General features: G+C 69.8%; 85 protein-coding genes and 1 pseudogene. 59 read left to right on the top strand and 27 right to left on the bottom strand.

Translation table 11 applies throughout. From position 1 onward, the window contains the following. From RR49_RS05615 to RR49_RS05600, 4 genes are all read right to left on the bottom strand, one after another. On the bottom strand, positions 1-439 hold a 439-nt coding region (locus RR49_RS05615; RefSeq protein ID WP_045247084.1), incomplete at its 3' end, for a cytochrome c biogenesis ResB family protein. Continuing rightward, positions 417-1,307 carry a prolipoprotein diacylglyceryl transferase gene (gene lgt / locus RR49_RS05610; RefSeq protein WP_048809215.1) on the bottom strand — a complete coding sequence of 297 codons (891 nt, stop codon included), beginning with the start codon at positions 1,305-1,307 and terminating at the stop codon, positions 417-419. The genes RR49_RS05615 and lgt, both read right to left, overlap by 23 nt. Then, entirely contained in the window at positions 1,307-1,978 is a 672-nt protein-coding gene (locus tag RR49_RS05605) for a M23 family metallopeptidase (RefSeq protein ID WP_048809214.1), read from the bottom strand. The genes lgt and RR49_RS05605 overlap by 1 nt, the downstream gene beginning before the upstream one ends. A 394-nt stretch (positions 1,979-2,372) precedes the next feature. Further along, the gene (locus RR49_RS05600) at positions 2,373-2,837 is read right to left on the bottom strand and encodes a DUF6153 family protein (RefSeq protein WP_045247083.1); all 465 of its coding nucleotides are present in this window, start codon (positions 2,835-2,837) and stop codon (positions 2,373-2,375) included. A 151-nt stretch (positions 2,838-2,988) separates the two neighbouring features. On the opposite strand from RR49_RS05600, the gene RR49_RS05595 reads away from it, so the two are divergent. The 8 genes from RR49_RS05595 (at position 2,989) to RR49_RS05560 (ending at position 13,382) form a co-directional block, all read left to right on the top strand. After that, complete coding sequence (locus tag RR49_RS05595) at positions 2,989-3,459, top strand: DUF6153 family protein (RefSeq protein ID WP_045247082.1); 471 nt, start codon at positions 2,989-2,991, stop codon at positions 3,457-3,459. A gap of 99 nt (positions 3,460-3,558) precedes the next feature. Continuing rightward, entirely contained in the window at positions 3,559-4,173 is a 615-nt protein-coding gene (locus RR49_RS05590; protein WP_045247081.1) for a DUF305 domain-containing protein, read from the top strand. Positions 4,174-4,290: 117 nt separating this feature from the next. Next, positions 4,291-5,151 (top strand): F510_1955 family glycosylhydrolase, encoded by an 861-nt coding sequence (locus tag RR49_RS05585; RefSeq protein WP_045247080.1) that lies wholly within the window; start codon positions 4,291-4,293, stop codon positions 5,149-5,151. Positions 5,152-5,209: 58 nt separating this feature from the next. Beyond that, complete coding sequence (locus RR49_RS05580) at positions 5,210-7,663, top strand: phosphoketolase family protein (RefSeq protein WP_045247079.1); 2,454 nt, start codon at positions 5,210-5,212, stop codon at positions 7,661-7,663. Beyond that, complete coding sequence (locus tag RR49_RS05575; RefSeq protein WP_045247078.1) at positions 7,660-10,281, top strand: heavy metal translocating P-type ATPase; 2,622 nt, start codon at positions 7,660-7,662, stop codon at positions 10,279-10,281. The genes RR49_RS05580 and RR49_RS05575 overlap by 4 nt, the downstream gene beginning before the upstream one ends. After that, positions 10,274-11,803 carry a multicopper oxidase family protein gene (locus RR49_RS05570; RefSeq protein WP_048809213.1) on the top strand — a complete coding sequence of 510 codons (1,530 nt, stop codon included), beginning with the start codon at positions 10,274-10,276 and terminating at the stop codon, positions 11,801-11,803. The genes RR49_RS05575 and RR49_RS05570 overlap by 8 nt, the downstream gene beginning before the upstream one ends. 260 nt (positions 11,804-12,063) lie before the next feature. Further along, the gene (locus RR49_RS05565; RefSeq protein WP_048809212.1) at positions 12,064-12,651 is read left to right on the top strand and encodes a Pycsar system effector family protein; all 588 of its coding nucleotides are present in this window, start codon (positions 12,064-12,066) and stop codon (positions 12,649-12,651) included. Positions 12,652-12,653: 2 nt separating this feature from the next. Next, a complete protein-coding gene (locus RR49_RS05560) occupies positions 12,654-13,382 on the top strand; it encodes an adenylate/guanylate cyclase domain-containing protein (protein ID WP_045247077.1) in 729 nt (242 codons plus the stop codon). 27 nt (positions 13,383-13,409) lie between these two features. Here RR49_RS05560 and RR49_RS05555 read toward each other — a convergent pair whose 3' ends face one another. Further along, a complete protein-coding gene (locus RR49_RS05555; RefSeq protein ID WP_045247076.1) occupies positions 13,410-13,733 on the bottom strand; it encodes a hypothetical protein in 324 nt (107 codons plus the stop codon). Between the two features lie 315 nt (positions 13,734-14,048). Here RR49_RS05555 and RR49_RS05550 point away from each other — a divergent pair, with 315 nt between their 5' ends. The 6 genes from RR49_RS05550 (at position 14,049) to RR49_RS05525 (ending at position 21,197) form a co-directional block, all read left to right on the top strand. Next, complete coding sequence (locus RR49_RS05550) at positions 14,049-14,828, top strand: TnsA-like heteromeric transposase endonuclease subunit (RefSeq protein WP_048809211.1); 780 nt, start codon at positions 14,049-14,051, stop codon at positions 14,826-14,828. Between the two features lie 197 nt (positions 14,829-15,025). Beyond that, a complete protein-coding gene (locus RR49_RS15960) occupies positions 15,026-15,238 on the top strand; it encodes a hypothetical protein (protein ID WP_211255143.1) in 213 nt (70 codons plus the stop codon). A gap of 148 nt (positions 15,239-15,386) precedes the next feature. Beyond that, on the top strand, positions 15,387-17,411 hold the full coding sequence (locus RR49_RS05540) for a TnsB C-terminal domain-containing protein (RefSeq protein ID WP_169815885.1): 2,025 nt from the start codon (positions 15,387-15,389) through the stop codon (positions 17,409-17,411). After that, positions 17,408-18,586 (top strand): AAA family ATPase, encoded by a 1,179-nt coding sequence (locus tag RR49_RS05535; protein WP_045247073.1) that lies wholly within the window; start codon positions 17,408-17,410, stop codon positions 18,584-18,586. The genes RR49_RS05540 and RR49_RS05535 overlap by 4 nt, the downstream gene beginning before the upstream one ends. After that, the gene (locus RR49_RS05530) at positions 18,586-21,006 is read left to right on the top strand and encodes a TniQ family protein (RefSeq protein ID WP_045247072.1); all 2,421 of its coding nucleotides are present in this window, start codon (positions 18,586-18,588) and stop codon (positions 21,004-21,006) included. Before RR49_RS05535 ends, RR49_RS05530 begins: the two co-directional genes overlap by 1 nt. Further along, positions 21,003-21,197 (top strand): hypothetical protein, encoded by a 195-nt coding sequence (locus RR49_RS05525; RefSeq protein ID WP_045247071.1) that lies wholly within the window; start codon positions 21,003-21,005, stop codon positions 21,195-21,197. The genes RR49_RS05530 and RR49_RS05525 overlap by 4 nt, the downstream gene beginning before the upstream one ends. Before the next feature lie 396 nt (positions 21,198-21,593). Here RR49_RS05525 and RR49_RS15110 read toward each other — a convergent pair whose 3' ends face one another. The 3 genes from RR49_RS15110 to RR49_RS05510 form a co-directional block, all read right to left on the bottom strand. Next, positions 21,594-22,379, bottom strand: coding sequence for a hypothetical protein (locus RR49_RS15110; protein ID WP_048809209.1), 786 nt, complete (start codon positions 22,377-22,379; stop codon positions 21,594-21,596). A gap of 33 nt (positions 22,380-22,412) precedes the next feature. Continuing rightward, positions 22,413-22,853, bottom strand: a complete 441-nt coding sequence (locus RR49_RS05515) for a hypothetical protein (RefSeq protein ID WP_045247070.1) — start codon at positions 22,851-22,853, stop codon at positions 22,413-22,415. Between the two features lie 189 nt (positions 22,854-23,042). After that, positions 23,043-23,747 (bottom strand): TetR/AcrR family transcriptional regulator, encoded by a 705-nt coding sequence (locus RR49_RS05510; protein ID WP_045247069.1) that lies wholly within the window; start codon positions 23,745-23,747, stop codon positions 23,043-23,045. Positions 23,748-23,816: 69 nt separating this feature from the next. Here RR49_RS05510 and RR49_RS05505 point away from each other — a divergent pair, with 69 nt between their 5' ends. The 9 genes from RR49_RS05505 to RR49_RS05465 all read left to right on the top strand — a co-directional run bounded on the left by RR49_RS05505 (position 23,817) and on the right by RR49_RS05465 (position 35,005). Further along, positions 23,817-24,572: an SDR family oxidoreductase gene (locus RR49_RS05505; RefSeq protein WP_045247068.1), complete on the top strand. Its 756-nt coding sequence runs from the start codon at positions 23,817-23,819 to the stop codon at positions 24,570-24,572. Between the two features lie 26 nt (positions 24,573-24,598). Further along, complete coding sequence (locus tag RR49_RS05500; RefSeq protein ID WP_045247067.1) at positions 24,599-24,934, top strand: nuclear transport factor 2 family protein; 336 nt, start codon at positions 24,599-24,601, stop codon at positions 24,932-24,934. A gap of 104 nt (positions 24,935-25,038) precedes the next feature. Then, a complete protein-coding gene (locus RR49_RS05495; protein WP_048809207.1) occupies positions 25,039-26,214 on the top strand; it encodes a low temperature requirement protein A in 1,176 nt (391 codons plus the stop codon). Between the two features lie 159 nt (positions 26,215-26,373). After that, a complete protein-coding gene (locus RR49_RS05490; RefSeq protein ID WP_045247066.1) occupies positions 26,374-27,834 on the top strand; it encodes a class I adenylate-forming enzyme family protein in 1,461 nt (486 codons plus the stop codon). Positions 27,835-27,885: 51 nt separating this feature from the next. Further along, positions 27,886-29,721, top strand: a complete 1,836-nt coding sequence (locus RR49_RS05485) for a DUF3556 domain-containing protein (protein WP_045247065.1) — start codon at positions 27,886-27,888, stop codon at positions 29,719-29,721. Continuing rightward, positions 29,718-31,148, top strand: a complete 1,431-nt coding sequence (locus tag RR49_RS05480) for a phytoene desaturase family protein (RefSeq protein WP_045247064.1) — start codon at positions 29,718-29,720, stop codon at positions 31,146-31,148. Before RR49_RS05485 ends, RR49_RS05480 begins: the two co-directional genes overlap by 4 nt. Further along, a complete protein-coding gene (locus tag RR49_RS05475) occupies positions 31,145-32,401 on the top strand; it encodes a PucR family transcriptional regulator (protein WP_045247063.1) in 1,257 nt (418 codons plus the stop codon). The genes RR49_RS05480 and RR49_RS05475 overlap by 4 nt, the downstream gene beginning before the upstream one ends. A 474-nt stretch (positions 32,402-32,875) precedes the next feature. Then, a complete protein-coding gene (locus RR49_RS05470) occupies positions 32,876-34,042 on the top strand; it encodes an MFS transporter (RefSeq protein WP_045247062.1) in 1,167 nt (388 codons plus the stop codon). Between the two features lie 207 nt (positions 34,043-34,249). Continuing rightward, positions 34,250-35,005 carry a dienelactone hydrolase family protein gene (locus tag RR49_RS05465; protein ID WP_045247061.1) on the top strand — a complete coding sequence of 252 codons (756 nt, stop codon included), beginning with the start codon at positions 34,250-34,252 and terminating at the stop codon, positions 35,003-35,005. A 124-nt stretch (positions 35,006-35,129) separates the two neighbouring features. Here RR49_RS05465 and RR49_RS05460 read toward each other — a convergent pair whose 3' ends face one another. Beyond that, a complete protein-coding gene (locus RR49_RS05460) occupies positions 35,130-36,032 on the bottom strand; it encodes a patatin-like phospholipase family protein (RefSeq protein WP_045247060.1) in 903 nt (300 codons plus the stop codon). A 52-nt stretch (positions 36,033-36,084) separates the two neighbouring features. Next, positions 36,085-36,423, bottom strand: a complete 339-nt coding sequence (locus RR49_RS05455; protein ID WP_045247059.1) for an ArsR/SmtB family transcription factor — start codon at positions 36,421-36,423, stop codon at positions 36,085-36,087. Positions 36,424-36,504: 81 nt separating this feature from the next. Between RR49_RS05455 and RR49_RS05450 the strand changes: the two genes are divergently transcribed. The 3 genes and pseudogenes from RR49_RS05450 to RR49_RS05440 all read left to right on the top strand — a co-directional run bounded on the left by RR49_RS05450 (position 36,505) and on the right by RR49_RS05440 (position 39,092). Further along, positions 36,505-37,746, top strand: a complete 1,242-nt coding sequence (locus tag RR49_RS05450; protein WP_045247058.1) for an MFS transporter — start codon at positions 36,505-36,507, stop codon at positions 37,744-37,746. A 36-nt stretch (positions 37,747-37,782) separates the two neighbouring features. Beyond that, a pseudogene (locus RR49_RS05445) lies at positions 37,783-38,376 on the top strand (sulfite oxidase-like oxidoreductase). Beyond that, positions 38,373-39,092, top strand: coding sequence for an FAD-binding oxidoreductase (locus tag RR49_RS05440; RefSeq protein ID WP_048809201.1), 720 nt, complete (start codon positions 38,373-38,375; stop codon positions 39,090-39,092). Before RR49_RS05445 ends, RR49_RS05440 begins: the two are co-directional and overlap by 4 nt. A gap of 5 nt (positions 39,093-39,097) precedes the next feature. On the opposite strand, the gene RR49_RS05435 is transcribed toward RR49_RS05440, so the two are convergent. After that, on the bottom strand, positions 39,098-39,658 hold the full coding sequence (locus RR49_RS05435; RefSeq protein WP_045247057.1) for a helix-turn-helix domain-containing protein: 561 nt from the start codon (positions 39,656-39,658) through the stop codon (positions 39,098-39,100). 67 nt (positions 39,659-39,725) lie between these two features. On the opposite strand from RR49_RS05435, the gene RR49_RS05430 reads away from it, so the two are divergent. From RR49_RS05430 to RR49_RS05420, 3 genes are read left to right on the top strand one after another with little or no spacing between them, the layout of a single operon-like run. Beyond that, a complete protein-coding gene (locus RR49_RS05430; protein ID WP_045247056.1) occupies positions 39,726-41,402 on the top strand; it encodes an FAD-dependent oxidoreductase in 1,677 nt (558 codons plus the stop codon). Positions 41,403-41,441: 39 nt separating this feature from the next. Continuing rightward, entirely contained in the window at positions 41,442-41,786 is a 345-nt protein-coding gene (locus RR49_RS05425; RefSeq protein WP_045247055.1) for a nuclear transport factor 2 family protein, read from the top strand. A gap of 29 nt (positions 41,787-41,815) precedes the next feature. Further along, positions 41,816-42,961 carry a glycerate kinase gene (locus RR49_RS05420; RefSeq protein WP_045247054.1) on the top strand — a complete coding sequence of 382 codons (1,146 nt, stop codon included), beginning with the start codon at positions 41,816-41,818 and terminating at the stop codon, positions 42,959-42,961. A gap of 13 nt (positions 42,962-42,974) precedes the next feature. On the opposite strand, the gene RR49_RS05415 is transcribed toward RR49_RS05420, so the two are convergent. Both RR49_RS05415 and RR49_RS05410 read right to left on the bottom strand, forming a co-directional pair. Further along, positions 42,975-43,397, bottom strand: a complete 423-nt coding sequence (locus RR49_RS05415) for a VOC family protein (protein WP_045247053.1) — start codon at positions 43,395-43,397, stop codon at positions 42,975-42,977. Between the two features lie 42 nt (positions 43,398-43,439). Further along, positions 43,440-44,429 carry a hypothetical protein gene (locus tag RR49_RS05410; protein WP_045247052.1) on the bottom strand — a complete coding sequence of 330 codons (990 nt, stop codon included), beginning with the start codon at positions 44,427-44,429 and terminating at the stop codon, positions 43,440-43,442. A 53-nt stretch (positions 44,430-44,482) separates the two neighbouring features. On the opposite strand from RR49_RS05410, the gene RR49_RS05405 reads away from it, so the two are divergent. Both RR49_RS05405 and RR49_RS05400 read left to right on the top strand, forming a co-directional pair. After that, positions 44,483-45,643 carry an AI-2E family transporter gene (locus tag RR49_RS05405; protein ID WP_169815884.1) on the top strand — a complete coding sequence of 387 codons (1,161 nt, stop codon included), beginning with the start codon at positions 44,483-44,485 and terminating at the stop codon, positions 45,641-45,643. A gap of 1 nt (position 45,644) precedes the next feature. Beyond that, on the top strand, positions 45,645-46,436 hold the full coding sequence (locus RR49_RS05400) for a dienelactone hydrolase family protein (RefSeq protein WP_045247051.1): 792 nt from the start codon (positions 45,645-45,647) through the stop codon (positions 46,434-46,436). A gap of 2 nt (positions 46,437-46,438) precedes the next feature. On the opposite strand, the gene RR49_RS05395 is transcribed toward RR49_RS05400, so the two are convergent. Continuing rightward, positions 46,439-46,804: a VOC family protein gene (locus RR49_RS05395; protein WP_045247050.1), complete on the bottom strand. Its 366-nt coding sequence runs from the start codon at positions 46,802-46,804 to the stop codon at positions 46,439-46,441. A gap of 120 nt (positions 46,805-46,924) precedes the next feature. On the opposite strand from RR49_RS05395, the gene RR49_RS05390 reads away from it, so the two are divergent. The 3 genes from RR49_RS05390 to RR49_RS05380 all read left to right on the top strand — a co-directional run bounded on the left by RR49_RS05390 (position 46,925) and on the right by RR49_RS05380 (position 49,068). Further along, positions 46,925-48,010 (top strand): alkene reductase, encoded by a 1,086-nt coding sequence (locus RR49_RS05390; RefSeq protein ID WP_045247049.1) that lies wholly within the window; start codon positions 46,925-46,927, stop codon positions 48,008-48,010. A 69-nt stretch (positions 48,011-48,079) separates the two neighbouring features. Continuing rightward, positions 48,080-48,742, top strand: coding sequence for a hypothetical protein (locus tag RR49_RS05385; protein ID WP_045247048.1), 663 nt, complete (start codon positions 48,080-48,082; stop codon positions 48,740-48,742). After that, positions 48,739-49,068 (top strand): hypothetical protein, encoded by a 330-nt coding sequence (locus RR49_RS05380; RefSeq protein WP_045247047.1) that lies wholly within the window; start codon positions 48,739-48,741, stop codon positions 49,066-49,068. Before RR49_RS05385 ends, RR49_RS05380 begins: the two co-directional genes overlap by 4 nt. A 26-nt stretch (positions 49,069-49,094) precedes the next feature. Here the strand turns inward: RR49_RS05380 and purB are convergent, their stop codons facing one another. Together purB and RR49_RS05370 are read right to left on the bottom strand one after the other, a co-directional pair. Next, entirely contained in the window at positions 49,095-50,504 is a 1,410-nt protein-coding gene (purB, locus tag RR49_RS05375) for an adenylosuccinate lyase (protein WP_045247046.1), read from the bottom strand. Beyond that, entirely contained in the window at positions 50,501-51,004 is a 504-nt protein-coding gene (locus tag RR49_RS05370) for a low molecular weight protein-tyrosine-phosphatase (protein WP_045247045.1), read from the bottom strand. Before RR49_RS05370 ends, purB begins: the two co-directional genes overlap by 4 nt. Positions 51,005-51,118: 114 nt before the next feature. Here RR49_RS05370 and RR49_RS05365 point away from each other — a divergent pair, with 114 nt between their 5' ends. After that, positions 51,119-51,382, top strand: a complete 264-nt coding sequence (locus RR49_RS05365) for a hypothetical protein (protein WP_045247044.1) — start codon at positions 51,119-51,121, stop codon at positions 51,380-51,382. Then, entirely contained in the window at positions 51,379-52,770 is a 1,392-nt protein-coding gene (locus RR49_RS05360; protein WP_045247043.1) for a hypothetical protein, read from the top strand. Before RR49_RS05365 ends, RR49_RS05360 begins: the two co-directional genes overlap by 4 nt. On the opposite strand, the gene RR49_RS05355 is transcribed toward RR49_RS05360, so the two are convergent. Then, on the bottom strand, positions 52,748-53,137 hold the full coding sequence (locus RR49_RS05355) for a phage holin family protein (protein WP_045247042.1): 390 nt from the start codon (positions 53,135-53,137) through the stop codon (positions 52,748-52,750). The genes RR49_RS05360 and RR49_RS05355 overlap by 23 nt on opposite strands. Positions 53,138-53,221: 84 nt before the next feature. Here RR49_RS05355 and RR49_RS05350 point away from each other — a divergent pair, with 84 nt between their 5' ends. From RR49_RS05350 to RR49_RS05335, 4 genes are read left to right on the top strand one after another with little or no spacing between them, the layout of a single operon-like run. After that, the gene (locus RR49_RS05350) at positions 53,222-54,325 is read left to right on the top strand and encodes a histidinol-phosphate transaminase (protein ID WP_045247041.1); all 1,104 of its coding nucleotides are present in this window, start codon (positions 53,222-53,224) and stop codon (positions 54,323-54,325) included. Between the two features lie 5 nt (positions 54,326-54,330). Next, complete coding sequence (locus RR49_RS05345) at positions 54,331-55,479, top strand: thiamine pyrophosphate-dependent enzyme (RefSeq protein WP_045247040.1); 1,149 nt, start codon at positions 54,331-54,333, stop codon at positions 55,477-55,479. Next, positions 55,476-56,459 (top strand): alpha-ketoacid dehydrogenase subunit beta, encoded by a 984-nt coding sequence (locus RR49_RS05340; RefSeq protein ID WP_045247039.1) that lies wholly within the window; start codon positions 55,476-55,478, stop codon positions 56,457-56,459. Before RR49_RS05345 ends, RR49_RS05340 begins: the two co-directional genes overlap by 4 nt. A gap of 24 nt (positions 56,460-56,483) precedes the next feature. Beyond that, positions 56,484-57,791 (top strand): dihydrolipoamide acetyltransferase family protein, encoded by a 1,308-nt coding sequence (locus RR49_RS05335; protein WP_045247038.1) that lies wholly within the window; start codon positions 56,484-56,486, stop codon positions 57,789-57,791. Between the two features lie 3 nt (positions 57,792-57,794). Here the strand turns inward: RR49_RS05335 and RR49_RS05330 are convergent, their stop codons facing one another. Beyond that, positions 57,795-58,190, bottom strand: coding sequence for an arsenate-mycothiol transferase ArsC (locus RR49_RS05330; RefSeq protein ID WP_045247037.1), 396 nt, complete (start codon positions 58,188-58,190; stop codon positions 57,795-57,797). Positions 58,191-58,210: 20 nt separating this feature from the next. Beyond that, positions 58,211-58,882, bottom strand: coding sequence for an arsenate reductase/protein-tyrosine-phosphatase family protein (locus tag RR49_RS05325; RefSeq protein ID WP_045247036.1), 672 nt, complete (start codon positions 58,880-58,882; stop codon positions 58,211-58,213). A 47-nt stretch (positions 58,883-58,929) separates the two neighbouring features. On the opposite strand from RR49_RS05325, the gene RR49_RS05320 reads away from it, so the two are divergent. From RR49_RS05320 to rpsN, 13 genes are all read left to right on the top strand, one after another. Further along, positions 58,930-59,658: an aquaporin gene (locus tag RR49_RS05320; RefSeq protein ID WP_048809198.1), complete on the top strand. Its 729-nt coding sequence runs from the start codon at positions 58,930-58,932 to the stop codon at positions 59,656-59,658. A gap of 12 nt (positions 59,659-59,670) precedes the next feature. Beyond that, positions 59,671-61,035 carry an FAD-dependent oxidoreductase gene (locus RR49_RS05315; protein ID WP_045247034.1) on the top strand — a complete coding sequence of 455 codons (1,365 nt, stop codon included), beginning with the start codon at positions 59,671-59,673 and terminating at the stop codon, positions 61,033-61,035. Positions 61,036-61,154: 119 nt separating this feature from the next. Further along, positions 61,155-62,120, top strand: a complete 966-nt coding sequence (locus RR49_RS05310; protein WP_045247033.1) for a metal ABC transporter solute-binding protein, Zn/Mn family — start codon at positions 61,155-61,157, stop codon at positions 62,118-62,120. Next, the gene (locus RR49_RS05305) at positions 62,117-62,932 is read left to right on the top strand and encodes a metal ABC transporter ATP-binding protein (RefSeq protein WP_045247032.1); all 816 of its coding nucleotides are present in this window, start codon (positions 62,117-62,119) and stop codon (positions 62,930-62,932) included. The genes RR49_RS05310 and RR49_RS05305 overlap by 4 nt, the downstream gene beginning before the upstream one ends. Then, a complete protein-coding gene (locus RR49_RS05300; RefSeq protein ID WP_045247031.1) occupies positions 62,929-63,789 on the top strand; it encodes a metal ABC transporter permease in 861 nt (286 codons plus the stop codon). The genes RR49_RS05305 and RR49_RS05300 overlap by 4 nt, the downstream gene beginning before the upstream one ends. Before the next feature lie 62 nt (positions 63,790-63,851). After that, positions 63,852-64,265 (top strand): Fur family transcriptional regulator, encoded by a 414-nt coding sequence (locus tag RR49_RS05295; RefSeq protein ID WP_045247030.1) that lies wholly within the window; start codon positions 63,852-63,854, stop codon positions 64,263-64,265. Continuing rightward, complete coding sequence (locus tag RR49_RS05290) at positions 64,252-65,295, top strand: permease (protein WP_048809197.1); 1,044 nt, start codon at positions 64,252-64,254, stop codon at positions 65,293-65,295. The genes RR49_RS05295 and RR49_RS05290 overlap by 14 nt, the downstream gene beginning before the upstream one ends. A gap of 25 nt (positions 65,296-65,320) precedes the next feature. Next, complete coding sequence (locus RR49_RS05285; RefSeq protein ID WP_045247028.1) at positions 65,321-66,103, top strand: TIGR03943 family putative permease subunit; 783 nt, start codon at positions 65,321-65,323, stop codon at positions 66,101-66,103. After that, the gene (locus RR49_RS05280; protein WP_045247027.1) at positions 66,093-67,511 is read left to right on the top strand and encodes a hypothetical protein; all 1,419 of its coding nucleotides are present in this window, start codon (positions 66,093-66,095) and stop codon (positions 67,509-67,511) included. The genes RR49_RS05285 and RR49_RS05280 overlap by 11 nt, the downstream gene beginning before the upstream one ends. After that, positions 67,508-68,230 carry a DNA-3-methyladenine glycosylase gene (locus RR49_RS05275; RefSeq protein ID WP_045247026.1) on the top strand — a complete coding sequence of 241 codons (723 nt, stop codon included), beginning with the start codon at positions 67,508-67,510 and terminating at the stop codon, positions 68,228-68,230. The genes RR49_RS05280 and RR49_RS05275 overlap by 4 nt, the downstream gene beginning before the upstream one ends. A gap of 139 nt (positions 68,231-68,369) precedes the next feature. After that, entirely contained in the window at positions 68,370-68,606 is a 237-nt protein-coding gene (gene rpmB / locus RR49_RS05270) for a 50S ribosomal protein L28 (protein ID WP_045247025.1), read from the top strand. Then, positions 68,606-68,776 (top strand): 50S ribosomal protein L33, encoded by a 171-nt coding sequence (gene rpmG / locus RR49_RS05265; RefSeq protein WP_045247024.1) that lies wholly within the window; start codon positions 68,606-68,608, stop codon positions 68,774-68,776. Before rpmB ends, rpmG begins: the two co-directional genes overlap by 1 nt. Positions 68,777-68,779: 3 nt before the next feature. Further along, complete coding sequence (rpsN, locus tag RR49_RS05260) at positions 68,780-69,085, top strand: 30S ribosomal protein S14 (RefSeq protein ID WP_045247023.1); 306 nt, start codon at positions 68,780-68,782, stop codon at positions 69,083-69,085. A 61-nt stretch (positions 69,086-69,146) separates the two neighbouring features. On the opposite strand, the gene RR49_RS15655 is transcribed toward rpsN, so the two are convergent. After that, a complete protein-coding gene (locus tag RR49_RS15655; RefSeq protein ID WP_048809196.1) occupies positions 69,147-69,311 on the bottom strand; it encodes a hypothetical protein in 165 nt (54 codons plus the stop codon). A 196-nt stretch (positions 69,312-69,507) separates the two neighbouring features. Here RR49_RS15655 and RR49_RS05255 point away from each other — a divergent pair, with 196 nt between their 5' ends. Continuing rightward, on the top strand, positions 69,508-70,176 hold the full coding sequence (locus RR49_RS05255) for a Type 1 glutamine amidotransferase-like domain-containing protein (RefSeq protein WP_045247022.1): 669 nt from the start codon (positions 69,508-69,510) through the stop codon (positions 70,174-70,176). 83 nt (positions 70,177-70,259) lie between these two features. Here the strand turns inward: RR49_RS05255 and RR49_RS05250 are convergent, their stop codons facing one another. Next, on the bottom strand, positions 70,260-71,078 hold the full coding sequence (locus tag RR49_RS05250; RefSeq protein WP_045247021.1) for an alpha/beta hydrolase: 819 nt from the start codon (positions 71,076-71,078) through the stop codon (positions 70,260-70,262). A 103-nt stretch (positions 71,079-71,181) separates the two neighbouring features. Here RR49_RS05250 and RR49_RS05245 point away from each other — a divergent pair, with 103 nt between their 5' ends. Continuing rightward, positions 71,182-71,904 carry a TetR/AcrR family transcriptional regulator gene (locus tag RR49_RS05245; protein ID WP_048809195.1) on the top strand — a complete coding sequence of 241 codons (723 nt, stop codon included), beginning with the start codon at positions 71,182-71,184 and terminating at the stop codon, positions 71,902-71,904. 42 nt (positions 71,905-71,946) lie between these two features. Beyond that, entirely contained in the window at positions 71,947-72,234 is a 288-nt protein-coding gene (locus RR49_RS05240) for an HU family DNA-binding protein (RefSeq protein ID WP_045247020.1), read from the top strand. Positions 72,235-72,322: 88 nt separating this feature from the next. Here the strand turns inward: RR49_RS05240 and RR49_RS05235 are convergent, their stop codons facing one another. Continuing rightward, positions 72,323-73,453 carry a TDT family transporter gene (locus RR49_RS05235; RefSeq protein ID WP_045247019.1) on the bottom strand — a complete coding sequence of 377 codons (1,131 nt, stop codon included), beginning with the start codon at positions 73,451-73,453 and terminating at the stop codon, positions 72,323-72,325. Positions 73,454-73,527: 74 nt separating this feature from the next. Here RR49_RS05235 and RR49_RS05230 point away from each other — a divergent pair, with 74 nt between their 5' ends. Then, a complete protein-coding gene (locus RR49_RS05230; RefSeq protein ID WP_048809194.1) occupies positions 73,528-75,153 on the top strand; it encodes a cytochrome c oxidase assembly protein in 1,626 nt (541 codons plus the stop codon). 34 nt (positions 75,154-75,187) lie between these two features. Here the strand turns inward: RR49_RS05230 and RR49_RS05225 are convergent, their stop codons facing one another. Next, on the bottom strand, positions 75,188-76,261 hold the full coding sequence (locus RR49_RS05225) for a hypothetical protein (protein ID WP_052672006.1): 1,074 nt from the start codon (positions 76,259-76,261) through the stop codon (positions 75,188-75,190). Positions 76,262-76,346: 85 nt separating this feature from the next. Here RR49_RS05225 and RR49_RS05220 point away from each other — a divergent pair, with 85 nt between their 5' ends. Continuing rightward, positions 76,347-77,693: an ATP-dependent DNA helicase gene (locus RR49_RS05220; RefSeq protein ID WP_045247016.1), complete on the top strand. Its 1,347-nt coding sequence runs from the start codon at positions 76,347-76,349 to the stop codon at positions 77,691-77,693. 23 nt (positions 77,694-77,716) lie between these two features. Here RR49_RS05220 and RR49_RS05215 read toward each other — a convergent pair whose 3' ends face one another. Together RR49_RS05215 and RR49_RS05210 are read right to left on the bottom strand one after the other, a co-directional pair. After that, positions 77,717-78,370 (bottom strand): biliverdin-producing heme oxygenase, encoded by a 654-nt coding sequence (locus RR49_RS05215; protein WP_045247015.1) that lies wholly within the window; start codon positions 78,368-78,370, stop codon positions 77,717-77,719. A gap of 77 nt (positions 78,371-78,447) precedes the next feature. Next, on the bottom strand, positions 78,448-78,753 hold the full coding sequence (locus RR49_RS05210) for a DUF2470 domain-containing protein (protein ID WP_045247014.1): 306 nt from the start codon (positions 78,751-78,753) through the stop codon (positions 78,448-78,450). A gap of 105 nt (positions 78,754-78,858) precedes the next feature. On the opposite strand from RR49_RS05210, the gene RR49_RS05205 reads away from it, so the two are divergent. Then, entirely contained in the window at positions 78,859-79,752 is an 894-nt protein-coding gene (locus RR49_RS05205; RefSeq protein WP_045247013.1) for an EamA family transporter, read from the top strand. Positions 79,753-79,837: 85 nt separating this feature from the next. On the opposite strand, the gene tal is transcribed toward RR49_RS05205, so the two are convergent. After that, on the bottom strand, positions 79,838-80,950 hold the full coding sequence (gene tal / locus RR49_RS05200; RefSeq protein ID WP_045247012.1) for a transaldolase: 1,113 nt from the start codon (positions 80,948-80,950) through the stop codon (positions 79,838-79,840). Further along, positions 80,947-81,825 (bottom strand): transketolase-like TK C-terminal-containing protein (locus RR49_RS05195; protein ID WP_045247011.1); only part of this gene is annotated, 879 nt, incomplete at its 5' end. The genes RR49_RS05195 and tal, both read right to left, overlap by 4 nt.

Here is an 81,825-nt window from a genome sequence, read left to right as displayed (position 1 = left end):
GGGCGGGCAGGCGGGACAGGTTGCGGGGGGTGGCTGGGGGCGGGGCGAGCAGCGCGGTCAGGTGGTGGCGGATGCGGGGGATGACGCAGCCGATCAGCGAGGCGAACAGCAGCAGGTAGATCGCGGAGAACCACACCGACCCGAACACGTCGTGCAGCTGCAGCAGGTCCACCGCCCACATCCAGCCCGGGTTGGTCTTGTCGAACTGGATCACCCCGTTCGGGTCGGAGGAGCGTTGCGGGATCAACGACCCGGGGATCGCGGCCACCGCGAGCAGCAGCAACAACACCAGGGCGGTGCGCATGCTGGTCAGCTGCCGCCACGCCCACCGCGCCCACCCCGACACGCTCAGGCGCGGATTCGTGGGCTCGTCCACCGGCCGGTCGACGTGATCGGTGGGCAGCTGCGGGGCCTGCTCACTGCGGATCGACACGCGCATCCCCCCTCCCCCGGACGGGTGCGCGGCGGCGGGCGCGCCAGGAGGCGTGGGCGAGCAGCCCGACCCCCAGTACGGCGGCCACCAGGGCGGTGAGCACGTTCGCTTTCAGCCCGCCGGCGAGCAGCTCGGTGGGATCCAGCCGGATGGACTCCAGCACCGCCCGCCCCGCCCCGTACCACAGCAGGTACACGCCCAGACTCCGCCCGGCGCCCAACGTGATCCGGCCGTGCCGGCGACGGTGATACTCGAGCAGCACGATCACGGCGGCACCGGCCAGGTTCCACAGCAGCTCGTACAGGAACAGCGGATGAAACAGGGTCCCCGCCGGGGTCCCCGGCGGGATCGCGGGGGCTGAGGGGTCGATCTGCAACCCCCACGGCAAGGTGGTGGGTGGGCCGAACAGTTCCTGGTTGAAGTAGTTCCCCAGCCGCCCCACTGCCTGGGCGACCAGCATCCCCGGGGCGAGCGCGTCCAGGAACAGCAGCACCGGGATCCCGGCGCGACGGGTGCCGATCACGATCCCGACCAGCCCGCCCAGGATCGCACCGAAGATCGCGATCCCGCCCTCCCAGATGTAGAGCACCCGCCACAGGTCCGCGCCAGGGAAGAAGTAGTCGCCGGGATGGGTGAGCACATGGTAGATGCGGGCGCCGAGGATCCCGAACGGCACCGCCCACATCGCCACATCCACCACGACCCCGGCCGGGTGCCCGACTGCCCGCAGCCGACGGCCGGTGATCAGCACCGCCAGCACGATCCCGGCCAGGATCGCCAGCGCGTAGAACCGGATCTGGAACGGCCCGACCTGCACGAAGCTGATCCCCGGGCTCGGGATCAGCGCCGGAGCCACAATGAGGAGTGCGTCCATCAGGACCTCACCCTCGCCGGAAGCCACGCCAGCGGGTCCACCGCTTCGCCTCCGGTGCGGATCTCGAAGTGCAGGTGTGCGCCGAAGCTGCGTCCACTGTCCCCGACCCGGCCGACCATCTGCCCCACCCGCACGGTCTGTCCCGGGGTCAGGGCGAGGGACCCTTCCCGCATGTGCGCGTACGCGCTTTCCACGACCTGCCCGTCGATCTCGTGCCGGATCACCACGTACACCCCGTACGCGCCGCCCTGCTCCGTCGCGGTGGTGACCACCCCGTCGGCGATCGCCTGGATCGGGGTGCCGATCCCGGGGGTCATGTCCAGTCCGGCATGGAAATTTGAGCAGGACGGGCATGGCGGGGTGCGGTACCCGAACGTGCTGCTGATCGGCACTCCCACGGTGAACGGCCACTGCAGCGCCGATGCCGGGTCGTTGGTGAATGTGTCCGCGGTGTGCGCGTACGACTCGGTCCCGACGGGGGCGGTCACCGCCACCGTGTAGTCCCCGCGCACCATCACCTTCCCGGTGACGGTGTCGGGGGTGGTGAACGACTGGGCGCGCACCGGGGTGCGGGTCGCCTCGACGGCGAACACCGGCTCCGGCGTCAACGGGATCAGCAACGGCAGTCCGGCGATCGACGCGACCGGGAGCATCACCGCGCCGGCGAGCATCCGGGATCGGGTGAGCGTGCGGCGCGGCGCGTGTCGAGGTGTCCGGGCGGCACGGGTGGGCCGACGGCGTCGATCGCGTCGCGTCTGGACGGGTGGGGAAGACAGGGCGGCTCTCGCCGCACGGCGCGTCCCGGTACCGGGAGTCGGGGTGGAGGGGGCGGGTTCGGGCATACAAGACTTTCCTGGATGAGGGGGACGATGAAGGTGCGCACGGTCGCCGTCACACGGTCCAACCGGGAGCCGCGGCCCGGAGTGCACGGCGAGAATCCGGGATCGGATCACCCATGGCGCTGCCGCAGACGGGTCGCGCTCGCCTGCGGGCCGCACATCGTGGACCGTCGGCGACATCACGCGCCAGCGGTGGCTCAGAGGGCGGGCGCGTGCGGCGTGTTGATCAGGTGCGGCTGATCGACAAAACGATCAGGGAGGGCCGCAGAAGGGTCGACCTGGACGTGAACGTGGCCGACCTGCCGGGGAGGGATCGCAGCCATGCCAGCAGCGACATCCACCCGTCCCGGGCCGGGAGCACCAGGATGAGCAGGGTCAGCAACGCGAGCAGACACGTCACGGCAGCGACAGCATGAGACGTCCCGCAGACCGTCTCATCGCACGAGGGCGTCACCACCCCGCTGACCAGGACATCAGCGGCGGCATCGGGGGCCGCAACGACTGCGGAGGCGGACACGACAGTGCCCGCCTGGTCCTCTTCCAGACTCAGCGAGTGCATCGCGAGCAGCCCTGCGATGATCGCGGTCACCGCGGACAGGTAGAACCACAGGGCACGCCGGGACCCGAGTGCCCGCCGTCGCGCCACCACCTGGTTCACCGTCGACGCCCCTTCCTCGATCACGCCCAGCATACCCCGGGCGGGTAGCCATCCCCGAAGCGATCCGCATCCTGGATACCCCGGATGGGTATATGCTGAGTGGTAGGGCCCGCTCCCGTGCGTGGTGTTCTGACCGTGTCGCGGGGGCAGGGCACCGCTACCCTGGACGGGAAGGAGGTCGGTCGTGAACGTGATTCGCTCGCACGCGCGTCTGACCCCCGGGGTGCGCCGGTTCCTGCTGGCCGCTCCGATCGCCCTGGCGATCATCACCGGGCTGCTGTCCATGCACGTCCTGACCGGTTCCCACCAGCCCGCCCTGGCATCAGAGACCAGCGCGATGAGCACGCACAGCCAGGTAGGCTCCGCACCAGCCGCCGCCGACGATACGCCGATGACCGCAGCTGCGGCGGAGGGCGCTGGAGGGCATTGCCAGGACGGGTGCGGCAGCCCTGCGGGGATGCCGGATCACTCGATGCTGATGATGGTGTGCGTGCTGGCGCTGCTGGCCGCGGTGATCGTCCTGCTCGCCCCGACGTTCCGTGCCCTTCTCACATACGCCGTAGACCGCTCGCGCTCCCATACCCGGACTCTGCTGGCCGGATTGCCGCATCCCCGCCCGCCTTCACTGCTTGTCCTGTCCATCAGTCGCACCTGATTCCGCCTGAACCCCGGCGACCCTTGCCGGGGATGCTGCACCCTGCCCTCCCGGGCACTGATCAGACCCTCACCGACTGACTAGACAAGGACACCCCTGATGCGTTTTCGTACTCTCACGCTGACCGCCGGCGCCCTGGCCACCGTGCTCGTGCTCGCCGGTTGCGCCCCCACCGACGGCACCATGCCCGGCATGGACCACGGACCCGGGGGGATGACCAGCACCGCCCCCTCCCAGTCCGCCGCCGCGTTCAACGCCGCGGACGAGATGTTCGTGACCATGATGATCCCGCACCACCAGCAGGCCATCGAGATGGCCGATCAGATCCTCGCGAAAGACGGCATCGACGAGCGGGTCGTCTCCCTCGCCGAGCAGATCAAGGCCGCACAGGATCCGGAGATCCAGACCATGAAGGGCTGGCTTCAGGAGTGGGGCGTCCCGTACGACGACTCCATGTCCGGGATGGACGGCATGGACATGGGCGGCGGGATGATGTCGGAGGACGACATGGCCGCTCTGGATGCCGCGACCGGGGTCGAGGCGACCCGCCTGTTCCTGAACGGCATGATCGCTCACCACCAGGGCGCCGTGACGATGGCGCAGTCGGTGCTCACCGACGGACAGAACACGGACGTGGCCGCCCTCGCGCAGCAGATCATCGACGGGCAGACCGCCGAGATCACCACGATGCAGGACATCCTCGCCAGCCTCTGACCCGGTACCCCTCGGACGGGACCCGCGCTCCCGATGCCGGTCCCGTCCGAGGCCCCACCCTCGACCCCTGTGCGGTCACCGGTATCCGGCGTACCCGCACGGAAAGGCCCTCCGTTCATGATCTCTCCCACCACCCGCAGACTGGCGATCACGGCCACCGTCACCGTCGCGCTGCTGCTCACGGGCTGCAGCACCACCCCTGCGGAGCCCGATGCACCCGCGAGCACCGCGGCCGGGTTCGGGCATGTGCACGGCATCGTCGACGACGGTGACGGCACCGTGCTGCTGGGCACCCACACCGGCCTGTACACGCTGGGCGAGGACGGCACCGTCACCGGCCCGGTCGGTGGCATCGACCTGGACGCGATGGGACTGACCGCTACCGGTGACACCCTCTACGCGTCCGGGCACCCCGGCCCGTCCACCCCGGCGGAACTTGGCGCCCCCAACCTCGGCATCATCCGCAGCCTCGACGCCGGCGCCTCGTGGGAACCGGTCGCGTTCACCGGGGAAGAGGACTTCCACGTCCTCACCGTCACCGGCGACGGCACCCTGTACGGGATCGGATCCTCCCGCCCGCTGCTGCGCACCAGCAGCGACGGCGGGCAGAGTTGGGCGGACGGTGCCGAGCTGCCCGCCGTCGACCTGGCCGCCGCGACCGACGGCACCCTGTACGCCGCCACCCAGGACGGGCTGCAGCACAGCACCGACGGTGGCGCCACCTTCACCCCGGCGCCGGACGCGCCAGTGCTGTACCTGGTGGAGACCGACCCAACCGGTGGGGTGGTCGGAGTGGACACCGACGGGATGTTGCGACGTCTGGTCGGCACCGGTTGGGAGGACGTCGGCACCACCACGGGAACCGTCCAAGCCCTCGGGGTCACCGGGGACGGTGCGATCGTCCTGGTCGATGACCGCGGCGTGGTCTGGATCCGCGACACCACCGCCACCGTTCTCATCCCGGCGGCAACACCATGACCACCGTCATTCGCACCTGGCGCGACCCGAGCGGCCGCGGATCGGAAGGAGACCGACCATGACCCCCACACCGGCACCCCCCGCGTGGGCGCACCGCACCACTGATGCCACCGTCGAGCAGTTGGCGGCGGTGGATGCGTGGTGGCGGGCGGCGAACTATCTGAGCATCGGCCAGATCTACCTGCAGGGTAACCCGCTGCTGCGCCACCGCCTGATCCGGGACGATATCAAGCCGCGGCTGCTGGGCCATTGGGGCACCACCCCGGGCCTGAACTTCCTCTACGCCCACCTGAACCGTGCCATCCGCGACCGCGACCTGAACACCCTGTACGTGACCGGGCCCGGGCACGGCGGACCCGGCATGGTCGCCAACGCCTACCTGGACGGCACCTACACCGAACGCTACCCGGGCATCGACCGCACCGAAGAGGGGCTGCGGGCGTTGTTCCGGCAGTTCTCCTTCCCGGGCGGGATCCCCTCGCACGCGTCCCCGGAAACGCCCGGGTCGATCAACGAGGGCGGCGAGCTCGGCTACTCCCTCGTGCACGCCTACGGGGCCGCGTTCGACAACCCCGACCTGCTGGTCGCCTGCGTGATCGGTGACGGGGAGGCAGAGACCGGGCCGTTGGCGACCGCGTGGCACGGCAACAAGTTCCTCAACCCCGCCCACGACGGGGTGGTGCTGCCGATCCTGCATCTGAACGGGTACAAGATCGCCAACCCGACCGTGCTGTCCCGCATCCCCGAGGAAGAGCTGGTCGCGCTGCTGCGCGGCTACGGCCACGACCCCCACGTCGTCACTGTCGGCTTCGATGGGGAAACCCCGCGTGAGTCCCACGCGGCCTTCGCGGCAGTGCTGGATGCGGTACTGGATGAGATCGCGGACATCAAGGCCGCCGCGGCGGCCGGGACGTTGGGGGGGCGGCCGGCGTGGCCGGCGATCGTGCTGCGCAGCCCGAAGGGGTGGACCTGCCCGAAGATCATCGACGGTCTGCCGGTGGAGGGCACCTGGCGGGCCCACCAGGTGCCGCTCGCCGAGGTCCGCGACAATCCCGAGCACCTGCGGATCCTCGAGGACTGGCTGGCGTCCTACCGCCCGCACGGGCTGTTCGACGTGACCGGCGCCCCCCGCCCGGCCACGGTCGCGATCGCCCCGGACGGGGATCGGCGGATGAGCGCGAACCCGGCCGGCAACGGCGGACAACTCACGATCCCGCTGCGGCTGCCGGACTTCCACAAGCACGCCCACCCCGTCGACCCCGCCGCGCGCGGGGCGTCGACCGGCGAAGCGACCCGCGTGCTGGGCGAGTGGCTGGCGGGGGTGATCCGGGACAACCCGGACAACTTCCGCATCTTCGGCCCGGACGAGACCGCCTCCAACCGACTCGCCCCACCCGTCTACCAGGCCACCGGCAAGCAGTGGAACGCGGCCGTGGAGCCCGTCGACGAGCACCTGGCCCCGACCGGGCGGGTGATGGAGGTGCTCAGCGAGCACCAGTGCCAGGGCTGGCTCGAGGGCTACGTCCTGACCGGCCGGCACGGCCTGTTCAACTGCTACGAGGCGTTCACCCACATCGTCGACTCGATGTTCAACCAGCACGCCAAATGGCTCGAAGCGGCCCGGGAGGTGTCGTGGCGGCACCCGATCCCGAGCTTCAACTACCTGCTCTCCAGCCACGTCTGGCGGCAGGACCACAACGGGTTCTCCCACCAGGACCCCGGGTTCATCGACCTCGCCCTGAACAAGAGCCCCGACATCGTCCGCGTCTACCTCCCGTTCGACGCGAACACACTGCTGTCCACCTACGACCACTGCCTGCGCTCGGCCGGGTACATCAACGTCGTCGTCGCCGGGAAGCAGCCCGCCCCGCAGTGGCTGACGATGGACGAGGCGATCGAGCACTGCACCCGCGGGCTGGGCATCCTGCCGTGGGCGGGCACGGAAACCGAGGGCACGGAGCCGGATGTGGTGCTCGCCGCCGCCGGCGACGTCCCCACCCTCGAGACCCTCGCCGCCGCGGCGCTGCTGCGCGAGCACATCCCCGATCTGAGAGTGCGGGTGGTGAACGTGGTCGACCTGACCCGGCTGCAATCCGAGGACCAGCACCCGCACGGTCTCCCGGACCGGGAGTTCGATGCGATCTTCACTCCCGACAAGCCGGTGATCTTCGCCTACCACGGCTACCCGTGGCTGATCCACCGACTCACCTACAACCGCGCCGGACACCAGAACCTGCACGTGCACGGCTTCCAGGAGCGCGGCACCACCACGACCCCGTTCGACATGGTCATGCTCAACGACCTCGACCGGTACCGGCTGGCGATCGACGTCCTCGACCACGTCCCGGGCCTCGCCGCCCGCCACGCGGAGCTGCGGCAGGAGCTGCAGGACGCCCGCCTGCATGCCCGCGCCCACACCCGTGAGCACGGCACCGACATCCCCGCCGTCGCCGACTGGCACTGGCCCCACCCCGACACCACCGACCCCACCATCCGGAAGGAACCGAAATGAGTGACACCAGAACCGTGACCCTGCAGGTCAGCGGCATGATCCGCGCGACCTCCAAGAACGTCACCGAAGCCCACCTGAGCCGACAACCCGGGGTGATCGCCGTGGACGCGAACCCGGTCTCGCAGACCGCGACCGTCACCTACGACCCCGAGACCACCTCGGTCGCGCACCTGCAGCAGTGGGTCATCGACTGCGGGTATCACTGCGCCGGCCAGTCCGTCCCCGACCATATCTGCGACCCCGCGCACGACCCGCACGACGAGGGTGCGCACGACCACAGCGCCCACCACGGCCCCGCAGCTGAGGGCGCACAAGAACCGCACGCGAGTCACGACGCGCACGAGGGCCACACGGATGCCACGGGTCACGCCAGCCACGCGGGCCATAAGGGTCCTGCGGGCTATCACGACGACCCCGTCCACGATCACGCCGCTGGCCACGACCACACGCACGCCCCGTCGGCGACGGCGGATGACGGTGAGCAAGCCGGTCACCACGTCGAGCACGCCGGTCACACCGCGGCCGCGGGTGGGCACGATCATGGTGCAGCGTCGGGTCACAGTGCGCAGGAGATGATGGGCCACGGTGGGCACCACGGCGGGATGTCGATGGACGCGATGATCCGCGACATGCGCAACCGGTTCCTGGTCGCGCTGATCCTGTCGATCCCGATCACCCTGTGGTCTCCGATCGGGCGGGAGGTGATCGGATTCGAGGTGCCGGCCCCGTTCGGGCTGCGCGATGACGTGTTCATGCTGATCCTGTCGCTGCCGGTGATCTTCTACTCCGCGTGGATCTTCTTCGACGGCGCCTACCGGGCGCTGCGCGCGAAGACCCTCGACATGATGGTGCTCGTCGCGGTCGGAGTCGGCGCCGGCTGGCTGTACTCCCTCGCGGTCACCCTCACCGGCGGCGGTGAAGTGTTCTACGAAGCCGCCACGGTGCTTGCCACCTTCGTGCTGCTGGGGCATTGGGTGGAGATGCGCGCCCGCGGCGGCGCGAACGACGCCATCCGCACCCTCCTGGAGCTCGCACCCTCGCAGGCGGTCGTGATCCGTGACGGGCAGGAAGTCGAGATCCCCACCAGCGAGGTCGTCCCGGGGGATCTGATGCTGGTGCGGCCGGGGGCGAAGATCCCCACCGACGGTGTCGTGGAATCCGGAGAGTCCGAGGTGGACGAGTCGATGGTTACCGGCGAATCCATGCCGGTGGACAAAGCGCCCGGGTCGGAGGTGATCGGAGCGACCGTGAACACCGTCGGCACCCTCCGCGTCACAGCCACCAAAGTCGGGTCGGACACGGCGTTGGCCCAGATCGTGAAGCTCGTGCAAGAGGCGCAGAACTCCAAAGCCCCCGGACAGCGCCTCGCCGACCGGGCAGCGTTCTGGCTCGTCCTGGTCGCCCTGATCGGCGGCACCCTCACCTTCCTGGTGTGGCTGCTCGCCGGCGCTGCAATCCCGATGGCGATCCTGTTCGCCATCACCGTCGTCGTCATCACCTGCCCCGACGCCCTCGGATTGGCGACGCCGACGGCGATCATGGTCGGCACCGGGCTCGGCGCGAAACGGGGCGTGTTGTTCAAGAACGCCTCCGGGATCGAAACCGCCGCCCACATCGACACGGTCGTGTTCGACAAGACCGGCACCCTCACCAAGGGGGAGCCGGAGGTCACCGACTACATCCCCGTCGGCAGCGACGAGCTCGAGACCCTCTCCCTCGCGGTCGCGTTGGAGCGGGAATCCGAGCATCCTCTGGCGAAAGCGATCGTGAATTACGCCGACACCCGTGACATCCCCCGTCGCACCGCGACCGCGTTCCGAAACGTCACCGGGCAGGGCGCGATCGCCACCGTCGACGGTCGACAGGTCGTCCTCGGCAACCCGCGCCTTCTCACCGGGGAGGGGATCGACATCAGCGGGGTGCAGGCCGCTCAGCAGGACCTGGCTGGGTCCGGCCGCACCGCGATCCTGTTCGCCGTGGACGGGCAAGTCGCCGGGATCATCGGTCTCGCCGACGCACCCCGGGACACCGCAAAGACCGCGATCGACGCTCTCCACGAGCAGGGCGTCGAGGTCGCAATGCTCACCGGGGACAACAAGCCCACCGCCGACCGGATCGCCGCTCTCCTCGGCATCGACACCGTGATCGCGGATGTGCTCCCCGAGGACAAGTCCGCGAAGGTCGCCGAGCTGCAGAAGACGGGCAAGAAGGTCGCGATGGTCGGCGACGGCGTCAACGACGCCCCCGCCCTCGCCCAGGCCGACCTCGGCATCGCGATCGGCGCCGGCACCGACGTCGCCATCGAGACCGCCGACGTGGTCCTGATGCGCTCGGACCCGCTCGATGTTGCGATCGCACTCAAGATCGGCAAGGGCACACTGCGAAAGATGCGGCAGAACCTGGGCTGGGCCATCGGATACAACGCCGCCGCCCTCCCCATCGCCGCCGGCGTGTTCTACCCGGCGTTCGGGATCATGCTGTCCCCGGAGATCGCCGCCCTGTCGATGTCCGGTTCCTCCGTGATCGTCGCCGTCAACGCCCTCCTCCTCAAGCGGCTCCGCCTGCCCGCCCAGGCGCCCGCTGCGACGACCATGCAGAAGGAGCCCGAACATGCCTGACCGTCCGCTCTCTCCCACACCGTCCTCCCCGATGCTGCTGACCCGACGAGGTGTGCTCGGACTCGGACTGGGCGCCGTCGCGGCAGCCGTGCTCGCCTCCTGCACCCCCGCGCCGCAATGGGTGACACCCACCGGCGCAGCGGTGTCCGGCACGGAGAAGAACCGCGGCGGCACCGGCCGAGTCACCACCGTCGACCTCACCGCCGCCCCCACCACGCTCGACCTGGCCGGTACCGCCGCCGCCACCTGGGCGTTCGGAGGTATCCCCGCCCCGGTAATCCGGCTCACCGCAGGCGACACGCTGAAAGCGACCGTCCGCAACCAGCTCGACGCGGACACCTCCGTGCACTGGCACGGACTCGCCCTCCGCAACGACATGGATGGGGTCCCTCCGGTCACCCAAGCCCCCATCGCCCCGGGCGGACAGTTCGCATACGAGTTCGTCACCCCGCATCCGGGCACCTACTGGTTCCACCCCCACGTCGGCCCGCAACTGGACCACGGCCTCTACGGTGCGCTCATCATCGACGACCCGGACGAGAAGGTGACGTGGGACGACGAATGGGTGCTGATCCTCGACGACTGGCTCGACGGCGTCACCGCCACCCCGGACCAGGTCCTCACCGACCTCTCGAAGGGCATGGGAGACATGGGCGGGATGGGCGACATGTTCATGCGGATGGGGAACCTGCTGATGGGCGCCACCTCCGACCTGCTCGGCGGCGACGCCGGCGACGTCTACTACCCGCACTACCTCATCAACGGCAAACCCAAAGCCGACCCCGCCCAATTCACCGGCACTCCTGGTGCCCGGGTGCGGATCCGTGTCATCAACGCCGGCAGCGACACCGCGTTCCGGTTCGCGATCGGCGGCCATACCCTGACGATCACCCACACCGACGGGTTCCCGGTGGATCCTGTCGAGGTCGACAGTGTCCTGATCGGGATGGGCGAACGCTACGACCTGCAGGTCACCCTGGACGATGGGGTGTTCCCTGTCGTCGCCGACGCGGAAGGCAAGCAGGATCGCGCGTTCGCGCTCGTTCGCACCGCCGCTGGCACGGCTCCGGCCAGCGACGTCCCCGTCGCCGAGCTCGGCACCGGCAGGGTCGGCACCGCTGCCGGACTGAGCGCGACCGCCTCCGTCACCCTGCACCAGGCGTCCCCCGACCGGGTCGTGCACCTCGCGCTGACCGGGGGGATGGAGGCGTACGACTGGGGGATCAATGGGCGCCGGTTCGACATGAACGACCCGTTGCGGGACGCGCACGCGGTCAGTATGGGGGAGCGGGTGCAGTTGCGGATCCGCAATGACACCGAGATGTGGCATCCGTTCCACCTGCACGGCCACACCTACCAGCACGCGAACGGCGGCCCCCGGAAGGACACCTCCATCATCCTCCCGGGCCAGACCCTGACAGTCGACTTCGACGCCGACAACCCCGGCCAGTGGGTCGCGCACTGCCACAACATCTACCACGCCGAGACCGGCATGACCACGGTGCTCGGATACCAGTCATGAACCGCGCGTTCATCCCCAGCACGGGAGGATGATCGCGCGGGCGATCGGACGGCGGCGGCGGACGTCAAGTCTAAGTGGACTTCCTACTCTTATGTAGGGATCTGCCATTTCGCGCGGAATCCTGCTGACGAAACTGCTGCCAATTAGCGTGGAATCCCCGAGTTCTCCGCCACCTTGACCGGGAACCTACAAGGGTGAAGGTTCTCGATTGAGTTGACGGATTCTCAGGGGCGGTGTCGTGCACATGTCGGATACGACAGATGCGTGAGAACGGTGGGGAGGCTGAACTGAAGATCTGGGGCAACAAGTCGGGGCCACGGCACACGATTCCCGAGGATGTTGGGTCCCTGCGCGATGCCGAGGATCGTGCTTGGCGGATCTACTCCTCGCACGCGGAGTGGATCAGTCGAGTTGACGCGAAGGCTGCCGTAATGCTCGCACTCGAGGGTGTGACCCTGGGTACGGTGATCGCGCTGACGGACTCGGGCCGCCCGTTCTCTGGCCTGAACTGGTGGGGCGCGCGGGTCTCGTTCGCCTTTGCGGTTGCGCTTCTCTTCATCGCGATCGTCACGTCGGTGTGGGCGATCGTGCCTCGTGTGAGGAGTAAGCACCCAAGCCGGAAGGCGATGGAGGACTTCATCTACTTCGGCCACACGCGGTATTGGAAACCGGAGGCTCTGCAGGAGGAGCTGCGTCAGCCCGCGCTGGAAGTGTTGTCCCGCCAGTTGGTCGTCCTGGCTCACGTCGCGTGGAAGAAGCACTACCTCGTGAAGTGGTCAGTGTGGACCTACCTCGCATCGGGCGTGATCTTCGCGATCACTGCCCTCGTCATCAACCTGGGGAGCTAGCAGTGGAAGCGAAGTACAAGGCGTACGACCATGTCGCGGGTCGTAATCGCATCCGAGGGATCCTCAACCAGTCTGATCTCGACTACCAGGAAAAGGACTCGCTGCCGCCGCGCACGGATCTCACCTTCAGCAATGGGTTCTACGCCAACTGCTCCGCGCTGTTCGTCGACATCCGGAAATCGTCTGAGTTGCCGCAGAAGCACAAGCGGCCGACGCTTGCGCGCTTGTATCGGGCGTTCGTGAGCGAGATGGTGGCGGTGTTCGCCAGCGACGTCGACTGCCGCGAGATCAATATCGTCGGCGACTGCGTCTGGGGAGTCTTCAATACGCCGTACAAGACAGACATCGACGGCGTGTTTTCGAACGCGGCTGTCGCAAACTCGATGGTGAACATCCTGAACAAGGAGCTCACTCGGAAGGGCATCACGAACATCGAGGTCGGGTTCGGGATGTCGTGGGGTCGCGCGCTGATGATCAAGGTCGGATACGAGGGCAGCGGAATGAACGACGCGCTGTACATGGGTGACGTGGTAAACGCGGCCGCGAAGCTCGCGGCCAACGGCAACAAGACGTGGTCAGATCGCACACTGATGGTGAGCGATGTCTTCCACTCCAACATGAACGATCACAACAAGTCGCTCCTGGCGTGGAACAGCGCCCGTAACTGCTGGCACGGCAACGTCATCTCTACCGATATCGAGGAGTGGACGACCGAGCAGTACGAGTCCTGAGCGCCGACGCAGCGGCCCGCCGGGCTGTCAGCCGGCGAGCTCGGCGAGGTCGTCGTCGACGCCGTCGGCGTACTTCTTCATCGCGTCCCAGATGTGTGTGCGTCGGGCGCGGTAGATCTTGGCTTTGCCGTCGGGACCGCGGCCGAGGTATTCGATCTGGCCGGCGTCGGTGAGTCGGTGGATGAGCGGGTGCACGACACTTCCGAGGAGTCCCGTGCCTTCGATGATCTGCTTCGGGGAGAAGGTCTCGTCGCCGCCCAGGGAGGCGATCTCGAGCATGACGGTCGACATGTGACTGTTGCCGAAGAGCGCCTTCGACTTCTCGGGAGTGTAGGGGTCGGCCATGGTCATGCCCCGAGTTTCCCACAGGTCGTCACGATGATCTCCTCTGCACGCCGCGTAGCGCCTCGACCGCGGGGACCGCGTCGTGACTACTCCCTGCCTATCCCTGACAGAACAATCTTGGACTGTCTCATATATCGATAGCCAGTGAATGTCATATTCACCGGTTTCGTCCGCGCCATCGAAGCGCAAGACGCGTCTTACGTTTTGACAAGAGTCAGAACGTGCAACAAGTTGTACGTTTTATTGTCTCCGTCCCGTATGTCGAGGATCGGGCGCTCGGGCTGAGGATTGCCGCATGTTGAGCCGCCGCCGCAGAGTTGAATGGGCTGGCTGGTTGCGTTGTCCGTGGCGCGGCGTGGGTATCGAGACCGGCTGCTGATGAACGCCGGGACGTCGACAATTCAGATCCGCAAGCAGGATTCTCTGGTCGACGTCGTGGAGCTGGCCCATGCTCGGTTGGCGTTGTTCGATGCGGCGATCCCGTGGAGGACGTTCCGTTGGTATCGCAAGCAGCAGCACATGTCGGGGTCTTACTGGTCGGCGACGATGCAGGATCCGGTGGGGTACGAGTCGCGACTGGAGTACGCGAACCTGCTCCTGCTCGACTTCGACCCCCGCGTGACGTGGATCCTCTCCCAACCGTTCCTGATGCAAGGCGATGATCGCGGCAAGACGCGCAAGCACATCCCCGACTACCTCGTCGCCCACGCAGACCACTCTGTGTGCGTGGTCGATGTGAAGCCCGCGGCGAAGCTCGGGCTACCTGCCGTGCGCGACTCACTGGATTGGTCGCGACGCGTGATCGAACGACATGGGTGGGAGTACCGCGTTCTCACCGAGCCCGCCCCAGTCATGTTCACCAACGTGCAGTTCCTCGCCGGCTATCGACGAGAGTTCCAGTTCCGCGCCGATGAGGTCCGCGCCGCAATGCGAGCCTTCACCGGCCCAATGACGTTCGGAGAAGCGGTCCGTACCGCGACGCCGATCGCGGGCGACGCCCAGTTCGCTCGCTCCCTCGTGCTGCATCTGCTGTGGAAGCGACAGTTGCGCACGGACCTGTCCTATCCGCTGAGCACTACTCACCTCTTGGAGAAGCAATGAGCATTCCAGAGCACCTTCGCCCCGGTCACACTTTCACTCATGCTGGCGTCGAGGCGATCATCGTCGAGATCATCGGCTCCACCGTCATCGTCCGCGACTCGAACGGACACACGCACTGCCTATGGGCCGACGCCGTGATGAGAGCTGGGGATGCCCTCCCACCCAGTGATTCCGAATCGTCGGCACCACCTTCCCCGATGCCGCCGAAGCCCTCGTCCGTCGATGCCGGCCCTGTTGGAATCGAGCTGCAGCGCGACAAGTCGCGCGTGGAGGCGAAACTCCGCGACGTGGGCGGATACATGAAAGCGGCGGCCGGGCTGGGACCGACCGACGTGCACGAACTGGGGATGCCGGCCGTCCTGGCGCGCCCGTTCCGGTTCCTCCCGTCCGACTGCCCGGACGCGGCCTGAGCGGGCGCGGAGCATAGACATGAGTGCTACATGGACCCTCCGGGCCGGGACCGATCTCATCTACGACGGGGAGGCGTGCACGATCACCGAGATTGCCGATGGTGCGATCGTCGTGCGTGACCGAACTGGGCGACACCGCCGTCTCCGAATGATCGACGTCCTCCGTCCTGCGCAGGAGGGTGGGCTGGCTCGCATCCCAGGGCGCCCGTCGGCGGGGCCGTCGCCGACGCCGATCGCCGTGTTGTGGTCGGATGCGACGGGCTCGGCACAGGCGACCGCCGCCGAGCGCGCCGACCATGTCCGGGAGGTCCTCACGGGGTACAAGTCCGGCACCGCGGGGATTGCCCGCGAAGGCGAGCCTCGGCTGGAGTTTCACCCGCAGCTGGCCCTCCGCAAACGTCAGCAGGCGAAGGCCGACGAGCTTGGGGTATCGCCTCGCACGATCGAGCGCTGGGTCGCCCGATACCGGGACGTCGGCGAAGCGGGGCTCGTTGACACCCGTAACGCGCAGCCGGGGATGGGATTGAAGAACTTCGATCCGCGCTGGATCGAAGCCGCGCAGACGGTCCTCGACGAGCAGGCGCTGGAGTCGAAGGTCCAGAAGCGCATCATCCTGGCTCGCATCCAGGCGCGAGTCGAGCGCCTCCACGGGCCGGACGTGGTCCGAATCCCGTCGACCGCCAGCGGGTACCGGGCGCTCAGCGAGCTGGATCGGGGCCGGGGCACCTTCTCGGGGCCGACAAAGTCGAAGAGGTCGATCGCGAACCGCCCGCCGGCACCGTTTGGGCGTCTCACGGCCAGCTATCCGGGCGACGTCGTTCTCCTCGACACGACACCGTTGAACGTGTTCGCGGTCGCACCGGTGACCGGGAAGTGGGTGTGTGCAGACCTCACCGTCGCCATTGATGTTTACTCGCGGTGCATTCTCGGGCTGCGCCTCACCCCAGGGTCGACGAAGTCCATCGATGTCGCGGGTGTTCTCTTCGAAGCGATGCAGCCCTTCGACGTGCCGTCCGGGTGGGGCAGCGCAGCGCGTTGGCCGTTTCACGGGCTGCCGCAGACGTTGCTCGTCGATCCGGCGAAGACGCAGGTGTCCCGATTCACCCGCGCAGGCGTCCTTCCCAACACGATCGTCGTGGACCATGGTCGACCGTTCCTGTCGGAGCACGTGACCAGCGCGTGCGCGCGGCTCGGCATCTCGATCCAGCCAGCGCGGATCTACCAACCCACCGACAAGAGCCCCGTCGAACGGTTCTTCCGCACCCTCGACTCACTGCTTCAGGAGCTACCCGGATACAAAGGTGCGGATGTCGCCGGCCGCGGCGACGACGTCGAAGCGGAAGCCGTGTATACAGTGCCGCAGCTCGAGCAGATCATCCGCGAATGGGTCGCCGCCGTGTACCACATGCGGCCACACGACTCGCTCGTCGACCCGAACCTTCCGGGCGTGCATATGAGCCCTGCTCAGAAGTACGACCAAGGGCTCGCCGTCGCCGGGCAGCTGCGGATGCCGATCGACCGGAGCGTTCTCCTCGAGCTGCTGCCGGTCGTGAAACGACAGTTCAACAACTACGGCGTCGAGATCCACAAGCTGCGCTACACCGGAGACTCGGTCGCGAAGTACCGCAACCGTGCCCGGTCGATCCACCGCGACAAGGGCGCGGAGTGGCCGTTCGTGGTCAACCCCGACGACCTGACGCAGATCTACTTCCACGACCCCGAGGACGGCACCTGGCACACCCTCGAGTGGGAGCACAAGGGAGCGTTCGACACGCCGTTCAGCCTCGACGCGTTGGAGTACGCGAAGAAGATCGCGATCCGTCAGGGCTGCCCTTCGCAGGTCGACGACGTCGCCGCGCAGCTGCTCGAGGACTGGGGCGCGGGACGCGCGCTGACCCCGTCGGAGCGGCGGATGAGTTCCCGCATGGCCGCGCAGCTCAACGAGAAGGATCCCGCGGCTGACGGGGTGTGGTCGCTGCGCACCGTGCAGCGGATGCTCGAGGCCGAACTGAACCCCACCACAGATCTCGGACGGGAGCTCACCGGCGAGGTCCGCGACCCACGCAAGCGCGTCGACATTCCCGAAACGGGCGATGACGACGACGAGGACGACATCGACGAGCCCACGATCCGATCCGACTACCACTTCGAGCCGATGGAGATGATCCAATGACCGCCACAGTCCCGGGCGAGCACGACGCGCCTCGCCGGCAGCGGAGCCTGTCGACCTACGAGGGATGGAAGGACTTCGCCGAACGTCCCCCGCGCGATAAGCCCGCGTTGCTAACGACCGAGCAGCTCGGATCGCTCGGCCCGGACGAGTTCGCGCGGTACAACGCGGACCGGCGGGCGTGGCACGCGAACATCCTGCTGCGCACCCGGCAGGTGCACGGGGTGCACCTGCAACTGGGCGACATCCTGGACAGCAACCTGCAGGACTCCGACCGGGTCAAATCCGCCGCCGCCCTCGACGCCCCACCGGCCCTCGGGAAGTCGACGGTGGTCAACACGTTCGGGCGCGACTTCCACCGTCAGCGGATCGCGGAAGTGGGCGAGTACCTCGACGAGGATCGCGACATCCTCCACCTCCCGGTCTGCCACATCACCGTCCCAGGGCGCCTCACGATCAAGGGCCTGCACATGATGATCCTCGGGTTCTACGCCCACCCCGCGACCGCGGGCATCCTGCACCGTTCGATGGCCGGCCGAGATCTGGCGCGGGCAGCAGCGGACTGCATCGAACGGCACGACACCCGCCTCGTGATCATCGACGATCTGCACTTCATCCAGATGCGCACCCGCGACGGTGTCGAGGTCGCGAACCAGCTGAAGTGGCTGTCCAACGAGTACAGCGCCACCTTCCTGTTCGCCGGCGTCGCGCTCCGCGAACGCGGCCTCGTCGGCGAGGGCGCGACCGGGAAGGAAGCGGCGATGGCGCAGACGTTCCGCCGCTGGACCGTGCTCAGCCTCGACCCGTACAGCCTGCGCACCAAGCAGACCCGCCAGGAGTGGGACAGCCTGCTCTGGCACATCGAACAGGCCCTCGTGCTCGCGGACGCGCACGAAGGGATGCTCGTCGACATGTCGCGGTACCTGTTCGCCCGCACCACCGGCAACATCGGCTCGCTCATGGACCTCATCCGCCGCGGCGCGTCCCGCGCCATCCGCACCGGCGCCGAGCGGATCGACCGGAAGCTCCTCGACGACATCCGCATCGACGAGGGAGCAGAAACGGAGCGCACCGAGCTGCAGGCCAAGCACGACCGAGAAGATCGCGCGCGCCGCGATCGGCGCCGACGCCGACTGAAGAGCGACGGCGCCCAAGACACCGGTGAGGAGGCGGCCTGATGAGCAAACCTGCCGGTGTCGTGCGTGTCCTCCCATTCCGGGTCCGCCCCTTGCCGGATGAGCCGTTCGACTCCTGGCTGGAAGCCTCAGCGGCCGCGAACCGCGCGACTGTCGCGGAGATGGCGTGCGCGCTCGGCCTGGTGGAGCAGGAGGGCGGCAGGGCGGTGTCAGCGACATCGTGGATGGCCGCGCAGTGGGCGACCGAGCTCACCGATGAGCAGGCGTCCCGGCTGGAGCGGTCGACGGGGATCCCGGCGGCGCAGTTCCAGGAGATGACGCGGATGCGGTTCGCACGCCACGCGATCCGCTACACCCGCCAGGGGAGGATCAGCTTCCGCTGCCCCGTCGGCGGGATGGCGGGACGGTACTGCCCCGAATGCCTCGCGGACTCCGGAGGCAGGTGGCGGATGTCGTGGCAGTTCCCGTTTACCTTCGCGTGCGTGAGGCACCGCCGCATCCTCGCCGACACATGCCCGGTGTGCCACAAGCCACCGCGCCACACCGGTCACCCGCTCGCCGGGATCCCACATCCCGGGCACTGCCACAATCCCGTCGCCGGTGCCGGGACAGGGCCGATCGCGAGCCGCTGCCGCGGCGACCTCACCGCGCATCCCGAACGAATCGCCGCGCCCGACGCGGCGCTCCACGCGCAACGCCGAATGATGCAGATCCTCTCCACCGGCGAGGGCCGGTTCGGGATCTACGCGGACGCCCCGCAACCCGCGATCACCGTCCTCGAAGACATCCGCCTCCTCACCCGCGCCGCAGGAGTTACGCTCTGCGATGGCGGCGACCTAGACATGCCGGAGCTGGGAACGGGGCTCCTCGAAGTGGTGCCCCGGGATAAGCATGCGTGGACGTGGGCCGGACCTCCGACCGCGGCCGGCGGTGCGGTCGGGACGACGGTCGCGATCGCCGCCCTCGAGGACGCCGACCGTGCCGTTCGGCTCTTGGCTGGGCGCCTCGCGGTGAGTACGTCGTACACCGGTCAGACGCCGCAGCTGCAGAGACTGATCGCCGCGTCCCTCGGCCGCACCCGACGACCGACGCTGTTCCTACAAGCTGGCCCAGCCTCGGACGTAAACCCGGAGGACCGGGCACGAAAGGTGCCCGCACAACTCTGGGATGAATGGACGAGCGCGCTCACCCCACGCCGCATCAACAGCGACGTCGCCGCGTCCGCGCTGGCCGCGGCCGTGGTGTTCACCGGCACCCGTCTGACCCACTCCGCGGCCCTCGCCCTTCTGGATTCGGCGGCACCCATCCGTCAGGTCACTCATGTGATGCGCGAGTTCGGGAGGCCGGGCGCGGAGACGCCTGCCCTCGCGGCGATCCTCAACCTCGCCGCCTACCTCGACGCGCGCGGGACGCCGATCGACTACGCACGCCGCCGCAGGCTCGACTGCACCGATCTCCTTCCCGAAGAGGAATGGCAACAGCTCTGCGCCCGACTGAATGTGCAACCTGGCGCCGGCGCCAGGCATCGCCAGGCGCGCGCCCACCTCTACCGGGCCATCACAGGCAACTCGATGCGACGCGCACCGGAAGGATGGGATGCGGGCGGACTGTCTCCGCGGACGGTGACGACCTTCACGATGTCGCTGCCGGACTCTGTGCGCCGCGAGCTGGACGACGTCGGCCGCGCCTTCCTGCTCAGCCGAGGGATCGACGAGCCGCTCAGCTGGGCGCCCCCGCTGGCGACGCACATCGAACCCACCGCAGTCCGCGGCAAGACCGTCGGTGAGTGGGCGACGGCCAGACCCGTCCGTGGCGCCCTCGACACACCATCTCGCAGCCGCGAACTGATCGCCCAGTACGGTGAGGGCGCCACCACCTATCAGCTCGCACGGCGGACGGGAGTATCGCGGCAGACGGTGTCGCGTGTGCTTGCCGACGGCAACAGCACCCTCCGCCGCGGACGGCCCACCACGTTCGTCATCGACGAGGGCTGGCTGCGTGATCGGTACGAGGAGGAGGGGATGACGCTGCGGCAGATCGCGGCGCTCGTCGGCTGCAGCGCGCCGACGATCGCGCACCGCATCCAAGCGGCGGGCATCGCGATGCGGCCCGGCCCGCATGACCGCACTCCTCATCCGCTGGCCGGCCGGTCACCGCTCCTCCAGCGTGCACTCGTTGGCCGGCAGCCCATCGAACGGGCGCGCCGGTTCCTCATCGCCACAGAGCACGAGAACGTGCGCGCTGCCGCGGCGACCATCCGTACGACCCAGAGCTCGCTGAGCGCTCAGCTCGCCAGCCTCGGCGCCGACGTCGGCGGGACTCTATTCGTCCCCGCGGCGCGCAACAGGCCGATGCGCCTCACACCACTAGGGGAACGACTCGCTCGCGAGCTCCGCCGCGCCCTCGCCGCTGACCCTGACGCCCAGACCACATCACCGACCGAAGAGGAGAAACCATCATGACCGAGAAGAAGCGGACCTCCAGTCGTCTGCGACGGGCAGCGCGGGAGCGCATGAAAGTGACCGGGGAGAAGTACACCGCGGCGCTGATGGCCGTGACGGGCGACGCCGGGTCACAGGCTGAGCTCAGCTCTCCGTCGACGCCGCCCGCTGGGCCAGTGGGCGCGTCCGTCGACCGCGGGGAGCGGCGGTGAGCCCGGACGTTCCTGAGGACGGCGACCCGGTCCTCCATCACGACTCGATGCAGTGGAACAACTCCGGGTGGACCGACAAGCCGTGGTCGGCGCCCCACCTGGCGCCGCTGTTCACCGAACTCACGTCAGCGAAGACCGCGCCGGCCTGGGCGCGCCGTGCGGTAAAGATCATCCACCGCTACACCCGCGAGCACGGCCAACCTCCGACGTTCCGCGAACTGTTCACCGAACTCGCCACCCAAGACCCTGCCTACCGGGACCATGAGGAGGCGTGGTCCTCTCGGGCGGTCCGAAGCCTTGTGATGGTGCATTGGCGGAGGCAGGGATGGGTGCGCTACCGGACCGAGACCCGCACACTCCGATCCGGCCCGACCGCGAACCAAGACCTGTTCCCGGCTACCCGTTCGGCTCGTCGGGAGGGAGCGCGTCGAGAAGCTCCTCAAGAACGATGACGAGCTCGTTGTATCCCTGCAGGTAGAACAGCGCGTCCGATCCCGGTGTCTCGCCGCCGACAACATCGGCGAGCACGGTGCGCGCTTCCCGGGTCGCGGCCTGCAGGCGTGTCTCGATGCCCGGCAGGCTGCGGATCCAGTCGTCGATGACGGTGAAGCGGATGGGCGTGAAGTCGTGCGCGTCGACCCCGACGTGGAACTCGTGCCCGTGCGGGCCGTGATCGCGGGCATGCGTGTGACCGTGCAGCAGCGGAACACCATCGTCCTCGCGCGGCCGGTGTGTCGTATGCCGGTCGGTACCGTGCGAGTCGCCGCTGTAAGGGTAGTGGGATGCCAGAATCCGGTACCCGCGACGGGTACCCTCGATGACCTCGGGGAGGATGCTCCACCCGGCCGCCTCGTACAGCGGGGCGAACCGTTCAATCGCGCGCATGGACTGCGTTGCCGGCGAAACCCGATCATGGTTGCCGGGCACGAGGAATCGTCGCCCGTTCAGCTGAGCGGTCAGCCCGACGGATTCCTCGATTGGCCCGAGCGCGAGGTCACCGAGATGAAGGACGGTGTCCTCCGGTCCCATGACCTCGTTCCACCGTCGCACCAGCTCGGCATTCATCTCCTCCACGGTCGCGAACGGACGCTCGGCGAGTTCGCTGATCCGTGCGTGACTGAAATGCTGGTCCGAGGTGACGAAATCGACCTGGTCGAAGTCGAACCATGGATACTCGCTCACAGCTGCTCTCCACGCTCGCAGTCGCGGCTGCTTCTACAGCTCATCGAGGTCGACGTCGAAGCGCGCCGCGACATCCTCGAGGGCTTCGGTGCTCATGCCGCCGCGCTCACGCGCGACGCGTGCGACCTCGCGGTCGTCGATCGCTTCGACCAGCTCCTCGAGCACTCGGTCGATGTCGCCGCCGTTCGCGGCGGCCAGTCTCGCCAATTCCCGGGCCGCGTCAGCGAGCGTGTAGAGCCGCTCCCACGGGTGGTCTCCGTGACGGGCGATCGCGACGGTCTCACGAGTGTACGAGCGCTCGTCCCCGGCGACGAGCCAGCGCTCCTCGCCCTCAGCGGTAATGAAGAAGTCGACCACGCACTCACCGCAGGGCATCTTGTAGACGCCCGGTTCGGTGGGCGCCGTCTCAGTCGCACGCATGATCATCTCGCGGATCACGCCTTCCCAATCGATCGCCGGCCCATCCTCGCCCATGCTGACCTCCCGAAGCAGAACAGAGAAGTCTGCCACTTGCGTCGGGCGTCGTCTACCTCTCCGGCCGTCAACAGCGGGCCGAGTGACCTGTCTGATGGTTTGCCTGCCGGCGTCGAAAGCGCAGACCAAACGTCGTGCGGAAGGTATCGGCGGGGCTCGGGTCATCTCCCGGGCCTGGGATCGCGAGCTCTACGTATCGTCGTTCTCGCGGGCGAGCTCGGTGAGCCATTGTTGCAGGAGCTGGGTTTCGGCGGTGCCGAGGACCTCCGGGTTCGCAGCGGCGTGTTCGAGGACTCGATGTATTTCTGTGCGTCGGCTGTAGGCGGGGGTGCCGCTGCCCGTTCCGGTGATCGCGGCAATGGCGCCTTCCCGTACGGCGGTGGAGAGTTTGGGGTCGGCTTTGGCGAGGACGATCTGGCGGAGGGTGACTCCGATGTTGGTCACGAGGATGTGCGCGGCGGCCTGGTCGGGATCGACCACGAGTCGGTTCTGGTCGGCCGCGGCGCCGGTGAGGGCTCGCAGCGCGGCGCTTGGGCGCTCTTGAGCGGCGGGTGAGTATCCGGGTCGGATCTTCCCGTACATGAGGGTGTAGAAGCCGGGGTTCTCGATGCCGAAGGCGACGTGCGCGTCCCACCCGTCTCGGATGTCCTGGATGGGGTCTCCGCTGGGTTCGGCGGCGGTCTTGCGTGCCATGTAGAGGTCGAAGCCGCGTTCGATGACGGCATCGAGCAGGCCTTCTTTGTTGCCGAAGAAGTGGTAGAGCGTCGGCATTTTCACTCCGGCGGCGTCGCAGATGGCCCGCAGGGAGATTTCCTCGCCGGGCGCGGAGGCGATGCGCTCAGCTGCTGCGTCGAGCAGTCGAGTTCGTGTATCGGGATGTGACGAACCTGTCATATCGCTATAGTACCTTGTGTACCGCTGAGATAGCAGGGCATATCAGCGAGATAGACTGAAGGAGTCTTCATGACTGACCACACACTCAAGGGCAAGAACGTCCTGATCGCCGCCGGAGCGAAGAACCTCGGAGGGCTGATCAGCCGTCAGGCGGCAGCGCGGGGCGCAAACGTCGCGATCCACTACAACTCGGAGTCCACCCGACCGCAGGCTGAGGAGACTCTCGCCGCGGTCGAGGCCGCGGGTGGCAAGGGCGTCATTCTCTCCGGTGATCTCACCTCTCCGGCGAATGTCGAGAAGCTGTTCGCGGATGCCGAGGCGGCGATCGGTCGGATCGATGTCGCGGTGAACACGGTCGGTAAGGTCCTGCGCAAGCCAATCGTGGAGACCACCGAGGATGAGTACGACTCGATGTTCGACATCAACAGCAAGGCCGCGTACTTCTTCATCAAGGAGGCCGGAAAGCACGTCGCCGGTGGTGGCAAGGTCATCACGATCGTGACGAGCCTGCTCGCCGCGTTCACCGACGGGTACTCCACCTATGCGGGCGGCAAGAGCCCGGTCGAGCACTTCACCCGCGCGGCGGCGAAGGAGTTCTCTTCCCGTGGCATCTCGGTCACTGCGGTCGCTCCCGGCCCGATGGACACACCTTTCTTCTACGGTCAGGAGACGCCCGAGCGGGTCGAGTTCCACAAGTCCCAGGGCATGGGCGGGCAGCTCACGAAGATCGAGGACATCGCACCGATCGTGACCTTCCTCGCCACCGACGGCTGGTGGATCACCGGGCAGACGATCTTCGCCAACGGCGGATACACCACCCGCTGATCCGCGGCTCTGAGAGGAGAGATCAGATGAGCGATGTTCAGGGCCTTCCGACGCCTGTCGCGGCGTTCGTGGATGCGATCAACAACGCGGACACCGACGCGTTCGTCGCGGTGTTCACGGAGGACGGACTGGTCAACGACTGGGGCACCGAGTACCGCGGTCCTGACCGGGTCAGGAGGTGGGCCGGGTCGGATGCCATCGGCGCCGGCGCCCGGATGAAGGTCCTCTCGGCGACCACCGAGGGCGCGACGACCACCATCCGATTCGACTGGCGTAGCCGCGTGTTCAACGGCGAGTCCACCGGGATCTTCGTCATCAACGGCGAGCTGATCCGAAGCTTCACCATCCCACCCGAGCGGTAGGTCCACCCGAACGGCCTACCCGACGCCCTCGTGACGCCACCGCCCCCACTGTGCGTCACGAGGGCGTCACTCTCCACGACATCCGTCCTACGAATCGAGACACGATGAGCGACCCTCGCCCCGCTCCGCTGCGAGCACTGCGCCGGATGACCGGACGCGACCCGCACGAGCGGGGCCGCACCGCGAGCACCCTTGAACTCTTCTTCGACCTCGTCTTCGTCGTCGCCGTCTCACTGTCATCGCAGGCGCTGCATCACCTCTACGCCGACGGCCACGCGGCTCAGGGGGCACTCGGGTACCTGATGGTGTTCTTCGCGATCTGGTGGGCCTGGATGAACTTCACCTGGTTCGCCGCATCGTTCGACACCGACGACTGGCTGTACCGGATCATGACGATCCTGCAGATGGCGGGGGTGCTGGTGCTCGCTGCGGGTGCGGGACCCGCGATGGAGCACTACGACTTCACTCTCGTCACCATCGGCTACGTCGTCATGCGCCTCGCGCTCGTCGGGCAATGGGTGCGGGCAGCGATCAGCGATCAATCGCTTCGCGGCACGGCGCTGCGGTACGCGATCGGAATCGTCATCGTGCAGATCCTCTGGCTCGCACGCCTCACCCTCCCACCCGTAGCGGGCTTCATCGGATTCTTCGTGCTCGTCATCGCGGAGATCGCTGTCCCCGTCTTCGCCGAACGGCACAGAGCGACGCCGTGGAACCCGCACCACATCACCGAGCGGTACGGCCTATTCACCCTGATCCTCCTCGGCGAATCGATCCTCGCCTCCACCAACGCGGTCCTCGAAGCCGCCGAAGCCGGCGACCACATCCCGGAACTGCTCTCGATCTCCGCGTTCGGCCTGATCACCGCGGCCGGGATGTGGTGGGTGTACTTCGCACGCACCCACCGTCATCACACCTCCGCACTCGGCACGTCGCTGCTGTTCGGGTACTTCCACTACGTCATCTTCGCCGCCGCGGGCGCCTTCTCTGCCGGCATCGAGGTCGAAATCGATGTGGCATCGGGGCACAGCGCGCTCACGCCCATCGCCGCCGCGGCCACTTTCACGGTCCCCGTCGCGCTGTACCTGCTGAGCGTGTGGTGGCTCACCACTCGACACACCCTCACTCGCATCGGCAACGCGCTCTACCTTCTCGGTGTGCTCACCGTCCTCGCCGGCACGATCTCAGGGAACCTTTCCACGACCGCCCTCACCGCAGTGGGGCTCGTCCTCGCCGCCATCGCGACGGAAGTGGGCGAACGCGAACAGGCGGCGAACTGATGTCGACGGGGTGATACCCGCACGGGTTCGGCAAGCGGCTGGTGCACCGTGCACCATCCCCGCCCCGGAACGGTGCGAATTGGCCTCCTGAGCGAAGCCGAGCGCTCCATAACGTGAACGTGTCTTTTTATCGACACCTTCGATGGAGAAGGAGTACCTGTGATCGATTCATCGCCACTCACGCAGCTTCCGTGGGCGGGGCCCGCCGCGGGTTCGGCCCGGCCGTGCGTGCAGGACGTGCACCGTGCGCTGACCTACGCCCAACTCGAGGATGAGGCGCGCGCATTCGCCGAGCAGCTCGATGAGCTCGGCATCCGCCAGGGCGACGTCATCGGCATCATGCTCCCCAACTCGGTGGAGCTCGTGGTGGCCACGCTCGGGGCGTGGATCCGAGGCGTGGTCGCAACTCCCATCAACCCGACCCTCACCGCGCGTGAAGTGTCCTATCAACTCGAGGATTCACGTGCGCGTCTTCTCGTGGGCGCCGCGATGGAAGGGGTTGACGTGCCGTCGCTCGCCGCGGATGAGTTGCGCCGATCGGCGACCTCGCGGGACGCGATCACCGTCGATCCGGACAGACTGGCGCTCCTCGTGTACACGAGCGGGTCCACCGGCAGCCCGAAGGGTGTGATGCTCGACCACCGCAACCTCGAGGCGATGGCCACGTCGATGGCGCAGCACTTCGGATTGACCGCGTCGGACCATGCCCTGCTGGTGCTGCCGCTGTTCCATGTCAACTCGATCTGCGTCACGCTGCTTGCCCCGTTCACGGTCGGTGCTCGGGTGACGGTGTTGGAGCGGTTCGCTCCCCGCAGCTTCGTCGACGCGATGGAACGGTTCCAGCCGACGTACTTCTCCGCCGTCCCGGCGATCTTCGCCCACCTCGCGGCCCTGCCCGCCGACGAGCGGGTCGAGACACGCCGGCTGCGGTTCGCGGTGTGTGGCGCCGCACCGGTTTCTCCCGAGCTGTTGCAGCGCTGCGAGTCCCGGTTCGGCATGTCGATCACGGAAGGCTACGGCCTGACCGAGGCGACGTGCGCGTCGGCGTGCAACCCGGTCTCCGGCATCCGTAAACCGGGCACGGTGGGTCCCGCGCTTCCCGGTCAGCGCATCCGGGTCGTCGACCCGCGCGGCGAGGATGTGCCCACGGGAGAGCGCGGCGAGGTCGCGATCTCGGGTCCCACTGTCATGCGCGGGTACCTCAACCGGATCGAAGCGACCGCCGAGGCGATCCCCGATGGGTGGCTGCGCACCGGAGACGTCGGCATCCTCGACGAGGACGGGTACCTGCGGATCGTCGACCGGATCAAAGACATGATCATCCGCGGTGGGGAGAACATCTACCCGAAGGAGATCGAATCGGTCCTCGCGACGCACTCCGCGGTCCTCGAAGCCGCTGTCGTCGGACGGCCCGACCCGGTCCTGGGCGAAGTGCCGGTCGCGTTCGTCGTGCTGGCCCCCGGCGCCGAGGTGGATGCCGACGCGCTCATCGCCCACTGTCGCCTGGGCCTCGCGAAGATCAAGGTTCCTGTCGCACTGGAGATCCTCGACGCGCTTCCCCGCAACCCCGTCGGAAAAGTCGACAAGCCAGCGCTGCGTCACAGCCTCGCCGCCGTCTGACGCTCACGACGCGCAACCAGCAACGATCCATCCCTCATCAAAGGAGCTGACATGGGATTCAAAACCGGGGACTTCCCGCCCGTCGATCTGGAGACCTTCCTCCACCAACCCCTCCGCGACCGCATCCGTGCGCTGTCCCTGCACTGGGTCGAGTACGGATTCGGATCCCCACGGATGATCGCGACCACATATGTCGTCAAAGTCGCCGTGCTCTGGCTGTTCCTCGGCACCGTCATCATCACCGCGACCAGCGGGGTCGGATGGTTCTGGCAGGTGAACCTGTGGTGGAACGCGCCGATCGTCTATCAGAAGGCGATCGTCTGGACGATGCTGCTGGAGGCGATCGGCATAGCCGGATCGTGGGGCGCGATCGCCGGCAAGTTCAAGCCCATGCTGGGCGGCATCCTCTTCTGGGCGCGACCCGGAACGATCCGGTTGCGCCCGTGGGCGTGGGTGCCCGGTACCGCCGGCGACACGCGGACCGTGTTCGACGTCGTGTTGTACCTCGGATTCCTGCTGGCACTCGCGACCGCGCTCGTGCTCCCCGGTCAGCCCACCGCAGCGCTGTCGGCCGTGCTCCCGGACAACACGAGCGGACTGATTCAGCCGATTCCGGTGATCGCGGCGATCGTGCTGCTCGTCCTCGTCGGTGTTCGTGACAAGACGATCGCCCTCGCAGCCCGCATCGAGCAGTACCTCCCGGCGCTCGTGTTCTTCGTCGCGCTGCCGTTCGTGGACATGATCATCGCGTTGAAGATGCTGATCGTCATCGTCTGGGCCGGGGCGGCCCTGTCGAAGATCGGCCGGCACTTCCCGTTCGTGATCCCGGCGATGATCTCCAACACCCCGTTCTGGCCGCCGATGTGGCTCAAGCGCTCGATGTACCGCAACTTCCCCGACGACATCCGGCCCTCGGGCTTCGCGCACTTCATGGCGCACGGGATGGGCGCCGGTGTGGAGTTCATTGTCCCCCTCGTGCTGCTGTTCTCCACCAACCAGTGGGTCACCCTCGGTGCGGTGATCATCATGGTCGGCTACTGCCTGTTCATCGTCTCCACCTTCCCGCTCGCGGTGCCGCTCGAGTGGAACCTCCTGTTCGCCTTCGGGGCCATCACGCTGTTCCTCGGCTTCCCGTCGTGGAACGGGTTCAGCGTGCTCGACTTCTCGAACGTGTGGATCGGTGCCGCAGTGGCCGTCGGGTTGCTGTTCTTCCCGGTGCTCGGAAACATCCGCCCCGACAAGGTGTCGTTCCTGCCGTCGCTGCGTCAGTACGCCGGGAACTGGGCGTCCGCGATCTGGACGTTCACGCCGGGTGCGGAGAAGAAGCTGGATGCCGTCATCCGGCCCACCTCGAACCAGGTCGACCAGCTGCAGCAAATGGGCTACCCGTACGTCGCGGCGGAGATCACGATGCAGCAGACGATCGCTTGGCGGTCGATGCACAGCCAGGGACGCGGCCTGTTCTCCCTCGCCTACCGCACCCTCCCGGACATCGACACGCGCACGGTGCGCGAGGGGGAGTTCGCCTGCAACTCGGTCATCGGGTTCAACTTCGGCGACGGCCACCTGCACGACGCGAGTCTCATCCGGGCGCTGCAGTCTCGGTGCCACTTCCTGCCGGGAGAGTTCGTCGTATTCTGGGTCGAATCGCAGCCCATCACCCGAGGCACGCAGTCGTATCAGATCATCGATGCCGCGCTCGGAGTGATCGAGAGGGGAACGTGGAAGGTGGCAGATGCGGTCAAGGAACAGCCGTGGCTGCCCAACGGGCCCATTCCGGTGAACGTGACCTGGCGGGCTGACACGCAGCCCCCGACGGCTGCCACCAACGCCGTCCGGCTACCCGGTCAGACGCCTGCATCCGCACCGGTGAAAGAAGAGGCGTGACCACAGCAGTCGTGGTCGGCAGTGGGCCCAACGGGCTCGCTGCCGCCACCGTGCTCGCCCGCGCCGGCGTCGAGGTCACCGTCTTCGAAGCCCACCAAGAGATCGGTGGCGGCGCCCGCACCATCCACAGTCCACTTCCGGGTCTCGTGCAGGATCACTGCGCGGCCGTGCACCCGATGGCCGCGGGCTCGGAGTACATGGCGTCGTGGGAGCTGGAGAAGCGGGGCGTGCGGTGGCTGCGCGCGCCGATCGATGCGGCCCATCCTCTCGACGACGGCAGTATCGCGGTGCTTCATCAGAGCATCGACAAGACTGCGGCCGGCCTCGGGGCTGACGGCGGCCGGTGGCGGGCGATGTTCGGCAGTGCCGCCCGCAACTTCCCCGCCCTGAGCGAGGACATCTTCCAACCGATGCTGCGGATCCCTCGCCACCCGTTCCTGTTGGGACGGTTCGGTATCGTTGCCGGTCCGCCTCCCACCTGGACGCGGCACCTGCTTCGGACCCCGCAAGGGCGGGCCCTGTTCACGGGCGTGGCGGCACATGCGATTAATCGGATCGATCGACCTCTCGTCGGCGGGATCGGTGCCGGCATCATCGCTGCGGGCCACGCCGTCGGCTGGCCCGTCGTCGAAGGAGGGACCGGCCGCCTGACCGAAGCGATCGTCATCGGCCTGAAGGATCTGGGTGTACGGTTCGAGACGTCGACGCCCATCCGCCGACGGAGCGATCTGCCGCGGCACGACATCGCGATGCTCGACCTGCACCCGCGCAACGTCGTGCCGCTCTACGGCGACCTCCTACCGCGCCGTGTCCGAGACGCGCTGGCACGGTTCCGGTCTGGACCCGCAGCGTTCAAGGTGGACCTGGCGGTCGAGGGAGGCATCCCGTGGCGCAACCCCGAAGCGGGCAGCGCAGGGACGGTGCACCTCGGCGGAAGCTCTGAAGAGATCGCATGGACGGAGCGTGAGATCGCCCTGGGCCGGATGCCGGAGCGGCCGTTCGTGCTCGTCGGGCAGCAGTATGTCGCCGACCCCACGCGCGCCGACGGCGAGATCAAGCCGGTCTATGCGTACGCCCACGTTCCCGCCGGGTATGACGCGGACGCCACAGGGGCGGTCCTCGCTCAGCTGGAGCGGTTCGCGCCGGGCGTGCGGGAACGAGTCGTCGCGTCGGTAACGCAGTCGCCCCGAGATCTCGCGCGCACCAACGCGAACTTCATCGGCGGTGACATCCTCACCGGTGCCAAGTCTCCGCTGCAGTTCCTGTTCGGACCCCGCCTCACCCCACACCCCTATGATCTCGGTGTCACTGGGGTGTACCTCTGCTCGGCAGCGACCTCGCCGGGCCCCGGCATCCACGGACAGAGCGGCGTGAACGCTGCGCAACGCGCTCTGCGGTGGATTGATCGACGGGTCGGTCGTACGTGAGCGCGCCCGCTGCGCCGGCGATGGAGCCGTCAGAGATGCGGCGACTTCTCGGTGACGTCGCGCGCCAGCTCGATATCCGACTGCCGGGGATCGTCGACGAGATGACGGGCCTGCTGGCGGACAGCGTCACGGAGCTTCGCCCCGATCCTCAGCTGGTGGAGATGCTGCGGGCAAGTGTGGAGGGCAACGTCTCCACGATCTGTCACATCCTCGCCAACGACATCGCCCTGTCAAATCTGCAGCCGACCACCGCGGCCGTCGAGTACGCGCAGCGTCTTGCGCAGAGAGACGTCCCGATCAGCGCCCTCACCCGGGCGTACTACCTGGGGCAGAGCATGTTCCTGCGCCTCGGCATCGACGCCGTGGAAAGCATGGCGGTGCGAGAAGAAGAGCGGATCGAGCTCGTCCGCGCCGTCGCGGACGTCGTGCATCGCTACATCGACTGGATTCTCCAGTACGTTTCCGACGTCCACGAGGCCGAACGTCGACGCTGGAACGGGGGGAGAGGAGCGGTTTTCGCCAGCACCGTGCACCGGCTACTGCGTGGCGAGAGCAACGATGCGGCGAGATTCGAAAGAGAGACGGGCTTCTCCGTGACCTCGCCGTTTGTCGCGCTCATCCTGTGGAGCGATGAGGACGCCTCCTTTCTCGCTCCGATCGTCAGATCACTGACGCAACGGCTCGCTACGCGCTGGCGGACCGGGCGGGCGCCCCTCATCGTGACGGAGGACCCCACGACCACGTGGGCGTGGATCCCGGTTGCGCCGAGCATCGCGGTATCAAGTGAGGAGATTCGTAACGAGCTGGGATCCGAGCAGCTTCTGCGAGTGGCCGTCGCCGATCTCGCGACCGGCGTCGACGGCTTCCGGACATCACACCGTCAAGCGCTCGATGCACGGATGGTCGCACTCACTTCCCAGCCCCACCACGCCGAGGCCGTGGTTCGATACGCAGACCCGGCCGTCTCACTGCTGGCGATGTTCACACGCGACCTCCGCACGACACGCCGCTGGGTACAAACCGTGCTCGGGACCCTCGCCCGCACCGATGAGAACGCCCGCATACTCCGCGACACGTACCGCGCTTACTACGCCGCTGGCGCCAACGTCACCCAGACAGCCCTCGAGCTCGGCATCCACCGCAACACCGTTCGCCGCCGCATCGCCTCCACACCAGCGGCCCTCCAGCAACGCGACCCACTCGAGATATCGATGGCGCTGCGCCTCTTCGACGCGTTCGGACCCGGTTCGTGAGTCAGTGGCACAGGACCGCGGATCGGGTGATGCATGGTGCCAGGGTAGGAATCCGCCATTTCGCGTGGAATCTCAGCCAGGAGACCGTCGCCACTTACCGTGGAATCCGGGGATTCTCCGCCATCTCGGGTGGGAACCTACACAGGGGAGATGACGGATACGGGTCTGTCGAGAACGGCGAGCAGTGGGGTGAGGAAGACGGCCGAGAGATCATCTTCGAGACGCCAGCGTAAGCAGCAACCTTCGTCCCTACGCTTGTCCGATAGACGATCCGCTTGCAGGCGTCTATGTGCTGTGGTCGGAGGGGCCGGCAGCCGCGCGGTATCCACATCGGCTGGTTGCGAGACCTCAAGGCGGTGTGCGCGTCGAGCGCTACCCAGGTCGACGCGGCTCGGAGGCACGGAGCATCGATCGAGTTGCGAATGGGCCGGCTGCGACGGGGGTACCAGCGCAGAATCCCCCTAGGGTGGTCAAATGTCGACGACCTCCGCACGCCGCCGCGCGATCGGGGCGTCCGCGACCCTCTTGAGTGGCCCCGTCGATCTGCTCGACTTCCTTATTCCGCTCTGGGGGGGCGCGGTGCTCGGGCTCAGTACGTCTGTGGTCGGATGGCTGGTGGCCGCGGAGCTGGTGGTATCGGTGCTCATGCGACCGGTTGCCGGGTATCTCGCCGATTCGCGACCGCGCACCCGAGTCGCAGCGGTCGGAGCGTTCCTCTACAGCGCCAGCTGCGTGCTCTACGCGTTCGCGGATACGCCCGGGATGGCGTTCGTCGCGGCTGCCGTCGGCGGCGTCGCCGGCCCCCTGTTCTGGATCTCGCTGCGCGCCATCGCCGCCGAATACCTGTCGGACGACTCGGGGACGTTTGCAGGGCTGATGTCCTCCGAGGCCCTCGGATCCTGGATCTTCTGGGCGCCCGCGATGTTTCTCCTTGCATCCTACGGATACTCGGCCGTCTTCATCGGACTCGCCGCCGCGGCGATCGCCGCCGCGGTGCGCCTTCTGTTCGTGCCGAAGGAACCGCTCGTCGTGCGGGAAGAGTTCGCGGGCGGAACACGCGGACATGTCCGTCGACTCGCACCGCTCTTGGCGCTCGGCGTCTTCGTCACCGCCGCCGAGGCGGGCGTGGGTCTGGCGCTGCTCCTGCAGCTGCAAGCCCTGAACCTTCAGGTCTGGCAGATCGCGCTCGTTTACCTGCCGGGCGGTATCGCGCTCACGATTCTCCCGCGCCTCCTGCACGGTCTCGTCGAGCGATGGGGTCGCAAACCCGGCTACGCCGCCGCGTCCATCGCGTCTGCGGGGAGCGCAGCTGCGCTGGCGGTCTCCCCTCCAGTGATCGTCATAGCCGCGCTGTGGGTCTTCGTGTGTGCCGCGTTGGGCCTCCTCTACCCTCTGCAGAAGACCCTCGTCTCGGAGGCGAGCGGCGACCGCGTCGCCCGCGGGATGAGTCTGCAGGCGAACGCCGACACGATCGGCGCCGCGATCGGGGTGGTCGCTGCAGGCGCGTTGATCGCCGGTGGCTGGTGGGCTCCGGCGTACCTCGTGTTCTCCGCTGTCATCGCGAGCGGTACGGTCCTCGGCCCCTGGGCCATCGATCGCATAGGTCGGGATCGCCCACTGGCCGAGACTGCGGAGCAGTGACATGGCGAGCATCTGAGCGATCGCGTCGGCGACACATTTATTTCGATGGTGTCGCGGATGCTGGTAGCTTTCAGGGGTCCGTGCAGGAGTTTCGAGGAGGTGGTACCCGTGAACGAATCGACGTGGGTGCTCCCCACGGGAGTCACGGTCGGGCGATAGGTCGCCCGGGAGCGCCGCATCCTTGCAGCACTCCCGGAAGGCACGACCATGCACTTCACCTCCGAAACCCGCCTTGACCAGGGACCCATCGAACGCGAGTTCACCCTCGGCGACATTCCCGGCATCCTCTGGACACCACCCACCGCGTCGACGGCCGGCCCCGTTCCGCTCATCCTGTTGGGTCAGCCCGGCGGGCTCGGGCTACGGCGCATGCACCCCCGTCTGGAGGTCCGAGCACGCAGCGCCGCCGCACAGGGTTTCGCCTCGGTTGCTCTCGAACTGCCAGGTGCCGGAGACCGGCACCCGCTGCCGGGCGCGGAACAAGCCCGTGCCGACCTCGTGCGCGCGATCTCGGTGGGCGAGCGTCCCGATGACGACATCATCGACCGGCTCATCCTTCCCATCGTGGAGCGGGCAGTGCCGGAGTGGCAGGCCGCACTCGACGCAGTGCTTGGGCTTCCGGAGATCGGGGATCGGGTCGCCATCTCCGGCGGGGTCATCGCGGTCGCCGTGCGCCTGGCCGCGACCGATCGGCGCATTGCGGCCGCGGGCCTGTTCGCCGGAAGCTACGTGCCGCGATCGACCATGGACGAAGCGCGACGGATCACGATCCCCCTCCATGGGCTGCTGCAATGGGATGACGAGGGCAACGATCGACAGATGGCGCTCGATCTCTTCGATGCCTTCGCATCGACCGAGAAGACCCTCTACGCCAACATGGGCGGACACACCGGCGTCCCCTCATTCGCCAGCGAAGATGCCGCGCGCTTCTTCGCCCGCCATCTCGACTCGACAGGTGATTGATGTCCACCACGGATCGAGGACTGTAGGAATCTGCCGTTTCGCGTGGAACCTCGAACTCGAGATCACTGCCATTTGCCGTGGAATCCCGGCATCCTCCGCCATCTCGAGCGGGAACCTACAGGAGCTACCCCCAGAACGCCCGGAGCTCGTCGATGCGGCGTTCGACCGTCGCGAACCCCGATCGTGCGGCCGCAGGGCGGGAGGCGGCATCCATCGCATTCGCACCGAACAGGTGCTCGACGTCGGAGTCCGGCAGGAGCGTCTCGACGATGCTGCCGGACTCCCGCAGTTCGTCGACCTGGTGGGCGAGGCCCTGTCGCCACGCGGCCGGTGTGCGCACCCGACCGCCGAAGGGCGAGAGCACGAGCACGCGGTCATACCCGGCGGCGAGGTCGGCGTTCTCCGAGCTGCGCCGGTATCCGCCGTCGATGTAGCGACGGTCGCCGATGCGGTACGCGCGTCCACTGGCGCAGCTGGCGGCGACGGCGTCGACGAGGGAGATTCCACTGTGCGGGTCGAAGACCACGGGTTCGCCGCTGTCAGCGTCGACCGCCGTCACGCGCAGCTCGCGATCGGGCCAGGAGGCGTCCCCCACTCGCTCCCTCACCGTGGCGTGCCACGCGTCGCGCCAGTCGGCCGGCCCGGTGACGTCGAGCTCGATCGCGGCGATTCCGAGGCGGCGTCGCAGGTCGGTCGGATCGGCCGCCTCCGCGATCAGGCGCGCCGTGCGATCCAGTTGCGCTGACACCGCGCCGGGCGGCCGTCGAGCAGGAGGCGACGGCGCCCGATTCGTCGGGAGGGGCGCGAGGGCGCGCGCGAAGAGCTCGGCGGCGGAGGCGGCGCACAGCTGCGCCGCGACGGTGGCGCCCGCCGAGGTGCCGATCGTGAGGTGCGCCGACGTCACATCGACCCGGTGCGCTGCCAGCGCGTGCACGACGCCGATCGACCACGCGTTGCCCGTCGACCCACCCCCACCGAACACGACTGCGCGCGTGGCGGGGCGAGTGCCGGGGCTGGGGGAGGTCACCCGCTCAGTATCGCTTCCGTGGCGGGTCGATCCGAGCTCGATGGGGCGTTCGCTAGACCCGAGCCTCGGGCACGACCCGCGCGGCACCGAGTACGGCGTCGAGCACACCGGGGAAGAGCGCGTTGAGGTCGTCGTCGCGCAGGGTGAGCCGGCGACCACGGCCCTGAGGGTCGTTGCGGATGACACCGGCCTCGCGCAGCACCTTCATGAGGTGCGACTTCGTCGACTTCGGGATCGTCGGGTCGCTGAGATGGCAGGCGGCCATGTCGAGCGGTCCATCGACGAGCTGGCGGGCGATGTCGAGCCGGTCAGGGTCGCTGAGGGCGAAGAGCACCCCGGTCAGGGTGATCTCGGAGCGATCAGGGTGCGGGAGGTCCGCGGAGCCGGTCATGGTTCGACAATAGTTGGACGATCCTGAAAACGGGAGTAGCCTCCTACTATTCGAAATCTTTCGAACCCTGAAGGAGCAAGGATGTCGATATCCCCGACGTCGATCGCTCGGGCGAGCCGCCGGTTCACCTACGGCTTCGCGCTCGCGATCCTGAGCGTGACCGCGATGATGGCGGGCGCCAGCGCACCCTCGCCCTTCTACTCGGTGCTCGCCGTGCGCATCGGATTCGACGCCGCCACGACCACGGTCGTGTTCGCGGTCTACGCCCTCGCACTCCTCGCGACCCTGCTGCTCGCCGGATCGATCTCGGACTACGTCGGCCGCCGCCCCGCGATCAGTGCGGGCCTGGTGCTCCTCGCCGCCAGCGTCTTCCTCTTCTGGAACGCCCACTCGATCGCGCTCCTCATCGCGGCGCGCATCGTGCAGGGGATCGCGAGCGGACTCCTCCTCTCCGCGCTCTCGGCCGCGGTCATCGACCTCGAACCGGCGTCGCGCCCGGGGTCGGCCGCCGTGTGGAACGCCGTCGCGCCGATGGCGGGACTCGCGGTCGGCGCGGTCATCCCCGGCATCCTTCTGGATGTCACACCCGACGCCTTCACCGCGGTGTTCGCGCCGCTCACGGCGCTCTACCTCGTGCTCGCCGCCCTCGTCTGGCTCGCCCCCGAGACCGCCCCGCGCCTGCCGGGAGTGCTCGCGTCGTTCCGCATCCGCATCGGCGTGCCCCGCTCGATGCGCGCTTTGTTCCTCAACAGCGTTCCGGCGATCTTCGCGGGCTGGGCCACGGGCGGCCTGTTCCTCTCCCTCGGCCCCAGCATCGTGCACGCAGAGCTCGGGGTCTCGGCTCACCTGTGGCAGGGATTCGCCGTCTCGCTGCTGGCCGGCTCCGGCGCGCTCTCCGCCTTCCTCATCCGGCGCCGCAGCGCGCGGGTCGTCACGATATACGGCACGTCGGCGCTCGCCGTCGGCACCCTGCTCACCCTCGTGGCCCTCTCGACCTCATCGCTGGTCGGCTACTTCGTCGCGGTCGCCGTGGCCGGCTCGGGCTTCGGCACCGCGTTCTTCGGGGTCATCCGCTCGCTCGCGCCGCACATCCCCGCGACCGCACGCGCCGACGTGTTCGCCGTGATCTTCATGGTGTCCTACCTCGCGATGGCGCTCCCCGTCGTCGCGGCAGGGTTCCTGGTGCAGGTGCTCGGACTCAGCGCCGTCACCTACGGCTACGGCGTCGGGGTCGCGGTGTTCGCCGCGCTCGCCGCCGTGCTGCGGCTGCGTCGCCCCGATGCGCGCGTCGAGCCCGCGGCATCCCCCGCTCTGGGAGGATAGAGCCCACCGAGCTCCGCACCCCGACGGAGGGCCGTCATGGCGAACATCACCCGAGGTTTCACCGGCCGCCGCCGCGCCCCCGATCCGGCGGTGCCGCCGGGCCAGTACCTCACCGACGACTTCCCGGTGCTCTCGGCCGGGCCCACGCCCCGCGTCGACCTCGATGAGTGGCGCTTCAGTGTGCGCACCGAGAAGGGCTTCACGACCACCTAGACCTGGAGCGACTTCCTCGCTCTGCCGCAGGAGGAGGTGCACACCGACATCCACTGCGTCACTCGCTGGTCGAAGCTCGGCACCAGCTGGCGCGGTGTGTCGCTCGACACGATCATGGCCGCCGTCGACAGCGACTTCGCGTACGCCATGGTGCACTGCTACGGCGGGTACACGACGAACGTGCCGATGGCCGACCTTCTCGGCGGACAGGCCTGGATCGCGCATGAGTTCGACGGTCGTGCCCTCGAACCGGTGCACGGGGGCCCGGCGCGACTGCTCGTGCCGCACCTCTACTTCTGGAAGAGCGCCAAGTGGGTTCGCGGGCTTGTGATGCAGAAGAAGGATGCCCCGGGCTTCTGGGAGCAGAACGGCTACCACCGTCACGGCGATCCGTGGCGTGAAGAGCGCTACGCGTGACCTCGGACTGGTTGCCCGCCACGATCACGTCGGTGCGGCCGACCGCCTCGCACGCGGTGGTGCTCACCCTCGACGTGCCGGGGTGGGCGGGGAGCCTGCCGGGTCAGCATCTCGACGTGCGGCTTACGGCCGAGGACGGCTATCGGGCCGAGCGCTCGTACTCGCTCGCGGACAGCGGCTCGTCGACCACGATCGAGCTCGCGATCGACGAGGTCCCGGATGGAGAGGTCTCGCCCTACTTCGTGCGCGACGCCCGCCCGGGTGACACCGTCGAGGTGAAGGGTCCGCTCGGCGGCTACTTCGTCTGGCACGACACCGACCCCTCACCGGTGCAGCTCATCGCCGGGGGATCGGGTGTGGTGCCCCTGCTGTCGATGGCGCGCGCCCGCGCCGCGTCGTCGTCGGCCGCGCCGATGCGTCTGCTCACCTCGGTGCGGTCGCCCGCCGACGCGCTCTACCGCGACGAGATCGCGGCGCTCGCCGCCCGGGGCATCGACGTCGACTGGATCTACACCCGCTCCGCTCCCGAGACCTGGGCGGGTCGGGTCGGTCGGGTGGATGCCGCGGGGCTGGCCGCATCCACCCTCTCGCCGTCCGTCCGGCCGCTCGTGTTCGTGTGCGGTCCGACCCCGTTCGTCGAGGCCGTGGCCGGCATGCTCGTCGATCTCGGCCACCCGCCGCTGAGGGTGCGCACCGAGCGCTTCGGCGGCGCCTGACCGGCTCAGCCGGAGGTGCGCACGCGGGTGTGCATGCGCTCGCCATCGCCGTTGAAGATGCTCAGCACCTCGGCGGGCGCGCCGCCTGCCGCACCCATCGCGTGCGGGGTGCGGGTGTCGAACTCGGCCGCCTCGCCCGGAGCGAGCTCGAGATCCTGGTCGCCGAGCCGCAGCCGCAGCCGCCCCGAGAGCACATAGAGCCACTCGAACCCGTCGTGCACGCGAGGTTCGGGCAGGGGCCTGTCGGCCGGGTACGTGATGCGCAGGGTCTGCACCGGCGCGCTCTCGTGCGTGAGCGGCGCGATGATCAGGCCGTCGCGGCGGATCACGGGTCGCCGCACCCGCGGATCCCGATCGTGCGGCGGCAGCAGGTCGTCGATGCGGATGCCGAGGGCCCGCGTCACCGGCAGCAGCAGCTCGAGACTCGCCCCGCGCTTGCCGGATTCGAGGCGCGAGAGAGTGCTGACCGACAGCCCCGCGCGGCGGGCGAGGTCATCGAGTGTCCAGTCGCGCGCGTGCCGCGCGGCGCGCACCCTCGGGCCGACCTGGGCGATCGCGGCATCCATCGACGCTCCTTGCTGATCTCGCAAACGAACTTGCATGATTGTCCCGCGGTGTCGTCGACTTGTCGACATGCATCCCGATCTCGACGTGATCATCCTCGGCGGCGGCATCGCCGGGCTCAGCGCCGCGCAGCTGCTCGGCCGCGCCCGTCGCCGCACGCTCGTGATCGACGCCGGCAAGCCCCGCAATCGCACCGCCTCCCACGTGCACGGCGTGCTCGGGCACGACGGGACGCCCCCGGCCGACCTGCTCGCGAGAGGGCGGGATGAGGCATCCGGCTACGGCGTCGGCGTCATCGAGGCGCGGGCGGTCGCGGTCGAGGCGACCGACGACGACATCACGGTCGTCACCGACGACGGGGCGCGCCGCACGGCACGCGCACTCCTCGTCGCCACCGGGGCGAGCGATGTGCTGCCCGCCGTGGCGGGGCTCGCCGAACGGTGGGGCGCCGGCGTGCTGCACTGCCCCTACTGCCACGGCTGGGAGGTGCGCGACCGCCGCCTCGGCGTGCTCGCGACTTCGCCGCGCTCCCTGCATCAGGCGCAGCTCGTGCGGCAGTGGAGCGCCGACGTCACCCTGTTCACCGCAGACCTCGGACCGCTCTCGATCGACGACGATCTGCGACTGCGCGCGCGTGGCATCCGTCTCGTGCCCCAGCGCGTCGTCGAGATCGTGGGCGACGGGCCGGATGTCACGGGTGTGCGCCTCGCCGACGGCACGATGCTCGCTCTCGACGCCGTCTTCACGGGCGGCGACCTGACCCCCCACGACGACGTGCTCGCCGGTCTCGACCTGCCGCGTGTCGACAGCCCCACAGGATCGGTGATCGAGGTCGATGCGGCGGGCCGCACCGCGCATCCGCGCATCTGGGCCGCCGGCAACGTCGTCACCCCCATGGCGAGCGTGCCGATGAGCATGGCCGCGGGGGCGACGGCGGGAGCCGCAGTGAACGCCGCACTCGTCGACGAGGATGTCGCGCGGGTGCACGCCGACCGCGACCGGTGGCCCGAGATCGCACCCGCCGACTTCTGGGAGCACCGCTACGCCGCGAGCACGCAGGTCTGGTCGGGCCGCGTGAACGCCGTGCTGGCCGACATCGCGGCCACGCTCCCCGCGGGCTCCGCCCTCGACCTCGGCTGCGGGGAGGGCGGCGACGTGCTCTGGCTCGCCGCGCACGGGTGGCGCGCCACGGGCATCGACATCTCGGTCACGGCGATCGGGCGCGCTCGCGCCGCCGCGGCGGACGCGGGGGCGGATGCGGCATCCGCTCGTTTCGTCGCCGGCGATCTCGCGGCGCTCGACGTCGACGAGACCTTCGACCTCGTGACGGCGAGCTTTCTGCACTCGCCCGTCGACCTGCCACGGGAGGAGATTCTGCGGGCCGCGGCCGAGCGGGTCGCGCCCGGCGGACACCTGCTGATCACCTCCCATGCCGCGCCGCCGCCGGGGAGCCCGGGCGCCGGGCATGGGCACGGGCACGGGCACGACGGTCACCACCCCGCACCGGGCCACGATCGCGAGGGCGGTGCCCCGCACGACCACGGCCACGGCGGGGCACGCCACCCCGACCCCGCCGCGCCCGCCCGCCGCTGGTTCCCCACTCCGGCCGAAGATGTCGCGGCCCTCGCGCTCGACCCGGCCGAATGGACCGTGCTCATCGCGGAGGAGCGGCAGCGCGAATCGCTCGCCCGCGACGGCGAGCTGCGCACCTTCCACGACGGCATCGTGCTCGCTCGTCGCCACTGAGACCGGGCGCACCCGACGCGCCGGTGGCACACTGACCCCATGACGGATGCCGCGACCCTCCGGGCGCTCGAACTGTCGCTGCTCGACCCGCTCGTGCGCCGCGACCCGATCGCCCTGGCCGCGCTGCTGCATCCGTCGTTCACCGAGATCGGTGCGTCCGGCGCGCTGTGGACGCGCGACGCGATCGTCGCGGCGCTCGCCGCCGAACCGGACGCTCGGCAGATCCCGCCGACCGACGAGTGGCAGGTCGCGGCGCTCGGCGATACCCACGTGCTCGTGACGTACCGCATCGGCGGGGAGCGCCCCAGCCGGCGGTCGTCGATCTGGGACGTCTCGACGGGCAGACCCGTGCTGCGCTTCCACCAGGGAACACTTCTCGGCTGACGCCGAACCTGGTGTGCGACGGTGCTCTCATGTCCGTTCACGACGAGGTGACCGCGACCCCGCTCACCGTGGTCGTCGCCCCCGACAGCTTCAAAGAGACCCTGTCGGCCCCCGCTGTCGCCGACGCGTTCATCGCCGGGTGGCGCTCGGCGCGCCCCGGTGACCACCTCATCTCCCGACCGATGGCCGACGGCGGCGAGGGAACCCTCGACGCGATCGCGCGCGCCGTGCCCGGATCGGTGCGCGAGCCGGTCGCGGTGACCGGGCCCGACGGTGCGCGGGTCGAGTCCGCGTGGCTGCGGCTCCCGCCCACGCCCGACGCTCCGCACGGCATCGCCGTGGTCGAGCTCGCCGCCACCTCCGGGCTCGAACTGCTCGGATCGCGCCGCCTCCCGTGGGATGCGCAGTCGGTCGGCTTCGGCGAGGCGATCGCCGCCGCGCTCGACGCGGGGGTGTCGCGCCTGCTGCTCGCGGTGGGCGGCAGCGCATCCACCGACGGCGGCATCGGCATGCTGACCGCGCTCGGCGCCCGGTTCACGGATGCCGCGGGCTCCCCGATCGCGCGCGGCGCACGAGGGCTGCTCGATCTGGCGCATGTCGACCTGTCGGGCCTGCGCCCGCTGCCGACCTGCGGGGCGGTCGTGCTGTCGGATGTGAGCAACCCGCTGCTCGGAGAGCGCGGCGCGGCATCCGTCTTCGGACCCCAGAAGGGGCTCGACGGCGAGGCCATCGCCCGTGTCGACGCCGCACTCGCCCGGCTCGGCGGGCTGCTGCCCGGCGACCCCGACGCGGCGGGCGCGGGAGCCGCGGGCGGGGTGGGGTTCGCGCTGCGCGCCTGGGGCGCCACGGCCGCCTCCGGTGCCGGACAGGTCGCCCGCACGATCGGACTCCCCGCCGACCTCGACCGCGCCGACGTCGTGGTGACGGGCGAGGGCTCGTTCGACGGACAGACGGCCGCGGGAAAGGCCCCCGCGATCGTCGCCGGGATGGCGGCCGATCGCGGTGTCTCGGCGCTGCTCGTCGCCGGGCGACTCGCGGCCGACCCGACCACCGCGGGCTTTCGCGTCGCCTACTCGCTCACCGACCTCGCCGGGTCGGGAGAGGCCGCGCGCGCCGAGGCGGCGTTGTGGGTGCGCGAGGCCGGGAGGCGCGCCGCCGCGACTCTCGTGCTCTGAGCCGTGGGCGACGTCAGGCGAGCGGGGCGTCGTCGCCAGGGAGGGCGACGTTGAACATCCAGCGCACGCCGAACCGGTCGGTCACCTCGCCGTACATGTCGCCCCACACCTGCTTCTCGAGCGGCTGGCGCACCGTGCCGCCGTCGCTTAACCGCGCGAACCAGCCGAGCACGCGCTCGACCTCGTCGCTCATGAACGCGGCCGAGATGCGGGTCTCACCCACGACCTGGTCGGGCTCGAGACCGTCGGCGCCCATCAGATCGAAGCCGTCGGCCTTGAGCTCCGAGTGCATCACGTGAGAAGGGTCGGCTCCGGGCATGCCGAAATCGCCGAACGTCGAGATGGTCAGCTCTCCGCCGAACACCTCCTGATAGAAGGTCACCGCCTCGCGGGCTGCGCCCGCGAACTGGATGTAGGGGATGAGACGCGTGGTCATGTGAGCCTCCGAACGGGGTGACGGTCGTGGACCGTTCCGACGCTAGGCGCCCGCTCCTCGAGGGGCAAGGGCGGATGCGGCATCCCACCACTCGAGCACCCGCAGCGACAGGAACGTGAGCCACGGCGACGCCTCGCCCTCGGGCACGTCGACGTCGAACCAGACGGCGCCTGGGTGTCGATGCTCCTGCACCCAGCGCCCGTCGTCGCCCCGCTTCGACCGGATCGACGCGATCGCGTCGGCGAGCCGCGGGTCGGGGGCGACCCCGTCGAACAGGGCGGATGCACGGAAGTAGTCGGCCGCGTGCAGTGCGCTGTAGACGTGCCGGAACGGGTACGCGAGATGGTGCACATACGGCACCACCGGCTCGCCGCTGCGCAGACCGTAGAGCACCCGCCGCTCGAGCAGGTACTGCTCGGCACCGTGGCGGGCGGCAGTCAGTTCGGGGAAGCCGAGCCCGGCCCGCTCGTAGGCGAGCACACCCTCGAGTGCATTGAGGGTCGAGGGGAACGAGGACCGCGTCGATCCCTCGACCCACTCGCAGTTCCAGCCTCCGTCGGGCTGACGGTGCTCGACGAACCACCGGGCGATGCCCGAGACGTCCACCCCGAGCCACGCCCCGGCGGCGAGGGTGTAGCCGTTGATGCAGCAGTCGACCTCGCCGTCCCAGTACGGCAGATCGTCGTACTCCCACCGCGCGTGCGTGCGCAGCTTCTCCGCCGTGCCGTCGAGGACGGATGCCGCCACCCCCCACTCGCGCAGCTGCTTCAGGCTCCAGGTGGTCGCCGTCCAGGGCTGCCCGTCGGCGCGCTGCTCCTCGGTGAAGTCGGCGGGGAAGAACGCACCGCCCGCCCATTGGCCGTCGGCGTCCTGCCGGGCGAGGAGCGCGGCACCCATGCCCTCGCGGGGCACCCGCGCGCGCGTCGCCTGCCACACCGCCTCGGGCACGCCGACGAGGTCGCGCTCGACCTGCCAGCGCAAGGCCGGGTCGGAATCGAGCAGCCAGGACATCACGTCGTCGCGGGGGGACATGTGGTCACGGTAGCGGGAGGCCGCGACATCCCGACAGGCGTATGTTCGACCCCATGACGCTCTTCTCGCGGCGTGCCTCCCCGCCGGCCTCCCCGGCCCCCGCCGTACCCGACCCGGTCCCGGCAGGCCTGAAGATCGGGGCGGCGTTCGCCTGGCGCCTGCTGGTGATCATCGCGGCGCTCGCGGTGGTGCTCCTGGTGGCGGTGCATCTGTCCGAGGTGGTCATCCCGTTCCTCATCGGTCTCGTGCTCTCGGCGTTGCTCGTCCCTTTCTCGAGCTTCCTGCAGCGGCATCACTGGCCCAAGTGGCTCGCGATCATCACCTCGTGGATCGCGGTCTTCGCCGCGCTGGGGCTGCTCTCCTTCATCGTGGCCATCCAGATCCGCTACGAGCTGCCGAAGATCGAGCACCAGATCACCACCGTCGTGGCCTCCGCGAAGGACTTCCTCGCCACCCAGCCGTTCGGCATCACCGATCAGCAGCTCGACACGTGGATCTCGGACATCGTCACCTACATCCAGACCCACGCCAGCGATATCGGCACCGGCTTCGCCGCCGCAGGGCTCGGCATCGTGCACGCGATCGAGGGCATCTTCATCGTGATCTTCGTGACGCTGTTCGCCTTGATCGACGGACCCCGCATGTGGCGCTGGTTCGTCCGCGTGTGGCCGCGTGCGGCGCGCCCCCGCCTCACCGCCGCCGGCCACGCCGGGTGGCGCACCCTCACGAGCTTCATCCGCGTGCAGCTGGTCGTCGCGGGCACCGATGCGATCGGCATCGGCGTGGGAGCCGCGATCCTCGGGGTGCCGCTGGCGATCCCGATCGCGGTGATCGTGTTCCTCGGCGCGTTCGTGCCGGTCGTCGGAGCGATCGTCGGCGGCATCGTCGCCGTCGGCATCGCACTGCTGTTCAACGGCTGGGTGCACGCGGTGATCATGCTCGGCATCGTGATCCTCGTGCAGCAGGTCGAGAGCCACGTGCTGCACCCCCTGCTCACCGGAAGCGCGGTCAAGGTGCATCCGCTGGGCGTCGTGCTCGGCGTCGCGACGGGCGCCGCCCTCGCGGGCATCGCAGGCGCCTTCTTCGCGGTGCCGTTCATCGCGACCGCGAACGCCATGATCGTGGCCGCCTACCGCACCGACCCGGATGAGCTCACCGGAGCGGGACACGATCCCGGCGCGGCGCGCGAGCGACGGCGACGACCGAGGGAGTGATGTGAGCGACGGCTTCGACGAGAGATGGGATGCCGCGGACTTCACCGCCGCGGGCCTCACCCACCGGGTGTTCCGACGCGGCACCGGCCCCGGCGTCGTTCTGGTCCCCGAGATCCCCGGTGCGACCCCCGAGGTGATCGGCCTCGCCGACCTGCTGGTCGAGGCGGGGTTCCGCGTCGCGGTGCCCTCGATCATCGGCACTCCGGGTCGTCCCGCAACCGGCGGCTACCTCGCGGCCTCCGCCCTGCGCATGTGCGTGTCGCGCGAGTTCGCGGCGTTCGCCCGCCGGGCCGATCGGCCGGTCACGTCCTACCTCCGCGCGCTCGCGCGCGACCTGCACACCGAGTCGGGCGGTGCCGGCGTCGGCATGATCGGCATGTGCTTCTCGGGCGGCTTCGCGCTCGCCGCCGCCGTCGAGCCGGCCGTCATCGCGCCGGTGCTGTCGCAGCCCGCCCTGCCGCCCGCCTTCGGCGCCGGCGCGCACGCCACCGGACTCACCGAGGCCGCCGAGGCGACCCTTGCCACCCGCGTGCGCGACGAGGGCCTGTGCGCCCTGGGTCTGCGCTTCACCGCCGACCGCAGCGTGCCGGCGTCCCGCTTCGCCGCGTTCGAGCGGGCGCTCGGCGAGGGCTGGCGGGCGTTCGAGATCGACTCCTCGGCGGGCAACCCCGATGGCATCCCTACCTCGGCCCACTCGGTGCTCACCGATCCGCACGCGGGCGAGGCGGGGCATCCGACCCATGCGGCCCGGGCCGCGGTCATCGACTTCCTGCGGCAGCGGCTCGCCGCCTGAGCTCAGCCGAGTCGCTGCTCGACGAGCCCGACGAGGTTCCCCTCCGAGTCGCGCACGAACGCCTGCCACTCGTCGGAGCCTGCGGGACCGAGGCTGTCGTCGTGGTGGGAGAAGATCGGATGCGGCGGCGTGACCACCTCGGTACCGGCATCGCGCGCCCGCGCCACCGCCTCGTCGATGTCGTCGACACGCAGGTAGATCAGCGCTGACGGCGCCGCGCGATCGACGAGCAGTCGCACCCCGTCGAGGTCGAAGAACACGAGCCCCGGCGGATCGAACGCCGCGACGGGCTCGCGCGCGAGCAGCGTCGAGTACCAGGCGGTGGCGCGCGCGAGATCATCGGCATGCTGGGCGACCTGCACGAGCATCGGGACCCCTCTCGTGAACGTGCGGTGCACACCAGGATGCCGCGCCGCGCCGCCCGACGGAATAGGCAACCTCCGCGACGGGTTGTGTCCGGCGGCATCCCCGATCGATTGGACCCGCCCGTGCAGCTGCTCACCCCCGTCACCGTCGGCCTCCTGGAACTCCCGAACCGGCTGGTGATGGCGCCGATGACCCGCCTGCGCGCCGGGACGGACGCCGTCGCCACGCCGCTCATCGCCGAGTACTACGCCCAGCGTGCGACGGCGGGTCTGCTCATCACCGAGGGCACCTTCCCGAGTGCCGAGTCGAAGGCGTACCCCGGGCAGCCCGGCATCGCCTCCGAGGAGCAGGCGGCCGGCTGGGCGCTCGTCGCCGACGCGGTGCACGCCGCCGGCGGACACGTGTTCGCCCAGCTCATGAACGGCGGCCGCGTCTCGCACCCGGAGATCACCGGAACGGCGCGCATCGTGGCGCCGTCGGCGATCGCCATCGAGGGCGAGGTGCGGGTGCCCGACGGATCCAAGAAGCCCTATCCCGTGCCGCACGCCCTCGACGGCGCGGAGCTGGAGATCGTGCGCGACGAGTTCGTGCTCGCCGCCCGCCGCGCGATCGCCGCCGGACTCGACGGGGTCGAGGTGCATTCCGCCAACGGCTACCTGCTGCACCAGTTCCTTTCGCCGGCGTCCAACGTGCGCACCGACGGCTATGGCGGCAGTCCCGCCGCCCGTGCCCGCTTCGTGATCGAGGTCACCCGCGCCGTGGCCGCCGAGGTCGGTGCGGCTCGGGTGGGCCTGCGCATCTCGCCGGAGCGCAACATCCAGGACGTCTGGGAGAAGGATGCCGCGGACGTCCGCGCGACCTATGAGGCCCTCGTCGACGGGGTCGCCCCGCTCGGTCTCGCGTACCTCAGCGTGCTGCACCCCGACCTCGACGGATCGCTCGTGCGGGATCTGCGTCGACGGTTCGGCGGCGTGGTGGTCGCCAACTCCGGAGTCGCGAGCCCCACGACCCGGGACGAGGCCGAAACCCTCGTCTCCTCCGGAGTCGCGGACGCCGTCGCCGTCGGACGCGCGCTGATCGCGAACCCCGACCTCGTCGCCCGCTGGCGGGAGGGTGCCGACGAGAACGCGGTCGACCAGGCGAGCGTCTATGGGCCGGACGCGCGCGGCTACACCGACTACCCCGCCCTCACGACCGTCGGGGGCTGACCGGACCCCTCGGTTCACAGCCGGCGAGACGTAGACTTGATCGACTCTGCCGCTTTCCGAGGTTTCCCCGTGCCCGACGCTCCCACCGCCCGCGCCTTCGAGGTGCGCCACCTGCAGTTGGCGCGCGCCGTGTTCGCGGCGATCGCGGCGGCGATGATCACGTTCTCCGCCGACCACTCCGCCTCGGTCGGACTGTCGGTGTTCAGCGGATTCGCGATCACGACCGCCCTCGTGTTCCTGCTCTCGGCCTGGCTCGTGTACCCCCGCGGCCAGCGCACACTTCCCCTCGTGCTCGGCGTCCTCACCCTCGTCGCCGGCATGGTCGCGGGTGTCGCCGTGATCCGCTCGACCGTGCTGCTGTTCGTCCTCGTCATCGTCTGGGCGCTCGTCACCGGGCTCATCGAGGGCATCGCGGGCGGGCGCGCGGTGCGCCGCAGTGCACGAGGCACAGCGGCGGCATCCGATGCCCGTGACGGCCTGATCGTCGGGGCCATCACGGTGCTGCTGGCGGTGGGGATGCTGTTCATCAGCCCGCAGTACGTGCTGCCGTACTACATCGCCGAGGCGAACCAGTCGTTCACCCTCACGGGTACCGCCATCGGCGTCGGCGTCTTCGGCGGATACGCCGCCATCATCGCCGTCTACCTCGCGATCGCCGGCCTCTCGCCGCGACGCCCCACCGCGCCCGCCGATGCGCTCGCGACCGCAGACCCGTCGAAGGACCGCGCATGACCGACAAGCCCACCCGCCGCGACCTGTTCAAGCCCGTCCAGCTGCTCGGGCTCGCCCTCGCCGCCGCCGTGTTCGCGGGCGTCGTCGTGCTGATCTCGATGGGCTTCTTCCAGGACCGCTTCTCGGGTCAGGGCCAGCACGCCCTGGTGATCGGACTCATCGCCGCAGGCATCACGTTCGTCGTGACGCTCGTCGTCATCGCGCTGCTCGTGCTCGTGGTCGACCCGGCGCAGGTCACGAAGACCATCGACGGCCCGGTGCTGCTCACCAAGGACGCCCAGAAGGCCGAGAAGAACGACGCGGACTCGGGCGCCGACGCTCCGTAGCCGCCGCTGCTGCTCGCCCGTCGCCGTCAGATCAGCTCGACGAGCTCCGACGCGATGCCCGTGTACGTCGCCGGCGTCAGCGTCAGCAGGCGCTGCTTCGCGGCATCCGAGATGTCGAGCTGCGAGACGAAGTCGGCGAGATCGGATGCCCCGACCCGCCGCCCGCGCGTGAGGTCCTTCAGCAGCGCGTAGGGGTCGGTGATCGTCGAATTGCCTGCGGTGACCTCCGCCCGCACGACGGTCTGGATGGCCTCGGCGAGCACCTCCCAGTTGCCGTCGAGGTCGGCCAGCAGCACGTCGTCGCGCAGCGAGATCTCGCCGAGCCCGCGCAGCAGGTTGTCGAGCGCGAGCAGCGAGTGGCCGAACGCGACGCCGATGTTGCGCTGCGTGGTCGAGTCGGTCAGGTCACGCTGCAGGCGGCTCGTGACGAGCGTCTGGCCGAGGGTCTGCAGGATGCCTGCGGAGATCTCGAGGTTGGCCTCGGCGTTCTCGAAGCGGATCGGGTTGATCTTGTGCGGCATCGTCGACGATCCCGTCGCGCCCGCGACGGGGATCTGCGCGAAGTACCCGAGCGAGATGTAGGTCCAGATGTCGGTCGCGAGATTGTGAAGGATGCCCCCGGCATGGCGCACGCGGTCGTACAGCTCGACCTGCCAGTCGTGCGACTCGATCTGCGTGGTGAGCGGGTTGAACCCGAGCCCGAGGTGCTCGATGAAGCGGCTCGCGACCAGACGCCAGTTGACGTCGGGGGCGGCGGCCAGGTGCGCCGACCAGGTGCCGGTCGCGCCCGAGAACTTCGCGAGGAACTCGGATGCCGCGATCTGCCGCTCGACCCGCTGAAGACGCCAGACGAACACCGCGAGCTCTTTGCCCATGGTGGTGGGGGTCGCGGGCTGCCCATGGGTGCGGGCGAGCATCGCGGCATCCCGATGCTTCTCGGCGAGGGCCGACAGGGCGGCGATGACCGCGCGCAGCTTCGGCAGCCACACGTCGTGCACGGCACGCTTGACGGTCAGCGCGTACGCGGTGGAGTTGATGTCCTCGCTCGTGCAGGCGAAGTGAGTGAGCTCGGCGAGCCGGTCGAGCCCGAGCTGCGCGAGCCGGTCGCGCACGAGGTACTCGACGGCCTTCACGTCATGGCGGGTGACGGCCTCGCGCTCGGCGAGCCAGTCGATCTCGGCCTGGCCGTAGTCGAGGTACAGCAGGCGCAGTCGGTCCTGGGCGACCTCGTCGAGCGGGGAGGTGCCGAACGCGCTCTCGTTGGTCAGGGCGATCAGCCACTCGACCTCCACCTCGACGCGGGCGCGGTTGAGGCCCGCCTCGGAGAGGTACTCGCCGAGCTCGGCGACCGCGGCGCGGTACCGGCCGTCGAGGGGGCTGAGGGGCTGCACGGGGAACGACGACGACACGGAGGACTCCTGTCGGGAGAAGGTCAGCCCGCGGAACGGAGGGCGGGCTCGAGCTGCCGGAAGAGCGCCCGGCAGGCCTTCTCAATCATAGTGAGCACGCCGTCGAACTTGTCGGGGCCGGCGTAGTACGGGTCGGGCACGTCCAGATGGTCGCCCGCCTCCGCGTCGAACGAGCGCAGCAGCGCGATCTTGTCTGCGTCGTTGTCGTCCCGCGACCAGCCCCGCAGGATGCGCTCGTGGGCGCGGTCGAGCACGACGACGAGGTCGCTCGAGTCGAAGTCGGCGAACGAGAACTGGCGCGCGCGGTGCCGGCTGCCGTCGTACCCGCGGCGCTCGAGGGCGTCGAGCGTGCGGGGGTCGGCGCGCTCGCCGACGTGCCAGTCGCCGGTGCCCGAGCTCGACGAGGCGACGCGGTCGCCGAGGCCGGCCTGCTGGGCGAGCGTGCGGAACACGACCTCGGCCATCGGGGAACGGCAGATGTTGCCGGTGCACACGAAGACGACGCGGAACGGTGCGGACGAGGGCATTGCTCCATTCTGGCCCCGTGCACGGCCTCCTGCCCAGGGGCGGGACCGCCCGGTTTGTCCCCCGGTCGTGCTCTCACCTGCCTCGTGCGGGATGCCGTGCGCGAGCGTGGCCGTATGCCAGCCGCTGCCACCCCCGTCGAGGTCGCCGCCCTGATCGCCGCGTTCGACCACCTCGCCGACCTGGTGGGCGACCTGTCGGTCGCCGCCGCCCGCATCGCCCCCGAACTGCAGTGGCAGTCCGAGGCGATGCTCGCCTTCGCGACCCGATGGGATGCCACGTGCTCCCTCGCCGACCGCACGCGCCGCCGCGCACGGGTCGCGGCCGATGATGCGCGCTGGGTGCAGGCGACGCTGCTGGCGGGCGTGGGGGCGCCGTGAGCGACGTCGACATCCGCTCCGGCGGCACCGTCGCCGTCGACACCGCGACCCTGCGCGCCGCGGCCGAGCGGGTGCGCGCCCTCGCCCCGCTCGCGTCGGCTGCGGGAGAGGCGGCTCGGCGGGTGCGTGAACTGAGCTTCGCGGTGTTCCCTCACGGCGGCCGATTCGAGGTGGCGACATCGACGCTCGTGAGCGGAACCGGTGTGCTGGTGGCCGATGTCGCCTACCTCGCCGACGCGCTCGAGAACACAGCGGCCGCGTACGAGCTCGTCGAGCTGCGCGCCGAGCGGGCCCTCGCCGAGACCTCGGGCGACCACGGTCGTGTGGCCGAGATCGACGTGTCGATCGACGGACTCAGGGCGCGATGGCCGGCAGCGTCGGACATCGCCGATGCCTCCGAGCTGGCCGCGACCGGCCGCTCCGACGAGGTGTGGCGCCAGCTCTCCGCGTGGGGTGTGCCGATCGTCGGCCTCACCGGCGCCCTCGGCATCGGCGCTCTCGCGCTCGTGCTCGGTGCGCGCGGCGCACTGCGGGGTGCCGATGCGCCCGGCCGCGTCACGCGCGGCGCGCGTCTGGGCGGCTCCGTGCCCGCTGTCACCCTCCTGCCCCAGCCCGTGGGCGCTGCGACCGGCCGCCCCGCCGGGCTGGCCGACCTCTACGCGCGCGTGCCCACGGGAGAGGCGCGGGTGCGTATCGAGCGCTACACGATGTCCGACGGCAGCCGGGCGTACGCCGCGTACATCGCCGGCACCGACGGGTCATCGACGTGGGACAACACCGCGAACCTCGCGCTGTACGAGGGTGACGCGTCGACCTCGTCGGCCGCCGTCGCACAGGCGCTCGAAGCCGCGGGTGCGCAGCGCGGCGACACAGTGCAGGTCACGGGTTACTCGCAGGGCGCGATGGTCGCCGCCCACCTCGCGGCATCCGGGGAGTACGACGTGCCCGTGCTCGCGACGTTCGGGTCCCCCGTCGCCGTCGACGTCGATCCGGCCACCCTCGTCGTCGATGTGCGGCACGACGACGACCCGATCGCCGCCCTCGCCGCTCCGCCGAGCGCGGCCGCTCCCGGCGCGGACGGTGGCGTCACGATCGGTCGGGTCGTCGACCCCGCCACCGGCCCGCACGACGTCACGATGCCGGCCCACGACGGTGGCGCGTATCTCGAGACGGCACGGCGGGCGGATGCCTCGGGTGATCCGCGGCTCGCCGCCCTCGAGCAGCGGCTCGCCGTCTACGACGCGGCTGTCAGCGTCGAGACCTTCGCCTACTCGGCCGAGGCGGTACCCACACCCGCGCCGACGCCCACGCCGGGTCTCGACCCGTCGCTCCACAGGCCGCTGGGCAGCCGAACGGGCGGGGACGTCAGCGGCGGCGGGGCCGGATGATGATGCCGGCGATCCAGTTGATGAGCGAGATCACGATCGCCGCCACCACTCCCCACCAGAAGCCGTCGATGCGAAGGCCCCAGTTCCACAGCCCCGTGATCCACGCGGTGAGCCACAGCAGGAAGCCGTTCACGATGAGCGAGAAGAGGCCGAGCGTGAGCACGTAGAGGGGGAAGGTCAGGATCTTCACGATCGTGCCGACGATCGAGTTCACGATCGCGAAGATCGCCGCGACCGCCAGCAGTGTGATCACCAGCTGCAGCGTCTCGCCGGGTGCGAACGGGATCACGACGACACCCAACACGGGAATCAGGGTCACGACCCAGATGGCGAAGGCGTTCACGACGGCGCGGATGAGGAATCCCATGCGCGCAGTCTCCCACGCGGCATCCTCGGGCCGGAAGCGCTCCGGACGCGGATGCCGCGGTGCGCCCGCTCCTAGACTCGGCACGTGACCGATTCGCTCCCGATCCGCGCCCGCGCCGACATCGCGGCGCTCCCCCCGTACCGCCAGGGACGCCAGGCCGGCGCCGATGCGTTCAAGCTCTCGAGCAACGAGAATCCGTTCGAGCCGCTGCCGAGCGTCGTCGCCGCACTGCAGGGTGCCACGGGAGTGAACCGCTACCCGGATGCCTCCGCCGCCCTCCTGCGCGCACGTCTCGCCGAGCGTTTCGGGGTCACCGCCGACGAGGTGCACATCGCCGCCGGCAGTGTGTCGATCCTGCTGCAGCTGGTGCTCGCGACATCCGGACCCGGCGACGAGATCATCTACGCGTGGCGCTCGTTCGAGGCCTACCCCGGGCACGTGAAGATCGCCGGCGCGACCGCCGTCGAGGTGCCCCTGCTCGCCGACGGTCGCCACGACCTCGACGCGATGGCCGCTGCGGTCACCGATCGCACGCGACTGATCATCGTCTGCAGCCCGAACAACCCCACCGGGCCGATCGTCACGCAGACCGAGTTCGAGCAGTTCCTCGCGCGGATCCCCGCCGATGTGCTCGTCATCCTCGACGAGGCGTACGCCGAGTTCGTCACCGACCCCGAGGCCGTCGACGGGCTGCGCGAGCTCGGTGTCATCCGTCCCAACGTCGTCGCCCTGCGCACCTTCTCCAAGGCGTACGGCCTCGCGGGTCTGCGTGTCGGCTACGCCGTCGGCCACCGGCGCGTGCTCGACCTCGCCCGCTCCACCGCCATCCCGCTGTCGGTGACGGCTGCGGCCGAGTCGGCGGCGCTCGTCAGCCTGGACGCCGAAGCCGAGCTGCTCGACCGCGTGCGCGAGCTCACCGACCGGCGCGCGGCCCTCGTCGACGGCTTGCGTGCCCAGGGCTGGCGCGTGCCCGAGACGCAGGGCAACTTCGTCTGGCTCGACACCCGCGCCGACAGCCAGCGCATCGCCGCGACCTTCGACGAGGGCGGCATCATCGTGCGTCCCTACGGGGACGACGGCCTGCGCATCTCGATCGGAGAGGCCGAGACTGTCGAGAAGGTCCTGCAGATCGCGGCATCCGTTGTAGATACTCTCGCGAAGGGGCATCCGGCGCTCGCGTTAGCGTAGACACCGTGACTCCGCTCGACGACGTGGCCCCGCCCGCCGACCCCGAGATCATCAGCGTGCTGGCCGCCGACGGCTCGTACGCCCCGACGCCGTCGGCGGAACCCTTCCTGCCACTCGTCGAGGCGCTCACCGAGACCGACCTCGAGACCTTCTACCGCGACATGGTGACCTCGCGCGCGTTCGACCGGCAGGCGACCAACCTGCAGCGGCAGGGCCAGCTCGCCCTCTGGCCGCCGAGCTTCGGCCAGGAGGCCGCACAGGTCGGCTCGATCCGCGCGGCACGACCGCAGGACCACATCTTCCCCTCCTACCGCGAGCACATCGTCGCGACGATCCGCGGTGTGGACCCGGTCGGCATCATCCGCCTCATGCGCGGCGTCTCCCACGGCGGCTGGAACCCCCTTGACCCGGCCAACGGAAACACGCGCCTCTACACGCTCGTGCTCGGTTCGCAGACCCTGCACGCCACCGGCTACGGCATGGGCCTCGTGTTCGACGGCCGCACCGGCACCGGCGACCCCGAGCGCGACGAGGCAGTCATCGTCTACTACGGCGACGGCGCGTCCAGCCAGGGCGACGTGCACGAGGCGATGGTCTTCGCCGCGAGCTACCGCACCCCGCAGGTCTTCTTCCTGCAGAACAACCAGTGGGCGATCTCGGTGCCGGTCGCGGTGCAGTCGCGCACGGCGCTCTCGCGCCGCGGCTACGGCTACGGCATGCCGAGCCACCGCATCGACGGCAACGACGTCCTCATCAGCTACGCCGTCACCCGCCACGCGCTCGAGGCCGCCCGCGCGGGCGAGGGCCCGTCGGCCATCGAGGCGGTGACCTACCGTCGCGGTGCGCACACCACGAGCGACGACCCCACGAAATACCGCACCGGTTCGGAGGAGGAGGGCTGGGCGCTGCGCGACCCGATCGCGCGCCTGCGCACCTACCTCGAGGGCCGCGGGGCATCCGCCGCCTTCTTCGACGAGGTCGACGAGGGCGCCGCCGCGCACGCCGATGACGTGCGCACCCGCGCCGTTACCCTGACCGCACCCGAGGCGCCCAGCATGTTCGCCCACGTCTACACCGACGATCACCCGCTGATGGCCGAGCAGGCGCGCTGGCTCGCCGACTACGAGGCATCCCTCGACGGAGGCGACGCATGAGCGACACGACCACGCTGCCGTTCGGCAAGGCGCTGAACGCGGGCCTGCGCAAGGCCCTCGCGGATGACCCGCGGGTACTGCTGATGGGTGAGGACATCGGACCGCTCGGCGGAGTGTTCCGGGTGACCGAGGGCCTGCAGGCCGAGTTCGGCGACCGCCGGGTGATCGACACGCCGCTGGCCGAGTCCGGCATCCTTGGCACCGCGATCGGCCTCGCCATGGCCGGCTTCCGGCCCGTGTGCGAGATCCAGTTCGACGGGTTCGTGTTCCCCGCGTTCGACCAGATCACGTCGCAGCTCGCCAAGATGACCAACCGCCACGAGGGCGTGCTCTCGATGCCGATCGTGATCCGCATCCCCTACGGCGGCCACATCGGCGCGGTCGAGCACCATCAGGAGAGCCCGGAGACCTACTTCACGCACACGCCGGGTCTGCGGGTCGTGAGCCCGTCGACCGCGAACGACGCGTACTGGATGATCCAGGAGGCCATCGCCTCCAACGACCCGGTCATCTTCCTCGAGCCGAAGAGCCGCTACTGGCACAAGGGCGAGGTCGACCTCGAGGCATCCGCTCTGCCGCTGCACGCGTCGCGCATCGTGCGCCGCGGCACAGACGTCACCCTTGTCGGTCACGGCGCCATGGTCTCGGTGCTGCTGCAGGCCGCGGCGCTCGCTGAGAGCGAGGGCACGAGCTGCGAGGTCGTCGACGTGCGGTCGCTGTCGCCGATCGACTACGGACCCGTGCTCGAATCCGTGCGCCGCACCGGTCGCATGGTCTACGCGCAGGAGGCCCCCGGCTTCGTGAGCGTCGGAAGCGAGGTGGCCGCCACCGTCGCGGAGAAGGCGTTCTACGCGCTGGAGGCGCCGGTGATCCGGGTGTCGGGCTTCGACACCCCCTTCCCGCCCGCGAAGCTCGAGGGCGTGTACCTGCCCGACCCCGACCGCATCCTCGAGGCCGTCGACCGCAGCCTCGCCTACTGAGACCGCACCGCGAAAGGAACCCGGATGAGCGACCAGACCTTCCACCTCCCGGACGTCGGCGAAGGCCTCACCGAGGCCGAGATCGTCTCGTGGCGCGTGGCCCCCGGCGATACCGTCGACGTCAACGACGTGCTCGTGGAGATCGAGACGGCCAAGTCGCTCGTCGAGCTGCCGTCGCCCTTCGCGGGCACCGTCGGCGAGCTGCTCGTGGCCGAGGGTGCGACCGTCGACGTCGGCGCGGCGATCATCACGATCTCGGGCGGGCAGGATGCCGCGGCCCCCGCGTCACCCGCCGCGCCGGCCGCCGATGCGGGCGAGGGCTCCGGGTCGGTGCTCGTCGGCTACGGCTCGGCGGAGCAGGTGCACTCGCGTCGGCGCAAGCCCGCCGAGAAGCCCGTCGCCGCATCGGTCGGTGTGGTCGCGAAGCCCCCGATCCGCAAGCTCGCGCGTGACCTCGGTGTCGACCTCGCCTCGGTCGTGCCGAGCGGCCCGGCGGGCGAGGTCACCCGTGAGGACGTCGTCGCCCATGCCTCGCAGGCGAGCGTGTTCCGCAACATCGAGACGCCGGAGTGGCCGGAGGTGCGCGAGGAGACGATCGCCGTCGCGGCCGCGGTATCCGAGGTCGACGACGTGCGCGTCGAGTCGATCCCCGTGCGCGGCGTGCGCAAGGCGACCGCGAGTGCGATGACGTCGAGCGCCTACTCGGCGCCGCACGTGTCGGTGTGGACGGATGTCGACGCCACCCGCACGATGGAGCTCGTCAAGCGCCTGAAGGCCTCGCCCGACTTCGCCGACATCAAGGTCTCGCCGCTGCTGATCATGGCGCGCGCGGTGATCTGGGCGGTGCGCCGCACGCCGATGGTGAACGCCGCGTGGGTCGAGGGCGACGACGGCGCCCAGATCTCGGTGCGCCACTACGTGAACCTCGGCATCGCCGCGGCGACTCCGCGGGGCCTCCTCGTGCCGAACATCAAGGACGCGCAGGACCTCAGCATGCGCGATCTCGCCCGCGCGCTCGAGAAGCTCACGCTCACCGCCCGTGAGGGTCGTACCGCACCGGCCGACCAGCAGGGCGGCACCATCACGATCACGAACATCGGCGTGTTCGGGATGGACGCCGGCACCCCGATCATCAATCCGGGCGAGTCCGGCATCGTCGCGCTCGGCACGATCCGGCAGAAGCCGTGGGTCGTCGACGGCGAGGTGCGCCCCCGCTGGGTGACCACCGTCGCCGGGTCGTTCGACCACCGCGTGATCGACGGGGACGGCATGAGCCGGTTCATCGCCGACGTCGCCGCCGTGCTCGAGGAGCCCGCGCTGCTGGTCGAGTAGCCGTCAGTCGAGCAGGAATTCCGCCGTGATCGCGGCGGCGACGGCATCCCGCAGGGGGCGAACACTCTCTGCGTCCCACGCCTCAGGGTCCGGGAACGACCATTCGACCACGCGCCCGCGCGGCGTCGCCGGTAGCGTCAGACCAGGTTTCATGAGGACGACGACCTCAGCGTGATCGAGGTCGTCGCCGGTCACGCGGCGCGGAACGCGCTCACTGATGTCGACGCCGAGCTCACGCAACGTCGTCACGATGGCGGGATTCGGAGCCTCGGCGGGGGAGAGACCCGCCGATGCCGCCGTGTAGTGGTCGCCGCCGAGGTGCTCGAGCAACCCCGCGCCGAGCTGCGAGCGGCCGGCGTTGTGCTGGCAGAGGAAGAGGACTGTCGGGCGAGGGGTCACGTCGGTTCCTTGGGTCGGGGTCAGGAAGCGGTGAGGCGAGACGCGAGGTCGACGATGCGTCGCTCGAGCTCGTCCACAGCGCCGTCGAATGCGGCATCGGTCTCGCGCGGCACCGGGTCGGGGATCGACCAATGCAGCCGGTCACGGCCCGCGAGCTCTTCGTGTGCGCTGTCGCACACCGTGACGACGAAGTCGTCCGAGGTCAACACTTCGGATACGTGACGGGGCGTGACATTCGGGAGAGTGAATGCGTGCCGCTCAGCGGCTGCGACCGCGCCGTCGGCGATCGCGCCGGCCGGACGCGTGCCTCCGGAGAGCGCCGGGATCGGGCTGTGCATCCTCCACAGGGCGGCGGCGAGCTGCGAACGCGCGCTGTTCGCTGAGCAGACGAACACGACACGCCCCGCATGCTCGACGAACCGGGGCGACAGGCCGCCGAGGCTGTGTTCGGAGAGACGCACGTAGCTACGCCGACGGTCGCCCTCCGATTTGGCGCGGTGCACGATTCCCACCGACTCCAGCACGTTCAGGTGGTGCGCGACGAGGTTGGTCGGCAGGCCCAGGGTGATCCCGATCTCTCCGGGAGACATGTCACCGAGCGTGAGAAGGTCGACGATGCGCAAGCGCGCAGGTTCGCCGAGGGCCGCGTGACGAGCAGCACGCAGCGTGACATCCAGTTGCTCAACGTTCATTGAGGCAATATTGACGGAGGGGGCCGGTCTCCGTCAAGATCATCGGCGTGACCGTCGATACAGCCACCGAAGCACGCCCCGCACTGCCCGCGCTTCTCGCCGAGACGCTCGGAACCGCACTGCTCGTGGCGATCGTGATCGGCTCCGGCATCGCCGCTCAGTCGTTGTCGCCCGGGCAGACCGGGTTGCAGCTCCTTCAGAACAGCGTGGCGACCACTCTCGGCCTCGGCGTGCTGATCGCCGTCTTCGGCCCGCTGTCGGGCGCGCACTTCAACCCCGTCGTGACCGTCGCCGACGACCTCCTTGCGCGGCGACCAGCCCGGGCACGCGTGGCCCGGATCGCCGGCTATCTCGCCGCACAGTTCGTGGGGGGCGTACTCGGGGCGCTGCTCGCGTCGGTGATGTTCGCCCTTCCGCCACGGCTCTCGAGCCAGGATCGTGCGACGCCGGCGCATCTGATCGCGGAGGTCGTCGCCACGGCCGGACTCGTGATCGTCGTGTTCGTGCTGCAGCGGACAGGGCGCGGGCATTGGGCGGCGCCGGCCGTGGCCGCCTACATCGGCGCCGCGTACTGGTTCACGAGCTCGACGTCCTTCGCGAATCCTGCCGTCACCGTCGCCCGCATGTTCACCGACACCTTCGCGGGCATCTCGCCCGCCTCCGTCACGCCGTTCGTGATCGCCCAGGTCGTCGGGGGAGTCGTCGGGGTCGGCGCCGTCATCCTGCTCGTCCCCCGTCCCTCCACTGCGGACAGCCCCGCGCCCACGGACTCGTGAAAGGACCCTCGCATGCATCTCGTCGCGATCGGAGGGAGTGATGCCGGCATCTCGGCAGCACTCCGTGCCCGCGAACTCGATCCGTCTGTGGACGTCACGGTGATCGCCGCCGATGCCTTCCCCAACTTCTCGATCTGCGGCATCCCGTACTACTTCTCCCGCGAGGTCCAGCCCTGGCAGACGCTGGCGCACCGCACGGCGGCAGAACTCGAGGCCACCGGCATGGCGCTGCGGCTCGAGACATTCGTGACCGCCATCGATCCGGAGCGACGCACGCTCACGGTCGAGGCGGGCGGGGTGAGCGACGACGTCTCCTACGACGAGCTTGTCGTGGGGGTGGGGGCGTCGCCGGCGCGCGCGGGAATATCGGGACTCGACACACTCGGACCGGCCGACGGAGTGCACGTGCTCCACTCGATGGGCGACACGTTCGCCCTCGAGCGGGATCTCGATGAGCGGCGTCCGCGGACGGCGATCATCATCGGCGCAGGCTACGTCGGACTCGAGATGGCGGAGGCGCTGACCGTTCGAGGGCTTGCGGTCACCCAGCTTCAGCGCGGCCCCGAGGTCCTCTCCACGTTCGACCCGCAGCTCGGAGCGATCGTCCATGAGGAGCTCGTCGACCACGGAGTGCGTGTGGAGACCGGCGTGCGCGTCGCCTCGCTCGTGCGGGAGAGCGCAGGCATCGTCGTGATCGCGAACCGTGAGGGAAACGAGGTGCGGTTCACCGCCGACATCGTGCTGGTGGTGGTCGGGGTTGCGCCGAACACGGCGTTGCTGAGTGCGATCGGCGTGCCGGTGGGCCCGGGTGGCGCCACCGTCGTCGACCCCACGATGCGAACGGGGATTCCGCACGTCTGGGCGGCGGGGGACGGTGTGGTCACACATCATCGCCTGCTCGGTGAAACCTACCTGCCGCTCGGAACCACCGCTCATAAGCAGGGTCGGGTCGCAGGGGAGAACGCGATCGGCGGAACGGCGACCTTCGCCGGAAGCGTCGGCACGCAGGTGGTGAAGGTGTTCGACGTGGTCGCCGCGCGCACCGGACTGCGAGATCAGGATGCCGCCACCGCGGGGTTCTCGCCGCGCACCGCCGCGAGCAGCGCCGACGATCACAAGCGCTACTACCCGGGCGCGACGACGATCGACTTCCGGGTGACCGGCGATGAGCGCGATGGTCGCCTGCTCGGTGCCCAGCTCGTCGGTCGTCGCTCGGCCGAGGTGTCGAAGCGGGTGGACACGTTCGCCACGGCGATTCACCACAGAATGACAGTGGCGGAGATGAGCGCGCTCGACCTCTCGTACACGCCCCCGCTGGGGTCGCCATGGGATGCCGTGCAGATGGCGTCGCAGGCATGGGAGCGTGGCGTGCGGTGAGGCCGTGCGGCCGTGGATCGGCCCGTGCGGTCGGCCCCGCTCTGACGCAGCAAACCTCTCCTCGACGTCCCCCGCGACGCGATTTTGAGAACGATTATCACTAAGCATAAGCTGTCCGCATGCGATCCCCCCGGACCCTCCTCGCCCTGCCCCTGCTCGCCGCCGCGGTAGCCCTGACATTGTCGGGCTGCACGGGGGCGGCGGCATCCTCACCGTCGTCGTCGGGCGGCACCATCCAGGTCGTCGCCTCGACGAACGTCTACGGCGACATCGCGCAGACCGTCGGCGGGTCGGCCGTGCAGGTGACCTCGATCATCGCCAACGAGTCGCAGGACCCGCACGACTTCGAGGCGAGCGCCGCCGACCAGCTCACCGTGAAGAACGCGCAGCTGCTCATCGAGAACGGCGGCGGCTACGACCCCTTCCTCGACCAGCTCGTGCAGGCCACCGGCTCCACGGCGCCGATGATCACCGCCGCGACCCTCTCGCCCGAGTACCCGGCCGACGGCAACACCGCCGAGCACAAGGACGACGCCGATCACGCCCACGACCACCTCGAGGGCTTCAACGAGCACGTCTTCTACGACCCCGCCGTCATGAAGACGGTCGCCGCCAAGATCGCGACCGAGCTCGGCGCGCTCGACCCTTCCCAGGCGGCGACGTTCACCGCGAACGCGCAGGCGTTCGGCACCCAGATGGACACGATCGAGCAGAGCATCGCCACCATTGCCGCCGCTCACGCGGGGGCGGGAGTGTTCGTCACCGAGCCCCTGCCGCTCTACCTCACCGACACCGCCGGCTTGGACAACGTCACTCCGGTCGCGTTCAGTGAGGCCGTCGAGGGCGGCCAGGATGTCCCGCCGGCGACCCTGCTGCAGGCGCTCGCCCTCATCTCCGACGGCAGCGCGAAGGTCGTCATCGTCAACGCGCAGGCCGCCGGAGCAGAGACGACCCAGGTCGAGGACGCGGCGAAGGCCGCGAACGTCCCCGTGCTGAAGTTCTCCGAGATCCTCCCGGCAGGCCAGACTTATGCACAGTGGATGCAGCAGAACGTGACCCAGCTGGCCGACGCGCTGGGCAAGTGACCCCGGCCCCCTCGCCGCTTCGCATCTCGGGTGCCGCGCTCCGCCGCGGCACCCGAGAGCTGTGGAGCGGCCTCGACCTCGAGCTCGCCCCCGGCGAGCTCGTCGCCGTGCTCGGGCCGAGCGGTTCCGGGAAGACCACACTGCTGCGCGCGATCCTCGGCCTCGAGCGGCTGAGCGAGGGATCGGTCACCGCGCTCGGCCGGCGCGTGACGCGTCCGGGCAACCGTCGCATCGGCTACATCCCCCAGCAGCGGCCGCTCCCGCGTGAGACGTCGCTGCGTGCGCGCGACCTCGTCGGACTCGGCGTCGACGGCCACCGCTTCGGCCTGCCGATCCCGCGGCGCGGCGACCGCGCCCGCATCGACGCGCTGCTCGGCGAGGTCGGCGCCGCCGCCTTCGCCGACCGCCCGGTGGGACTCCTGTCGGGCGGCGAGCAGCAGCGCCTGCGCGTCGGCCAGGCGCTCGCCGACGACCCGAAGCTGCTGCTGTGCGACGAGCCCCTCACGAGCCTCGATCTCGCCAACCAGCAGGCGATCGTCTCCCTCATCGACCGGCATCGTCGCGAGAAGGATGCCGCGGTGCTCTTCGTCACTCACGACATCAACCCGGTGCTCGACTCGGTCGATCGCATCCTCTACCTCGCCGGCGGTCGTTTCACGCTCGGGCGACCCGCGGACGTCCTCGACTCGGCCGTGCTCTCGGAGCTCTACGGCGCCCCGGTCTTTGTGCTGCGCGCCGGCGACCGGCTGGTCGTCGTGGGCGCGCCGGACGCCGAGGCATCCCCTCACCATCACGGCGAGGAGCACGGATGAACGGCGACGCGATCGGCAACGCCCTCTTCGGCGGCATCTCGCAGTACGGCGCGATCCTCGCCCTGGTGCAGAACTCCGTCTGGGCGGGAGCGCTCCTCGGCCTCGTGGGGGGCCTCATCGGTGTGTTCGTCATGCAGCGCGACATGGCCTTCGCGGTGCACGGCATCTCGGAGCTCTCGTTCGCCGGAGCGGCGGCGGCCCTGCTGTTCGGCTTCGACATCGTCACCGGATCGATCATCGGCTCGCTCATCGCCGCGGGCCTGATCGGATGGCTCGGGGTGCGCGCCCGCGACCGCAACTCGATCATCGGGGTGCTCATGCCGTTCGGCTTGGGCCTCGGCATCCTGTTCCTGTCGCTCTACAACGGCCGCAGCGCCAACCGCTTCAGCCTTCTCACCGGACAGATCGTGTCCGTGCAGTCGGCGCAGCTGACGGCCCTCGCCGTCATCAGCACCGTCGTGCTCGTGGCGCTGCTGCTCATGTGGCGGCCGCTGCGCTTCGACTCCCTCGACCCCCAGTCGGCAGCAGCCCGCGGTGTGCCGTCGACGTGGGTGTCGTTCGGCTTCATGCTGCTGCTGGGCCTCGTCGTCGCTGTCGCGGTGCACATCATCGGCGCGCTGCTCGTGCTCGCGCTGCTGGTCACCCCGGCCGCGGCGGCGATGCGGGTGGCCACGGGTCCGCTCGCGGTGCCGGTGCTCGCCGCCGCGTTCGGCGTGGCCTCGGCGGTGGGCGGCATCCTGCTCGCCGTGATGGGCACTCTGCCGGTGAGCCCCTACATCACGACCATCTCGTTCCTCATCTACCTCGTCTGCCGCATCGTCGGCGCGGCGAGGGAGCGTCAGACCCGCGCCCTCTGAGGACGCCGGGAAAGCCGGATGCCCCGGCTGACCCCGCGTTCCTCGTGGGTAGACTCGCCGCCATGGTGCAGCGGAACACGTGGCAGCGCGATCGCGTGCGCGAAGAGCTGTCCGACGCTCCCGGGTTCATCAGCGCACAGGATCTGCACGCGCGCCTGCGTGAGCAGAACACCGGCATCGGTCTCGCCACGGTCTACCGCGCCCTCTCCACCCTCGCCGCCCACGGCGAGGCTGATTCGCTGCAGAGCCCCGAGGGCGAGAGCCTCTACCGCGCGTGCGCGACGACGGGACACCACCACCACCTGATCTGCCGCCGCTGCGGCAAGGCCGTCGAGATCGCGGCGACCGACGTCGAGGAGTGGGCCCGTCGCACCGCCGCGGCCCACGGCTTCACCGAGGCCGAGCACGTCGTCGACATCTTCGGTCTCTGCGCCGACTGCACCGCCCTCCGGGCCCACGAGCGTGACAACGGCTGAACGCGCCCGGGTGCGCCGGTCGACCCCGGCACCGGAGCCCCGTCGCGCGCCCGGACGCATCGCCGGCGCCCTGCTCATCGGCGCGATCGTGGTCGGTGTCGTCTTCGCCGTCAACCTGCTGGTTCCGGGCGCGCTCGACATCTCCCTCCCGACCCGCGCGCAGGACGGCCTGACCCTCGCGATCAGCGTGCTGATCGAGTCGCTGCCCTTCGTGGCGCTCGGTGTGCTGCTGTCGATCGTCGTGCAGGTGTGGGTGCCGCCGGGAGCGATCGAGAGATGGATGCCGCGCCGCGCCTGGGCCCGCCGGGCGGTGCTGTCGCTGCTCGGCATGCTGATCCCCGTGTGCGAGTGCGGCAACGTGCCGTTCGCGCGGGGGCTGCTGATGCGAGGGTTCGCGGTGTCGGAGACGCTCACCTTCCTCGTCGCCGCCCCGATCGTGAACCCGATCGTCATCATCACCACGAACCAGGCATTCGGGTTCGACGACGGCATCCTCGTAGCTCGCCTGCTCGGCGGATTCGTCGTCGCGAACCTCATCGGCTGGCTCTACAGCCGCCACCCCGACCCCGACGCGCTGCTGACCGATCGGTTCCGGGCGACCTGCGAGATCGTCGAGACCGAGTCGGGCGGGCGCTGGCGCCGCTCGCTGGCGCAGTTCCTCGTGGAGCTGCGCGCGGTCATGCCGGCTTTGGTGATCGGCTCGGCGCTCGCCGGGGCGGTGCAGGTTCTGGTGCCGCGCGAGGCGCTTCTCGCCATCGGCTCGAACCCGGTGCTCTCGATCGTGGCGATGATGATCCTCGCGATGATCGTCTCGATCTGCTCGAACGTGGACGCGTTCTTCGCCCTGTCCTTCGCGTCGACGTTCACCCCGGGCGCGATCGTCGCCTTCCTGCTGGTCGGTCCGCTCGTCGACGTCAAGATGATCGCCCTCATGCGCACGACGTTCACGGCACGCGTACTCGCGGGCACGGTCGTCGTCGTCGTGCTGTTCGCGTTCGTGCTGGGTCTGGTGGTGAACCTCGTTGCGTAGGTCGTCGGCTCTCTTCTCCCGGTGGATGGGCGCGGGCATCGCCTCCCTCCTCGCGGTCGCGACGATCGTGCTCTGGCTCACCGGCCAGCTCGCCCTCTACATCAACCCGTCGTCGTACTGGTTCGCGGTGCCCATGGCGTTCGTCGTGCTGATCGGCGCAGTGCTCAGCTTCGCGCTGCCCCTCGGGGCCGAGGCCGACCACGGTCATGACCACGGTGCGGTGGCGGATGCCGCGCATCACGACCACGACCACGACCACGCGCACGACCACCCGCACGCGCCCCGCCGCGGGGTGCGCGCGTGGGTGGGGCTCGGCGCGACCGCGATCGGCGGGGCCATCGCGACGGCGGTGGCGGTCGCGATCGTCGTCGTGCCCCCGGCATCCCTCAGCGCCGAGCTCGCGCAGTCGCGCAACGTGGGCGCTGCGCCCCTGTTCGCGGGATCCGACACGATCACCCTCGCCAGCACGGGCGACACGGCCACCTTCGGGGTCGGCGACTGGGCCAGCGTGTTCGCGACCGCGACGAGCACCGAGGTGTTCGAGGGTCGCACCGTGTCGCTGATCGGCTTCGTGACCCCCGCGCAGAACGGCGGGGCGTTCGATCTGACACGGCTGGTCATCACGCACTGCGTCATCGATGCGCAGACCGCGAGCCTGACGATCGCGGGGGCGGACTCGACACCGACCACCGGCCAGTGGGTCGATGTCAAGGGCACGGTACGCGCGGCGTCCGACACCGGAAAGCTCGAGATCGTCGCCTCGAGCGTGACACCGATCGCCCAGCCGCAGGATCCGTATGAGTACTGACCCGGCACTCCGTACCCGTTCGGGTCGCAGTCGCCGTCGCCGGCGTGCGTTCGGCATCGGATTCGCCGCCGTGATCGCGGTGCTCGGCGTCGTCGCGCTCGCGGGCGCGGCGGTGTCGAGCGTGCAGGGTCCGCGTGTGACGGCGGTGTCGGTCGATCCGCAGGCGGCTGTCGAGGCCGGCGGTGCCCGCGTCATCCTCACCACCTCGCAGTCGCTGCAGAAGGTGGAGACCTCGCAGGTCACCGTCACGCCTGCCGCGTCGTTCACCGTGCAGACGTCGGGGCGCGACATCGGCGTGCGCTTCTCGAACGCCCTCTACGACGACACGCAGTACACCGTCACCGTCCACGGGGTGGTCGGCATCGGCGGAGGTCCGGTGACGACGCTCACCGAGAGCTTCCACACGCCCGCGTTGTCGGTCTTCATGCTCAAGCGCGGCAGCGGCACCGACACGATCTTCCGCACCGGGCTCGACGGTGCCCAGGCGGTCCCCGTCTTCGAGAACCCCCACATCGAGGACTTCCGGGCGACGAGCCAGCACCTCGTGATGTCGGTGCGCACCGCCGACGACAAGCCCGAGCTCATCGTCACCGACCTCGACGGCGCGAACGCGCGCACCCTTCCGCTGCCGGGCGCGGGCGACATCCGCGATCTGGGCGTCGCCGACCGCGGCGAGGTCATCGGATACACCTTCACCGACGCGAACGTCTCGAAGACCTCCGGGGACGCGAGCGTGCTGTACACCGACTCGCTGGCGCTGCAGGACGCCGCCGCCCCGCCTACGCGGATCGCGCTGAGCGGGGTGTCTCCGAGCGTCGCGCAGTGGCGGTTCGTGCCCGGCACCGACAACATCCTGGTGCTCACCTTCGACGGCCGGCTGCTGCTCGCCTCCTCGGCGGGCAAGGACCCCGTCGACCTGGGCAGCGCGGCGAGCATCGACGGCATCGCCCGCGGCAGCACGTCGGCGATCATCGAGCGACCCGACGGCACATACTCGATCGACCTCACGAGCGGGGCGCAGACTCTGCTCACCGACCCGCCCAACGTCGCCGGCTTCGCCGGCACCGTGACGCCGCTCACCGCCACGACGACGCTCCGGCAGTACGCGCAGGTCACGAACGGCGCCACCACCGGCACCGAGATCTTCCGGGTGCTCGCCAACGGCACGTCATCGGTGGTGTACACCTCCGCGGCCACCGACGCGGTGCTGCAGGTCTGCACGTCGCCGAGCGCCCGCTACGCCGCGGTGCTCATCGCACCCAACGTCGCACAGAACCCGTACGTGACCACCTACGAGTACCCGGTGCCCGGCACGGTCGAGACGCACATCATCGACCTCGACACCGGCAAGGAGGTGTCGAAGCTGTCGGCGTTCGACATCTCGTGGTGTCAGGTGCCGATCGAGTGAGCGACGGCCTCCGCCCGGCGACGCCCTCGGACCTCGCCGGCCTCCCGCTCGAGGTCGCGCCCCGACTGCTCGGTGCGGTTCTCCACGTCGGTGTCGGGGGTGAGACGGTCGCCGTGCGCATCACCGAGGTCGAGGCCTACCACGGCCTCGGCACCGGTGACGTTCCCGATCCGGCGTCCCACGCCCGCAGCGGACCGACCGCGCGCAACGCGACGATGTGGGGACGCGCTGGACTCCTCTACGTCTACCTCAGCCACGGCATCCACTCGTGCGTCAACGTGGTGTGCGGCCCCGAGGGGGTCGCAGGTGCGGTGCTGCTGCGTGCGGGCGAGGTGATCAGCGGGGCGGATGCCGCCTCCCGTCGCCGGCTCGGCAGTGCAGGCGCGCCCGTCGCGGCGCGGGAGCTCGCCCGTGGTCCGGGGCGCCTCGCGAAGGCGGCCGGGCTGCGGCATCCGATTCACGACGGCCTCGACGCACTGACGGCGCAGCCGTGCGGCGGTGCCCGCGCACGTCTGCTGCTGCCGGAGCGGCCGCTGTCGCCGGTCGCGAGCGGCCCGCGGGTCGGGGTGGCAGGACCTGCCGGCACCGACCTCTACCCGTGGCGGTTCTGGCTGCCGACCGAGCCGACGGTCTCGGTGTTCCGCTGGGGTCGTGGCGCCGGGCCGCGCGATCCGCGCCAACCGGCTCGTCAAGCCGACACGCCGAGCGTGCTAGACTGACCTTTTGTCTGCGCGCACTCCAGCACGCAGCTCGTACCCTCCCCGCGACCCGCGCCAGAGATGGCGGGTGTCCGGCTGGGTGCAGACAAGGGATCTTGGGTGGCACCGTCCGGTGCCACGGTACAGAAGGAGACTCACCATGGCCGCAGTGTGCCAGGTGACTGGAGCGGTTCCCGGCTTCGGTCACAACATCTCGCACTCGCACCGCCGGACGAAGCGCCGCTTCGACCCGAACGTGCAGAAGAAGACCTACTACGTTCCGTCGCTCGGTCGTAAGGTCACCCTCACGGTGTCCGCCAAGGGCATCAAGGTGATCGACGCCCGCGGCATCGAGTCGGTCGTCAAGGACCTCCTCGCGAAGGGTGTGAAGCTCTAATGGCGAAGAAGGCCCAGGACATCCGTCCGATCATCAAGCTGCGTTCGACCGCCGGCACGGGATACACCTACGTGACGCGCAAGAACCGCCGCAACAACCCCGACCGCATCGTGCTGAAGAAGTACGACCCCATCGTGCGCAAGCACGTCGAGTTCCGAGAGGAGCGCTGACCCATGGCCAAGAAGAGCAAGATCGCTCGTAACGAGCAGCGCAAGGTCGTCGTCGAGCGCTACGCCGCGAAGCGTGCCGAGCTGAAGAGGGCGCTCGTCGACCCGACGTCGACCGACGAGCAGCGTGAGGCCGCCCGCGTCGGCCTGCAGAAGCTGCCCCGTAACGCCTCGCCGGTGCGTCTGCGTTCGCGCGACGTCATCGACGGTCGCCCCCGCGGTGTGCTGACGAAGTTCGGCATCTCGCGTGTGCGCTTCCGCGACATGGCCCACCGTGGCGAGCTGCCCGGTGTGACCAAGTCGAGCTGGTAAGCAGCCGATTCGCACGAAGCCCCCGAGGGAGACCTCGGGGGCTTCGTCGTTCGCGGGGACGTCAGCAGATGAGACCGGCGCCGAGCCAGTTCGGGTAGGGCAGCGTGCGCAGCAGCTCGTCGTGCGGGTCGGTGTGCGTGTGCGACTCCGCCGACGAGACGCTTCCCTCGAAGGGATCGGGCGGCAGGGTCTCGGTGCGGGCGGACGGGCGGTCGTGGCGTGCCATGGTGCTCCTCGGATCGTGCCGGCTGTCGCCGGCGGGTCGGGGGCTCGGTGCACCGAGTGTGGCAGAACGGCAGGGCGCGGCGAAGAGCGGAGCCGTTGTCCCCGGCGTATCCACAGCGGGCCTCGTCCCGGCCGTCCCGGGGTCCTAAGGTCGAGGGCAGCGGCGCACGCGCGCCGCATCGACCCCGGGGGGCTCCATGAAGCTGTTGCTGACGTCGGGCGGGATCCGCAACGACAGCATCGAGCGCGCCCTGGTCGACATGGTGGGCAAGCCGGTGGCTGAGGCATCCGCTCTCTGCATTCCCACCGCGCAGTGGGGCCACACGATGTGCGGGCCCGAGTCGGTGCGCGGGTTCATCACCGGCCTCCCGCCGTGGGGCGGCATGACGTCGATGCCGTGGCGCACGCTCGGCGTGCTCGAACTCGCCTATCTTCCGTCGATCGGCGTCGAGCGCTGGCAGGAGTGGGTGCGCGCCGCGGACGTGCTGCTCGTCGACGGCGGCGACGCCACCTTCCTCGCGCACTGGATGCGGGAGTCCGGCCTGCTGGAGCTCCTCCCCGAACTGCACGACACGGTATGGGTGGGCGTCAGCGCGGGCAGCATGGTCATGACGCCGCGCATCGGTCGGGAGTTCATCGCCTGGGCGCAGGCGCCGGATGACACGACCCTCGGCCTCGTCGACTTCGCGATCTTCCCGCACCTCGACGTCTTCCCCACGAACACGAGGGAGGCCGCCCAGAAATGGGCGGCGACGCTCGAGCTGCCCGCGTACGTGCTCGACGATGAGTCCGCGATCTCGGTCGTCGACGGCGAGGTGTCGGTGATCTCCGAGGGCGAGTGGTTCACCCTCGGCCCGGCGTCGTAGCCACAGCGGCGCATCGGCCGAGCGCCGACCGGGCGCGGCGCAGCGCAGCGCCGGGGCGCAGCCGCGGCCCGGCGCCCGCGGGCTCAGCCACGTGCGTGCGTGACGGCCCACGCCAGCGAGTCGTCCGCGACCTCCTCCCATCCCTCCTGGCTCACGATGCGGTGGGTGCGCCCCTCGTACTCGCGGTAATCGACCACGGCGGGACTCCCAGACGAGCGGTACTTCTTCACGATCGCGCGCCCGATCGCCGGGGGCACCACGTGGTCCCGCGACCCGGTGATCACCAGCAGGGGAGCGCGGTCGGTGCGGGCGTAGTCGACGTGGCTCGCGCCCTTCTTCTCGGAGAAGGCCGCCGCAACCCCTTCGAAGAACACCCTGTTGTACGACGGCACGGCGAACTGCTCCCAGAGGTCATCGGATGCGGCGCGGTCGAGGTCGTTGCCGAAGGTGAAGTGGAAGTGGCCCTTGGACAGCGGCGAGGCGCCGTTGCGACCGAACGGGTTGGACAGGATCGGGGTGCCCGTCCACAGTGTCGACGCCGGCAGTGTCGTGATGCCGGCGGGCTGCCCGGGCGTGACGGCGACGTAGGCGGCGCCCAGTCCGCGGTCGGCGAGCATCTGTGTGAAGAGGCCGCCGAATGAGTGGCCCATGATGATGGGCTTCACCGGGAGTGCCCGGATGATCGCGTCGTAGTGGTCGACGATCTGCCGGATGCCGATGCCGCGCAGGGCGGAGGGATCGCGCCGGATGTCGGCGACGGAGCGGTCATCGATCCCGGGCCAGCCGGGCACGATGACCTCATGCCCGGCGTCGCGGAATCGACCCGCCCACGTGTGCCAGCTCAGTGGGGTCATCCACAGTCCGTGGATGAGCAGGACGGGCGGTGTGGTCGTATCGGTCATCGGTTTCTCCTCGTGGGGGTGGCGTACGATCAGAGTAGACCGAACGTTCTATCTATTCAAGCGATTCCACCACCGGCTGGCACGATGGATCGCGGAGGATCACATGAGCACTGCAACAGCGGACCGCCCCTCGGCTCGGACCCGCCTGCTGGAGGCGGCGACGACGCTGTTCTACTCCGAGGGGATCCATGCGGTCGGCGTCGATCGCATCATCGAGCACGCGTCGGTGACCCGCGCGACCCTCTACAAGCAGTTCGCCGGCAAGGAGGGCCTCGTGCTGGCCTACCTCGAAGGGGAGGACGCGCAACTGCGGGCGCTCTTCGCCGAGGCGGCGACCGCGTCCGATGACCCGGGGATCCTCCTCGACCTCGTGGTCGGCGGGATCGCCGACGACGTGCGCCTGCGGCACACGCGCGGATGTCCGTTCATCAACGCCGCGGCGGAGTACCCCGAGGAAGGACCTGTGCGCCGCCTGATCGACGAGCACCGGTCGTGGTTCCGCACCACCCTCGCCGACCTCGCTGGCGCAGCCGGCCTCGTCCGTCCGCGCGAGGTGGCGGCCTCCCTCGTCCTCCTGCGGGATGCTGCGCTCGTCGGCGGGTATCTCGACGGTCCCGACCTCGTCACGCCTGACCTCGCGCGCACCGCGTACGAGGTGATCCGCGCGCACCGGCCTGATCAGCAGTCACAGCAGCCCCACGAGCGTCACGCGCCTCGTGACACGCCGCCACCGATCCGTCAAAGTGCGGAAAATCCCCGGAATCACGCGGAAAGTGGGTATATTCGAGCACGGTCGAACCCGACCACACCGGGCACCCTCGGGTGACCGGACCCAGACAAGAGGCGCTTCGGCGCCTGGAGGAACCACATGGCCGACAAGTCCATCACCAAGACCGAACTCGTCGCGAGCATCGCGAGCGCAACGGGTCAGAGCCAGGCCACGGTCTCGGGTGTGCTCGACTCCCTGTTCGCCACGGTCGCCGAGAGCGTCGCCAAGGGCGCGAAGGTCTCGATCCCCGGTTGGATCGCCTTCGAGCAGGTCGAGACCGCCGCTCGCACCGGTCGCAACCCCCAGACCGGCGCCGAGATCAAGATCGCCGCGGGCAAGCGCGTCAAGGTGACCGCGGGCTCGAAGCTGAAGGCTGCCGTCAAGTAAGTCTTCTCGACTCCGCGAAGGGGGGGATGCCACGTGGCATCCCCCCTTCGTCGTGTCCGGCTTCGTTCGCGGTGGCGTCGCGGCGACGTCAGGCCGGCGGCAGCAGTAGGCGACCCGTGCGAAATACTCCGTGCAGGGTGCGCGCGGCGACGGTGACCCACGCGACGAGGAGCCCCACGAACAGCACCGCGGACAGCGCCGCGAGTGCCTGCGAGCCGGTGTGCACGGCGAGGGCGGCGGACCCCGTCACGCACGTGCCGACGGGGAACGTGAACGACCACCAGGTGAGAGTGAACGGCAGGTGGGCGCGCGCGGCGCGGATCGTCAGGGCGACGACGAGGGCACCCCACAGCAGGGCGAAGCCGAGCACGGGCACGCCGAACACGACGCCCGCGGCGGAGAACGCCGATGCCAGGTCGGGCGGAGCGGCGAGGTGCGCATCGGCACCCAGGTTGTTCGCCGCGGTGATCGACTGACCGAGCGGTCCGAGAACGATCCACAAGGTCGGCACCATCGCGACGGCCCCGACCTTGTGGCGGGCGAGGCGCCCCCACAGCTGGGTGAGGATGATGAGCGCCGCGATGCCGGTCATGCCGGTCATCGCGTAGCAGGCGAGCAGGAAGTCGAGCCGCAGCTGGCCCGCGGGGATGTGCGGCAGCAGGGCCGCGCCGGTCGCCGCCGACACCATGGGCGGGACGATGGGCATGAGCCAGCCGCCGAACGCGCTGTCCTCCCGCACGTCGTGGCGGGTGAAAGTCAGGTAGGGGATCGTGACGGCGGCGATCAGGCCGAGCACCGTGCCGACGGTCCACAGCACGGCATCGATCGCGACCGCCACGGGCTCACCGAGGATGTCCACGCCCACGACCAGCGTGCCGAGTCCGACGGTCAGTGCCGCCATGGCCGGTGCGCCGTAGAAGTGAGCCATCGTGGCATTGCTGTGGTGACCGCGGGCGACGCCGCCGAACCAGATCCAGTGCAGCGCGGTCGCGACGATCAGCGCGAGGAACATGGCGGATGCGAGCAGCCACACCACGAGTGCGAAGGTGCGCTGGCCGGGCACCTGCACGGGGAGGGCGACGGCAGCGTTCGCGACGATGCCGGTCCCCATGACCGAGGCGAACCAGTTCGGCGTGATGTACGCGACGACGTCCCGAGGGCGATCGATGGCCTGCAGCCAGCGGCGGCGCGCGGGCGCGGTGGCGGTGGGGTGCGACATCCCTCTATCGTGGCGCGTCCGGCTATGGTCGCGCGCACGGGAATGCCACCCGACCCCCGCCTAGGCTGGACCGCGTGACTGCGCGCGCCTGGCGGATCGGAGCCCCTGTGCTCCTTGCCGTCGTGGCGCTCGCCACGGCGCTGGTGACGGCCGGTCTGTCGGCGCCCGGCCGATTGGTCGGCTGGCTCCTGCCGCTCGCCGAGGTGCTGGTGCGGCTCGGGGTGGCGACGACGATCGGATGTCTCGTGCTCGCCGTGGCCGGCGGAACCGTCGCCCGCGCCGCGTTCGGGCGTCTCGTGGCGGTCGCTGCCGGTGCGGCCGCGGTGTTCGCCCTGGCCGCCGCCGCAGCGACTGTGCTCACCGCCGTGTCGCTGCTCGACCTCACACCCGGCCTCGATCCCGCATTCGGCGCCGAGGTGGCGGGCTTCGTCACGGGAACGTCGACGGGACGACTCTGGCTCGTGACGACGGTGCTGGCGGCGCTCATCGCCGTGCTGCTGGTGTCGGTGCGCACGGTGCGGGCCGTCCGAGTGCTCGCGGTGCTGGCAGCGCTCGCAGTGGTGCCGCTCGCGGCGCTCGCCGCCGGCGCGTCGCCGCGCCCGGCCGCGGGCCTGGCTCTGCTGATGCTCACCGTCTCGACCGTCGGCGCCGGGATCGTCGTGGGAGCGGCCGTCGTCTCGGCCTCGCGCGCTCCGGTACCTCTCGTGGTCGCGCTGGTCGCGCTCGCCGCGCTGCTCGGATTCGGGGCGGCGGTCGGCATCGGCGCGCAGCCCGTCGCGCCGCCGGCCGACGCGACCCCCTCCGAGGTGCTCACCGGGATGCCGCTGCCCCCGGCGCCCACGATCGGATCGCTGCTGCTCGGTGTCGCGCTCGACCCGCTCTGGCTCACCGTCGCCGCCGCGGGAATCGCGTGGCTCGTCGTGCGCCGCCGAGCCGCGGTCGCGGGCGCCCGGCGCTCGCCCGCGCGGCTCGGCGCAGGAATGGTCGCGGTCGTGCTGTTCCTGTGGGCGACGTGCGGCGGACTCGCCGTCTACGCCGACGTGCTGTTGAGCGCCCGGCTCGCGCAACTGCTGATCGTCGCACTCGCCGTGCCCGTGCTCGTCGCGTGGGCGACGCCGCCCCGCGCTGCGCGCACCGCCGGCGCCGAGACATCCGCCCCGCTCGCAGCGCTCGCACCGCCGCGGGCGCTGCGTTCCCCCGTCGTCGCGGCGCTGCTGCTCATCGCGGTGCTCTGGCTCGCGACAGCGACCGACGTGCTGCGCTGGACGCTCAGCCACCGCATCGGCACCGACCTCGCGATCGGCGTCGCCGCGGCGGCCGGTCTGCTGTTCGTCCGGGCGGTCGTCGTGCCGCGCACCGCGACGGCGGCGCGGGCGCTCGCGATCGTGCTGGTCGCGGCGGCCGTCATCGCCCTCGCCGCCGTGCTCGTCTCGACCGCGTCGTTGTGGGTCGCGGACTGGTTCGGCGCCCTCGCCCCCGCCTGGGGCGCGGAGCCCCTCGACGACCAGCGCCGGGCGGGAGTCGTCGTCGCGGGGTGCGGTCTCGTGCCACTGCTCGCTCTCGCCGTCATGGTCGCGCGCACCCCCAGACCCGCGGATGCCGCGTCCCGCCGTCTTGCGCGCCGCGAGCGCGACGCCGAGCTCGACGCGTACGACGCGGCGCTCGCCGCCGCCCGCCGGCACCCCGACCGCGATGCCTGATCGTCCGGCGCGGGAAGTCGCGGCATCCGGCAGGTCAGTTCGTTCCGCCGCCGATCGAGATCGCGACCGTCTCGTCGGGGTTGACGGTGATTCCGGCGTTCACCGTGAAGGGGACGTCGTCGCTGACCCGTCGCACCGACCCGTCGTAGAGCGACTGCACCGTCACCTGGATATGGGCGACCGCGGCGGTGTCGGGGATGCGCCAGCCGTTGCCGTCGGGCACGACCTGGATCGTCGGCTGCTGCGTGATCGACCACGTCGGAGTGCCCTCGACGCGGTTGCGCACGACATAGCCGAACGGGCATCCGGTGGGCTGCAGCACCTGCTGGGTCGCGCACTGCGAGAGGAACTCGTTCACCCGCTGCTGCACGACCGAGGTGAACTGCGCCGTCGGCTGCGCCTGAACGGTGACCGGGATGTCGACGCCCGGCGCGTTCGCCAGCACCGCCGTCCCGCTCGAGGAGGAGATGTCGGTGTCGATGCGGATCGCGTAGAGGGCAGGGGAGAAGACCAGCATCGCGATCGGCTCGGTCGGCTTCACGTTCTCGCCGTCGGGCGAGACCTGCCGCTTGTCGACCACGAATCCATTGACGCCGAACTGCATCGTGCCGAGCGCGGTGAGCGACATGACCGCGAGCGGACTCGTGGCGAAGCGCCAGGTGGGGAGCACACCGAGCTGCCCGTCGGGTGCGACGCGGAACGCGGTGGTGCCCGAGTGACCGCCGGCGGAGTACGAGACGGTGACGGTCGTGACGGCACCTTCGGACGACTCCGACACGACGTTCACGTCGGAGAGCTGGCCGAGCGCGGTCGATCGCAGCAGTGCGGACGAGGCCGTCGACGGCAGCCCGGCAGCGGACAGCTGATCGGGGGTGAGCGCCACGCCCGGGACCGCGAGCGCGTCGCCGGCCCGCCCATCCGACAGGAGGGACAGATAGTGCAGCACGAACGCCGTCGGGCTGTACAACGGGCGGTAGAGCGCCGCGGATCCGACGCCGAGACCCGCGAGCAGCAGCGCGGTCACGAGCGCGATCGACGTGAGATCGACCCACAACGGCCGACGCCGACGCACCCGGGGGGTGGCGGCATCCGGCTCGGCGACAGTCACCTTCACAGTGTAGGAACCGGGCCGCGCCGCCACCCGGGAAACGCCCCCACGGCTCGCGGGGCGCCCGCGCACCTAGCATGGACGGGTGCAGACGACCCCCCTCTCGAGCGAGCAGACGGAGGTCTACGAGCTCATCGAGGGCACGCGCGACAACGTCTTCGTGACGGGTCGAGCGGGCACCGGCAAGTCGACGCTGCTGCGCCACCTCGTCGAGCACACCGCCAAGCGCGTCGCCGTGTGCGCGCCGACGGGGGTCGCCGCACTCAACGTCGGCGGGCAGACCATCCACTCGCTGCTGCGCCTGCCGATCGGACTCATCGCCAACACCGAGCTCACCCAGCCCGAGGCGACCCGCAAGCTGCTCGGCGCCCTCGACATGCTCGTCATCGACGAGGTGTCGATGGTCAGCGCCGACCTCATGGACGGCATCGACCGGGCGCTGCGTCAGGCCCGGGGTCGCCGCGCGGAGCCCTTCGGCGGCGTGCAGGTCGTCATGTTCGGCGACCCGTACCAGCTCGCCCCGGTGCCGCCGCGCGGCGACGAACTGCGCTACCTGCACGACCACTACCGCTCGCACTGGTTCTTCGACGCGCACGTCTGGGCCGGCGAGACACCGGATGCCGCAGGCATCATCGACCTCGGACGCCACGGCGCCACCCTGCACATCCGCGAGCTGCGCGACATCCACCGGCAGTCCGACCCGGCGTTCAAGGCGCTCCTCGACGCCGTGCGGCACGGTCGCGTGACGGCCGACATGGCCGGAGTGCTCAACGGCCACGGGGCCCGCACACCGCCCGAGCCGGTCGACGGCGAGCAGCCGATCATCACCCTCGCGACCCGCAACGACGCGGTCAATGCGATCAACAAACGCCACCTCGACGCCCTCATCGGGCGATCGCAGACCGCCGTCGCGGAGATCAACGGCGACTTCGGCCGCGGTGATGCGTACCCCGCCGATGTCGAGCTGCAGCTGAAGATCGGCGCGCAGGTGATGTTCCTGCGCAACGACACCGCCGGCTACGGCGAGCCGCCCCGTTGGGTGAACGGCACGATCGGCACCGTCACCCGCATCACGGGAGACAAGGTGCGGGTGAGCGTCGACGGCGAGGAGCACGACGTCGAACCGGCGGTCTGGGAGCGCTACCGCTACGCGTACCACGCGACCACCCGTCAGCTCACGCGGGACGTCGTCGCCGAGTTCACCCAGTTCCCGCTGCGGCTCGCGTGGGCCGTCACGATCCACAAGTCGCAGGGCAAGAGCTACGACCGGGCGGTCATCGACCTCGGCTCGGGGGCGTTCGCGCCCGGGCAGACGTACGTGGCCCTGTCGCGGCTGACCTCCATCGACGGGCTGTACCTCCGCCGGCCGCTGCGCCCGAGCGACATCCGGGTCGATCCCGACGTCGCGCGCTTCATGGCCGCGGCCCGCTGACGCGGCGCCGCTGCGCGGGGCGGTCAGGCCGCGGCATCCGCCTTCGCGCGGGCGAGGTCGTCGAACAGCTCGGTGTTGAACCGGTAGGCGAGCAGCACCTCGTCGATCACCCGCTGCTTCTCGGCCTCGTCCCACGGGGCGGCGTCGAGCTGCTCGCGGTAGACGTCCTTGAACGCCTTGGGGTCCGCGATGTCGCCGAAGATGTAGAACCCGATGCCGTTGGTCTCGAACCCGAACCGGCGCGCCATCAGCTTGCCGATGAACAGTCCGCCCGACAGGTCGCCGAGGTAGCGCGTGTAGTGGTGGGCGACGAAGCCGCCCGCCCACGTGGCGCCGACCTGACGGATGCGGGCGACGTAGCGCTCGGTCGTCGGCAGCGGGGTGATGCGCTGCGTCCAGTCGTCGCCGATGAGGAACGCGAGGTCGGCCTCGAGGGCCGGCAGGCGCGTGAGCTTGTCGCTGATGAAGACGGATGCCACGGGGTCGCGGCGCATGCGCTCCGCCGCCCCTTCGAGCGCCTCGTAGATGAACCAGTGCTGGGCGACGAGAGCAACGTAGTCCTCGCGCGTGCCCTCCCCCTTGAGGAGATCGGCCATGAATCCGGCGCTCTCGCTGCCGGAGTGCGCGCCGCTGGAGCGCTCGCGCAGGGCGGTGGAGAAGGGGATGGGCGTCGTCATGTCGCCCACTATACCTTCAGGTAAGCGGAACCTAACCTTCGCGTTGCGTCAGAGCCTTTGCGCGGGTTCCTCGGAGGTCACTCGTGCGGACGCGGCTCGACGCCCAGGCGCCGGCAGGCCGCGTCGTAGAGCGCCACGATCTCGCGGCGCACCTCTCGCCGTTCGGTGATCTCGCCTCCCGGCCAGGGCACCTGCAGCGTCTCCTCACCGGTCGAGGTCGTATAGCGCCACTCGCCGGCCGAGCCGTCGAACCCGATCATCACTGCGCCGACAGCGTCAGCGTCACCGAACGCGCGCGCGATGAGCAGGTTGTCGTCGGCGTGATCGGAGTTCATGTGACCGAGGACGCCTGCGAGGGCGTCGGCGTCGAAGAGGTGGGGCATGCCTCCACCCTACGCACGGCCGGCGACCTCGTACGTCACCCCCGCACGGCGATGTCGGGAGGACATGCTTTGATCGGAATGTTCCCCGACGGTTGGAAGAGTGCGATGTCCCCTGCCCGCAGCAGCTACGGCGCGATCGGTCTCGTGCTGATCGGTCTGGCCTGTCAGGAGGTCGGCGCGTCGATCGCCGTGCTGCTCTTCCCCGCTGTCGGGCCTCTCGGCATGGTGATGCTGAGACTCGTGTTCTCGGCGCTCGTGCTTCTCGCGATCGCCCGCCCGCGCCTGCGCGGGCTCTCGCGAGACGCCTGGCTCTCGGCCCTCGCGTTCGGGCTCGTGCTCGCACTCATGAACGGTCTGTTCTACCTCGCCCTCGAGCGTCTGCCCCTCGGTGTGACGGTCACGATCGAGGTGCTCGGCCCGCTGACCCTGTCGATCATCGTCGCCCGCCGTGCGAGCGCCCTCGTCTGGGCGGGAATCGCCGCCCTCGGAGTGGCGGCCCTGGGCGGGGGCGGCTGGGATCGACTCGACCTGCTCGGGGTCGTGTTCGCGCTCGCCGCGGCCGCCAGCTGGGCGTTCTACATCCTCGCCTCCGCACGCGTGGGGCGGCTCTTCGCCCGACTCGACGGCCTCGCGATCGCGATGGCGGCGGGCGCGGTGGTCTCGCTGCCGTTCGGCATCGTCGACGCGGGCTCGGCCCTCGTGCGACCTGAGCTGCTCGGCCTCGGGGCGGCCGTCGCGCTGCTGTCGTCGACCATCCCGTACGCCCTCGAACTGTTCGCGCTGCGGCGGGTCGCGGCATCCGTCTTCGCGGTGCTGATGAGTCTCGGCCCGGCGACCGCCTCGGTGGCGGGATTCCTGCTTCTCGGACAGCATCTCGCCCTGCTCGAGATCGCGGGCATCGCGCTCGTCGTGATCGCGAGCGCGGGCGCCGTGCTCGCCGGCGCGCGCCCGCGCACCGTGCGGGCGCTGCCTGACGGCGCGCTGCCGCCGCAGGCCTGACTACCGGCTCGAATCGGCCCGCGTCGAGTGCCTGTCGATTCGGTCGACTGTGCGCGCCTTCCGGGGTCGTGCGGCCGGGTCGGGCTCAGTGCGTGAGCGCCGGGGCGAGTGCGGCCGCGACCGTTGACGTCAGATCGGCCCACGAATCGACGAACGCCGCGACTCCGCGCTCTTCGAGCAGCCGCGTGACATCGCCGAAGTCGACCCCCGCCGCGGCGAGGGCGTCGAGAACGGCCCGCGCGTCGGCATCGCGGGCGGTGACGGTGTCGCCCGTGATGATCGCATGGTCGAAGGTCGCCTCGAGGGTGGCGGCCGGCATCGTGTTGACGGTGCCGCGCGCGACCAGCTCGGTGACATAGCGGGTGTCGGGGAAGGACGGGTCCTTCACGCCGGTCGACGCCCAGAGCGGCCGCTGACGGTTCGCCCCGGCGGCGAGCAGCGCCCGTACCCGGGGCTCCTCGAACCGCTGCTCGTACAGGTTGTACGCGAGGCGGGCGTTCGCGAGCGCCGCCTGGCCGCGCAGGGCGAGTGCCGCGTCGGTGCCGATCGCCGCGAGCCGGGCGTCGACCTCCGTGTCCACGCGCGAGATGAAGAACGAGGCCACGGAGTGGATCGTGGTCAGGTCGAGGCGGTTCGCGCGCGCCTGCTCGAGGCCGGTCAGGTACGCGTCGATGACCTCGGTATAGCGTTCGAGGCTGAAGATGAGCGTCACGTTCACCGACACCCCGGCCGCCACCACGGCGGTGATCGCCGGAAGTCCCGCGCGGGTCGCGGGGATCTTGATCAGCACGTTGGGCCTCGCCACCGCGGCGTGCAGGGCGAGGGCCTGCGCGATGGTGCCCTCGGTGTCGTGGGCGAGCTCGGGGGAGACCTCGATCGAGACGTGTCCGTCGACGCCGCCCGTCGCGTCGTATACCTCCCGCAGCACATCGCAGGCGTCGCGCACGTCGTCGGTCGTGATGCGGAGGATGGCCTCATCGGCGGATGCCGCGGCCGCGGCTTCCCGCGCGAGTGCCGGCCCGTACCCCGCACCGCGGGTGATGGCCGCCTGGAAGATCGACGGGTTGGTCGTCACTCCCGTGACGTTGCGGGTGCGCACGAGTTCGGCGAGCTCGCCGGACTCGATGCGCTCGCGGGAGAGATCGTCGAGCCAGATGCTCACGCCCGCCGCGGCGAGGGCGGCCGTCGGCGTGCTCACGCTGTCGCCTCGATCGTCTCGTGCGCCGCCGCGACGACCGCGTCGACGGTGAAGCCGAAGCGGCGCTGCAGCTCGCCGGCCGACGCCGAGGCGCCGAAGTGATCGATGCCGATGACGCGGCCCGCGTCGCCGACGATCGCGTGCCAGCTGAGGGCGGAGCCTGCCTCGATGGATACGCGGGCTTTGATCGTCGAGGGGAGGACGTGTTCGCGGTAGGTGTCGTCTTGTTCGGCGAACCATTCGAGGCTGGGGGCGGAGACGACGCGGGCGGCGATTCCGTCGGTGGCGAGCTGGTCGCGGGCGGCGAGGGCGAGCTGCACTTCGGAGCCGGTCGCGATGAGGATGACGTCGGGGGTGTCGTCGGTGTCGGCGAGGATGTAGGCGCCCTTGGCGACGCCGGCGGCGGAGGCGAGCTCGGTTGCTGTCGCGTCGCCTTCTCCGCGTGCGAACACGGGGAGGTTTTGGCGGGAGAGGGCGATGCCGGCGGGCCCGGTGTGGCGGGTGAGGAGTTCGAGCCAGGCGGTGGCGGTTTCGTTGGCGTCGGCGGGGCGGACGAGGGTGAAGTTGGGGATGGCTCGGAGGGTGGCGAGTTGTTCGATGGGTTGGTGGGTGGGTCCGTCTTCGCCGAGGGCGATGGAGTCGTGGGTCCAGACGAACAGGGTGGGGATGTTCATGAGGGCGGCGAGGCGGACGGGGGGTCGCATGTAGTCGCTGAAGATCAGGAACGTGCCGCCGTAGGGGCGGGTGGGGCCGTGGAGGGTGATGCCGTTGAGGATCGCGCCCATGGCGTGTTCGCGGATTCCGAAGTGGAGGACGCGGCCGTATTCGGTGCCGGACCATTCGTGGGTGGACCACTGGGGGGGCAGGAAGGAGGG

It is taken from the genome of Microbacterium ginsengisoli (assembly GCF_000956535.1).
Classification (GTDB): Bacteria; Actinomycetota; Actinomycetes; order Actinomycetales; family Microbacteriaceae; genus Microbacterium; species Microbacterium ginsengisoli.
Note: the sequence above shows the minus strand (reverse complement) of the source record. Positions and strands in the feature narration are given on the sequence as shown.

What these genes read in the sequence shown, in the direction of transcription:
- lgt (WP_048809215.1), bottom strand. Translation starts at nt 1,307, where the DNA reads ATGGACGCACTCCTCATTGTGGCTCCGGCGCTGATCCCGAGCCCGGGG.
- RR49_RS05605 (WP_048809214.1), bottom strand. Translation starts at nt 1,978, where the DNA reads ATGCTCGCCGGCGCGGTGATGCTCCCGGTCGCGTCGATCGCCGGACTG.
- RR49_RS05600 (WP_045247083.1), bottom strand. Translation starts at nt 2,837, where the DNA reads ATGCTGGGCGTGATCGAGGAAGGGGCGTCGACGGTGAACCAGGTGGTG.
- RR49_RS05590 (WP_045247081.1), top strand. Translation starts at nt 3,559, where the DNA reads ATGCGTTTTCGTACTCTCACGCTGACCGCCGGCGCCCTGGCCACCGTG.
- RR49_RS05585 (WP_045247080.1), top strand. Translation starts at nt 4,291, where the DNA reads ATGATCTCTCCCACCACCCGCAGACTGGCGATCACGGCCACCGTCACC.
- RR49_RS05580 (WP_045247079.1), top strand. Translation starts at nt 5,210, where the DNA reads ATGACCCCCACACCGGCACCCCCCGCGTGGGCGCACCGCACCACTGAT.
- RR49_RS05575 (WP_045247078.1), top strand. Translation starts at nt 7,660, where the DNA reads ATGAGTGACACCAGAACCGTGACCCTGCAGGTCAGCGGCATGATCCGC.
- RR49_RS05570 (WP_048809213.1), top strand. Translation starts at nt 10,274, where the DNA reads ATGCCTGACCGTCCGCTCTCTCCCACACCGTCCTCCCCGATGCTGCTG.
- RR49_RS05565 (WP_048809212.1), top strand. Translation starts at nt 12,064, where the DNA reads ATGCGTGAGAACGGTGGGGAGGCTGAACTGAAGATCTGGGGCAACAAG.
- RR49_RS05555 (WP_045247076.1), bottom strand. Translation starts at nt 13,733, where the DNA reads ATGACCATGGCCGACCCCTACACTCCCGAGAAGTCGAAGGCGCTCTTC.
- RR49_RS05550 (WP_048809211.1), top strand. Translation starts at nt 14,049, where the DNA reads ATGGGCTGGCTGGTTGCGTTGTCCGTGGCGCGGCGTGGGTATCGAGAC.
- RR49_RS15960 (WP_211255143.1), top strand. Translation starts at nt 15,026, where the DNA reads ATGCCGCCGAAGCCCTCGTCCGTCGATGCCGGCCCTGTTGGAATCGAG.
- RR49_RS05540 (WP_169815885.1), top strand. Translation starts at nt 15,387, where the DNA reads ATGATCGACGTCCTCCGTCCTGCGCAGGAGGGTGGGCTGGCTCGCATC.
- RR49_RS05535 (WP_045247073.1), top strand. Translation starts at nt 17,408, where the DNA reads ATGACCGCCACAGTCCCGGGCGAGCACGACGCGCCTCGCCGGCAGCGG.
- RR49_RS05530 (WP_045247072.1), top strand. Translation starts at nt 18,586, where the DNA reads ATGAGCAAACCTGCCGGTGTCGTGCGTGTCCTCCCATTCCGGGTCCGC.
- RR49_RS05525 (WP_045247071.1), top strand. Translation starts at nt 21,003, where the DNA reads ATGACCGAGAAGAAGCGGACCTCCAGTCGTCTGCGACGGGCAGCGCGG.
- RR49_RS05515 (WP_045247070.1), bottom strand. Translation starts at nt 22,853, where the DNA reads ATGGGCGAGGATGGGCCGGCGATCGATTGGGAAGGCGTGATCCGCGAG.
- RR49_RS05510 (WP_045247069.1), bottom strand. Translation starts at nt 23,747, where the DNA reads ATGACAGGTTCGTCACATCCCGATACACGAACTCGACTGCTCGACGCA.
- RR49_RS05505 (WP_045247068.1), top strand. Translation starts at nt 23,817, where the DNA reads ATGACTGACCACACACTCAAGGGCAAGAACGTCCTGATCGCCGCCGGA.
- RR49_RS05500 (WP_045247067.1), top strand. Translation starts at nt 24,599, where the DNA reads ATGAGCGATGTTCAGGGCCTTCCGACGCCTGTCGCGGCGTTCGTGGAT.
- RR49_RS05495 (WP_048809207.1), top strand. Translation starts at nt 25,039, where the DNA reads ATGAGCGACCCTCGCCCCGCTCCGCTGCGAGCACTGCGCCGGATGACC.
- RR49_RS05485 (WP_045247065.1), top strand. Translation starts at nt 27,886, where the DNA reads ATGGGATTCAAAACCGGGGACTTCCCGCCCGTCGATCTGGAGACCTTC.
- RR49_RS05470 (WP_045247062.1), top strand. Translation starts at nt 32,876, where the DNA reads ATGTCGACGACCTCCGCACGCCGCCGCGCGATCGGGGCGTCCGCGACC.
- RR49_RS05465 (WP_045247061.1), top strand. Translation starts at nt 34,250, where the DNA reads ATGCACTTCACCTCCGAAACCCGCCTTGACCAGGGACCCATCGAACGC.
- RR49_RS05455 (WP_045247059.1), bottom strand. Translation starts at nt 36,423, where the DNA reads ATGACCGGCTCCGCGGACCTCCCGCACCCTGATCGCTCCGAGATCACC.
- RR49_RS05450 (WP_045247058.1), top strand. Translation starts at nt 36,505, where the DNA reads ATGTCGATATCCCCGACGTCGATCGCTCGGGCGAGCCGCCGGTTCACC.
- RR49_RS05435 (WP_045247057.1), bottom strand. Translation starts at nt 39,658, where the DNA reads ATGGATGCCGCGATCGCCCAGGTCGGCCCGAGGGTGCGCGCCGCGCGG.
- RR49_RS05430 (WP_045247056.1), top strand. Translation starts at nt 39,726, where the DNA reads ATGCATCCCGATCTCGACGTGATCATCCTCGGCGGCGGCATCGCCGGG.
- RR49_RS05425 (WP_045247055.1), top strand. Translation starts at nt 41,442, where the DNA reads ATGACGGATGCCGCGACCCTCCGGGCGCTCGAACTGTCGCTGCTCGAC.
- RR49_RS05420 (WP_045247054.1), top strand. Translation starts at nt 41,816, where the DNA reads ATGTCCGTTCACGACGAGGTGACCGCGACCCCGCTCACCGTGGTCGTC.
- RR49_RS05415 (WP_045247053.1), bottom strand. Translation starts at nt 43,397, where the DNA reads ATGACCACGCGTCTCATCCCCTACATCCAGTTCGCGGGCGCAGCCCGC.
- RR49_RS05410 (WP_045247052.1), bottom strand. Translation starts at nt 44,429, where the DNA reads ATGTCCCCCCGCGACGACGTGATGTCCTGGCTGCTCGATTCCGACCCG.
- RR49_RS05405 (WP_169815884.1), top strand. Translation starts at nt 44,483, where the DNA reads ATGACGCTCTTCTCGCGGCGTGCCTCCCCGCCGGCCTCCCCGGCCCCC.
- RR49_RS05395 (WP_045247050.1), bottom strand. Translation starts at nt 46,804, where the DNA reads ATGCTCGTGCAGGTCGCCCAGCATGCCGATGATCTCGCGCGCGCCACC.
- RR49_RS05380 (WP_045247047.1), top strand. Translation starts at nt 48,739, where the DNA reads ATGACCGACAAGCCCACCCGCCGCGACCTGTTCAAGCCCGTCCAGCTG.
- RR49_RS05370 (WP_045247045.1), bottom strand. Translation starts at nt 51,004, where the DNA reads ATGCCCTCGTCCGCACCGTTCCGCGTCGTCTTCGTGTGCACCGGCAAC.
- RR49_RS05365 (WP_045247044.1), top strand. Translation starts at nt 51,119, where the DNA reads ATGCCAGCCGCTGCCACCCCCGTCGAGGTCGCCGCCCTGATCGCCGCG.
- RR49_RS05355 (WP_045247042.1), bottom strand. Translation starts at nt 53,137, where the DNA reads ATGGGATTCCTCATCCGCGCCGTCGTGAACGCCTTCGCCATCTGGGTC.
- RR49_RS05340 (WP_045247039.1), top strand. Translation starts at nt 55,476, where the DNA reads ATGAGCGACACGACCACGCTGCCGTTCGGCAAGGCGCTGAACGCGGGC.
- RR49_RS05335 (WP_045247038.1), top strand. Translation starts at nt 56,484, where the DNA reads ATGAGCGACCAGACCTTCCACCTCCCGGACGTCGGCGAAGGCCTCACC.
- RR49_RS05325 (WP_045247036.1), bottom strand. Translation starts at nt 58,882, where the DNA reads ATGAACGTTGAGCAACTGGATGTCACGCTGCGTGCTGCTCGTCACGCG.
- RR49_RS05315 (WP_045247034.1), top strand. Translation starts at nt 59,671, where the DNA reads ATGCATCTCGTCGCGATCGGAGGGAGTGATGCCGGCATCTCGGCAGCA.
- RR49_RS05310 (WP_045247033.1), top strand. Translation starts at nt 61,155, where the DNA reads ATGCGATCCCCCCGGACCCTCCTCGCCCTGCCCCTGCTCGCCGCCGCG.
- RR49_RS05300 (WP_045247031.1), top strand. Translation starts at nt 62,929, where the DNA reads ATGAACGGCGACGCGATCGGCAACGCCCTCTTCGGCGGCATCTCGCAG.
- RR49_RS05295 (WP_045247030.1), top strand. Translation starts at nt 63,852, where the DNA reads ATGGTGCAGCGGAACACGTGGCAGCGCGATCGCGTGCGCGAAGAGCTG.
- RR49_RS05285 (WP_045247028.1), top strand. Translation starts at nt 65,321, where the DNA reads ATGGGCGCGGGCATCGCCTCCCTCCTCGCGGTCGCGACGATCGTGCTC.
- RR49_RS05280 (WP_045247027.1), top strand. Translation starts at nt 66,093, where the DNA reads ATGAGTACTGACCCGGCACTCCGTACCCGTTCGGGTCGCAGTCGCCGT.
- rpmB (WP_045247025.1), top strand. Translation starts at nt 68,370, where the DNA reads ATGGCCGCAGTGTGCCAGGTGACTGGAGCGGTTCCCGGCTTCGGTCAC.
- rpmG (WP_045247024.1), top strand. Translation starts at nt 68,606, where the DNA reads ATGGCGAAGAAGGCCCAGGACATCCGTCCGATCATCAAGCTGCGTTCG.
- rpsN (WP_045247023.1), top strand. Translation starts at nt 68,780, where the DNA reads ATGGCCAAGAAGAGCAAGATCGCTCGTAACGAGCAGCGCAAGGTCGTC.
- RR49_RS15655 (WP_048809196.1), bottom strand. Translation starts at nt 69,311, where the DNA reads ATGGCACGCCACGACCGCCCGTCCGCCCGCACCGAGACCCTGCCGCCC.
- RR49_RS05255 (WP_045247022.1), top strand. Translation starts at nt 69,508, where the DNA reads ATGAAGCTGTTGCTGACGTCGGGCGGGATCCGCAACGACAGCATCGAG.
- RR49_RS05250 (WP_045247021.1), bottom strand. Translation starts at nt 71,078, where the DNA reads ATGACCGATACGACCACACCGCCCGTCCTGCTCATCCACGGACTGTGG.
- RR49_RS05245 (WP_048809195.1), top strand. Translation starts at nt 71,182, where the DNA reads ATGAGCACTGCAACAGCGGACCGCCCCTCGGCTCGGACCCGCCTGCTG.
- RR49_RS05240 (WP_045247020.1), top strand. Translation starts at nt 71,947, where the DNA reads ATGGCCGACAAGTCCATCACCAAGACCGAACTCGTCGCGAGCATCGCG.
- RR49_RS05235 (WP_045247019.1), bottom strand. Translation starts at nt 73,453, where the DNA reads ATGTCGCACCCCACCGCCACCGCGCCCGCGCGCCGCCGCTGGCTGCAG.
- RR49_RS05215 (WP_045247015.1), bottom strand. Translation starts at nt 78,370, where the DNA reads ATGACGACGCCCATCCCCTTCTCCACCGCCCTGCGCGAGCGCTCCAGC.
- RR49_RS05210 (WP_045247014.1), bottom strand. Translation starts at nt 78,753, where the DNA reads ATGCCCCACCTCTTCGACGCCGACGCCCTCGCAGGCGTCCTCGGTCAC.
- RR49_RS05205 (WP_045247013.1), top strand. Translation starts at nt 78,859, where the DNA reads ATGTCCCCTGCCCGCAGCAGCTACGGCGCGATCGGTCTCGTGCTGATC.